Genomic DNA, 115,343 nt, shown 5'->3' on the forward strand with positions numbered 1-115,343 from the left:
GTACCACATACTTGGTCTCTCCGTCTACCTCACATACGAAAACGTGCAAACGATTGTTCTCCTTTGCTTCTTTTTCGTAGCTGATAGAGAAACCATCCGTATTTTCTGTCAGAGTGCCATCTACGTTCATCAGCATGTCACCCTTTACATATTTATTATATTCAGCATCGGCGTCTTTCACATCTCTGATGTTCAAAGCAGCCAGAATTTGCTTCTTCGTATCCAGCTCCTGATTCTTGTTCTGAATCGCTTTCAGTGAAGAGCTGACGAATGCGAGCAGGAATGCCACGATAACAACCATTACCGAAGCATAAATGATAGTATAAGAATTACTATTTGTATTCATCTTTCTTGTTCGGTTTAATTGTTAGACTTAATAGCGCGTTTTTCACGCAGTTTGATGTTGCTCTGAACCACACAGTAGTCAATCAGCGGAGCGAAGATGTTCATCAGCAGGATAGCGAGCATCATACCTTCGGGATAACCGGGGTTCAGCACACGAATGATGATGGCCATCGCACCGATCAGGAATCCGAAGATATATTTACCGGTCTCCGTACGTGCAGAAGTCACAGGATCGGTAGCCATAAATACGGCACCGAAGCAGAAACCACCCAGCACGAGGTGTTCGTACCAAGGCATGTGAGCCATGGCAGTGTCCGGACCTACAGCATTGAAAATCCAGCCCATGAAAGCACCACCTACGAATACGGAAAGCATCGTTTTCCAGCTTGCGATACCTGTCCACAACAGGATAGCAGCACCAATCAGAATAGCAATCACACTGGTTTCACCGATAGAACCCGGAATCAGGCCGGTCACCATGTCCCAGGAGAAAGCCGGGAACCCGTTCGGATCGGTAGCAGTAGATGCTACCCCCAACGAAGTGGCCGCTGTCAGTCCATCTACCGTATTACCCAGTCCGAAGATACTGTCTTGCGCCACCCAAACGGCGTCACCCGACATCTTGGTAGGATATGCGAAGAACAGGAAAGCACGGGTAACGAGCGCAACATTGAACACGTTCATACCTGTACCGCCGAATACTTCTTTAGCGAAGATAACAGCAAATGCAGTAGCTACCGCCAGAATCCACAACGGACAGTCCACCGGTACGATCATCGGAATCAGGATACCCGAAACGAGGAAACCTTCCTGAATTTCTTCTTTCTTCCACTGTGCTACGACAAACTCGATGCCCAGACCCACTACATAAGATACGATAATCTTAGGCAGTATGGCCAGGAAACCGTAAATGAACATTTCGATGAAACCACCCTGAGCTCCGGTGTGAGTGAAATGCTGGTAACCTACGTTGTACATACTGAACAGTAAAGCCGGTATCAACGAAATAACCACAATCGACATGATACGTTTGCTATCAATCGAGTCGTGGATGTGCGCTCCCGATTTCGAAGTGGTGTTTGGCACGAACAAGAATGTTTCGAAACCGTCGAACACCGAACGAAACGCGTGGAGTTTGCCGCCCTCTTCAAAGTTCGGCTTTATCTTATCGAGATAATTTCTTAACGCTTTCATTAATTATGAATTATATAAATTATGTGTTATGAATTACATCATTTCAGCACGAAGCATATCGAGTCCGGCACGAACGATGCGTTGCAATTCCAGTTTCGAAGAGTCGACAAACTCACACAAAGCAAAGTCTTCGGGCGCTACTTCGTAGATACCCAGAGCTTCCATGCGGTCGATGTCTCCGGCAATGATTGCTTTAATCAGGAATTCAGGCAGAATGTCCATCGGGAACACCTTGTCGTATTCGCCGGACATGATCATGTGGCGTTCGCCTCCCTTGATACGGGCATCGAGCACATACTCTTTCTTATTTCCCATCAACCAGCTGAAATACGAACGGTTCACGCTGAACTGATTGAAACGTGGCATAATCCATCCCAACATTTCGTGGATGTCGTCGCCTTCGGGAATCACGGTCAACTGACTGTCGAAAGCACCGAGGAATCCGTTTGGTTTCACCTGCTTGCCTGTCAGCACATTACCGCTGATGTAACGCAACTCCTTATCTTTTGTCACGTTTCCGGCAAACACATTGGTCAACAATGCACCTACTTTCAGTTTGCAATAAGCCGGTTTCAGGACTTCAGAGCCTGTAACGGCTACAGTGCGTGTCAGATCCACCCGTCCGGAATTGAACAGACGTCCGATGAAGATCACAGCTTCTGCGCCGATGGTCCACACGGTTTCACCTTTCACCACAGGAGCTACATGATTGATTTGCACCCCTACATTTCCGGCAGGGTTCGGTCCGTCAAATACGGTTACCGTGACATTTTTAGCCTGTGTCAAGGCTGTCGTTTTTTGTTTGCTGCTAATACCGAGATACGTCTTGGCGATCTTAGCCAGGGCATCCAGTCCAGTCTGGAAATTAGCTTCTTCCCCTTTCAGAGCGAACTCAAAATCGGGTGCCAGCGGGTTGCTGTCGAAAGCAGAAATGAAAATAGCCCGCGGAGCGACTGTCGGATCGGCAATCACGTCATACGGACGCTGTCTCATAAATGCAAACATACCAGCTTCCAAGAGTGCAGCTTTCACAGCCTCACCGTCGAGTTTGGATACGTCCTTCTTGCCGAATTCTTCGTAATCCTGCTCAGCAGCGGCTTCAACCACGATGTTCAGCACCTTACGGCGTGCACCGCGCTCCACGCTTGTTACAACGCCGCTAACGGGCGAAACAAATTTAACTTCAGGATGGTTCTTGTCGATAAACAAGGGTCCCCCGGCCATCACATATTCCTGTTCTTTCACCACCACCTTCGGAGTCACTCCTGGGAAATCATCGGGTACGAGTGCGTAGAATCCCGGTTCTTTCACCGTTGAGAGCTCTTCAGCAGCTTTTCCTTTCAGGTTGATGTCAAGGCCTTTACGTAACTTTATTACATTTGCCATGTGATTATATAAAATAATGGTTTCATAATTTGCCCGCAAAAGTAATAAATAATAATGTGAATAAAGAGGAAATGTGAAAGGAATTAAGGAGATATTTCTTTAATTAGCATCGTTAACGATCACAAAGATACTAAAAAGGCTAAAATTATCACTGATGAATGGTCAACAAAGAACGAGGAACAGGCTATGCTGAATGAATTATTGACGGCGAACAGGGGATGCCGGAAAGTATAAATTATGGGGGGAGGACATAGCCATCCGGAAAGAAGGGTATAGCCTTAGTTGTAAAAGGGTGTAGCCCTATGGATGAAAGGGTGTAGCCCCAACAGCAAAAGGGTGTAGCCATCCGCGGAGGACAGCTACACCCCTTTTTATTTAGCGTCGATCGTTTTGAACCCTTCAATCGATATATAAAGAATCTCCTCTCCCCCCCAAAGGACGCTCCCCTTATAAACCGGGAGAGAATGAAGGCAATACACAAACCTGTTGACCGTTCATCATTCAGAGTTCATCATTCAGAGTTCATTTCACTCTTCCGGAGCAAACATCGGGTCCCAGGCAGGCAAACGAACAGGTTTCTGCTTCAGAACTTCCAACACTTTGGGAGTTGCGAATTTCTTTTCTACCACCAGGCGGAACATATATTCGTTGAACCACTGATCCGTCATAATCAAGTGTCCCTGATAGCCATTGGCAGCTCCCCAACTGTTTTCCACCATCCATTTCACCGGTTTGCCATCCTTAATGTCTACCGCCATCAGAGTCATGGCATGGCTCGATCCACTGGCAAATGTCTGCACACGCTGTTTCTTATCCATACCGAAAGTGGTACCCATCAACGAAGCATAGTCATAGTTGTTCACATCCAGCAATCCGCGTTCCGAGTTCAAGAATTTACCTACATCACACGAAAAATACATCATCGTACTATCCTTCAGCGAAGCGATGGCCATCTCCTTGATTTCATCGGCCGGCAGGTTAACATACGTCCAGTTGCGTCCGTCATAACGGTGACGGTCAAAGTCGATTTCATAACACTTATAATATTCACGGCTCGGATCGTTCATCAGCATCACGTAATTGTCCAGCAGATTCTTGTCGCCGTATTTTTCGAGGAACGACATCGGTGTGTATTGTGCAGTCTCCACCGGATTTCCTTTTTCATCTTTACGCGTCCAGGTAAACTCCGTAGGCGGAACCCCCAGATTCAGCACCAGCATGCGGTATACGGTGCCCAGCATTTCCGTTTTGCTGTTTTCAAGCGCAGGCAGTTTGTCTCCCTTTGCAGCCTGATCACGCAGTTGCAGACCAAATTCACGCAATTTTTCAGCAATCAGCCCAGCCATGCGTGATGTATTCTCGCTGCTGTTCGTCTCAGGCATCACCTCTTTGGGCACCAGACCATATTTAGAAACGATGTCGGCTACACCTGTAAACGTACCTCCGTCACTCAGCGGATTACGGAACAGCCACTCCACCATTTTGTCGTCCATCGGCTTCTCACGGGTGTCGATGACACCTTGCAGGAAAAGATTCGCTTTCTCCAGTTGATCCCAGAAGAAGTTGTAATTCTGAGAAAACTCAAACGATCCGAGTCCGTACCGGGCGATGGCTTTGGCGCGCATCACATTCAGGCCGGTGAACAGCCAGCAACGACCGGACGATTTCTGGTCTGTAATTCCTTTTGAGTCTACTTTAATAGAAAAATGGGTATCCATTCCCTTCAGGTTGTCCTGATTCAGAGCCAGCTTACGGATATCGTTGTTACCGATCGCGTTACGGATGGCCTTGTCGGTTGTCGTGCCCTGGTAGTTTTGTTTAATCCGGTTCAGCATTTCGGGGCTGATACCTCCCTTGTCCTGCTGTGCATACACACTTAAGAATGCGGCACTCAGAACAAAAACAGATAATATTCGTTTATTCATGTGGTAAAGTAATTTGGTTAATAAAGGAGCCTTCTCCTTTTTCTTTGCAAAAATAGCATCCTTTTCCGGATTTTTTGTCACAGTATTTAGATTTATTATCTATTCGAATGAAAACTAATCCAAATAAAATAGTTTCCTTTGCACCCATATTCGTACAAAGCAATGAAAAAATATATAATAGGTATATTGATGGCGATCATGCCCGCCACATTCACTGTGGCTCAAGAAGAAGGCACTACGCTCAGCACTGACACGACAAATCAAGACAGCATTCCCGCCCTATCCAAGCGCGAACTACGACGTCAGCGGGTGGCCCGCCGTAACCTTCACTACAATATTCTCGGAGGTCCCAGCTACACTCCCGATTTCGGTCTGCTGATTGGCGGTAGCGGGTTGATGACCTTCCGGATGAATCCCTGCGACACCACCCAGCAGCGCTCTGTAGTGCCCGTAGCCATTGCCCTGATGTTCAATGGCGGACTCAACCTGTTCTCCAAGCCGCAACTTTTCTTTAAGGGCGACCGTTTCCGTATTTTCGGACAGTTCAGTTATAAAAACACACAGGAAAACTTTTACGGCATCGGTTACAGTACCAATAAGGATTATGTGCGCAGCGACACCACCAGCCAGTATCGTTACAGCGGATTGCAGATCAACCCTTGGTTCCTGTTCCGCCTGGGCGAAAGCAACTTCTTTGCCGGTCCGCAAGTCGACCTCAATTATGACCACATGTACGATCCGGCCAAATACCTTGTCGACCAACCCTCTTATAAAGCAGCCGGCGGTACAGAGAAAGGCTATAAGAACTTCAGTTCAGGTGTCGGTTTCCTGCTGACTTATGATACACGCGACGTACCTGCCAATGCCTATCGCGGCATGTATCTCGACTTCCGAGGCATGATGTACCAAAAATTCCTGGGAAGCGACAACAACTTCTACCGTTTGGAGATAGACTACCGCCAGTACAAAACGCTGCGCAAACGCGGTGTGCTTGCATGGACCGCCCAAAGTAAAAACGTATTTGGCGACGTTCCACTCAATAAATACGCGCTAAGCGGCACTCCGTTCGACCTTCGGGGATATTATATGGGGCAATACCGCGATAAATCGTCACACGTCGTCATGGCCGAATATCGCCAGATGATCAATACGGACAAGGGCAACTGGGTGAAACGCATGCTCAGCCATGTAGGCTATGTGGCATGGGCCGGATGCGGATTTATGGGTCCCAATCCGGGAAAAATAGAGGGTGTTCTGCCCAACATGGGCGTGGGTCTCCGCATAGAAGTACAGCCCCGTATGAACGTCCGTCTCGACCTGGGACGCAACATGGTGAACAAACAAAACCTGTTCTATTTCAACATGACCGAAGCATTTTAAATAAATTATATTCAAATTCAATGCTATATTTATAAAAAAAAGGGGTATATTTAGGGCATTAGTTGCAGATTTGTCTTATCTTTGCACAGATTTCACAAGCATACAGACAATATATACAAATAAATATACCCGTTTATGAAAAGAATCCTATTCATATTCATTAGTATACCCCTACTCTTATTTGGTGCAGCTTCTCTTGTATATGCGCAGGAAACCAGCGATTACTCTAAACTGACTACGGAAGACTATACTAATATTTCCCTCCCCCCACTCGACCTTCTGTTCGAAAATGCCAAAGGAGGACCGATCTATGAACTGGCCGGTGTAAAAGAGCAGATAGAGCGCAAACTGCTGGCCAAGGAAAGACGCGCGTTCCTGAAGTTCTTCAGTGCCCGGGGTACTTATCAATGGGGAAAAGTAGGTATGGATAATACCTTTACTGATGTATCTACGCCCATCATGTACAACTACAATACATCCAAACAAACCATGTATACGATAGGTGGCGCTATCAACATCCCCTTTGACGAATTATTCGATCTGTCTCCTCGCGTTAAACGCCAGAAGCTGAATGTAAAAGCCGCTGCCTTGGAACGGGAAGTAAAGTTTGAAGAGATGAAGCGGGAAATCATCGAAATGTACGCAACCGCAACCTCTCAACTCAATGTATTAAAACTGCGGGCGGAAGCCTTGGAATTGGCAACTATGCAGTATGATGTAGCCGAGAAGAATTTTGTAAACAACATCATTGACACGGGAAATTTGTCTGTCGAGAAGCAAAGACAATCCGCTGCATTAGAAGCTTTCGAAAAAAGTAAGTTTGAAGTAACCAAAAGCCTGATGATTCTGGAAGTCATCACCCGTACACCTATTTTAAGAAAATAAACAATCATACATTATGGACTATGTATTTTATCTGCTCCGTTCCCTCTATCGCGTGAAATGGTGGATCCTGTTGGGTACGGCCCTTATTACCGCTTTTGTATATTTCCGTATAGGACGGATGCAGGGAGGTTACAATGTGGAATCCACTCTTTATACAGGGGTTGTATCGGGCTATGGCATCGAAGAAACGACTAAAGTAGACTGGGCGTTGGCTCAAAACTCAATGGACAACCTGATCAATATCCTGCAATCGGAAAGTACCCTGAAGCGTGTCTCCCTGCGTCTCTTCTCACGCGTCCTGGTAAAAGGAAGGCCGGATAAAGACAACGAAGGAATCACCGCCTCCAGCTATAATTATACTTACAATCACATGAAGAACAGTAAGGATGGTAAAGCACTGGTTGCCTTGATCGATCGGAACAGCGAAGACAAGACCATGGAGAACTTCATGAAATATGAACGTCCGGACAAAGAAAATTACATTTACGGATTGTTTTATTTTCAGCATGTATTTTACAGTTATCAAGCCCTGAAGAGGATCAAAGTAGAACGTAAGGGAAACAGTGATTTAATCAAGACCAGCTATCAGTCCGGCGATCCGGGCATTGCCTATAATACGATTGACATCCTGATGAAGGAATTTGTCAACGAATATCAGGCACTCCGTTACGGCGGCACCGATAAAGTGATTGAATACTTTGCGGGAGAATTGAAACGCATCGGTAAAGAACTTGCCGGACAGGAAGACAATCTGACCCAATATAATATAGACAACCAGATTATCAATTACTATGACGAGACCAAAGAGATAGCTGCCATCAATAAAGAATTTGAATTGCGCGAACAAGATGTAGAGTTTGCTTACAACAGTTCGAAAGCGATGCTTATGGAGCTCGAGAGACAGATGGACGCAAACTCTAAACAACTGATCCATAACGTACAGTTAGTGGATAAACTAAAGCAGACGAGCAATTTAACCGGAAAAATCACTGAGATGGAAACGATTTCATCGCCAAGTGACAGCACCGGAACCAAGCTCCAAGCCTACAAAGACCGCTTAGCGCAAAATCGGAAAGAATTGTCAAGCATTGCCAGCCGATACGTGAACGGACAACATTCCAAAGAGGGAGTTGCCCGAAACACCATCGTGGAACAGTGGCTCGACCAACTACTGCTTTTTGAAAAAGCGAAAGCCGAACTGAAAATCGTACAAAAAAGCCGTAACGACCTGAATGCGAAATACACTCACTTCGCTCCGGTAGGCACCACCATTAAGCGCAAAGAACGCGTCATCAACTTTACCGAACAGAGCTATCTGACCAACTTAAAAAGTTATAACGACGCTTTATTGCGCAAAAAGAACCTGGAGATGACCGCCGCCATCCTGAAGGTGCTCAATCCGCCTGCCTATCCGATCAATCAGGAATCTGTAGGAGGACGGAAAATTGTAGCGATGGCATGTGCCGGAGCCTTTATCTTTTTAGTGGCAGTATTCCTGTTGATAGAACTGATTGACCGCACTCTGCGTGACACACCCCGTACGCGCAAGCTGACAGGCGGCATTGTACTGGGCTCCTATCCTGCTCCCATGAAGCCCGGCCCCGTCAACAAACAATGTGAGGATGCGGCCACCCGTTATATGGGCACCGCTATTCAACGTTTCTTCACCGGACGAGCAGAAGGGCTTCCTTTTATTCTCAATCTTCTCAGTACCGAAGAAGGCAGTGGCAAGTCCTATTTGGCAGAGCGCCTTAAGAACTATTGGGAATCGCTTGGCCTGAAAGTACGACTGCTGACCGACGGGATTGATTTCGATTCCGGTTCGCCCGGTTTCATACTATCCCAAAGCCTGAAAGAAATCTATACGCCTCAGTCCGAAGAAATCGTGATTGTGGAATACCGCAATCTGAAGCAAATAAACATACCGACACCCTTGTTGCAAGAAGCTCAATTGAACTTATTGGTTGCTTCGGCTATCCTTGGTTGGAAAGCGACTGACAAGGTATTACTCCAAAAGCTCAGGTTACAGATAGGAAAGCCTCCATATTTCTACCTCAACCGCGCGCCGAAGTACGAAGTAGAGACTTACACCGGTATGCTTCCGCCATATACCTGGATGCGCAAACAGATGTATCGGATCTCTCAACTCGCATTGACAGAAAGGTCTCTATACCGCCTCCGCAGCAAGAAAACCTCCAACGACAATCTCCAGGATGACGATGATGACGAATGATGAAGAAATCTATAAAGAACGGGATCCGGATACATCCGAGCCCGTTTTTTATCTTTTGTTTGCCTCCCAGTTGATACTGATGTTGATGGGGATGTTCATGTCCGTCAAGATGGGACTGGCCACTCTTCCTACTGTTACCGTATTGGGTGTGATTGCTTTAGGCAGATGTAGCAGCCGGAGTACAGACTGGAAACGGGGGAGAAACCTAATGGCAGGGCTTATCCTGATATGGGGGCTCTATTGCCTGTTCGAAATAGGCAACTCCAATCACGTGCAGGAAGCATGGAACATAGCCATCACCCAATACTTTTTCTACCCGTTGCTTTGCGCATTCTTAGTGCCCTTGACCATTCGCAATTATAAGGGAATAGAAGTTCTGCTACTGATTTGGTCCGTTTTCGTTTTAATAGCCACCCTGAAAGGTTACTGGCAAAAAAATCACGGTTTCAACGAACGGGAACTCTATTTTCTTTATGTACTTGGAGGACACCGTACCCATATCATCTGGTCCGGCATCCGCTATTTCTCCTGCTTTACCGACGCAGCCAACTATGGAGTCCACGCAGCCATGGCGGCCACCACTTTCGGCCTGTCCGCCTTCTTCATCCGTAAAAAGTGGATGAAGATATACTTCGGTGTCACCACCCTTTGCGCTCTTTATTGTGTTGGCATCTCGGGTACCCGGGCAGCCGTAGGCGTACCGTTGGGAGGAATCCTGCTGTATGTTTTAATCTCTAAAAACTGGAAAGGGTTTGTCTTCGGAGCCGTTTCTCTGTTTGCCGTCTTTTCATTTTTTTACTTCACTAATATCGGAGACAGCAACCAGTATGTCCGCAAGATGCGCTCTGCCTTCCGTCCCAGCAAAGATGCATCCTATCAAGTGAGGGTTGAGAATAAGCACAACATGAAAGCATTGATGGCAGTAAGACCTATCGGTTACGGGCTTGGCCTGTCGAAAGGAGCACGTTTTCAGCCCCGGGAGCTGATGCACTACCCGCCCGACTCATGGTTGGTGAGCGTATGGGTAGAAACGGGAATCATAGGACTGGTGCTCTATCTGCTTGTTCATGGAGTACTCTTTGCCTGGTGTTCCTGGCTATTGATGTTTAAGGTGATGAACAAGCGCTTGAGAGGCTTGTTGGCCGCCTGGCTTTGTATGGCTGCCGGTTTCTTCGTTGCCGCCTATGTAAATGATGTGATGCAATATCCCAACTCCATTATCGTTTATACCGGTTTCGCCCTTTGCATAGCGGGTCCTTATATCGATCCCGTGATGCAGAAAGAAGAAGAGGAACTGAAAAAGAAGAAAAATAAGACAGAGCAAGAAGAATTTTATTAATAATTGAAATAGAAATGAATACGATTCACCACAGAGTACACGGAGGACACAGAGTTTTAATCTCTTGTTTATTAAGATGTTTAAGAGAAAGATATTCTCTGTGTTCTCTGTGTCCTCTGTGGTGAATAATACTCAAAACCGTTACATAAATGAAACAAACATCTCCTATCATCTCTTTTATCACCATCTGCTACAACGGCTTGAATGACACTTGTGAGCTGATAGAGTCGCTACGCACTACCATACACTCCGTCAGTTACGAAATCATTGTGGTGGACAACGCGTCCCGGCAAGATGAAGCCCGGATGATACAGGAACGATACCCCTTTGTGCGTACCCTCCGCAGCGAAAAGAACCTCGGATTCGCGGGAGGCAACAACCTCGGGATACAGATAGCCCAAGGACAATACCTGTTCCTGATCAACAATGACACTTACCTGACCGAAGACGGGCTGCCCGCCCTGATAGAACGGTTGGAGAGCAGTCCCCGCATCGGAGCAGTTTCGCCCAAGATCCGCTTCGCCTTCCCACCGCAAAACATCCAGTTTGCCGGCTACACCAAGTTGAGCCCCTATACGATGCGCAACAAGGCTTTGGGTATGGGATGTCCGGACGATGCAACTTTCAGCACGCCCCGCCCCAGCGCCTACCTTCATGGAGCCGCGCTGATGCTGAAACGGGAGGTCATCTGGAAAGCCGGACTGATGCCGGAGATTTATTTCCTCTATTATGAAGAGTTGGACTGGTGTACCAGCATGACGCGCGCCGGCTATCAGCTTTGGTACGAACCGCGCTGCACCGTTTTCCATAAAGAGAGCCAAAGCACCGGCAGGCAGAGCCCCCTTCGCGCTTTTTACATGATGCGAAACCGAATGCTTTACGCCTGGCGCAACCTGTCGGGAATGGAGCGCTGCCTGTCCATCGTTTACCAGATGCTGGTAGTAGCTCCCAAAGACAGCCTGCGCTTCGCCCTGAAAGGACAGCCCAAGTTAGCAGGAGCCGTTTGGCGCGGAGTGAAGGATTTCTGGGCGCTGTGCTGAATCGTCTGCATAAATGTTTAAACAATAACCCAATACCAGACTTATGATACTAACCTTGATCGACTGGATTTTATTCATTCCGCTGGCGCTCTGCGTCAGCTATCTGCTGGTATATGCCATCGCTTCCAAATTCTATCGTTCCCCCATCTATCCGGAAGCGGACAAGTTGCACCGCATCGCCGTATTCTTCCCTGCTTACAAGGAAGACAAAGTCATCATCGACTCCGTACGCTCTTTCCTTGAGCAGGACTACCCCAAAGAGATGTACGATGTATACGTTATCTCCGACCACATGCAGGACTCCACCAACGAAGCCCTTCGGCAGCTCCCCATCCGTCTGCTGACAGCCACCTACGAAGACAGTTCCAAGGCCAAAGCTCTCCTGCTGGCCATCCGTGCCATCCAGGAGGACGGAAAGGCAAGCGGGCTAAGCGACTACCGGCTGGCTTACATGTATGACATCGCCGTGGTAATGGATGCCGACAACGTAACCGTCCCCGGTTTCCTTTCCGAAGTAAACCGTGCCTACTCTGCCGGAGTAAAGTCGATGCAAGCCCACCGCATAGGCAAAAACCTGAATACGGACATCGCCCTGCTGGACGGGGTGAGCGAGGAAATCAACAACGGATTTTTCAGGAAAGGGCACAATGTCCTCGGATTGTCCGCCGGCTTGGCGGGTTCGGGTATGGCTTTCCAGTATTCCTGGTATTACGAGGCTGTGGATCAACTCAGAACGGCGGGCGAAGATAAGGAGCTGGAGCTTCTGCTGATTGAGTACGAAATGCATACCGTCTACTTGGATCACCTGCCCGTCTACGACGAAAAGACGCAAAAGAAAGAGAACATCAAGAATCAGCGCCGGCGCTGGATGGCAGCACAATTCAGCATTCTGCTCAGGGCGTTGCGCTTCGTAAGAGACGTCAAGGAGGATGCGGGATGGTGGCGATGGTGGCCGGAACCGGATTTGACCAATAAAATTGTCCAATGGATGCTCCCCCCGCGCCTGGTGCAACTGACGGCCGTTTTCGGGCTGACACTGCTCGCCACATTAGTGAGCTGGCAGGCGGCACCCAAATGGTGGGTATTGTCGGCAGCACAGGTGGCAGCCATGTTCATTCCCGTCCCCGCCCGTCTGCTCAACGGCAGACTGCTGAAGGCACTGATGCAAGTACCCTCGCTGGCACTGGGAACCATCGCTAACCTGTTCCGGCTCAAAGGAGCTAACAAGAAATTCATACATACCGAACATGGGTGAGTGATAAATCACCACTCCGTGACACTGAGTTTCACGGAGTTTCAGTTCGCCACAAATTTCACAGATGAATACAGAGAATTTATTTTCTTTTGGATACCCATAAACGAGAGACCGGAACTCTATGAGCTTCTGTGATAAATCATCCTCTGCGAAACTCTGTGAGCCTTTGTAGTAAATTATCACTGAGTTTTGCAGTTCCTTCTGTTCCTCGTTCACCGTTCCTTGTTCAAAAACGCTCATCGTTGGTGCAATAAACGCAATCACCGATTTGAGAATCAAGATCCATCTTCTAATCAAAACAGTTTCGGTCAATATGTTCATAAGATTTCATTTTAAAAAGTTGAGAATATGTCTTCCTTTCGGGGAACGACCGGACAAAGCTAAGCATTGGAAGCAGAGAATACAAAAAAGTGGTGCAGATTGGTGCATTTCGGTGCAAAAGAGCACAGCGCTTTCCCGATGAAACACACCCTCTACCCAGGTTAAACAGAGCCTCTTTTACTCCCTTTTGAACCTTCCATTTCCACCATCCAGAGCCTCCAAAACACCAACACGGAGACCAGCATGCTTTCACACCCGCAATATTCTCTCAATCAGCTGTTTATAAAGGCAGCATCGAAACCTGCCAACATGAAAACCTGCACATAAATAAATAATAAACAAAAAAGATATATTAAAATATATCAGCAGAATTTGCGATCGGAGGACGATTTTTCACTATCATCTGATCTCACTGCTCCCGAAACAAATCCAGAACTCAGCATCATAAATCGCACCAGACTGTCCCGGAACTATTGGCGAGCTTACGAAAAAAGCGAATTTATCTACCACACAGGCCTCCGAGATGATGGAAATAAGCCGCAGCTTGCTATGCAAACTGGAGCACGGCAAAAACATGTCGACTGAAAAACTGGCAGACATCATCGCTTACTACATTGCTTTCATAGAAGAAAACTCGGAAGTGAAAATCAGTTGCCGGGAGATACTGAACGAAATCATCATGCAGGCCTCACCTTTTTCCTGAACGACATAAGATTCATTGTCTTTTTTTTTATTACTTTTGCAGAAACAGAGCCAAAACAAACATCATGAATGCATTAATCGTTTTCAACGAAAAAGATACAGACAACCTTTTTGTCCATATATTGTGCGATGCCATCCGCCGGCAAGGAATCCATGTCGAAAGATCCGTGCAAGCTTTCTGGGAATCGGACGCCCGTTACGACATCATCCATTTTCAATGGCCCGAAGAGGTAGTAGGATGGAACTGCACCGACCCATCAGTTATAGAAAAGCTGAAACAACGCATTGACCGTTTTCGTGCCGGAGGCAGCCATTTTGTGTATACACGCCACAATATCCGCCCACACTATTGTAACAGTCCTATCATCGGGCAGGCTTATGATATCATTGAGACAAACAGCGACCTGACCGTACACATGGGACAATTTAGTTTCGACGAGTTCAAAAGCCGCTACCCAAAGAGCCGGAACATTCTGATTCCGCACCATTTGTACGAACACACGTATAATGAAACGATTTCACAACAAGAAGCCCGACGACAACTGGGTATCCCGGCGGACCGCTACGTGATCACTTCATTCGGTAAGTTCCGCAATTGGGAGGAAATACGCATGGTGCTGGGCGCATATGTACACCTCAAGGAAAAGAAAAAGTATCTGCTGGCCCCACGCATGTTCCCGTTTTCAAAACATCCCGGATACAGCAACCCGCTGAAACAGCTCTTTTCCCACATCGGATATCACATAGGAATGCCATTGCTCAATAAAATATTGCACATGAAGACGGGAGCTAACGAGGAACTGATCAGTAACGAAGCCCTTCCATTATACATTATTGCCGCGGATGTAATATTCGTACAACGCAAACAGATTCTGAATTCAGGCAACGTACCGTTGGCTTTTCTTTTCCACAAAGTAGCTATAGGCCCGCAAACGGGAAACGTGGGAGAACTGCTGCGCAAGACCGGTAACCCGACATTTGACACCGCCCTCCCAAAGAGCATCGTTCATGCGCTGGAAGAGGCCGCTTCTCTGGAGCGGAAAGGACAAGGAGAAAAGAACTACGAACATGCCATCGCACACTTTGGAACAGAACGCATAGGCAGGATGTACGCCGAAGCCTACCGCTCGCTGCAATAAATAAGTCCGTGACCTAACAAATATTCATCTTATGACCTCTATCAAACATCAACTCTTCTCCGGAGTATTCTATACCGCCCTTGCCAAATACAGCGGCATAGGGGTGTCACTCGTCGTCGCGGGCGTATTGGCACGCCTGATTTCGCCGGACGACTTCGGCGTGATGGCCATAGCCACGGTGATCATTGCCTTTTTCAACCTGTTCACCGACGTAGGCCTGTCACCCGCCATCATCCAGCACAAAGGATTGACCCGGGAGAACCTGTCCGGACTCTTTTCTTTCACCATCTGGACAGGCATCGGCCTGGCACTGCTTTTCGCCGCTGCCTCGTGGCCCATTGCCGCCTACTACGACCGGGAAATACTGCGGACGCTGTGCCAGCTGCTGGCCGTCAACCTGTTTTTCGCCTCTGCCACCATCGTTCCCAACGCACTGTTCTACCGCAACAAAGAATTCAAATTCATCGCCCTGCGAAGCTTCGTCATACAGATCGCCACCGGTGCGGCAGCCGTAGTGGCGGCTCTGTGCGGAGCCGGATTGTATGCGCTGGTCATCGGGCCCATCCTGTCGGGCATCCTGATTTTCGTGGTCTCCATACGACGCTATCCGCAGCGCCTGAGGCTTACGTTGGGGCTGGACGTGTTGCGCCGGATATTCTCCTATTCTGCCTACCAGTTCCTGTTCAACATCATCAACTACTTCAGCCGGAACCTCGACAAACTACTGATCGGCAAGTACATGGGAATGTCTCCCCTGGGTTATTATGAAAAATCGTACCGCCTGATGATGCTGCCGTTACAAAACATCACACAGGTGATCACCCCGGTGATGCACCCCATCTTCAGCGAATACCAGAACGACCTTGAACGCCTGGCATCGGGTTACGAACGCATTGTCCGCTTTCTGGCCTTCATCGGACTGCCGCTGAGCGTGCTGCTGTACTTCACGGCCGGCGAGGTGACCCTGATCCTGTTCGGCGACCAATGGATGCCCTCCATCCCTATATTCCGGATACTCACGCTGTCGGTAGGCATACAGATCGTCCTCTCCTCCTCCGGGTCCATCTTTCAGGCGGCAGGCGATACGAAAAGCCTGTTTGTGTGCGGCCTGTTTTCATCGGTACTCAACGTGGCGGGCATCCTGCTGGGCATTTTCCGGATAGGCACACTCCAAGCCGTAGCTACGTGCATCACACTGACGTTTACCGTCAACTTTGTGCAATGCTACTGGATGATGTACCGGGTGACACTGCACCGCAGCCTGCGACATTTCGCGGTTCAGCTTGTATCACCATTAGCGGTCAGTGTGCTGCTGATAGCCGTACTCTATCCGCTCAGCCTGCTGACAGAAGGAGGCAACATTTTTCTGACCCTGATTGTAAAAAGCATTATATTTTTCTGTATATTTGGGTGCTACATACAGTTGACCGGTGAATATGACATCATCGGCAAGGCAAAAGGCATCCTGAACAAACGTAAAAGCAGGGGGTGAAAGCCCATCTTAAAAACAAAACAAACAATGAAAGCACTGTTTCTTATCTTCCACGGATTCGAAGAGGCAAACGGGATCAGCAAGAAAATCCGTTACCAGATAAAGGCACTCAAAGCGTGTGGCTTGGAAGTAGATACCTGTTGGCTGGATGACGCCCACGACCACAAACGGCGGATGATAAATAACCATGTCCTCCGGGATTATGGCAACGGAATCCGGGGAAAGATTCTGAAACGCACCGAATTAAACAGCATCGTCCATTATGTAAAGACAAACGGAATGCAACTGGTTTATGTAAGAAGCGACCACAATACAACTCCTTTTTTGATCTGCATGTTGTGGCGCCTCAAGCGGGCCGGCGTAAAAGTTGTCATGGAAATACCCACCTATCCCTATGACCAGGAATACAAAGGTCTTCCATGGGCATATCGGCGTGTATTAATGGCAGACAAGTGCTTACGTGGATTAATGGCCACGCAAATCGATAAGTTTGTCACTTTCTCAGACCACAAAACCATCTTCGGCCGCCCTACGATACAAATATCCAATGGAATCGATTTTGACTTCATTCCCCTCAAACAGAGCACTGCCACTACCCGCGAACTGCACTTGATAGCCGTAGCCACCATACACCCGTGGCACGGATTCGACCGTGTCATCCGGGGATTGACACACTACCTCCGGCACGAGCATCGGGAAGATGTCAAGCTACACATCGTAGGTCAGGGCGTACCGGCAGTCGTCGACGAATACCACGCCCTGGTGGAGGAAGGGGCAATAGAACAAAACGTTATCTTCCATGGCCCCTTGTTCGGAGAACCTCTGAACCGGGTATTCGACCAATGTCAAATAGGAATAGGCAGCCTGGGGCGCCATCGAAGCGGAATCACAGACCTGCGGTCACTGAAAAATCGCGAGTACGCTGCCAGAGGTATCCCTTTCATCTATTCAGAAACAGATGCGGACTTCGAATCGATGCCCTACATCCTGAAGATACCGGCAGACGAATCTCCGGTAGACATCGGACAAGTGGTCCGGTTCTACCATTCGGCAAAAGAGATCCGACCGGCTGACATACGAGCCTCCATCCGGAATAAACTTTCGTGGGAAGTGCAAATGAAACATGTAATCGAGGAACTATGAAACAACCCATAAAAATAGCCTACTGTATCCCCGAACTCACTGTCGCAAGTGGCATGGAGAGGGTACTTACATTAAAAATGAACTATCTGGCCGACGTTTTGGGATATGACATATACGTCATCCAGACTGAAAATAAAGAACTGCCTCCTTATTATCCTTTATCAGAGAAAGTCCACATCATCCATCTGGACCTCAATTTCAATCACATATACACAACCGCCAAGTATCTGTGGCAGCGATTGTGGAAATACAGCCAACTGCAAAGAATCTATAAGAAACGGTTGACTGAGGCATTGATGCAAATCCGTCCGGATATTACAATTTCCGTTTTGCGGCGAGAGATTAATTTCTTAACTTCCATCAAAGACGGTAGCCTGAAAATCGGCGAATTCCACTTCAGCCGGCATAATTACCGCAGCCTGGAACACCAAAAGTTCCTTCCACACTTCGTCCGCCGGAAATTATCAGAATTATGGATCGGGCAACTGATTAATAAACTGCGTAAGCTGGACCGTTTTGTCGTGTTGACAGATGAAGATAAAGAGATGTGGCCGGAACTGGACAATGTCATTCGCATATACAACCCGATCTCTTTTAAAGTAGAGCATACAGCCGAAGGGACGGCACACCGGGCTATTGCCGTCGGGCGATACACCTACCAAAAAGGATTCGACTTACTGCTGCCTGCATGGCAGATCGTCAGCCGTAAACATCCGGACTGGGAACTGGAGATATTTGGCGCAGGCGACCGAGCTGCTTATCAAGAACAAGCCCGGAAACTGGATATAGAAAAAACATGCCATCTGAACGGCATTACCAATGACATAGCAACAGAAATGCGCCGAAGTTCTATTTTTATACTTTCATCACGTTATGAAGGGTTTGGCATGGTCATAACAGAAGCTATGGCATGTGGAATCCCTCCGGTAGCATTTGCCTGCCCATGCGGTCCACGCGACATCATTACAGACGGAAAAGACGGATTGCTGGCCGAAAACGGCAACATCGAATCCCTGGCCGAAAAAATCATCTACTTGATAGAGCATGAAGCTCAACGACAGCAGATGGGAAAACAGGCACAGCAAAGCATACGAAAATTTCATCTGGATACAATCATGCAACAATGGGACGAACTCTTTAAAAAACTACTATCATGAACATAACGCAGCTTATAACCCGGATATACCATAAATTGAAATATGGCAGTACGGTGGAGTGGTATAACTTTTGGTATATAGTTCTCCGCAGACGGCAAAAGATTATCCCTCAAGTGGCATCAATAGATGAAACGATCCGGAAAATAATACAAGACCGATGCTCCGTCAGCCGCTTTGGTGACGGAGAAATGTTATTGACCAACGCCCACAAAAGAATTGGTTTCCAAGAAGGTAATCCCCAACTGGCCCAGCGGCTCAAAGAGGTGTTGACCAGCGATAATGATAAACATTTAGTATGCATATCCGATGTTTTTCAGCATTTGGAACGTTACAACCGGAAAGCGCGAAGATTCTGGCGCACTCACTTCTTTATCTACGGCCCGTGGTGGGACCGGCTATTACTTCCCGGACGAACCTATTATAATACATTTGTCACACGTCCTTATATGGATTTTAAATCGAAAAGAGAATGCGGGAAATGGTTCCATGACATGAAAGGCATTTGGGAAGGCAGAGACATCATATTTATCGAAGGCGAAAAAAGCCGTTTAGGGGTGGGCAACGACCTCTTTGACAATGCACAGAGCATCCACCGGATTTTATGCCCGCCCTGTAACGCTTTCAACTCTATAAATCGCATCCGGGCAGAAGCATGCAAACAAAACAAAAACGTGCTCTTCCTGATCGCATTGGGCCCCACAGCTACAGTATTGGCCTACGATTTGTTCAAAGCGGGATACCAAGCTATCGACATCGGGCACGTGGATGTGGAATATGAATGGTGGCGTATGGGCGCGCGACGCAAAATAAAACTCGAACGCAAATATGTGAACGAAGTAGCGAACGGAAACCAAGTAGCCGATGCGGGAGAAGAGTATAACAAACAAGTAATCATCAAAATAGATTGAGAAAATGAAAATAGTCTATTATATCCCGGCACTCTATGGAACAGGAGGGCTGGAGCGTATCATTACTTTCAAAGCCAACTATCTGGCTGAACATTGGGAAGGAAGTGAAATTTATATCCTTACTTCTGAACAGATAGGACGTCCTATTCATTATGATTTATCGCCAAAAGTAAAGCACCTGGACTTAAATGTACCTTTTGATTGGCCCTTTAATCAATCGCCTATCAGTAAATTTTTGAAATACCCATACCGCTATTGGTTATTCAAAAAACGTTTCTCCAAAACCCTAAAAGAGTTGCGCCCCGACATCACGATTTCAACACTGAGAAGGGAACTGAATTTCATCTCTTCCATACATGATGGAAGCATAAAAATCGGAGAGTTACATTACACTCGCCACTTCCACAAAGAAAAAGGTATAATAGGACTACTCAATATGTATTGGGTCAAAACGTTTCTGAAGCATCTTCAATCACTCTCTAAACTAGTAATACTCACACATGAGGAAGCTAATTTCTGGCCAGAACTTTCGAATCTTTACGTTATTCCCAATCCCATAGCCACCTTTGGCAACCAGCTATCGGATTGTAGCCAAAAGCAGGTCATGGCCGCCGGAAGATACTCTGACGAAAAAGGATTCGACTTATTGATAGAAAGTTGGTCTATCGTCTCTAAACGACATCCGGACTGGAAACTACGTATTTATGGAGACGGCGGTTTACGTACCGAGTTGCAGCAACAGATTGATCAAGCAGATATCGGTCAGACTTGCTTCCTGGAGCCTACCACCCCCAACATAGCTGACAAATATTGCGAAAGTTCGATTTTCGTACACTCTTCCCGGTATGAAGGGTTCGGAATGGTCATAACTGAAGCGATGTCGTGCGGAGTCCCACCCGTGGCATTCGCATGCCCCTGCGGGCCCCGTGACATCATAGAGCACGGACTGAACGGACTCTTGGCACAACCGGAAGACATAAACGATTTAGCCACGCAAATAAACGACCTGATAGAGCATGAAGACAAACGAAAAGAAATGGGACGAAATGCCCGCATACGTTCAGAACGCTTCCGAATGGAAACTATCGCGCAGGAGTGGAAAACATTATTTGAAACATTAAAAGTAACAAAAGAGTAAATGATGAAGTGGTATACAAAATATTTGCAAGTATACGAAAAACCTTTTGCTGAAGCACCGCAAAATGTCATTGACGAAGTTCGTGAAAATTTGAGAAAGCTACAGTCGGATTCTCCGGTTGTTACAGTCTCCGTCATAGGATATAACGAAGAGAAACGTCTATTGGCAAGCCTGTGGTCCTTAAGTGAGATGAAGTGCAAATATCCGGTGGAGATTATCGGGACAGACAATGATTCTAAGGACCGGACGGCAGAAATCTATGAAGCGACAGGGGTACCATATGCGATAGAATATCAACACAGCTGCGGACACGCCCGGCTTTGCGGATTAAATCGTGCGCGGGGAAAATATCACATTAATATCGATTCCGATACATTGTACCCTCCGCACTATGTCGAGACAATGGTTAACGCATTAGAGCGTCCCGGAGTTGTGGCGGTAAGTTCACTATGGAGTTATATACCCGACAAAGAACACTCCCGGACCGGATTAAAAGTATATGAGTTTCTCAGGGATATTCATCTATGGATACAATCAATCAAACGCCCGGAATTAAGTGTAAGAGGACTGGTATTCGCATACCGCACGGATTACGCCCGCCAAACAGGGATACGCACAGACATCAAGCGGGGTGAAGACGGATCATTGGCTTTACGGCTCAAAGAGTATGGAAAAATATACTTTATACGTAAAAAGAAGACACGTGCGGTCACAGGATATGGCACTATAAGTGCTGACGGATCATTAGCCGGCAGTTTCAAAGTGCGGGCAATCAATGCTCTCAGAAACATAGGAGGAATATTCACCTCCCGAAAAGAATATAAAGATGAAGACGACAACCTAATTCAACCTAAATAAAATTAAAATAAAAAATACTATGATCACCGTACAAATCCTTTTCTGGCTTGCCCTCTTCCTCGTATTCTATACCCACTTGGGGTACGGAATACTGCTTTACACACTGGTCAAGCTCAAAGAGCTCACTGTGAAACCCGCCAGGCGGCAACTCCCGCCCGACAAGCTGCTGCCGGACGTGACACTCTTTATCACTGCCTTTAACGAAGAAGACGTTGTGGACGAAAAAATGCGCAACTGCCTGAAACTGGACTATCCCGAGGACAAATTGCACATTGTGTGGACCACCGACGGAAGCAACGACTCTACCAACGAACGACTGAAGGCATGGCCGCAAGCCACCGTCCACTTCCAACCCCTGCGGCAAGGAAAAACCGCTGCCATGACACGGGGGATGACACTGGTGGACACGCCATTTGTGGTATTCACCGACGCCAACACAATGCTGAACCGGGAAGCGATACGCGAAATCGTGTTGGCTTTTGAGGACCCGGGGGTGGGATGCGTGGCCGGAGAAAAACGCATTGCCGTGCAAGAAAAGGATGGAGCCGCAGCCGGTGGTGAGGGCATATACTGGAAATATGAATCGACACTGAAAGCACTGGACGCACGTCTCTATTCGGCTGTGGGAGCCGCAGGCGAGCTGTTTGCCGTACGCCGGGAACTGTTCACGGTGATGGAACCGGACACACTGCTGGATGACTTCATCCTGTCGCTACGCATCGCCATGCAGGGATACAAGATAGCCTATTGCACCCGGGCATATGCCATCGAAAGCGGATCGGCAGACATGAGCGAAGAGCAGAAAAGAAAGGTGCGCATTGCCGCCGGCGGACTGCAATCTGTCTGGAGGCTGAGGGAACTGCTCAATCCCTTCCGTTACGGAGTGCTGAGTTTCCAGTATATATCACACAGGGTGCTGCGGTGGTCGGTGGCCCCGGTGCTGCTGTTCGCCTTGCTCCCGCTCAACGTTGCCATACTGCTGATGGGGGGCTCTCCTATCTGGTACGGCACCATTCTGGCACTTCAGGTATTGTTCTACATCTTGGCAATGGGAGGCTATTACCTGTCTGCCCGGCAAATAAAAAACAAGCTGTTATTCATCCCATATTATTTCCTGTTTATGAACATTAACGTGATGAAAGGTGTTAACTACCTTCGTAAAATGAAAGGAACAGGAGCATGGGAAAAAGCCCAAAGAACGAAAACAGAATCCTTAAACCAATAAACCAAACGAAGCATGGATAGAATACTGCATGACGTAAACAATGCCCATAAGATACTGCAACTGACAGCTGACACACTGATCTTGGTGGACAAAAACGGCACGTGTCTGGACATCGACCCGCACAGCGATTTGTGGTTTCTGCAAGAAGACAGGCTCTTGGGAAAAAATCTGTTCAATCTGCTTCCCGACCATACCTTCCAGAAACTGCTGCCGGACTTCCGCCGGGTGACCCAACAGGGGATAACGGTGAACCGCAACTACAGGCTGCCGCTGGAAGGAGGCGAAACGTACTACTTCAAATGCATCATGCAGCCGTATGACGGCGACAAGGTGCTGTGCCAATATCGTGACATCACGGCACGAAGCAACGTAAAGCTGCAACTGGAACGTACGAATTACGAACTGAAAGAGATACAAAAAGCGGCACAGATAGGGCAATGGAAATATTCATCGCGCGAAAAGACATTCTATTATCGGGGATACAACGGAATAGTATGTACGGAAGAAGAGCGGAGCATCAACTTTCAGGATTATTACGAGACCATTCTGAGCGAAGATCTGCCTGCCGTGAACACATGGATGGAGGCAAACCGCCGTAAACTGGTAAAGGAGTACATCGAATACCGCATTCTGCTGGAAGGACAGGTATACTATATGCGCCAGCAATGCTACCTGAGGGGTGAAGAAGAAGACGGTAACATCATTCTGGAAGGGTATATACAGAACATCACCGACATACAGCGGAAGCGCAACGACATCAACACGCTGACGCATGCCATCAACAATGCCAAAGAAAGTGTATACGCGGCACGCAGAGACGGCACGCTGATATTTGCCAACAGGCAGTTCAGGCTGAACCACCGGATCGCGGAACAGGCGGACTTGTCGCAAATACGGGTGTTCGATGTTGTGGGCGACATGACCAGCATGGAGGACTGGGAAGAACGTTACCGCAACATACAGGAAGGCCAGACCCTCAACTTTCTGGCCTACCAACCCCTGAAGCACGATAAAAACACATTGGCCTTTGAAGGCAGCATGTACAGTGTGACAACGGACGACGGAGAAGAAACCTTCTGGTCGTTCACCCACGACATATCGGAACGCATCCGGTACGAATCGCAGATCAAACGCTTCAATCGCATCATGGACACCACGATGGAGAACATCCCGGCAGGTATCGTGGTGAAAGATATCGAGAACGATTTCAGGTACATCTACCGCAACCGGGAGTCGTACAATCGGGATATCAGTTCAGAAAATGCCATCGGAATGAACGACTTCGACTACTACCCGCCGGAAATGGCGCAGCAGAAGCGAAAAGAGGATATGGAGATTGCCGCTACCGGAAAAGGGATGCACTGGATTATGGAGGGCAAGGATAAAAACGGAAATCTGCTGATTCTCGACAAGCAAAAAATCATGGTGGAAAGCGAGGACTTCTCGCCCATCATTGTCAGCATCGAATGGGACATCACCCAGCTGGAACTGATGCGCCGTGAACTGATAGAATCGAAAGAGAAAGCGGAAACATCGGACAAACTGAAGTCGGCTTTCCTTGCCAACATGAGCCACGAGATACGCACCCCTCTCAATGCCATCGTAGGATTCTCGCGCATCATCTCGGAGAGTGACAATGCGGAGGAAAGGAGGGAATATTACGAGATTGTAGACGCCAACAACGAACGTCTGTTGCAACTGATCAACGAAATATTAGATCTTTCCAAAATAGAGTCGGGCATCGTAGAGTTCGCTTACGGGCCGGTGAGGCTGCATACGCTTTGCAAAGAGATTCATGATGCACACGTATTCCGCTGTCCGCAGGGAGTGGAACTGAAGTTCGACTCGCCGGACGAAGCGCTGAGCATCCACTCGGACAAGAACCGGATTTTCCAGGTATTCTCCAACCTGATAGGCAACGCGTTCAAATTTACCACAGAAGGCAGCGTAAGCTACGGTTACAAACAGGAAGGTGAGCGAGTTGTATTCTACGTCAAAGATACCGGACTGGGCATCGAGCCCGAAAAGCTGGGAAGGGTGTTTCAACGGTTTGCTAAACTGAATAATTTTGCCCAGGGCACGGGGTTAGGATTGTCGATCTGTAAAACGATCATCGAACGGCTGGGCGGAGAGATTGCGGTCTCCTCGGAAGTGGGCACAGGAACCACATTCACCTTCTGGCTGCCTCTGGAAAGCGCAATGCAAGATGTGAAGGCCGATAAGGAAGAACATCGGGACGGAGAAACCGACAACCTGCAATATCCGAAAGCCGACGACCGGACAAAAGAGCCGGCAGGAAGTAAGGAGGAACGTAAATCCATGGAAGTAACGGAGGCGGAAACCGATAAGGCTACCATCCTGATAGCAGAAGATACCGACAGCAATTATGACTTGCTAAATGCGATTCTGGGCAGGAAATACCACCTGGTACGTGCCAGAGATGGTATGGAAGCTGTAACCATGTACGATGAAGCGGAACCGGACCTGATATTAATGGATATAAAAATGCCCAATCTGGATGGGTTGGAGGCTACCAGAATCATCCGGCAATTGTCCGCAGATGTACCTATCATCGCACAGAGTGCTTATGCTTATGAATATGACCGGAAAGCTGCCGAAGAGGCAGGATGCAACGATTTCATCTCGAAACCGATTGCTCAGGAAAAGCTGAAGGAGATGATAAAGAAATGGTTGAGATAAAGAACCTCACCACAAGTTCACCACAGAGGACACGGAGTTCACAGAGGAAGAATTTAAGATCTTTCTATAAACCTGGAAAATAAAAACTCCGTGTCCTCTGTGTCCTCTGTGGTGAACTTATGGTGGACTAAAATGCAGAATTTAAAACAATGGGAAAGAAAGCCGTATCCAAATTATTTTATTATACCTCTGTCGCACTGACTTTTGCTTTGGCAGGTGTCACCATCACCGGAGCATTTGCCGGGCATGTTCCCCCGGAAAGTTCTACTTTAATACCTTTCATCGGGCTCTTGCTGTCGGGGCTCTTGTTAATCAACCTCGCTGCGGCCATCTATTGGGGCATACGCCGCCGGTTCTGGATAGTCATTCCGCTGATAGCCATAGCTGCCAACTGGCAATATCTGGGACGGATATTCCAACCACCCTTTCCGGCGGAAAAAGGAGGTGGAAAAACTTTGAAAATAGCAACGTATAACGTAGACAGTTTCGGTAACGAGCAATCGGGGTACTCGTGCAAAGAAATCGCGAAATACATGGAAGAGCATCAAGTGGACATCGTCTGTCTTCAAGAGTTTGCCGCTAACCGATATTTCACCGCAGACAGCATACGAAACACTTTTGCAAACTGGCAATACGTCATTATCCCGCAAGCTCCGGACAGCATCTCCATCCTGCAGATAGCTTTATTCAGCAAATATCCGGTGAAGGACAGCAAACTGATCACTTATCCGGACTCAAGGAATTGCAGTATGTGGTGCGACCTGGACGTAGACGGACAAACGGTTCGTGTTTTCAATAACCACCTGCAAACAACGGAGGTCAGCCAAAATAAGCGCAGACTGGAAAGGGAACTGGCTAAAAACGAACTGACAGGCAGAGAGGAAGCAGCGGCCAGGCAATTGTTGGAGGGACTCAACGAGAACTTCAGGAAACGTGCGGCACAGGCAAAGACTTTGGAACAATTAATCCGCACCACCCCCTACCCTATACTGGTTTGCGGTGACTTTAACTCTCTCCCATCGTCCTACACATACAGTACCGTGAAAGGTGACAATCTTCAAGACGGATTCCAGACTTGCGGACATGGGTACATGTATACGTTCCGGTACTTTAAACGCCTGCTGAGAATCGACTATATTTTCCATTCCAAAGAATTTAAAGGGGTAGACTACTATTCGCCTGACCTCGATTTGTGCAGTGATCATAATCCGGTAGTGATGGAGGTGAAGATGTAAGCGGGAATGTATCAAAACACCTTTTCACTCCCATAGCTCCCGTTATAATATAAAAGAAGGCCGTCCTGATTACTCAGAGCGGCCTTTCTTATTATAAATGAATTAGTTTTCTTATTCTACTTTCTTCAAAGAGTCTGCAACATATTCAAACTGTCCTTTACCTATCACTTTATATTTAATGGTATATTGTGTGGTAGAAGAGCCATCGTAGATGGCGAAGTTAATTGTATAGAACACATCTACGCCCTCTACCACATCAGCACTGCCGTAGATTGCTTTCAATCCCGGAATAAATGCCTCAGGCAGACGTTCGAACATCAACTTAGTCAGATCGGCATCCGACATCGAGCCATAAGCGGAAGCACTTTGTGCCTTCCATGCGGAGGGACGGAAGTCGAAATTGTTATTGTAAGCCGAACCACCATAATAATAATCGTTGTTACCGTATGAAGTCACATACTCAGGATGGTTCTCTTTCACCCAATCGGTGATGGCCTGATAGAACGCAGCAGACTCCGCATTACCCTTCTCAGCCTTCAACGTGATTACTGTACTCGGGTCAAAGTTCCACTTACCGTCAGACAGTACAAACTGCTCTGTCTTATCAACAATACGTGTATTCAACTCCCATCTCGCTTTTTCGGCAGAATAAGTATATTCATCACTGTAGATTTTCAAAGCAGTACCATTATAATATCTGTAGACCACTACACGTGCATCGCCATCAACAGGATATGCTACCATCTTAGACAAATAAGCAGGCAAATAGTTAACAGCCGGAACTTCTGAAGTAAAGTAACGTTTGCTCTGTCCCATATCTCCATAATCGGCAAATGTGGGAACATATACGCTATTGTTCTTATCTTTCCAGCTCTTACCATCGTACACTTTCACTGCGTAAGCAGGAGTAGAAAGACTGTTAGCCGGGATAGAAGTACCTACCATGATGTTATCAATCTGATAAGTAGTAGTCTTTTTATTGGCACCATCACCTACATACTTAAAGGCTACATACACCTTCTTGCCTGCATAAGCTGATAAAGACACTTTACCGGCAGAAGCGAATGTACCGTAACCACTTGTCGGCTTAGTAGGGATGTTGAAGTCCGAAGTCACGTCGGTCCAACTGGCGGCATCGACATTCTTACCATCGAAATTCTCTGAAATAAGAACTGACAAGCAGCTGGCATTATAGTATCCCACGGTCACATCAAAACCAAGATAATCACCGGCAGCAACAGAAATAGCAGGAGTAACCATCCAGCCGACGCATGCCCCTTTCGTACCGTTTGCCGAATACTGAACATACTGGTTATCATCATAAGAAGTGACTTTCCACTGAGTGCCACCGGTAGAGCTGATAAACCATCCATCCAAGGATTTCAGTTCACCCGTCGCAACAGCCTCAAAATTCTGCCACATCAACGGATTCTCCAACTGTCCCTCGCCCAACTTATAGTCAACGAAAACAGCAGTTCCTTTTTCAGCATCCTTGAACTTCTCGTTCAGGATCTTAGATATCTGACCTTCTGTCTTTTCATTCAGATAAGGCGCAAACGCATCCTCACCATAAACCAATTTGTATTCGGCATCCGTCGGTTTCAGATATTTCACCGAAGCATACTCCGACAGCAAAGAAGACATCGCTTCTTTGTACTTATAAGTAATCTTTGCACTCGAACCCTTATCGGCGGTGTAATACTTATCAAGCAAGAAAGCAGGGATATAGGTAGCTCCTGTAATCTTCTCTGTCAGATAAAGATTGGTCTTGATGTTCTCAAGATCTTTAGATACACCACCTGCTTTGGCGATATCTTTATTAGTAGAGTTCGTACTGATAGTTGCATAATCAGCATCAGTCAGCGTATATTCTATCTTCATCAAATTCGTCGGTTGGGTCATATCGTCCAATCCTTCGAAGTTGTCATCGTTATATTTACAGCCGGACAGCAGAATCAACGATACCGCTACAGGCATTAATAGATTTCTATTCATAATTTAAACTTCCTGTTTTAGATTAGAAATTAACTTTTAATCTCAAGCTATAAGTACGGCCAAATCCGTAGAACACATTATAAGCGGTCTTCCAGTCGTGATTGCTACCATCTGTAGCGTCAGAAATATAAGTCTGGTCGAATAAGTTGTTCACGTTACCTGACAGCACTGCATTCAGCTTACCAAAGTTGAATTTGTAACTTGCGTTTAAGTCGAATGTGCTTGCTGACGGAATACGCCAGGGAGTAGAAAAGTCTTTTTCACTGTTCATCACCAGGTCGTTTGAGGTTAATGCCCAGTCAGCATAGTTACGTGCGTATAAATTCCAGTCGATACCCAGACGGATGGCCTTATCAATCTTGAAAGTAGCACCCAAAGCAGCAGTAGTCTGCGCCGATCCTCCCACTTTCACATCTTTCAGGTTCAGTTTCATTGTACCCGGTTCCAACCCATTGGCTGCGGCATTAACAAGAACTGTTATATCTTTACCATCATTTCCCTTAATAGATGCACTGTTTACAAACTGACCTTCAACAGTGAAACTTCCTGATGCATTGCTATCCCAACGCCAGTTACCGATAGAGAACATACCGCTCAAATCCAGCCATTGGAAAGGTCTTGCAACAAAATCAAGTTCAACACCCTGGTGTAAGGCGTTTACACCTTGCATATTGATAACAGATTTGGTAGAAACCAGCTTATTTGCATCATAAGGCTCGCTAAGACTACCTTCGTAGTAATTATTAATATCTTGCGAACGAGTAGTAGTCTTATCCATCCAGCGAGTGTGGTAAGCATTGACATTCACCGTCAAATACGTTGAACGGTAACCATATCCGATTTCGAAAGAGAAAACTTTTTCGTTTACTGCATCCGGATTAGTCGCATTGCTGGTAGTTGAATTCAGGAAAGCACCGCCCGAGAAGAAAGGAGCACGGCTGATATAACCGATATTAGCAAAAACGTTATGATTTTCGGTAAGGTTATAATTCAAACCTCCTTTTGCATTCCATCCGATAAAATTGGTGGTTTTTGATTTAGCGTGTGCCTTGTCATAGTAGAAACGGTCATAACGCCAGTAACCGGTATTAGAAACCGAACCGGAAATGAAAGCACTCAGCTTATCTCTGTTGTATTCACCCTGGGCAAACACACCTTCAGACATTACATAACCATCGTAGTCACGATAAACCACATCACCCACTTTCAACTTCTGATTTACGAATGCCGAACCGGCAGCAGCAGCGGAATTGTTGGAAGTAAGCACATTGGTTCTTGAACTGGAATCTACATAAAAGTCACCACCATAGAGGTCAACCAGTTCATTCGTATGCGTACCTTTATAATAACGGTAGTCTATACCACCATAAAAATCAAAATAGTCACCAATCTTGGTTGTATAAGTAGAGAGCAGACCATACCAGTTATGGAAGTTCTTAGACTTCGACATAGCCATAACCGAACCGTTCTCGCTGGCTTCGTTCAAAGCATAGATTTCATCATAAGCAAATGTACCGTCAGCTTTACGGAAAGTCATATTCAGCTTTCCACTGTTACTACCATACCAGTTGCTACGATCAGCACTGGTCAATCCCTGACCGGAATAACCATATCCACGACCGATAGAAGCATACAAGGCTGTACTTAAGCTTGATTTATCATTAATCTGCCATAAATGGTTCAACGACAACTGAGGTTTATTATATACATTATATGCAGATGATTTTCTTTGTCCATTCAATCCAAAACCGTAAGTAGGATTATAACGATAAGGCTTTTCACCATTCATATAGTTTTTAGCAACTTCTTGCCATCCCTCGATAGTAAGTCCGTCTTTATTTCCACGCTGATTGTGCCACTGAGGAGCAGCAAAAGCAGTAAATGACAATTGATGATTGTCGTTGAAACGTTTTGTGATATTCACAAACCAGTTATAAGCCTCGTAGTCGGTTCCCTGGATATAACCATCTGCCCAGGTCTTACCTCCCAAAAGGGTCATAGCCCAACCTGACTTAGTCAATCCGGTAGATACCTTGAACAGGATCTTGTTTAATCCGTCATTACCCATACCATAAGATACGAAACCGCCCTTATTGGCATCAATTGTATTTGTCACGATGTTGATAGAACCACCCACAGAAGGAGCTGCTACCTTTGACGCACCCAAACCACGCTGTACCTGCATGCTACGAGTCACATCACTCAAACCGGCCCAGTTAGACCAGTAGATACCACCCCACTCCATATCATTCATCGGAACGCCATTAATCATCATAGCAGAGTTCTCAGTCTTGAAACCACGTATGTTCACTTTGGAATCACCAAAACCACCACCTTGCTTAGTTGCATAGATACCCGGAGTTGACTTCAGAACTTCAGGAAATTCCTGCGTTCCGAGTTTTTCTTCGATAAAGACGGGGTCAACTGTTGATACAGCTACCGGAGTTTTACGCGAAACAGCAACGGAAGATGTAATGATAACGTCGTTCAATACCATTGCATCCGGTGCCATTTTAATCACGCCCAAATCTTCAGTACCACCTTTGTGAGTGATCTTCTTACTGAAGTCTTTGTAGCCAAGGTACTTGATAAGCAGTGTCGAACCGGAGGCAGCTTTCTGTGTAAACTCACCATCCAGGTTAGTCACACTACCTTGGGTAGTACCGACAATCGTTACGGCTGCACCAATCAATGGCTCACCTGTTTCCGCATCCACAACTTGACCTTTCACTGTTACCTGGGCAATAGCCGTAGCGGCAGAGCATACCGTCAGTACTGCAACCAGCAGGAAATGAATTAGATGTCTTCTCATAATTCTCTTTGTTAGTTAATAGAACTTGTTAATTAATAAATTGTAAATAAACGTTTTGGAGTACAAAGGTAATTAATATTCTTTATATATACATTACAAAGATGCTACAATTTTTTAAGAGAGATAAACATATTATAGCTCTATGAAACAAAAAAGCCCCGCAAATCAATTGCGGGGCTTACATATTGTTAAGTATTAGTCAGCTATCAGCTTTCTATATCTCACACGCTTAGGTTCTTCGTTACCAAGTCGTTTCAATTTATTCTCTTCATACTCCGAATAAGAGCCTTCAAAGTAGAACACGTTCGAATCGCCTTCGAAAGCAAGAATATGAGTACAGATTCGATCGAGGAACCAACGGTCATGCGAAATGACAACAGCACAACCGGCGAAATCTTCCAGACCTTCTTCAAGTGCACGCAGAGTATTGACATCAATATCATTGGTCGGCTCGTCGAGCAATAATACATTTCCTTCTTCCTTCAATGCCATGGCAAGGTGCAAGCGATTACGCTCACCACCGGAAAGTACTCCACAAAGCTTTTCCTGATCAGCACCCGAAAAGTTGAAACGTGAAAGATAGGCGCGTGCGTTAATGTCACGCCCTCCCATGCGGATCAAATCATTTCCGCCGGAAATTACCTGATAAACACTCTTATTCGGATCAATATCTTTATGTTGCTGGTCTACGTAAGCCACCTTCACGGTCTCCCCTACTTCAAATTCACCCTTATCAACAGTTTCCAGTCCCATAATCAAACGGAAAAGAGTTGTTTTTCCGGCACCATTCGGTCCGATAACTCCCACAATACCATTGGGAGGAAGCATAAAGTTGAGATCGTCAAACAACAGTTTATCACCGTAAGCTTTAGCCACATGTTTAGCCTCGATCACCTTATTACCCAAACGAGGACCGTTCGGTATGAAGATTTCCAATTTCTCTTCTTTTTCTTTCACATCTTCGTTCAGCAATTTATCGTACGAGTTCAAACGGGCTTTGCCCTTAGCCTGACGTGCCTTGGGTGCCATACGTACCCATTCGAGCTCACGTTCCAGAGTTTTGCGACGTTTGCTGGCAGTTTTCTCTTCCATTTCCATCCGCTTGGTTTTCTGCTCCAGCCAGCTGGAATAATTACCCTTCCAGGGGATACCTTCGCCACGGTCAAGTTCAAGAATCCATCCAGCCACATGGTCAAGGAAATAACGGTCGTGTGTCACAGCAATTACCGTACCTTCGTATTGCTGCAAATGCTGTTCCAACCAGTCGATAGACTCAGCATCCAAATGGTTGGTCGGCTCGTCGAGCAATAAAATATCAGGTTTTTGCAATAACAAGCGGCAAAGCGCCACACGACGACGTTCACCACCCGAAAGATTAGCCACAGACTGATCTTCGGGCGGGCAACGGAGAGCATCCATTGCACGTTCCAGTTTACTATCCAGATTCCAGGCATCCGTCGCATCAATAATATCCTGCAACTCCCCTTGCCGTGCAAAAAGTTGATCCATCTTGTCCTGATCTTCATAATATTCAGGCAAACCGAACTTCTGATTAATTTCTTCGTATTCGTTCAGTGCATCAACAATGGGTTGCACACCTTCCATTACGATTTCTTTCACTGTTTTAGTGTTATCCAGATAAGGCTCCTGTGCCAGATAGCCTACTGAATATCCGGGAGAAAAAACCACCTCTCCCTGATAAGACTTCTCCAGACCGGCAATAATCTTCAGCAAAGTAGATTTACCCGAACCGTTGAGACCGATAATACCAATCTTAGCTCCATAGAAGAAAGAAAGATAAATGTCTTTTAGCACATTCTTGTTAGGTTGGAAAGCTTTGCTTACTCCCACCATCGAGAAAATTATTTTTTTATCGTCAGCCATATATAAATAATGTGTATTGATATTTATGGCACAAAGATAACAAAAATGTTCGGAATTTATTTGCAATTATAAAAAATAGCTCTATCTTTGCACCCGCTTAACAGCAATAAAGGATTGATTCGCTAGCTCAGCAGGTAGAGCACAACACTTTTAATGTTGGGGTCCTGGGTTCGAGCCCCAGGCGGATCACTTAGGAGAAACGACAATACTCCGCCAAACAATGACAAAGCTCTCTAAACTAACGGTTTAGGGAGCTTTTTTCTTACCCCATACGGACAGTAAAAAGAACTTCAAAAGCCAATTTCAGACTAATAATCGTTACCAAATCGTTACGGTATTTTGTTACGGAGAAAATCGTAACGATTTTAATGCTAAGTCATTGATATGTCGCATATTGTCACTCGTTAGTTCGCTTCATCCCGAACATAGAAAACTAATTTTGCAAATTAAAAACGTTACGGTATGAAAAGTACATTTAGAATCCTCTTCTATTTAAAGAAGAACGAACCGAAGAAAGACGGAACAGTGACCATTATGGCACGTATCACAGTAGATGGAGAAACCAAGCAATTCAGCACGAAGAAAACAATTCTTCCTGAAGATTGGGATATAAAATCAGGTCGTGCAGTTAATAAAAGCGGAAAAAGCACCAGTGCTAAAATATCCAAGTTGAACAAAGAACTGGATGATTTACGTGGTCAAATCTCCATACAATACACCAAACAGCTAAACAACAACGGATATGTAGAACCAGAGAAGTTACGCAATAAAGTATTGGGGATTGAGGAAAAGCAACACAGCCTACTCACTTACTTTACAGAACATAATTTGCAATATAAAAACAAAGTAGGAACAACAGCTACACAAAAGACTTATTCACGTTATGAGTTAACCAAGCAACGCTTGATAGATTTTATGAAAGTGAAGTATAGAGTTTCTGATATCTTTATTCGTGAAATCAATGCAGTGTTCATTGAGAACTTCTATCTTTATTTAAGAAACGAACATGGCATCAATAACAACACTGCAATGAAGTTTGTACAACGCTTTCACTCCATACTTATATATGCAAAAAACAGCGGATTGAATTTTATTGATCCTTTTGGTTCATTCAAGTTCAGTTTTGACAAAGTGGACAGAGGATATCTCAATCAGGACGAGATAGACCTTATTTATAATAAAGAATTTTCGTCTGCCCGATTGACACAAGTACGTGACATGTTTATTTTTAGCTGCTATACCGGATTATCCTATATCGACCTGTGCAATTTGACCAAAGAAAACATCAGACTCGCTTTTGACGGAAAACTTTGGATAATGACCAAGCGTGAAAAGACGGGAGTAGATTCCAATGTACCTTTGCTTGAAATCCCCAAGCAGATATTAGCTAAGTACGAAGGCAAGCTGAAAGGCGGTAAACTCCTTCCCGTTATCAGCAATCAGAAGATGAACGAATATTTGGGAGAGATAGCAGAAGTATGCCTTCCACCTTGCACGGCATACTTTTGCCACAGAAATCTGCTTGACACAAGGTGTACCTATTGAAAGTGTTTCCAAGATGTTAGGTCATACAAATATCCAAACCACACAAATTTATGCCCGTGTGGTAGATAGGAAATTAAGTCACGATATGGCAATATTAGAACAGAAACTCCAAAACAAAGGAAAACGTACTATCGCCATAGTCAATCCCTGATTAATAACAGCGTTCCGGCAAGATTTATATTATTATTTTACCGAAACCATAAAATAACAAAATATAAATAACCAATTATACCCCTAAACAAAATCATTATGGAAAGAGGATATATTAAAATCACAGAAGAAGAAATCGGCAAACCTATTGTCGAAGTCAAGATGGTAAACGGCACCGTTTGGATGTTCAAGCACGAAATCGCACGTCTATTTGATGTGTATCTGCAAACGGTAGGAAATAATTTTCGTTCCATATTCAAGTCCCATTTGCTTAGGGAGGAAGAAGTTACTATGGAAATTAAACTAAAAAATGAACGAGGTAATGATATCTATGTTACCTATTACAATCTGGAAGCCATCATCTTTTTAAGTTACCGTATTGATTCACGATATGCCAAAGCTTTCCGTGAATGGGTGATGAACGCCCTTTGTGAATACAATCGGATGGAAAAGAAGCCACAAGAAATGTTGATTGTATTCAGTCAGGGTAAATCCCAATCCTACATCCGTAACTAATTTCCGGAAGCCTTATCCAACATTTCGGGGATAAGGCTTTCTCTTTCTGAGAAGAACGACTATATTTGAATAAAATAACGAATAATGGCCAATAATCTTCCGATAGCTATATTGATAGACGGTGACAACGCTTCACCGGAAAAGTTGAATGAAGTCATTCGCTTTGCCACAACACATGGTAATCCCATCATTAAAAGAGTTTATGCGGATTGGACGAAGCCTTCATCCAACAGATGGAAAGAGGTAGCATACGAAACTTCATTCCGGTTAATAGAAGCCCCTTCCTACGTCAGCAAGAAGAATACGACGGATATTGCATTGGTTATTGATGCGATGGATATTTTACTGGCCGGAATGGTGAAGGGATTCTGTATTGTATCCAGTGACAGTGACTATACGTTGCTTACCCAACGGATCAGGGAAGCCGGATTGTTGATTTTAGGGTATGGAGAAAGTAAAACTCCGCTTTCGTTTGTCAATACCTGCAGTAAGTTCCAGTATTCCGACAAGGAAATTTTCCCTGCCGAGAACACCCCTGCCTTTTTCCTTCAGAGGGATGCGCCCCTTTTTGACAAAGTGTTTGAGGAAGCATCAACAGACGGTGAAACCGCATCTACATCTGTAATGGGATCACTTCTAAGAAAACACATACCTAAATATAATATCCGGAGATACCAATGTAAGACGTTGCTAATTCTTTATGAACGTTTGGGAAAGTACGAAATCATAGAGGTTCAAGAGGGAAAGAGCATTAAGAAAATAATCAGATTAAAGAAATAGAGGTTCTTTTCTATGTTCTCCACCCACTCCAATGGATGAAAAGTACATTCTATTCGTCAAAAGAACATTTCCCGTACTTTGTACCGGAAATAATCTTTCGCCTACTCATAACCGCAGAAGAGTATTTCGTTAGCAGTCGAATAGTATCTATTCACCAACTAACGAAATACCTTTCTTTTTCCGGTTATGTAAAGAGGTTGCTTTTCTGATTGTTTACCCACCCCGTTTTAAAGGAATTTTTCCCAACGGAATAAATAACACCCGGATAAATCCGACAAAGCTATTTATTCTTCAACTTCTCCAACGCTTCATTGTGGTCTGAATCATATTGCTTTTATTAAAGCCTTTTCAGGCTCTTTTTAACGGGCTTTGCCTTACTATTCCTTCTTCAGTTTTCAATAGCCATCATTCCACTTTTAATGGACGGAAGATGATTTGAAGCGAACTGACTTATTCCGAGTGCAAAGGTAATTACGGGCTTAGACAGAAAAACAAGGTCGAGCCGCAAGCGGTTACGGGAAAAATCTTCCTCCGTACTCTGTCCGGAGAGTATTTTTTCCGTAAACCTTGTTTTTCTTAACCCCTACCTTTTTATGGCACCCGAAACAAGTCTGCTCACTCCAACTCATCAACGCATAAAAAAAATGTCATGATTATGAAAACAGAAAAAGAAATAAACGGAAACAAGTTGCTACTCAATCTACCCCCGCATTTGATTGTTAAATTGGCAGTTTGGGTGGTTTTAGCCGTTTTGGGTCTATTTGTATGGGGTGGCAGCTTCTGGATGTGGTTCTTCGAGCTGTGGTTGGCAAAATGCGTAACAGGCGTAGTTCTCCGCTTTATTCTCGGCTGTGTGATAATGCTTATCTCTGCTGCTTTCATGCTATGGCTTTTCGTTTGGTTACTCAATTACTTAATACATTGAATTTATGAAAACAAGATACGGTAAGACCGCAGTTCAACAGAACAAGTATTACGAAGTGGATAATATCTATCTGTACATGATAGAAACCTACATGAATGGCAATATCAGTCAGTTTCGAGTGCTCTACAAGGAACTATGCAGCGATGCGAAGAAAGACTTCATAAGCGTATGTTTCAACGAAGCAAATCCACAGTACTTACAGGAAATCATTCAGGCAACCATTTAATACAATCTATTATGCAACCAATCATTGAAAATCTAATTTGTATAGGCGATGACCGTGTAGCGATCCTATTTGCGTCACTTCTAAACATAATAACATGGGCAACGAATGAAGAAGCCCTAAGAAGAGGTATCCAACGGTTCGCAGAAGAAGAACCCCTTTTTACTACCTACTTTGCTCACGGTTTCGGGAAACATCATTGTTGGATACATCAACGCAAATTCAGTGATCCTCAGAAACTTTTTGATTACAGATTATTAATTGTCGAATTTTAAAAATACAGCATAGCATCATGGGAACGACGATGAACGAGAACGGCATTTCAACATGCACAATACCGGGAACTGAGAAATATGCTCCGTTCCATCCGGTTCACAGACCTGAAAGTGTTTATTTCCAATATGATTATAGACATATCGGTGGTGAGCTATTCAGTTGTGTCGCTTCAACTCTGGAAGAGTGTAAAAATAAAAGAAACCTTTGGTTACAAACTATTAAATAATCAACCTGATGAAAGCAATATCAGAATTTACATATCAAGAGAAAATAGCACAAATATTAGATTATCGTACATGTCGGATAGAACGTGAAACCAAGCTCCCTTATTTGTTGGCTATCCGCAGGAATGACAAAGAACAGATTGCCTATTTCGAGAGTTTCGGGGACAGTGTGCATCGTATTATCCATAATGTCCGCACTTATGAGCGTGGCTTACTGTTTGGCTATACTTCTAAGGAACTTAACGGACACGGCTGGCTCATTGGAATGTTGCCAATCATTGAGAACATTGAACTGGAATCGGGCAATTGCATCCATATCGGGCAGTCCATCAATGGTACTTATGCCGTAACCGTTGACTGGTGTACCGGAAGCGCAGGTGGTGGCAGCCATCCGTCTATTTGGGATAAGCCCATATCGAGTTATAAAGAAGCCATCCGTTCGGGTATTCATGAATTAGAGAAAGTGTACAACAAAGCGGAATGCTATTCTATTTCGGATAGGGGTAATTATAATCCTAAAGTAATCAGCAAGCTAAAAGCGAAGCTATTGGAATTAAAAAGACGGTATACCCAACCGCAACAGTTGAGCCTGTTTTAAGGCTAAAATGAAAAACGCTGCAAATCCTTTAGAGAGATGCAGCGTTTTACTGTTCAATGTATCGCTATTTATAAGGCTTGTTTGCTGCCAATCAGATTATATTTATACGAAGGGTGATCGTAAACCTCTATTCCTTTCACATTAGCTCCAATAATCGTATGTCGATATAATTTTTCCAGATTAATAATATTGAATTTATCCTTCGGTAAGTCCATGCGTTTGTCCTGCAAGGTAAGATAAACGACAGAATAGACATTGGGTGCAGTATAGCTTCGCTTTTCAGCCCCTTTGCCCCGCAGTTCATATTTTTCAGCTTTATCCGCATCCAATGGGAGGAACCGGGCAAAATCAATATTACCGACCAAGAAGTTGAAACCGTTCGATGGAATGAAATTTTTCGTTATCGTACTTTCAAGTGAGTTATAGGAAAGCGGATAGCCTTTCTTGGTAAAGTCATAGTCGCCTCTTACATTATCTACCTGAGTATAGTAAGTTTTGGAAAAATCAAATTCCGCCATGCTCTTTTCCAGTCTCAATTTATATTCCGCTTTTATTTTTTCAAATTTGAACTTGTCCGACCGGCATTCTTGCCCCAACTTCTTGTCTATGGCATGGATATAGTTAAGGATTACATTGTCATCCACCGGAAGTTTATTAACACGCACACAACAGGCAAACATTAGCTCCGGAGTAAGTTCTACGGAGTTTTCTATCAATGGCTTTTCAAGTATGGAGGATATGACTTCGCCCCGTTCTATCGCCTTGTTGATGTGGATGTAGATTTCTTTGTCCGGTAGTTTATCACTTTGCACAAGTAAAAGCGGTTCTTTACTGTAGAATATATCGGAATTTTCAGGAATGATCCCCTTTACCGTCACCGTGGAAAACGCCAGATTTTCGTCTTTCAGATTTTTGTATTGTTTCCTGCCGTATTCATTTGTGAAACCTTCTTTAATGCAGGTATAATCACCGGAAGAGATGTAATGCTGTCCCAGATGCAGCACGTCACCTGCTTTGAAGGTCTGCCCGTCGTAGCTGTTGCAGGATTCTTGCGCATGGGCAAGTACGATGGCGGAGAAAAGGAAAATCGTTAAAATGCAGAGTCTTTGTTTCATATCCATTCTTATTATTCGTGTTTTAGGTTTAGGCTGCAAATATACTTCTTTCTTTTCGGATGAAAAAATAGGGAATGGAATATCGCTCTGTTTAATATGGTAAAGCCCATTCACTTATCCTGTGAATGGGCTTTCTTAAATTTATTAGCTATTTTTATCTTCTCCCCACAATTCCTTGTCTGTTGGAGCATGGGCAAGTTCATACAGGCACCAGCCCCATGTGAGAATAAGGAAAGATATATAACCGATAATAAAAGTATTCATTGTCCTGTCTTCCTTTCCTTTAGATTTTCAGCCTATTTTTCTTATCTTGTCTGACCGGGGAAAAAGAAAACTCCTGTTTCTCCTTATCAAATCTGACTACCGTATCTTTCAACTCTCCTTTAGGCGTTTGAATACGATTTACTCTTAAGGGTGTACCATTATAGAAATTTTCCATTTGGTAAAACTCAAACTTACTTCCGGTACATTGCTCCATTCGGACATTCAGAGAAAATAGATTGCATCCGCTCCGTACACTATCGGGTATCTCTTCCGGGCGTTTGGTTATTTGTTCAGGAAACCATTTCCATGCGGCAAGACAATGGTCCGGAGTTCGTTTATCTTTCGGAATAAACAGGAACGATTGAAATAATTCCTCATTCAATCCACACTTGTAGGCGTTCTCCGTTTTTATATCTTCCCGTATGTTCCTACTGGCTAAAACAGAGTTTCCTGATGTGATGGTTGCCTGACAAGCCAATGCTTCATCTTGCAGATGAAGCGGTATGGCAGCAAGGCAATTCCCGTCTTGCGTTACGGCAAACATGGCAATATCTGTATTGATGACTTCTTTGCGTAAAGTGCTTATTAAATCTATACAATCCACATGATCCGCAAACTCCTTCAAAGCCTCCAAGCAAACGGCTGGATAAGGTACATGAGCCAATATTTCAGCGTGCCCGTAACTTAAATCCGGACTTGCATTCAGTGCTTGACGACACATCTCTTCCGTTTTCATCCCCTCCGGCACAAATTCAAGATTATACCCATCTTCTTGTATTCCTACCATGCACACCTGACTGGTTTTTCTTTCATCCGTTAGTCCTTGGAAGTACGCAGGATCTTGCCGGATAGCTTCTATATCTGATTTCTCGAATTGATTCGTCATACTCCTTTGATTTTAATTATAGGTATTACCAACCTTTCTACATCTTCGTGCATCCGGCTACGCTGATACCCCGTCTTTTCCAAGCCCTCGAAGACTATTTGTTTGGGGAGTATCTTGTGGCAGAAATAGCTTGAGCCGAAATACACCCCGTTCTTCTCCGTGAACTGAATCCGCTTGTCAAAAAGGAGCATTTGCATCTCCTTTTCTCTAAACAAGCGGCATGGCGCACTGCTGTTAAGCCATAAGTTACCCATCAACAAGGCAAACGGTTTACCCAGTGAAAGACACCGTTCCACAACCTTCCGCTTGATACTGAACGGAGGATTGGAAACAATAAAATCCCATTGTCCCGGTTCATAGGTAAAGAAATCCTGTCCGGTGCCAATGTGGGAGAATACGACCTTAAAGCCGGCTTCTTTCAAGGCAATGACAAATTCGCTATGCCCGGTGTCGAATGGGCACCAAACCGTTTTACCTCTTGGCAGATACCTAATGATAGGCAGAACGGCATATCGCGGTGTATATTGCTCGTCACTGCTCAAACTCTTTTTATATCCGGCATAAATCATTCCGTTACCTCCTCCTTTTTTTCGTTGTTGAAAGAGAAACTTTTTTGAACCATTTGTCCATGTGAGTCGAGAATGTAAATGTCAATGGTCTGCTGGTCTGTACTCAATGACTTATAGTACAAGCGAAATGTTTCTTTTTCCAATGGATACAAATCATTTGGTATCAGGATGGTGCCGTCTTCAAGACGAAGCTGACCTTTTCCGTCCGTTTGGAACATCCGGATAAAGTAACGGGTATCACGGTACTCACCGCTGCGAACCAACCGGCAGCGGATTTCGGCTTCTTCTCCCATAACTACTTTCGTTTGTACCGGCAATGTTGCCAGATCAAACTCATACACCTGCTGAATGTCCAATTTGCCATTACAGGCAGATAAGCACACGACACCGATCATCATAAGACCGAGTATAAATATTGTTTCAAACACTTTTTTCATCTTTTTTATAAATTAAAAATTCAATTTCGTATGGCACTGTTCTAAAAAACGTTTTTCTTGAAGTTCAAAATACTCCTTATCTTTCTCACACCCCCAAAAATCCAATCCGAGCGAATAGGCTGCGATCCGGCTGCTGCCACTTCCTATGTGAGTGTCGAGTATTTTTTGTCCCGGCTTTGCGTAATTGTTTAAAATCCAAAGGTACAATTCAACGGGCTTTTGCGTCGGATGGATATAGCCACCGAATTTACAAATCTTGGTACGGTGGACGGTAACGATCCGCAAAGCCTTGTGAAAACTGGTGTATGCCAGTTCACCGTCACTCATTGTCAGCTTTTGTCCCTTGTCCCATACAATCCATCCCATGCTCGGAGACAGATAAGGGGCAAAATAGTTTCCTCCGAATATGACCTGGTTTTTAGAAATACGGAATAATTCATCAAAATACTTCTTATCGGGAGGTGCATCATCCCAATCTTTAGGTTTATAATATTTCCATAGTTTCCGATACCCGATACGGCTTCTTTGGATGCCGTAGGGCGGATCAACAATGGCAAGGTCAAAGTATTTGTCAGGGATGGATTGCATAAAGTCCATACAATCCATATGATAGACTTCATTGGACATAGGCTAATCAATTAAAAATTTGATACCTGCCCCGAACTCAAAATGGAACCTTCCGGTCTGTGTGCCCCATAAGCAACGCTCACAGGCATTGAGCAGCAGAACCACCCGGTTACTCAGATAGCTTTCCAATTCCAGCGATAAAGCACCGCCATAGAGGAAAGCATCATCGCTTTGCAGCGTCGAACCGTCAAAGAGCGGCTTCTTTCCCCAATTATTCGTTTCGTACCCGGCAAGAGCGGAACCCCCAATGGAAAGCAGAAAGGTTTTATTGGCATCCGAGAGGAAGGTGTAATAATACCCTCCTTCTGCCGTAAATTGCGAGGTAGGGATGCGTATATCCTTGTAGGGATGGTACTTCTGCAAATACTCCGCACCGAATACCCAGCGGTTGCAATGCTTCGTATAGGTGTCGAGTGACAGACCGAAGTGATAGCCGAGTTGGTTACGGTCGGCAGCGGAATGAAAACCGTCTACCATGCCGCCTGTGATGCGGAGTCCTTGCATACCCGGCAGGCAGCGTTGGGCATGCGCCTTGTCCATGAGGACAAAGCACACAAACATACATAGTATAACAGATACTTTTTTCATCTTACTTCACTTTTAGTTCATTAATCACTCTGGCACGGATCAGTTCGGCATTTTCAATCACAAACCGCTGATGGCGACCGCCTGATTGCTCGTTCAGTTCCACTACCAATTGCTTGTCATCAGGTAAGGTGAATTTCGGCAGGGTAAATACGGTTCTTTCTTTTGACTTCCCGTTTACCACCGTTACATAATTGTAGGCACGCAACGGGACAATTACCTGTTCCTGAATGGCGGTACGCTTGGCTAACTTCTTATCCACGACTTTGAAAGTGATGTAATCTAAGTTGAAAGGGACATGGGAAGAGTTTTTTAGCTCCGTATGGAAATACAGCAGTCCGTTATGGGTATAAATACCTTTGAGCGTGTATTGAATACCGAAGCGCTTGCAGCCGATATGCTTCACTAAGCGGTCATTGTTCTTGTAGATGGACTGCATAATCAATCGTACCAGCAAGGGAGATTCGCTACCCAGTTCTTTCAGGTAGACTTCCATCGAGTTGTTCGGACGATTCACCGCCTCACCATCGTGGATGAAATCTTTCATCTCGATGTTGAGTTTCGTAGGTTCGTCTGCATACTTTACATTATAGGTATAGTAGCTGCCATCTTCAGTGATCACGGCAAGGTTCGTTTCACGGGAGAAGTCACGCAACGCAGCTTTTACACGCAGAACGTTTTCCGAACCGTCGGCTTTCCCGGCAATAATATCGGCGGAACCCAAGTCCACATAACGGATAGCAGACGGGAAAATGAGATGCACAGTTTTATTGAAGGTCACTTCCAGCCCGTAAGGAGGAATCATACGGTCAAAAGTGACCGCACGTGTCAGCCCCCCGTACAATTCACCCGTTGATGGACTTTTACGCACATCTTCCCCTTTGTCCTGTACCTCTTCGGATAAGATCGTTTGCGCAGCTTGCCGCACTTTTTCTACTTTCTCCGTCTTTTGTGCGTTGGCACTCCATACACTTGCGCCAATGGCAAGCATGAAAATTAACTTTCTCATAAATCTTTCTTTTAAATTGTTTATAAATTGGATTTTAGTGGTGATTCTTATTTTCCCGGCAGGAGGTATAGTTCATGGTTGGCTTTGAGTGTCACCTTGACGGTGCGGAATTTCTTCGACAGGTATTGTGAAGTTCCCTGTATTACTCCTTTACCCAAGTCGGCAGCCAGTTGCGCCCCGGCACTTTCGGTAATACTGATACTCGTTCCAAGTGATGAACCCATGTTGGCGGCTATTTCCTTGACAGCGTTCAGTTCATCCGAACCGGGAACGGAAATACCCTTCATGCCGTGCATGTCGTACACATCCAGACTCACCGGGATGATCGCACCGCCATAGTTGACTGAACTTATATTAACTTCCATCCGTTCGCCTCCGATCTTGGCGGTACCGACAACAATTGTTCCGGAGGGAATATATTGTTTGCCTGCCATCATTGGCTCCAATGTACGGAGTTCCAGTTCTTTTCCGTCGGTCAGGGTAATAGTCCGGCAAACACGGACACGGATCGTATTTTTCAGGATATTTTCTTCCGCAGAACGTACTGTATTGAAACCTACGTTGCGTGGTTTGCCGTAAGTTTTCACAAAGTCCGCATCGCTCATCGGCGGAGCGAGCAGTGACACTACTCTTTCCTGTACTTGCAAGACGGGAGTAACGACCGGTTTGTCATTTCCGGTTACTTCGTTGGTTGCAGATGTCGCCTGTACTACTCGTCCATTCGGCAGATTAGCGTTTGACGGATTGCCGTTCTGTCCGGCAGGCATGTACTTCGCTGCCATTTGATAAGATTTCTCCATCAAATCCAGTTGTTCATCTACCCTCGACTTTTGTAGCTGTTCCTCTTTCTGTTTGCGTTCCATCTCCTGAATACGCCATTCCAGTTCCAACAATTTCTGGTCGTCTTCCGGCTCAGGCTGTTGATAGAACGAACCGAGTTGCCGGTTAATGTTCTGATAAGCGATGGCAGATGCATGCACGGATGAGCTTGTTGAACGGACAGGAGCATCTTCTTCCGGCGGTGCAGCCGGCGGATCACTGACTGTAGCCTGTCCGTCAGGTTCTCCGAATGCAATATCAAAGTCCTGGAGTGTGCCCATCTTCTCTTTTTGCTGTTTCTCGAAAGCGTCTTGTTCATACGCTTCTTTTTTGTCACCCGGCATCCCTTTCTCATGGGGGAGTGGAACGTCTATATTGAACCCTTCCTGTATGCTATCTTCTTTTTCTGCCGATGACGGAGCGAATATGAGCCACATCGCCCCGGCAAACACCATGAAAATAAGCGGATAGACCAGCATCTTCTTTCTTCGCTGTATTTCTGCCGAAGTCAGTTCTTTACGTTGCTGCTGCTTTGGCTTCGTCTCTTGCTTCGCCTTTTCAGGTGTTCCGGCAGGGGGAACCGTTTCTCCCCCTACTGCTTCGGTCACGTGGATTTCTTCCCGCACCATTTCTTTTATATTCAAATTTTCTTCCATTATTTCTTTTCAAGTGATTGATGGGGACAGGCAACCGACAGGCTATCCCTTTCCTGTTGAAGCTTCAACTTCCCGATATGCTGAATCTGCAGCAATTCTCCTTCCCGTTTTCCCATATTATAAATAGAGGAAACCACAAAATAGATAGACAAGCCACTGAATACCAGAAGCAGGCTGAGCGTAACCGCTAATTGTCTGCCAGGTGTGAGCCGTCCGCACATTCCACGAAGACCGTCATCGAAGCGGTCTTGCCACTGCTGTACTTTTTTCCGTATCATAAGCCTATCTTTCCAGTACACGCAAATTCCTGTTTTCTAAAATCTCAAAGCGTTCCATTGTGAAACCGTGCGGATTGTTGTCACTACGGACAGAGTTAATCAATCCGCAACTGGTGACAAGACTTCGTTCGGTGACATTACTGGCACGGATAATCATTTGCCGGGCATAGGTAGTTACCTGATATGGATAGCGGTCAAAATTACACACCATGCTATCCACCTGTACCGTTTGGTTGATATTGGCGGAAATGATTCGATTATAATACCCTTTCTCGCTCCAATCCTTATAATACCGGAAAGCGCTTTTATCACAAAGGAACAATGCCCGTTGGATATTGCTTTCAATCGCTTTTTTGTCCGGTGAAAGGGTGAAGAACAGTTCGTGAAATCGTTTGACGTGTTCTTTCGCTTCGACCGGACGGTTTTGGGACAAATCTTGCGAGAGAGCCAGCATCAATGACTTTCCGTTGTCCAGTACATAAATCTTTTCCCTTTGCCGTTCAGCGAAACTGTATGAACTCCAAATACTATACCCTGCAACTACCGCACAAAGCAATAGGAAGACCAATGCAACCATCCGTATCTGTTTGAAACTACTTTCTATATTCTTTAAACTTTTAAATTCCATTGTTATACTTTCTTGAGAGTTACTTAATTTTTATTGTTAGTAGGCGTACCATAGCGACCACCCAATGCCGCTTGGCTGCCTCCGCTACCTCCGTCACTTCCACCGCCACCCATGCGGCCTTTCATATAGCCATATCCGGATTTGGCACCTTTTCCGATGGCTCCGGCAGCGTGTCCGGCAACCGCACCGCCCAGGGCCGCAGCACCTTTTCCGCCCATATAGGCTAATTGGGTAACTTTCTGTCCGTAACCTCCTGCACCACCGCTTTGTATCACCCAAGAGGCGACCGTCGGGATAGTCAGATACCCCACAATCCCTATGAGCATAAAAATAATGTATGCGGCATTAGAATTATCCGGTACGAAATCGGGGTCAGAGAGCGCGGCAATATCCTTTTCCATCATCAACACCTGAATGCGTGCCAATACGGAACTGAATAAATCCGAGATGGGAAGCCAGAGATAAATACCGATATACCGGGCTATCCATTGTGTCAATCCTCCCTGAAAGCCGTCATAGATGGATAGCGCAAAGACCAGCGGACCGAGAATGGACAAAACGATCAGGAAGAAAGTACGGATGGTGTCGAGTATCAGCGAAGCCGCCTGAAACAACAGTTCCAGAAAATTGCGGAAAGCATTCCGAATATATTGCTTCAGTTCATGGCTCGTCCTTTTTGCCTGCATTTTCATCATCTCGAACAGATCTTCGGGTGACCATCCTAATTCCTCCAGCTTCTTGTCGTAGGCTTCGTCAGACACCAGATAAGCCGTTGCCGGATTACGTGCCATCGCTTCATACTCCAGTTTGTTCCGCTGTTCACTGTACTTTTGCATATCCAGCGTCTGATCTTGCAGGATATTGTTACAGCCTTTTACAACCGGACTCATAACCGCATTGATTGTGCCCAATACAAAAGTAGGGAAGAACATGATACATAATCCGATGGCGAACGGACGGAGCAGCGGATAGACATCGACAGGTTCGGCACGTGCCAACGCCTGCCATACTTTGGCTGCAACGTAGAACAGCGCACCCAGCCCTGCTATTCCTTTGGCAACTCCGACCATATCGCCGCAGAGCGGCATCATTTCCGCATACAGATTCTGTAGAATCAGGTGCAGACTTTCAAATTCACCTGTCATGGCTTACCAATATCTTTCGTTAGCACTGCCGTAAAGGGAAAGTACCCTTTGGGTATCGTTTTTCTCTTTTGCCCGGAGATAAGAGACGGATATATTGCGATTGGTGTAATAGGCTACCAGATTGCGATACTCCTTAATGTCCCGGTACACCCGGTCTATTACATCCATGCGCTCCTTGTCACTCATGGACAATCCGTTTGCCGATACTACGGTTTTCAGTTCGTTTAGCAGCCCGTTGCCCTCTTCCAGTAACTTGGTATAGCCGGCCCCGATGGCATTCAGTTCGCTCGGAGTATAATTGGGATCACCCAGCATCTTTTGAAAATTAGATACATATAGTTCAGAAATTTCCCCGACCATTAAAACCGTTTGTTGTACCTTTCTCGCATCTTTAACCAGATTATTCACAGACTTCAAAGCGTCATAATATTTCTTCCCCTGCTCAAATACTTTGGCTGTCTCCTTGAATCCGTTCAATGTATTTTGGGCGGTAGTTGAAGTCTGTATAATCTGCTTGGCAGAATTGATAATCCCCTGCGCCAGATTGCCGGGATCGGAAACGACCCATTGCGCCTTTGCCTGATAACCAAGGCAAAGTGTAAAAGCGCATACGATAAATAAAAATTTCTTCATAAATAAATTTTTAATAGTTTATAAAAGCATGATAATTGGATTTTTTAGTGGTGAAGACGGAGAGTGTTACCACTCTTCCGTCCGGATATACTCGCCTTCGGTCGATAGATAGAGTATATCCCTTTCCTCGTCATAACCTATCTGTATTTCACCGAACAGATCGACAAAAAGCCCTTTGTCCGTTTGGCGGATTCGGTTCGTAACCACCATATCGGGATGATAGATTAAGGCGAGGCAATAATGTTTGCTATCATGGTATATCTCCACTGGCGGAGAGTGGAGGTTGCTTTTCCATGAACCGCATATATTTCTGACCGGATATTTACGGCTGGTTTTCATCCCACTGAGGTTTACGGACATACCCCCTATTTGTAGAGAATGTAAATATTCCCCTGCCTGCATCATAATACATATCTATAAAAATATATTCCATATTAACTGTCGTTTGATGGAAAGATGACCTTTCCGTTGGTAAATAGGTTATTATTTCTCTTTCTTGCTTTCCGCCAGTTGCTTAATCGCCAATTCGATGTTTCCACCCAACTTATCCGTTAGCTCCATGACTTCCAGCTTTTCCGTTTCCTCCGTCGTATACGTGAGATACTCTTGTGCAGAAACCTCCGTAGCATACACCGTAGATTGCACACCGCCCAGCCCGAACCATACTTCTTTATAATGCCTTGAAGCGGAGTTCGCCATATTGATGGAGAGTATCTGTGCTTTTTCCTTATCCGTCAGTCCCAGCAACTCCTGAATTTTGGAGAACTTGTTCACATACTTGCGTTGATCTAATAAAATTTTGCAATCCGAATTATTGATAATACTTTCCTTGACGACGGGGGAAGAGATAATATCATCGACCTCCTGTGTCACTGTAATGGCTTCACCATAAAACTTACGGACGGTCTTGTACAGATAGCGCACATATTCCGCCATGCCTTCTTTCGCCAACGCTTTCCAAGCTTCTTCGATGATTATCATTTTTCTCACCCCTTTTAACCGGCGTAACTTATTGATAAACATCTCCATAATAATGATAGTGGTGACCGGGAAAAGTATGGGGTGATCCTTGATGGCATCAATTTCAAAGACTACAAACCGTTTATCCAACAAATCTATTTGCTTATCAGAGTTCAGCAAAAAGTCATACTCTCCTCCTTTATGGTACGGTTCCAGCACATTCAGGAAGTTCGCCAAGTCGAACTCTTTTTCCCTGACGTGTTTGGCATCCAGTATCGCCCGGTAGTCTGTATCGACAAATTCGTAGAAGGTATCGAAAGACGGAACCAGTCCTTCATCGAACTTAATCCGGTCAATGAACAAGGCAACGGCGTTGGAGATAGCCACCTCTTCCGAACGGCTGGCAGGTTCATTGTCTTTCTTCCATAGGGTAAGAAGCAACGTTTTGATACTTTCTTTTTTCTTCACGTCAAAGACTTTGTCTTGCGTATAGAACGGATTGAAACTGATCGGGCTTTCCTCGGTATAGGTAAAATAAATTCCATCCTGTCCGTTCGTCTTCCGGTTAATCAGGTTGCAAAGCCCTTGGTAGCTGTTACCCGTATCTACCAGCACCACATGCGCACCCTGTTCGTAGTATTGGCGTATCATGTGGTTCATGAAAAAGGATTTTCCACTTCCTGAACCGCCCAACACGAATTTATTACGGTTGGCTATAATTAATGTGTATAATTTTCTATCTATTTAATACTGAATATCATGTATTTATAGCGTAGAATATATCAATATTAACATTTTACAAACATGCAATTTGCATACAAATAGAGTGGTTATAAGAAAACAGAAAAGGATATTTGTTGTTAATGGGTAAATGTGGTAGGAGATGTTTTTATATCTGTTTTCCCTCGTTTTTCAGTGAAAAATAGACATGATACAGGCGAAAAGAAGAATACTGTTTTTCTTTTCGCCTGTATATATATTTTGCTGTCTATAAAAGTAGGTTTAGTTCGTTTTGGATATATAGACAAAGGGATAAACTAAACTTGCAATGTATAGGAAAGCCTTTTCTTGAATATTAAAAGTTAATTTGTTCAAACTTAATAAGAAAAAAATAGCTTAACAAGCTGTTCTATTATTAACTTTCCCTATATTTGAGTGTTGTTTATATGACTGGTTATGAAATATTTTCTACCCATATTATTTATATTTTCTTTCAATCTTGTCAGCCCACTTTTAGCACAAGACAAGAATTGTGCAGATATGTCTGCTTTATTAGAGAACAAAATATGGAAAGTGCAACTTCCTAAAGACAAACAATATGCAATGGAAATGGAATTTCGTAGTGCCGGATGGAGAACTACGTTTCTATATGATGAAAAACAAACCAAAACATTTTATTCCTATTCTTTGCATGGAGATACTATCAAAGTTTTTGAATCGGGGAAAAATTGTATCATTCAAGAACTTACAGATAGTACTCTGACATTCCTTTATCTACCGGAAAGTTTGACAATCGGAGTTGCGCCTGTTAGATGTACAACAGATAACAGTATTCAAGGGCTACGAGAGAACGAAAAACGATTGGATAGTATTTGGCGCAAAGAAGATATTTGGAACAAGGGTACTGCTCCTATCAATAAAACTCAGGCTATCAAAGAATATCCCCGATGGGCTGTATGGGATTATGACTTGGAAAAGTATTTCGTTTCTCAAATGAAATACCCCAAAGAGTTACTGAAAAAGAATGTGGCAGGTCATTCTGTTGTGATGTTTTCCATCGACACACTGGGTTTACCTCGTGAAATCAATATTCTGACTACTATCCATAAAGAGTTTGACAAAGAAATAATTAGATTAACAAAAGAACTTCCACACTGTCTGCCTTGCAGGGATAAGAACGGTAAACGAATAGAATGCTTCCATACAGTATATGTACCATTCTTACCACAACATTATAGAGATAGAGTAAAATCGGACAGCATTGCAGAGGAAGAATTGAAACAAAGTTTTGTGGAATGGGAAACTGTGTCTTATTTTGAAAAAGCAAATCCGTATGCAGTTACCAACTACATCAATGAACGCCTAACATACGACCCCAAGCTATTGAACGGCAAAAAAGAAGCCAAAGGGATTTATACGATACGAATTGATTCTTACGGAGAAATAATAAAGGTAGAAACCTTACGAAGTTGTGGCATACCTGAATGGGATAAGCAAGTATTGCAAATCATAAAAGGTATGCCACGGTGGACTCCTACCATCAATTATTACGGGAAAGGTGAATATCACAACTCCGTTTGGACTGTACCTGTTTTATTTAAAAATGATAATCGGTAAATCCTTGAATGAACATCGTGATTATAATTGAATTATCAAAACAGAAATTAAATTTAAACTAAAAAATGGGAACATTAGGCTGTATAAATGATATGCTACAACGGGACAAAGAGAACCGTGAGCTTCGCAAATTGAATAAAGAAAGGATGAAAGAACATCATAAATACCTCGTAAACAAGGGAAAAAATATTAATTTATCCAACATTTCCATTGAAACGATAGAGGAAATCCGTAAAAATACCATAGCAAAAGAACAGTCAGACCAAATTTATCTATTCAAGGCATATATAATTTTTGCAATATGCCTTTTAGGATTATTTTTATTGGGCATACTTTGTTATAAATTATTCTTCTGAATACCTAACGACATGCTGTCCGAAGAAAAATAAATGAATTTGAAAAGCCGGGCGATAAACATGATTCATCACTCCGGCTTTACTCCACTTATGGCTTACCTAGTTTATCGGCTTCCTTTCTCAACAGCTCGGCTTGTTCATTGAGTAGCCTTGCACGCTCCAACGCTTCCGCCTGCTTCCTGCTGCGATACTCAAAATCTATCACAGAATCGGTTAGACTTTGGATAAAACCGTTATCCCTCTGCCAATTGAATTTGGTTTCCAGTATATCAAAGACTTCCCCGTCTGCCTGTCCTTGCATCAGCAAATAGCGGTATTTCATATCGTTGTCCTGCAACTGCTGCATACGTTCAGCCAAACGGACATTCAAGAATATGGAAACGGAACAGACAACCAGCACTGCCGAAAAAACAAACAATTCCGGACGAATCCAAGAAGCGACCTTGTTGTAAATCCGTTGATAGAACGGTAAGGGCGTAGCTTCCTCTTTATCCGTCCTGCAAGAGCCCAAAGTATCAATCATCACCTTGAAACAACGGTAGGTTTCCAATGTTATTTTCTTGGTGTCCTCTATGTTCTTCTGCTGACCTTGCATCCTGCTCCTTATGTCGTCAAGTTGGCTTTGAATAACCTGCAACTTTTCTTCGGGAACAGCCGAATTACTGTGCAGTTCCGACAACGCTTGTTCGATTGTTCCCAGCCGTTCGAGAGTTTCCTCCCGGCTGGCTGGCGTTACCTGTGCTTCCAGCTTCTCTTTCAGTTCCGTAACCATAGAGAGAAGCCCCTCTAAAATCAAATTGTCTTCCATGTCTTTACAATTTAAGTTGTTTTTTCTTTTTCTTCTTCTTTCTCAAATTAAAATTAGGTTCTTCATCCACTGGGGGAGAAGAAGCGGAAAACAGACCGAGTGAACCTGTTATCAACGGGCTGTCAGCCTTGCTCGGTGCAGGTGCCTGCTCCCGAACGGGTGCGAAAGTTGTTTGCCGTTGGCTTTCGGCAACATTCATTCCTGCATCCCCGAAACATTTATCCAGTTTGGAAAAACTGAAACTGCGGTCTATCTCCGAACCCTTGAACGTGTATTCGCCTTTGGAAATGGATATGCCCTGTATCTCGCTTGTCTGTCCCTTATACTTGAACTGGATAGCAATACCCATTTCCGCTAACCGCTGCTGTAACTGCTGCCAGTTACGGGATTTGCCGATTTCATTCTTTACAGCCGTGTAAATCTCGTATTTCGACTTGTCCGGCTCTTTCAATCGGTGCTGCTTCACCTGCTCTTTCCCCTTGGCGAAATAAAGCCCGTGTTTGGCTTTCAGCTTCTTGCATACCTGTTCGTTACGGTACATGTCGTTCCTGTCCGAAATGCTCTTGCCGTTGTTGTCTATGCGGTTGAACACGATATGCACATGTGGATGTTCCCGGTCTTGGTGGCGCACGATGATATACTGCGTATCGGTGATTTTCATTTCACGCATATACTCCTGCGCAAGCTGTATCATCTTCCCGTCCGTCAATTTAGGTGCATCCACTGCCGAATAGCTTAACGCAATATGTCCTACCGGCTTTTTCAAGTCGGGATTCATCCCGGTCTGCATACAGAAGCTGCGGATTATATCGCTCCGGCTTTCCGTCAGAACCCCGTCCGCATGAAGCAAAACCGCCTGCTCCTTGCCAAGCACATAGTTCACACAGCCCTTAAAACCGCTTCCCTTTTTTATTTTTCCAATCATCCGACAAATGGTTTATGATTTCAACAATCCTATCTTTGAGCTTCAAAAGTTCCACCGCAACCAGTGCGAAACCTCCGGCATTCGCCCGGTGCGCCAACTGATTGATGTTGTTGGCTTCCCCTGCCAGCTTGCGGATGGTGTCCGCATCCTGCCTGTTCAGCCGGGGGATGACCTCTGCCGAAACAACCGCCTGCCGGACATACTCACTGATACGTAACCCGGCTTCCCCGGCTCGCTTTCTGATGGCGTAATACTGCAACTCGGTCAGTTTCGTACTGACTACTTTTTTCTGCTTGTCCGTCCGTTTTTTTGCCGGACGACCGCCCGGCTTGTCCTGTATCTTCTTCATGTCTTTTTACTTTTAGGTGGTATATTAGAAATTGCGACCAACGGGAGCGATTTCCTTTGCGGTGAGCAAAGCAAGATGGTTTCGGTATACCGAAACATAACCTTGCTCTCCAAATAAACCGCCAGCCGTTAGTAGTCCTGCCGGATTAAATGCCCCTGCCTCTCTTTTGTCTTGGGTCGGCACGTTGTCCAGTTTCCTGCTTCGTTTCCTGCACTTGGCTGGCTGCGTTTTTCCGTTCCTGCTTCCTGCCGCACAGGTAATCGTTCAAGTCCGAATATCCCCTGTAATTGTGTGAGAAGTCACGTACACGGTAGGAGTATTCCAACTCGATATCCCGTGTCGCTTCATATCCAGCCTTGTCATTGTCAAGCATACAGTGGATGCGTTCATACGGGGACATCACGTCAAGGGCTTTCGACACATTGGCGGTAGAGTTAAGAATGACATAATCCTGCCTGTCAAGGTCGGGCATGGTCGGACAGTTCCTCATGCGGAGCGTAAGGAAAGAGAGGTAGTCCATGAAACCCTCGAACACCAGACATTTCTCTCTCGGCTCTCCCTGCTGCCGTATATGGGTGATGTCTTTCGGGGCGATACAGCCTTTGAAAAAAGAGTTGCGCACCTCATAACCTCCTGTCATGTTCGGGAAACCGATAGCGAAGAACGGTCTGCCGTTATTGGTAAAATGGAGTTCCTTACATTCTCTTTTTGCCAGTTCGATATTGATACCCCGTCCCTGCAAGTAACGGAGCAATGCCGGATGGGTAAGGTCACGGACTTCCAAATGCTGGAAACTCGGTTCTTTCCTACGCTGGGGAAAAGAAAAACTGACCGGACGGATGTGCGGTGTCTGTTCCGCTATCCGGTTTAAAAGGTATGGCAAGCTGTCGGAACAATAGAGTTCCTTTGCCAGTGCGATGATGTTGCCGCCCTTGCCTGCGCCAAAGTCATACCAAAGGTTGCGGTCAGTGTTCACCTTGAAAGACGGTTCGTGTTCCTCCCTTAACGGTGATTTGTACCATAAGCCGTTACCCTGCTGCTTGACAGGAGAGTAACCTAAACTGTGCAGATAGTCTGCGATGGGTATTTGTTTTACATCTTCGATGTTCATAACATTTTCTTTTTTGGGGATTAAAAAATAGTTGAAAAATGCGCCAGTCCTGTTTAGTTCGTTATATATATACCCGTACCATACTAAACCTGCTTGTTCCGATACAGGGAAATAGTAAGTCCGTTCCTCTTATATATACACCCGGACTAAACCAAACTGACTTTTAATAATGGAAATCGGGATTATAGCGGTAACCCTTGCCCTCTTTCACAATCATGCGCTTGTTCACAAGGAACTTGTTCAGTTCCACATGGATATTGCGCCCACGCTCGTAGCCGATACTTGCATAGCCTTGTTTCAAGGTCTTTAGGACATTCTCGTAACCATATATAACCTGTTTGCCAAAACCGTTTTCCAAAGCCGTCCTGTGCTGTTGCTCCGTCAGTTCTGCCAGTGGAAAGCCCCTGTCTTGGCTGGGCTGCTTGAATACATAACCGTCCACAGCTTCCGGCAATGCGCTGTCGTTGATACGGAATGCGAACGGGTCAAACTCCCGGTCACGTATGTGCATCGCCTTTACCTCGCTTATGTTACCGTCCTGCTGGCTTTTCGTGATTTGCAGGACGGTTTCAGCCTTGTTGTTCAACTCCGTACCGATATGCCCCCTTGTGTTGTCATCCCCCTTGTTCAAATGCAGTACGGTATGGATATGCAGGTTATATCCGCTTGACCAGCGCATCAAGAGGTTGATTAGGTCTGTCGATTCGCTGGGGCTGTTGATGTCGTACATCAAATCACGGATTCCGTCAATGATGAGCAACCCCACATCGGGCATATTTTCCAGCATATAGCCGATAATCTGCTTCCGCTTGTCGGGTGTCTGCTCCCTTAGCACGATGAAAACAAAATCCTCCCTGTCCTTGTCGGTAGGCAGTCCTGCAAGCCGCAAAATACGCTCCATTACCTTATGGCAATGGTATTTGCTCTGCTCGGTATCTACATAGAGGATTTTCCGTTTGTTCGGTGGCAGGCATGCCGAATACTTCAGTACCTCGTCATTCTTCAACGCTGCCGCAACGATAGCGGAGATGTTGAATGTCTTTTTGCTCTTGGCTTTACCCGTGGATGCGCTGAAATTACCCAGCGTGCCAATGGTAGAGCCGTTCACCCAAAGTATTTCGGGCGGCACTTCATAAGTGTCCGTCACTTTTAGATGAATGGTTTTCCAAAGGGCTGCGAAATCCTCTTTCTGCATGGTGACATCCTGCCCGGCTTCTTCTTTCCTCTTATTTTCCATAATTACGGATTTTCCGGTTTGCGCTCTTGGCGATGGCGAGTGCCGCCTCGTCCTTGTCGTTTACCCTTTTTGCAAGGTTTTCCGCCCACGTGAGAAGCTCTTTCCGTGAGAAAAGCAATTTGTTCCCGTATTTGCGGAACGGCACTTCCTTTTTGGCGGTCAGCTTGTAGAGCCGTGCCTTTGAAATCAGAAAACCGTGTCGTTCCAGCACCTCTACCGCCACATCGGGCGTGAGGTTGTCGGGTTCGTTCCTCGGCTGGGTGAATCCAGCCAATGACTGGGAAACGGTTTCGCTCACGATAGCCCGGAGTTCTTCGGGCGTTGTCAAAATAATGTTTGTCATATTTTCTTCCTTTTTTAGTTATTACTTGGCTACCGTCATAGCCGTTGCAACCGGTTGATGCCGCAAAGGAAGAATAAAAGAAACCGATTATTCAATTACTAATCACTTGACACAGACCGGACAACTTGGGACAATGCAGGACATCCGGCAAGATTGGAACGAGATAAAAAAGGGACAAACGATGTATTGGCGATTTTTGTCCTTCCAACACACCGTTTGTCCTATGTATGTTAAGTGATTATGCGAATGCCGCTATTTTACATCCTTTAACCTTTCAAGTTGGGAAACGACTTCTTTTATTACGAAATATTTGCTTCCCGACAGCCCTATGTCCGAACGGGATATGAAACCGAGTTCCTCCCACCGGGCTACGGTCTGCCTGCTCACGCCCGCCATTTTCGCCAATGTCTTTTGGTCTATCAGTTCCCTGCCCTCGAATACGGGGTACTTGTATTTACGGGTGGCATGGCTGAACCTTATTTTCTCTATCGCCTTGTCCACGTCTTTGACGGCGGGGGGAATATATGATTTTACTTGCAGTACGGCTTCTTCTATTTCGTAGCCTGCATATTCGGGATTCTGCGCCAGTTCCCCGTAAATGGCACTGAAACATTCAAGGTGTCTAATCTTCACCGTCTTGGTTTTCTTGTTCGGCATGGCTCAATCGAATTTGGTTAATAACTGCGCATTCCTTATCCGCTCCTCCTGCTCGAAACTGGCGAGGTAGTTCTCCGTGATGGCAAGGCTTGAATGCCCCAAACTCTCGGATATGTAAGCGATGTTCGTTCCGCTACGTTTTAAGACCGTCGCATAGGAATGCCGGGCGGAATAGGTCGTGAAACGGGGGACACCGACAGCTTGGGCTATTTTAGCCAAAGCGATGTTGCAACGGTGCGTTACCCGTCTGACAATATTGGAAATGACAAATTCGTCCTCCGTGTCTTTGGCATACTTGAAAAGGAAAGTATCGGGATTCCCTTCGTCCGGGTTTCCCCACCGTTTTATAATATCCCGCATTTCGGGAGTGAGCACCGCCCTTATTTCCCGTATATGGTTGGACGTGTGCGATGTCTTGGAGCGTACAAAGCAGATTTCACCGTCCACGATGTTCCCATACCGCAAGAAAAGCATATCCCTGAAATTGATTCCGTTGCACAGGTAGGAGAAAAACCAAAAGTCCCGGTACTTTTCAACGGTCTTGCTGCCCTTGTATGTCACGACTTTTTTTATCTGTTCCATCGTCAAGGCTAACTTTCGGCTGTTGCCGCTCGGAATCTCGTACTTTCCCCTGCCGAACGGGTATTGGGCTTCTTTCAAAATCCCGTTGCGCCTTGCGTCATTCACCACGCATTTAAGGGCTTTCATATAGAAATTTATGGTGGTGACGGTCTTGCCCTCGTTCCGCAGGAACTTGTCAAGGCGTGACAGCCAGTCCGCAGAAACCGCAGAGAACGGCACGCTGCCGCCTGCGAACCGTTCTATGCTTTTCAACGTGCTGCGATAGTTATAATAGGAATTTACCTGCCCGTTGAGTTTGAATGCGTCTATTTTCCCCTGTATGGCTGTGTTAAGGGTTGTACCAGTACATCTGCCCAACCTCATGCTGAGCGCATCGAAACAGAAGTCCCCACGTTCCGCAAGGGCTTCCACTTGGCTTTTTATGATGGAGAAACTGTTTTCCACGCTTGCCCGTATCTCAATCAGTCTGCGGCTCTTGCTTTCGGCAAGGATTTCCCAGTCCTCTTTGGACAATTCCTTTCCGGTGGAATAATATTTCTGCTTGCGGTTGTGTATCACTTGTATCTTGACAGGGAACAGACCGCTTTTCTTCGCCCTGCGTGCATCCAGTACCGACAGTACGGATATGCCATCTTTTGAATACTTGAACATAGGCTGCCTTGTTTATTGTTATATGTCTATTTTGTACATACGATTTGCATACAAAAATAGAGATTATCGGAAAAAATAGCAAATCAAAAGCCAAATCATTTTCCTAACAATCTCTAAATATCAGCTATTTATATATAAATTCAAACAATATAAAAACGGCAAAAATATAGGGTATTATTACGGTTGGTAATCAATCCGGTTTTCATCGGTAAGTCGGAAATATCCACATGAATAGGCTTTCCACTGATACGGTCAGCCATGCGAATACCGAACGGGCTGGGTGAACTCTTGTAGTTCGTTTCTCCGATAAAGAAGCAAAGCGCAGGTTCCAGAAAGGTGTAGAAACTTTCTTCTGCCGGAAAGTCTCCGGCATTGCCCGGCATTCCCGCCCAATAAAGCGCCGGTGCATCTATGGTGTTATGCCGTGGTTTGCACTCCATGAGCGCCAACTGACTGCCCACATCATTACGGACAGCCCTCAATTCCTGCTCACTCTCTGCCCATGCCATAATATTGCAATGGCAACGGACGGAAACCAACCCGTAACTGTGCGCTTCATTCAGATACATGTCAATCCAGTCTTTGTTTATCTGGTTGGAACGGCTGTATCGTGAAAGCGACTGCATATTGCGTGCGGCCTTTTCAAAATGTCTCAGGTTATCGTCGCTGTCATCCACAAAGATATATTGGTTCACAATGTGGTTGCAGGAAAGTAACAACCCGATGGGTGCCGCAAACGAAAGCCGGCAATCGGAACGGTCGGTAGACAAACGCTCGTAGCGGGTATCAGTGGAAACCGTGCCCGGCAAATCATCCGTATCTGACAACGTATGTACGCACAGCCTTTTTTCACCAATGCGCATTCCGTCCGCCCTCAGTTCTATATCTTCCAACGATGTGGCGTTCTCTAATGACAGGGAAAAGTATTTCTCTATCAATCCGGCTGTCTTGTCCGTTCCGGTTATCTCATCCGAAGTGAGCCTTTTCAGTTTGATGAACCCTGAATCATTAATAATTTGTTCAAACTGTCCGGCTGCCTCCAGAAAGTAGTTGGTAGTATCCTTGTTCACCTCTTTGGGGACAATAAAGCCCCGGCACAGGGACGAGAAATTACTCTGCATCCTCGACCGTTCCTTGGTCGTTTTTGTCAGGAAAAGATAGCATTCGTGATTGAGATACGCTCTTTCATTGAAATGGAGTTCATAGCTACGGGAGAGGAAGCTAAGGTTATCCTTATCCGTCTTTGGGCGATAGTTCTCCTTGATGAACCAATCTTGTTTCTGTACCACTGAATAGTTCGGTAATACTTTGATTGCTTTCAGCCATGTAGAATGTATCGTTTCGTATTCAGCCGGGGTGATACTGAAAAGTTCGGGCAGTTCCACCCGGTAGGCAACGGTCACATCCGCATCCTTGCTTACGATGCAATCCTCTTCTACTGCCAAGAGCGGAAATTTGCTTTCTATCGTGGCTGCTTTCATTATATTCCTCATTTTCTTTTCTTTTTTAGTAGGTTACGGGGAGTTTTTCTGTTTAAAAGGAAACGGGGATGCTGACCGGCCGCCAGCATCTTCATAAGCCCGTATTGACCGTATTTGCCATTCAATGAAAAGGTAGCCCATACAAGAACGGAAGCGGCTGTTACACCGAAACCGATGCATACCCATTGATTGATGCCTATCATATACATGATGACAAATAGAACGAACAATGCGAGTAACCCTCCTGCAAACAGAAACAGGTATTGCGCTTTGAGCCCCTTAAATTCAGGGCTTCTGCCAATCCCCTTATTCAGATTATATTCCATGTTTATATACTTTAATTATATGTGGCTCGCATTAGAGGAAGAAAGAGCGGAGGATGGTGGCTGCCACAATCAGGAAGATACAGGCCCCGAACCAAGAGGCGGCAACTTTTGCCACATCCGGGTCGCCGGAACTGAACTTATTGTATACCTTGACCCCACCAATCAGCCCCACGACCGCACCGATTGCGAAAACCAGCTTTGTGCCCGGATCAAAATAACTTGTAATCATGTTGGTTGCTTCTGTAATGCCCGCCTGACCGTTTCCGGCAGCATAAGTTGTACCGGCTGTTGCAAAAAGAATGGCAACAGCGAAAAGGATTTTCTTTTTCGTGTTCATAAATAAGTTGTTGTTTAAATGAATGCAGGGGTGGATAATCCCCGCATTCGGTTGTTGATAATTTGTTATGTTTTTTTAGTGGTGGACGGCTTTTGCTATCCGTAATCGCTTTCTTTCATCTCCCTGTTTTTTAGTTACACTATATCATTTATCCCAAAATTATCGGGAATATTCCCGATTTCTGTTTCCTCTTCCGCCTCTCCCTGCTGTTTACGGAATGTATCCAGATGCAGGCTGATGAGTTCCGATATACGGTCGTTTTTTTTAGGTTCGCTGGATACAATCTGCTGCATGACATCGGTATGTTGCAGTTCCAAAAGCGTCCGTCCGGCTTGCCGTTCTTCTTGTTCGCTTACTGTCCCTTTCGGTTGATTCAGCACTTTTACGGCAGCGCACATATTTTCAAAACTGATACCGGATGCGATGGTATCTGACGGTACCTGTTCCGGCGTATCTTCTTCCTCATCTTCTTCATAATCCATTGATACCTCCACGTCCATCGGATCATTCGTTTCACCTTCCGGTGGTGCATCATCGAACATCCCGTCAAGCTCCTCATCGGGCACTTGCAGGGGGTGATTATCGGAATCCGGGACAAAAGTAGAATCTTTTTCGGACTGATTTTCAACTTTTTCAGTGGTGGCACCGACTGGCTTCATAGTGGCACCGAGTGGCTTTGATACGGGGAGAATGAATGTACTTTCTCCAATCACATTGGTAGTCAATCCATCCTTTCGGGGAAGGATGGCGGCAACTGATTTGTCGCTTTTCCTTTTTTTCCATCGCTCGTAACAGAGAAAAAGGAACGTCCAGATAATATACAGGACAACCCAAATAAATAGTAGTACCATAGTCTTACGATGTTAGAATAGTCCTTTATTTTTTTGTTTGTAAATTTCCGTAATATCATTCTGGAAGGTTTGAAAATGATGTGTCAACACATTATCCAGATAGCTGAAGAGTGACACTTCATTTTCTCCGATAACCTGGATGATTTTCAATATCCGTTCGTGATACTCCTTTCGGATGTAGACACTCTTTCCCAATCGTGCGGTCAGGTTTGTTTCTTTAATAAAGAGTGATTCGTAATTCTCCTGATTATTCTTCCTTTTCCGCATACCTGTATCCGTTTCCGGCTTGTTCGTCTCCACCTTTTCTACCGGCTGTCTGGAAACCTCTGCTTGGATGGCTTCTGTACTCGCCGGAACGGGAACCGATGGTTTACCATTTGTCTTAAAGGACGAAATAATAAAGTCAGGGTCTATATTATCCAAGTCCAATTCTTTTGTTTTCATAAGTAGACTATTGCTTGATTATACTCAATATCTCTTCGGTGATTTCATCCAGATTGCTACCTCTGGCAAGGCTTTTGTCCGCAGGAAAAATGGTGGAACGGAACAAAGCTTTATGTCCGGTGGATAACTCCCGTCGGAACCGTTTGCTATCCGGCAGGTAGGTTTTCAAAACTGATAATCCGAGTTCACTGATTACCTCCTCGTAAATATCATAGAGTTCTGACTTTTCACGTCCGTCTACCATGTTCCACAGGAGATGCAGACTTTTAATATTTGATTTCCCGGTGGTAACTAACGTATCATTCAGCACCGTGACAAAGCGGAGAGTACTTTCCATAACCACCCGGTCGGCAGCGATGGGAGAAAAGATATAATCCATCCTTGCGATGGTTTGTACCACACCCGCATTATTGATGGTACCCGGCAAGTCGAAGAAGATAAAATCAAAATCCGTGTCGGCAAGTTCCTTCACTTTGCTGACAGCGTCCTCCGGTGTACTTTCAATGACCGGGTAGGCTTTCTTCTCCAATCGTTGAACTTGCTCGTAAGCCATCCGTTTGTAATACGGATCATCCATTGCCATTTTCAAATCCCGTTCTCTCATTTCCACAATGCTATGTTGCGGGTAGTCGCAATCCACTACAGCTACGTTGTAGCCTTTAACAAAATGAAGATAGCTGGCTACTAATACGGTCAGCGTTGTCTTCCCGGCTCCACCTTTTTGGGTAGAAAATGCCACATAAGTTGGTCTTTTGTTCATACAATCAGTTATTTATATAGTTATACAATTAATTAATTAATCAATCAATCATCCAATCATTTATCCAGTCAAATGGGCAGCTATTCAGTCAGTGATTTATCTATACGGCTACTTCTAAGTATGTATTTCCAATTTCACTTGCAGTTAGCCAAATGACTGTATCGCTGTACCAACGTTGGTACATACAAACGTATAGCCAGCCAACTGTGAAATCATCCATTCAATTATCTGTTTAGTTCTCTGTCCATAGATAAAACTATCTCTATCCACAATCAACCAATCAGCTATTTGTCTATCTGTCCGTTCATCATGACGATGCAAATAAACGACTAATATTTAGCCTTTGTATAGCTTCTTAACCCACTGGCGCCGAGTGGCATTAAAGTGGCACCGAGTGGCTTCGATGAAAATTCGGCAGCCTGCTGCAAGCCCCCTAACTTTGCACCGTCAAGCAGTCCGCAGGGAAACAGCCAGCCTCGCCACCTGTCGCTAACCCCAATCTGACCCTTGCGGTCAGATTTTTATGTTCACTGGAACATAGCAAGCTGTGTTTTTTGCTGCACGAAACGAGTTCTGCCGCAAAAAACGCTTGCCTTTTTCCAATGGGAAAAAGGGGCAATTATCTCCGAAGTCGATAATTGTAGGGAAGATAGCCGTGAGGTGTGGCAACCGTGCCGGGACTGCCGGTATACCACTAAAAATCCAAAAGTTATGAATGAAGAAGAAAAAAAGCAGCCGCCTCCCCGAAAGAAAGGAGGACGGAATCCGAAGAACAATCCTGCCGTTTATCGTTATACGGTTAATTTCGATGCGGTGGAACATGCCCGTTTCCTTACGCTTTTCGAGCAGTCCGGTCTACGTTCGATGGCGCAGTTTATTGCCGCCCGTGTATTCGGAGATGAATTCCGGATAGTGAAAACCGACCGTGCGGCACTGGAATATGTTGCCAAGCTTACCGCTTTGTACCAACAGTTCCGTGCTGTCGGAGTGAATTATAATCAGGTAACAAAGGAACTGCATACCCATTTCTCCGAGAAGAAAGCCCTCGCCTTGCTCTACAAATTGGAAAAAGCGACGTTGGAATTGGTGGAGTTGAGCCGTAGGATTATCGAGTTATCCCATATGTTTGAGAGCCAATGGTTGCGAAGATAAGTACGGGCGCTTCCCTTTACGGTGCGCTCGCCTACAACCAGAACAAAGTGGACGAAGGGCATGCGAAGGTACTTGCCGCCAACCTCATTCTACAACCCGAAGATGGGAATTTCCATTTGCAGGACTGCATGGAAGATTTCAAGAACTGGCTGCCATCCCATTACCGTACGGAGAAGCCCGTTATCCATATCTCCCTCAATCCGCACCCGGATGATGTGCTCACCGATGGGCAGTTGGTGGCCATCGGTGAGGAATATATGCAGAAGTTGGGATATGGCGGTCAGCCGTACCTTATTTTTAAACACGAGGACATCGACCGCAGGCATATTCACATCGTTTCGCTCCGGGTGGATAGCAACGGGAAGAAGATTAACGACAGTAACGAGTTCCGTCGCAGCAAGGAGATCACTGAGCAGTTGGAGCAGAAATACGGTTTGCACCCGGCAGAAGGGCAAACCAAAGGAGAAGATTGGCAACTCGCTCCGGTGGATATTACCAAAGGCAATTTAAAGCGGCAATTGGCAAACGTGGTAAAACCGCTTTTGAAGATGTACCGCTTTCAGTCCGTAGGCGAGTTCCGAGCCTTACTTTCCTTATATAACATCGCATTGGAAGAGGTAAAGGGAGAAGTGAGCGGCAGACCGTATCATGGTATTGTCTATTCCGCTTTGGATAAGAACGGAGAAAAGACGGGAACACCTGTCAAATCCTCCACATTGGGAAAAATGACAGGTATCACGGCTCTGGAAAAGCAGATGAAGCAAGCCGGAACGCTTATCAAAGAGAAGAAGTTGAAAGACCGGACGTTGCGGATTGTATCTATCGCTTTACAGACAACTACTTCCGAAGCGGAGTTCCGCAAGGTTTTGCAACAGGAAGGCATCGACGTAGTTATGCGTCGCAACGATACCGGACGTATCTATGGCGTTACCTTCATCGACCACCACAGCCGTGTGGTACTGAACGGTTCCCGGTTGGGTAAAGAATATTCAGCCAATGTGTTCAACGAACGCTTTCCGTCCATCGAAGAGGAACAGCCCCGTTCCATACTCGACAGATTGTTGCATCCCAAGTCCGGTGTCCCGGCTTTCGATGATGCGCCCGACACTAAAGAGTATTCCCCCGAATCAGGCGGGTTACTCTCCCTGTTTACTCTCGAACCGGAGCAACCTGAACGGGAACCACTGCCACCGAAGAAGCGGAAGAAGAAACGTCATCGCTACGGACGGCAGGATTAACAATCACTATTTGTATCACCATTAAAAAACAATCAACATTATGTCACAAGAAGACGATTTACGGGGATTGGCAAAAGTCATGGACTTTATGCGTGCGCTTAGCATCCTCTTTGTTATTATCAATATCTATTGGTTCTGTTACCCCGCCATCAAAGAATGGGGGATTGACATCGGAGTGGTATCGAAAATACTGCTCAACTTCCAGCGTACTACGGGACTGTTTCACTACAGCCTGTACACCAAACTCTTTTGCGTGGTATTCCTCGCTCTTTCCTGTCTGGGGACTAAGGGAGTGAAAGAGGAAAAAATCAAATGGGTACATATTTGGACAACACTTGCCATCGGCTTTGTCTTGTTCTTCCTTAATTGGTGGCTGCTGAATATGCCCATTCCTTTTGTCATCCGTACAGCCTATTATATCTTTACCCTGACTATCGGGTATCTCTGCCTGCTGGCTGCCGGAGTATGGATGAGCCGATTACTGAAGAACAACCTGCTTGATGACGTTTTCAATAACGAGAACGAATCGTTCATGCAGGAAACCCGATTAATGGAAAATGAATATTCCGTTAATCTGCCTACCCGGTTTTGGTATAAGAAGAAGATGTGGAACGGGTGGATTAATGTCGTGAACCCGTTTCGTGCCAGCATCGTACTCGGCACACCCGGTTCCGGTAAATCCTTTGCGGTGGTAAATTCCTACATCAAGCAGCAGATAGAGAAAGGGTATGCAATTTACCTCTATGACTTTAAATTCAGCGATTTATCCACGATTGCCTACAACCATTTGCTTACCCATCAAGAAGGGTATAAGATTGTTCCCAAGTTCTACGTGATTAACTTCGACGATCCCAGCCGCAGCCACCGATGTAACCCGTTGAATCCGAAATTTATGACTGATATATCCGACGCTTACGAAAGTTCGTATTCTATCATGCTTAACCTTAACCGGAGTTGGGCGGCAAAGCAAGGGGATTTTTTTGTAGAGAGTCCGACTATTCTGTTTGCCGCTATTATCTGGTTCCTGCGCATCTATCAGGATGGCAAGTATTGTACGTTTCCTCATGCTATCGAGTTCCTGAATAAGCCCTACGAGCAGATTTTCCCTATCATGTCTTCTTACCCCGAATTGGAAAACTACTTGTCCCCATTCCTCGATGCGTGGTTGGCTGGAGCCGCCGACCAGTTGATGGGACAAATCGCATCCGCTAAAATCCCATTGTCCCGTATGATTTCTCCGGCACTCTATTGGGTAATGTCGGCTGACGAGTTTTCACTCGATATTAATAACCCGGACGAACCGAAGATACTTTGCGTAGGCAACAATCCCGACCGTCAGGCAATCTATGGAGCGGCTTTAGGTCTGTACAACAGCCGCATCATTAAGATAGTTAATAAGAAAGGAAAGCTGAAAAGTTCCATCATCATCGACGAGTTGCCTACTGTCTTTATTAAGGGACTGGACAACCTGATAGCTACGGCACGAAGTAACAAAGTGGCGGTACTGCTCGGATTTCAGGATTTCAGCCAACTGATCCGTGACTATACGGATAAGGAAGCAAAGGTGATTATCAATACGGTGGGTAATATCTTCTCCGGTCAGGTGGTAGGCGAAACGGCAAAAACGCTAAGTGAGCGTTTCGGAAAGATATTACAGAAACGGCAGAGTATCAGTATCAACCGGAACGATAAGTCTACTTCTATATCTACCCAGATGGACAGCATGATACCACCATCAAAAATTAGTGGATTGACACAGGGTATGTTTGTGGGGGCAGTGGCTGATAATTTCTCCGAACGCATCGAACAGAAAATATTCCATTGCGAAATTGTAGTGGATACAGTCAAAATTGCCGAAGAGGAAAAGAGTTATCAGAAGATACCCGTTATCACAAATTTCATAGATGAGAATGGAGTTGACCACATGCAGGGAATGGTACAAGCCAACTATAACCGGATAAAGGAAGACGTTCGGCAGATTGTTTCCGATGAATTGGAGCGCATCAAGAATGATCCCGCACTCTGCCATCTGTTGGAACTGAACAAATAAGACTGAAAGAACAGGAGGAAAAATGATTATTTTTTCCTCCTGTATAACCTCTCGTCGTCCTTGTCCATTCTTTCCAGCAAGGCATCCCTCATGCTATCTATGTAGGTAGTTCGGCTCTCCTGTACCCGTTCCCGCATGTTCACATAACAACCGGACGGGTCTTTAATTTCTATCCCCAACATCTTGCTGAAGTATGCTGATACCTCTTTGATAGTAGCTTTGCCATCATTGAAATTCTTTAGTGTATCCGATCCGTAGATAAACTCCATCAGATGAACTACCTTTCCTGTCCATACAATCGGTGGTTGACTATCTTTTGTTCTCTCGCCGTTTTCTTGTGGATTAGGACTATCTTGTTTTTTTATCCACTCAATTGCAGCTTCCACAAATGTAATACCTCCATTGGCGGATAGTCTGCCACCTGTTGTTTCCTTTATTTCCTCTATATGGATTAGCTGTGCCCGTATATAATTCAAGGAAAAGTAGATAAACCTTATATTCTCTTCTTTGCTACAAAAGTTGTAAATCTGGTGTGCAAAATCACTTAATGCATTTTGAAACTCTTCCTTTGTTGCCGCTCCTTTTGATAAAAGTTGGATATAGGGTGTTGTTCTAAAATCCTTCATACCTGAATATTACCGTGATTGTCTCTTTTTTTTAATTCGGCTGCAAAGTTATGGAGATTTTATTCAGGCAATGTTATCGAAAATAATCATAAATTCATCATTATTGCGCAAAGGTTCGAATTAGTCAGAAGACTGGTATTTTTTCCTTAGCCCGGTAGGGCTATCGCCTAAATTGGTCTTGCAGAAACGGTTGAACTGTTGCGGAGAGGTAAAGTTAAACTCTTCCATAATCTCCTGAAAAGGAATATAGGGGAATGAAAGACGGTACAGGATATGTTCCGAACGCTTTTTCAACAACCATTGATAAACTGATGTTCCGAACTCCTTCTTAAAAATACGGCGGAAAGTAACTACCCCGTAGCCGCAGAGGTCAGCGAGTTCCTTTGTATATTTTGTTTTTATATAATGAGAGAGGACCAGATTCCTGAACGGAACTGCTTCTCCTGTCATCGGGTGAAAGAATGCTTGTAATTCTTCTTTTCCGTAGTAACGACTAAAAAGCCGTATTAGCTCTTTGTGCTTAAGATGCCACAGCAGCAAGTCGCCCGTACCGTCTGTCAGATAATAGGATATACTTTCCATAAAAGTCATGATCACCTTGTGTGCGACCAGCTTACAATAATAACCGCTTGATTTACCATTATTCTTTTCCCTTGCATGTGTATACAGATACCGTAGTATGCAGTTTTCTGGTCGACATACTGTGTTGTTGAAGGTATGAACTACCACATGCGTTTCTTTCCACATTTCACCCCAGCAGTCAGCCATGCGGGGAAGAAACATGATTTCACCGCCATATAACGTTTCTTCAAAAAATAAATTACTGGTCAAATGTACCTCGCCTTCCCGACAAAAAATGAGATAATTCATCTCCTTATGCACATTATTAAAAGTATCACCTATCCGGTAATCTTTCAGCAGGAAATTGCAGTTGTCTGGTGTTTCGTCACAAGGCAGATATTTATGTATCTTTACTTCATTCATAAATAATATCATAGGCTTTATTGTTGTCAGCAACTCTGTATTCCTGCGATAAGTAGGATTTCATATTAATTAAAATTAGGCTATTGATTTATGGCAATAATTTTGCATCGATGTAATAGTAATTATGGCTGCCCATGGGAACCTGTCTTTCTCCCGCTTTTGCATCCATTTCTTCTTTTATTTTTTTAAAGTATTGCACAAGCAGATCCAGTTGATGGTCAGTGAGGATTTTTTTCTTTTTCAGTTCCTTCAAGGTAATACCGTCCAGGAATGGATTGTTGGAAGGAAGCCCGAAAATGCGGCGATGTGCCCGAGCGAGGCTAAACCTATTTAATTCTTTGCGGCTGAAACGGCAAACACGGCATTCGTTAAGCCCATGCATGTAAAATTTATACAGGTGGCGACGTATCTTTTTGGTCGATACATAAACTGTGTCTGTCGGACTTTCCGTTTCAGCATGCCGGGCTGCCAATTCTTTGTCGGAAAGATGTTCGGTTTCCTGCAGGTAGCGACAAAGATTTTTGGTGCTGCCTTTACGGGGTTTCCCGGAATTCTTTACGTCGACTTCCAGTGCACAGAGAGTCTCCAACTGCCCTTTGAGTTGTTCCAGTTCAACTTCCGAAAGCAATAACTGATAATGAACGAGACTGTCGGGTACGGAAATCCGCTCCGATTCCGTGTACCAAGCGGGTGCTCCCGTTACGAATGTCCTTTTAAAATCCTTGCCGGGTTTGGTACCCTGTGGCAGACCGAAGGCAGCTATAAAAAGACTATCAAATCTGTCCTTGTCATTGCCGATGGTAGCGAATGCCCGGTCTATACTTTCAGAAAGCAGGCGGTTATCCGCCCGGATTTGTGACATTATGGAATCAACAGCTCCGGTAAACAATTCCGGAGACAGCGTTTCACCCTTTTCGGGAAACAGAAATCCGCCCTGCGTCATGCTGGCGTAAGGATAATCGAGCATGAAGAAGTTATTGCCTGCATCACGTAGCAGGTTGCTGCGGCAAAACTGATCGGCATAAAAGAGCATTTTACGCTTGTCCACAACCTGTGAACCGGCATAAGCGTCGATCATATCACCCAATTGAAGTACAAAGTTGTTGAAGTTATCCGAATCGGCAGCATACAGTTGCCATCCCAGAAGACGGCAGTTTTTCTTTTTCAGGGCGGCAACAATCGGATTGATCGCTTCATCCCGGAGTGAGCCTGTTTCACCGACCGATACAATCAGGTTGGTGGATTGTTGCCGGTCGTCCAGTAAATCCAAAGACATTTTCAGTGCACTCCAGGCAGGGAGGGAGTCATGACAGCTTTCTCTCATAACGGATGCAATCCTGCTCATGCCATCGGTCAGTGATTGATAGTCGGAAGTAAGCGGAATGGTGACTATTTTTCCGCCAAGGCTTATTGCTGCGCCGAAACGATAGCGGTAATTATCGTCCGGTAACTCGAACAAGGGCTGAAGGTTTTGTATGGCATTAAGCAGCATTGGGAACTGTTCAGCCTGTTTCGTACCTGATTCCATGGCGAAAAGCAGGTTGATGTTCTGCAGCCGGTGTTTTATTGCCCGGCCTTCGGAATAGCTGACCGGCTGTCCGTCGATATTGTATACAAAATTTAAGCTTTTGTCTATGAGTGGGGCAAATGCCCCACTACAGAAAGTATAGGTCGAATCTGTACTGTAGGGGCGTATTACCGGCGAATAGGCGAGTATGTCCGGTTGCTGGAATGTGCCCGCAAGTCCGGTCTTTACAAATACCTTCCGCCCGATATTACCGAGCATGACTTCCGGAATCCACCCCACGATTTGTTCCCCTGCTTTATCGGCCGTAATATCCGTGGTCCGTGATATCAGGACTCCACGCCCGTCAGGAGAGTATTTCAAGGCAAATACAATTTCGTTCATACCGATGGCTGCCGTCTGTTTTTCCAATCCGGGATCACCGAATACTTTTAGGGAATCGGCGGTTACAAAATAAGCCTCGGGATGAAGCACGGATGAAGTGTCCGTAACTGCTGTCAGCAGCTTGTCATGCTGTCCGGACCGTATATCGGTTACGGAAGAGGGCGAAAGGATAAGCCGGGAGGAGTGCATCCAGCCTATATATTCAGCTTTTTTACGTCCGGTAAACCGGTTGTTTTTTATGTGTTCCGGTTTATACTTTATCAGCCGCAGGAAATCGCCTTTATGTCCAATGACCAGAAAGGGTTCCCTGAACGTGGTTTCTGCCGATTTTATCCTGCCGCCCGGGTTGACATAAGCAGCGTTCCCTTCCCTATCGGAATAGACAATCCAGGGCTTTTTGTGTGCCCCGCTTTTGGGAGCCTTAATACCGGGAATCTGATAATTTTCAGAATAGACTCTTGGAAGCTTACGTAAGCGGGTAAACCGGTTGACCGGGCTGCAACCACTTAGAAAAGCCGTCACACAGCATAGTATCATTATTTTCTTCATATCCTATCTCTTTTTATCGGTTTGAATGACCGCTATCCGGCTGATTTGTCCGTCTTCTTCACCCTCAGATTCGACGATTACGTTCTGGATAACTGTTTCTTTTTTGCCGATGTGGTGCAGCCCTTGGCAATAAGAATAAAAGTCATTATATTTATTATTGTTCACAACAACCAGCGTGTTCGGATTATTGTTAAAATATTTGCTCACAACATAATTGTAGTTTATATTAAATGGCTTACCATCTACAATATTCTGCAACTTTTCTTTAATGTCTAAACCGATAAGCACCATTACATCCGTAGAATCATTCTCCGAATAGTAGGGCAGAATATTAATGCGATGCCGGATGGGATAGCGGGTATTCTCCGTACTGAGCAGCACTTCGTATTCTCCGGGTTCGGCATATGCATAAAGTGCCGTTTTCTCGCGGGAATCAATCATACCGGTCTCCCCAAACTCCCAGCGCCACTGTTCATCGTGTCCTTCGCCACGGAAGATGATATTTTCTCCCTGTATGGCTTCCTTGGGAGCAATGATATGAACAAGGTGCTGGTTCTCCGTGCCTGTCTCCTCTTTTACCCTCACATCAAAATAGCGTTCCAAGTTTCCGTTTACCGTCAGTCGGATTTTGTAAACTCCTTCTTGTTTAAACAGATGGTGTCCGCTACGTTGGTTGGATGTCCCGTTGTCGCCGAACTCCCAGTACCAAGTTTCCGCTCCCGACGTGGAATCGGAATAAAAGATTTCCTGTCCCACGACAGGGTCAGACGGCGACACGGTAGCCTGGATCTCCGGTCCTTGTGAACAGCCTCTCAGCACCAGCAGAAAAACCATAAAAAGTACAGCAACGGAGATAAGAATATAAAAAATCTTCGTGTTTATAAATTTATTCATCATGGTTTGCCTCCTTTATTTTTAAGTTCGCCTTCTTTCTTTTGGAGCCCAAGTTCACACTTCTCAAGGTTTTTCTTGAACTTTACGATGTTATCCTGCTTGCTCCATAGCTCTTTCTTGTCGGCAAACCACATCTCATATACCGAGGCAAGATGCCAGAACATCTTATTACGCTTGTCCCAGCTATTTTTTTCCCACTGTTTGGCCAGATCGTTTATCAGGAACTTTATATCATTCTCCTCATAAGAGGCGTTGATACCCGGCTCGAAATGTTCAATTCGCGAAAACAGTGTGTCTGCGTTTACAATCTGTGCGGATTGTATGCTTTGGAATTCCTTTTGCCGCTCCATCTTTTTGATGACCGTTATTTTATTGGAGAAGATGTGGCGTGTCCCTGTGTACTTGAAAAGTATAAATCCACAGGCTCCTGTGATAACAATAAACAGGGTAAGCACATATACAAATCCGATAAAGCGTTCACGCTCACTAACGGGTTTGCTACTTTTATTTTGGGGAGTTATGCTCATATTCTTTCTTATTTTACTTTTCTACACTTATATTTCCCAATGTCAGTTTTCGGGCAGCCTGTTTATTATCCTGAACACATCGCATCAGGTCGTTCCTTACAAGGCTTTCTTCAATAACCGCTTTACGTATGGCCTCTTTTGTCTCCAGAAACACGTTAATTTGTGAAGCCAGATTATTATAAATCAATACATCCTTGGTATCCATTCTTTGCAGTTCCTCGATTAGTTCCATTTTACGGGTACTGACAACTTTTTGAAGCATGATCTGATTGAGTTGCTCGTTACTGCCCATCAACGACAAATAGTTATACAGGGAATCCACTTTATCTACCAAGGCAATTTGTCCGGCGTATATCTTATCGTATTCTTCTGTTTTGGATTTCATCAGTTTATACTCGCTACTATTCGTGTGGATAAAACCGGCAAGCAGTGTCATGCTCAAAGCCGTACTGATGAAAAGGCCGCCGGCAAATTTCAAATATCCATGAATAATTTTTTCACTGTTCTTTGCTTTCATAATTCTTATAAATAGGTGTTTATCCCGAGGTAACACGGACTGGCGTCACCCACCGGTTTCAAATAAGTTTTGCGTTCGGCAGGGGCAACGCTGACCGTCACATCAAACTCCCGCCATGCGCCGAGGAAAATATCTGCCAGCATTTCAAGGGCTCTCCGGGAGTTATTCCCGGGTAGGAACCTTTCGACTTCCCGTGTCGGGATGTCACCGATATGTATGTGCAAATCCACATCTGCACCATTCAAGAAACCCACATTCACACTGTTTGTTCCCAGTCTCATATTTCCGAGCCGGTTCGTTTTTTGCGCATTTATTTTCCGTTGCACCATTTTGGGGCGTACCCTTACCGGAGCTTCCAGAATCTGCGACAGTGCGTCGCTTACCTCTTCCAGTCTGCCCCGTATCGAATGGATATGGGGTATGAACTTAATGAACAGCAACGCCCCCCGTCCGGACAAAAAATGGATGACCGGCCAGCAAGCGGCAAAGAGTTTCGCATAATCAGAATATTTGTTCTTTTTATCGTACCGCAATTCAAGCAATTGTGCCTGTATCCCTGCCCTGTCCACTTCGCTCTCCAGCAGGCTGAAAAAGCGGCGGATGAAAAACTCTTCATTGCGATGTTGTTGCATCTCCTCCAGGATAAGTTCCAGATCTTTCACCTTGCCGGGAAAGAGTGAATCATGGAACAATCCTTCCGGAAGCGAATCATAAATGCCCCGGCGGTTGGTTTTGACCTCAATGCAGGAATCTGCCATGCCCGGAAGATTCCTGTGCTTCACTGACCGGATGTCTTTAGAGACATTGCTCAGGTTATTGCCGTCGCGCACCATCATAATTTGGGTGGTGTCGAATCCGGCTTCCGACAACAAGGCTCCGTATAGTTCTGCCTTAAAGTCCGTGTCCATCGTATTGGGCGGAAGATGCCCTTTTATCTCTTTGGGTAAGCGGTATTCCATATCAGTCCATTATGCTCCATTTTTTATTCTGTCCCGTAGTGTTGTTGCCGGTAGTACGTTCCGAAACCACAATATTCTCTTTATGCTGACCGATATATTCCAACGTACTGAGCCGTTGCCACAATTCGGTGAGCGTGTACATGAACGAATAGGCGCGAACCATTGAAGACCGGATGTCCGTATGCTCGTATAACATCTCCAGCGTATCGGACAGTTGCTCGTCGAACGAGCCGGGAGTCACATCGCTCCACTCGTAGAAGTATTTCTGTGTTTCCTCCTTTTGCGTTCCTGAGAGATAGCTGAAACTCACATACATGATATGTGCCAGGCTTGATACGGATTCCAGTACGTCGATAGGAGCATTGTATATCCCTTTATTGGTATAACTGAATTGCAGGGAAGCGAGGTAGCGGAGCATCTCACGGCATATCAGAGAGATGTGTGCACCCAGTTCACCCCGATTGTCTCTATCATGTATTTTAGCTATGATGATTTTACTGTAAGTTTCCAGTGAACGGAACATATTACCGAACTTGGCATAATACTCTTGCAGTTCGGGATGGCTTTTCATCGTTGTACAAGGCGGGATAAAATCGGCATCTACCATAAAGCGGCCCGCATCCTTGCGGATACGGCCGATAGTCAGATAATGAATACCCAGTTCAGTAATATTAATTTCTCCTTTGGGCATCACAAACAGCCGGTATGAAGGTAAGGCATTCGGATGCCGTGGCGGAACTTCTTCCGGATTGGGTTCTCCCGAGCCTACCCGGTGAAACGGGTCTACAGAGAGGATGATGTCCCATTGGGTAACATTTTTATGGGTATCCGACTCCACTGAATAGTTTTTTACCAGTTCGCTTCCCGATTCAGTAGCATCAAACTGAATACGGATACCCGAAGAGGTGACTGCATCGCAGGATTTCAGCCGCACTTCGATGTGTCCCGTCACGTGTTGGCTGATGCGTATGCCGTTTTCCCCGTCTCGGTTTTGCCGTGCGGGAAGCAGACCGTAGTTGTAACTGTTGGTTCGTACTTCAATGCTGTCACGGACGCTGTCCAGAAAGTAATCGTCATGTTGGTTGAAGATGGCGGCTGACAATGGCATACAGTCCGACCAGTTCACTAAATTTTTCTTTGCCATGTAAATATGTATTTTTATTTTTCACTATGTTCCATCACCCGTTTAGCAACAATTACATCGCGGCTGAGAATGCGGTTATCCTTTACTGTCAGGTTGAAATCTATGTAATGCCGGGGAGATATCAGAGACGGTTTCCGGTAAAAGATCCATCCTCCCTCTTTGGCTGCATAGTCGTCTATCGGAGCTTGGGGAGACTTCAGGTTATAGTCGTCAATCATCCGGTGAAACCATGTACCGAATTGCATTTCGTCCGGTGCTTTCACACTGAGTTTGACCGGTTCCCGGTCGCTCTCTTGTTTGTATAACTCTATTTGCAAGACTTGCAGGCTGCCCGGGTCAAAATATCCGTCCTGCTCGGTATCGTCTGTATATCTCCAAACTTCATACACGGGAATCGGAATGGCGATAAAGATACGGTAGGTACGGATGAACACCGAGACAATGACGAATGGAAGCAGGCAGGTAGATGCCCACAGACCATATTTCAACTCATTGCAGAGATTGAAGACAAGGGTGAAGAATAACATGGATACTACCAGTATAAAACCGGTGAGAATGATTTCGTGCCGGTACTTGTAGTCGTCCTTATATACCCAAGACATCATTCGTATGTTATAACCACCTAAAATAAGGTAAAGCATAGCAAGGAAGACGTAGCCGTAAGGCATGAAACCGTAATCAAGGAATCCCAGCAAAGCAGGGATCGTCAGGATGACGATTGCACCGATGGTGTAGCCTACCAGCCGTTTGTTGCCCAGCAAAGCGTTCTTTTTTGCTATGAAAATTCCTAAGCCTACCAGTAGCAAACCCAGTATCGGGTAGAGCAGGTAGGTGAAGGCGAGGGTTTGGAAGAATGAGTTCATAAGTTCGATTTTTATCTTTTTTACACTTAAATGTTTTTAATTCCAAAATGAGATATAAGTTTATTCAGAAAAGCTATGATTCCAAGTAAACTACCGCCTGATTGTATGCATTTGCTATAAAATCAAAACTGTTTTTCATACTGCCTCTGACCTTATTAGCCGCTTTATCAGAAGCATCCCTCCATATTTGTTTTAATGCATCCGAAAGTGAATCATCGCGCTCTATTTTTGGATAATACAGTGATAAGCACTCGACAAAGGTTTGTGCGTCGAGTTCCCTGTATTTCATATTGTACGAGCCGAGGGCTCCTTTAAATAATTTGCACAGGTCTTTAGAGTGTTTACCTATAGCATTTAAATCTTCCTCCTGACTGAGCGCATCTTTCTCACTACTGCTTTTGGCAGCACGGTTAGTACCGATGGCATCGGAATTATTATACAATTTATTCACATGGTGCTTGGCTTTCTCCGTTAACTGGATTCCTGCACGTATTGCCTCCAGTTGGGTGGAGTAAACGCAGCACTTTAGTACCTTTACCGGATTTTCTTTTGCCCATTGACGGGTGTATGCATCAAAATGTTTTATTGAAATTGGATGAACAATGATGTTGTCAAGTGCTTTTTCAAGGGAAGCCTTCTCATGTAATGCCTTCAATACACTGACTGTTGAGTCTATCGCCATCTGACCCGCCAGAAAATTCACCGGATGTGATGCTTCATCTTTTGCCAGCATCGTGTGGGACGGATTATCGCCGTGGGGATACATACCGTTGATTGACTCTTGGATGGCTTTCAACTGTTGTTTTAAAACCAACTGATATTCTCTAATATAAGTGGCAAGTATCACGCACAAGTAATGTTTGATAATATTCTTATACATCTGTAGAGCTTGCTCAATATTTTCAATCACGTTGTTTTCAAACCATTCCATGGCTTTTATTACACCCTCCGGCATCTTTTCATTCACATACTTTTTGATTTCTAACCATTTATCCCGCATATCGAAGAACTTATTCAAGCAATCTTCGACTTTAATCCAGCCATTGTTTCTTGTTTGGTCAAAGTGACGGCACAACAATAGAATAAGCAAGTCGTTTCCATAGAGTGTTCCTGGTTCCATATCCTTTTTAGGAGGTGTAAGTTCCAATGAAAATTTTGAGTCACCGAGCATAAGTAAAGCTGTCGCCATCATATCCTCCAAATCATAAGTTCCGGTAACAATGGGAGTATATAAGGCTTTTTTATAAAAATAATCTCCATCGTTTCTCCATCGCATTTTATTTCCCTCAGCTCTTAGCACATCGTCTTTACGGCTGATAATTTTTTTGACTGCTTCTTCATCAAATGTCATGCCCTTGTCAATATGAAAATAGTCTATCCGCTTTTGACTGTAATCTCTGAATCTGTCACTTTCTGTACACCAGGTTACCACTTTATCGAACCATACTTTTACAAGAGTCACTTCGGCAAAGTTACTGTGGGCATAAAAATCCTGTATGGTATGCAAAGCACCGCCAAGCTTTACGAGTTGGGTGGGTTCTGTGAAATTAATTTCCTTTAATCGTTGAAGGAGTTGGTCGTATATAACCTTTGTACCCCAAGAATCCTTATCGCTCCCTTTTCTATTACTTCTTATGTATTGCTTTATACCCTTTGTCCTGTTTATGGAAATCTCATCGTCTTTGATTTCGCCATTGAACCCCCATTTCTTCAGTTTCTCAGATGTAATAGCCGGTAACCCTTTCGGATTATCGCAATGGTCATATGGAACACTGACACCTATTATTTTACCAAACCCCGGAATCAACCCTTTTTTTTCGTCATCGACAACCAGTCGCCATTGTTTCGGGTTGGTATAGTAGGCGCTTCTTTTAACGATTTTCCTTTCTTCTTTAAAAAACTTCCGGATGGCTATGATTCTCACGACATCTTCCAATACCTTCTTTAGCTCTTCCGGTTCAGGAGCCACCTTACTATAAAAGTTTTCCAATCTTTTTTTATTGTCTTCTTCTTTAAAGAAAGCAGAAGGTTCGAAAAGGAAAGGAGCTATCAATTGGGCATAGTCTTTTAGCCAGTTGCCGCGGTAGAGATATTGTATGTTTACCTCTTTTCTCAGTGCATCTATACCACTTCGGGCAATAGCATTTCTTTGTATATTTTCATGACCGAACCCTCCCTGATAGCTCAGATCCTCCACCTTGAATCCTTCATAATCTCTCACATGGTCATCTGTACCATACTGACGGTCTTTGGTGTATTTTTCCAGTGCGTTATGCGCTTCTGCAATATCCCATTCCAGCGCAAATGCCCCTTCCGGAGTTTGGGCCTGAGCGAAGGGTACGCTCTGCAACTCATGGAAATCAACATATAGCACCCGGCACATACCCCGGTAAGCAAAGCGTGCCCCTTCGTCTCCTTCGGCGTCGTCATTTGCATTTGTATCGTATTGGCAACGGAGCAGCCAGTCTATGTGATGACCGAATTCCTCTACCAAAGCCACCATTAGCTTATGTCGCTTTTCGTTATCCTCAATCGCTTCTTCCACTGCTCGTCTGGAAACATAAATTTTATTGGTCTTTTGGTTGTAGGCTGCCATCAGGCCGTATATCCGGTTTTCACATACTTGTATCTCAGGGTTAGGCAGGCTCCTGTCCTGACAAGCATCATAGAGCTTGTCTACAGCGTCCTGAGACACGTCCTTGCCGAATACATCCGCCATGCGGAACTTGAATATCCATTTGCCGTCACTCACGGCAAGGTCAATCAATTGTTTCCATGCAAAATCACTTTCCAGAGTTACCTTGCCACTCTCCACCGGCTCTTCTTCTTCTCTGGCTGCGATTTGTTTTTTCAGTTCTTTTTCTTTTATATCGCCGGAGGTCGGTTCGTCAAAGTGAAGATTGCTTTTTATCCGGGCGGAATGTACAATGCCCGTATAGCTTTCAAAGGTGGGGGAGGAAATTTTCACTGTAGTATTAGGAACCACTGCACCTCCTTTGGATGTTTTTGCCGTGCTGAATACCACCGGCTTGCCGTTAAGCAGAACAGTGGGCATGCCTTCTATCAATGTATCCGGCCCATAGGGATGAGTGGCTATATCACCAACCACCGCGATAGGCTTTTTATTAATGGTTGCCGTTACGGCAGAACACTGTATGATACTGCCGGGACCGGTGCTTGCACCGAGAGTGACTAAAAATTTACTCATAGCGTTTCTTTTTTATTCAACATACTTTTCATATTCAGGACCATCGTAGGGAGGAACGGGAGAGCCAATAACACGAGAGTTGATGGCGGCGTCAAAACTTTCAATATCAGTGCCATCCTCCGATTTTCTAATCATATAGGTATAGTATTCTTCTTTGCGGTGAATAGGAGCCTTAGAATAATCCCACTTACCAAGATGGGTATAATAAAGCAGTGGGAACGGGTCGTTACTAAATTTTAAAATCGTTTTTTTTAAGAATTCATCAATATGCATCCCTCTACCCAAAACAGCACCACCGACAATGATTTTGCCCGTGAAATAATGACGGGGACAACGGTTCCGTAGCCATTTTATATTGTCTTCACTGATAGCTCCATTCAAATCTATATTCCAATCGATAAGTATTCCGTTAACAGGGGCACTGTCTTTTCCGCTTTTATCCAATGAAGTCATAGTAAGTCCTATAGAGTCCCAAATATAAATTCCCGGCTCTGCAAGACGTTCGTATTGCCCAAATATCTCGCATAGTTCTCCGATTGTCATTCCCGGCATAAACGATTTGCCATTGTAGGTCATGGTAGTATCCGTAAAAATAAACAAGTGCTTGGTGTTTACCCCTTCCTTCTCGTAATCAATAGGCGGTTGGGGTTTGGCAACGGCTTTATGTTCTTCTAAAAACCGGTCGACTTTACCCATCAGGTTATCAATTCCATTCAATAACTTATCATTGGTAGAAGCACAACTGTTGCACGAAGACAGAGTGAACATACAAAGGATACAGTATAGTAGATGTATGATACCGGTGCTTGCACCGAGAGTGACTAAAAATTTACTCATAGCGTTTCTTTTTTATTCAACATACTTTTCATATTCAGGACCATCGTAGGGAGGAACGGGAGAGCCAATGACACGAGAGTTGATGGCGGCGTTAAAACTTTCAATATCAGTGCCATCCTCCGATTTTCTAATTCTATACGTATAGTATTTTTCTTTGCGGTGAATAGGAGCCTTGGAATAATCCCACCTACCAAGATGAGTGTAATAAAGCAGTGGGAACGGGTCGTTACTAAATTTTAAATTCGTTTTTTTTAAGAATTGGTCAATATGCATCCCTCTACCCAAAACAGCACCACCGACAATGATTTTACCTGTGAAATAGTGACGGGGACAACGGTTCCTTAGCCATTTTATATTGTCTTCACTGATAACTCCATTCAAATCAATATTCCAATCAATAAGTATTCCGTTAACAGGAGCACTGTCTTTTCCGCTTTCATCCAATGAAGTCATAGTAAGCCCTATAGAGTCCCAAATATAAATTCCGGGCTCTGCAAGGCGTTCGTATTGCCCAAATATCTCGCACAGCTCTCCGATTGTCATTCCCGGCATAAACGATTTGCCATTGTAGGTCATGGTGGTATCCGTAAAAATAAACAAGTGCTTGGTGTTTACCCCTTCCTTCTCGTAATCAATAGACGGTTGGGGTTTGGCAACGGCTTTGTTTTCTTCTAAAAATCGGTCCACTTTACCCATCAGGTTATCAATTCCATTCAATAACTTATCATTGGTAGAAGCACAACTGTTGCACGAAGACAGGGTGAACATAAAACCAATGCAGAACAATATTTTTATAGACTTCATCATTTCTATTTTTATAATTAATATTGATTAAGGCAATTCCAATTTGTTGGAACTACCCTGAACCTCTACTTTTTTTCCACCCAGTTTAGTGTTCTTTTTCCCATCAAGAGTTAATTTCCCTTTACTGATAACCGAAACTTCATCTGATTCATTTTGGTACTCTTTAGACAAAACATCCAGCGAGTTATTAACATCTACTTTGAGTTTATCGAATTTCAGTTCCCCTTCTTTGGCGACACTCACATCAAGTTTGCCATCAGCAACAATGTTTATATCTTCCTGTGCATTCAATTTTATATTTTGAGCATTCAAAATAATTGCCTTGGGAGCTGTTAGTTCTATTATCTGTTCTTTGGAATTTATATGTATCACGTTTTCATTAGCATCCTTAAGGACAATGCCCCAGTCTCCCCCTTCATCATCATTGAACTCCAGTGTATGCCCACTGCGGGTGCGTATGCTCTTGACTGTATTGTCTTTTGCCGCTCCCTCGGAATTTGCCTTATAAAAAAGACTGCCTGTCACATACGGACGGTCTGGATTGCCTTGCTCGAAACCTACCATCACCAAATCACCCGGTTCGGGAATGAATACAAAACCACGGTTTCTGGCAACTTGGTCGCTCTTGCCCGCATCCGGGCTTTGAACCCGCATCCAGTAGCTCTCGCCACCGTCTATCTCCTGCCACATGAATTGCACTTTGACGCGTCCCTGATTCTTAGGGTCGTCATTACTCACCACTCTTGCCATCTCAGGATAGGCTACCGGCATCACAGCATCTCCCCACGGCATGACGGGCGTACCACCGGGCACACCGCAGAAAGTGTTACTATACAGCCCTTTATCATCTACCGTATGTGTGATCTCCGTGATGCGGTAACGTCCCAAATCGGTCATTTTAACTCCCGGGAAACTTTCGGGAACACGGGTGACGACCAATTCTCCCAGACGGAAGCCGCAATTACGACTTTTTGCCTTGATTTGAGATAATTGGGAATAGTTGCGGTGAAAACCGGCATCTCCGTAGTGTTCCAAATCCATTGCGCTATACGCAGGTCTTATCGAAGGCAGTCTTGCCTCTGTAGGGAAGATGGGTTCACTGCATTCTTCAGCCGAACGGGAACCAAGGGTAGCGCCTTTCGGCCTTCCGCTATAATCGTAATAAAATTGGTCATCTACAGGATTGAACTCATAGGTACTGTGGTTCAGTGAACGTACTGTTGCGTTGATGCTGACCCCTGTCAGGTCTATATCATATCCTGCACGTGTTTCTGTTTCTATTTCCGGATCTCCTATCTGCAATGTTTCCCCGTTGTAATAGAACCATTCGCCGTAGGAACGGAGCAGACGGGAAAGGAATCCGTAACTCGTTTCTTTATAGCGGGCGACATAGGGTATAATGTCCGTATGTTTGGGATTGTTGACTACATTCATCTTTACCCCGCTCTTATCAAGTATGTCACTGACTATCGTATTCAAGTTTTGCTCTACATAGCAATCCATAGCAGGATCTCTGTCAAGCAGGATGGTAGGGCTTCCCCCTTCCAGAATGACAAATCCCTGATTACCGTCGAAACCTTCGGTACGAATATCTGAAATCAATCCGTAAAATTCCGTTTTCTCCCCACTCTCATGATGGGTCATGATGATAGAAACTTTCTCACCCAACTGCTTGAATATCACATCGGGACCGATAGCCCACACGCTTGGCTTATCAGGACGGTAGTTCACTTTAATTTTGAAACGGTGGTGCATACTGACCGACTGGTTGAGTTCCATTGTCACATAATCGCAGGCTTTTCCTGCCACTTTTATCTCCACGCTTACTGCGTCTAAATTTTTCGATGCCATAATTAATATGTTTTATGGATGATTACTATGAATTGATAAACACACGGTAGTTATAGGTTTCCGGAGACAACCGCCTGAGCTCACTGTCTATATCAACGGCGAACTCTTCTGTGTCAAACCCTTGCATCCCCTCCGATAACCGCAGATACACGTCCAGTGTCCTTATGAAGCCCTCACTTTCCTTTTTTCCGGCTGCATATCCCAGCTTTACCTCCACCGAACGGATGCTGTCGCCATATCTTGCCATGCAGAAGTTTCGGATATCTTCTTTCGTGTATATGCTGCCGTGTGACAACAGCATGAAGCGGTACATATCCATACGGCGCTTTACGGACGGGGACGGCTTTCCTCCTTGTGTAGATGTGACAAATCTCAGTGTGGTTTTGTCTATGTCAGGGTTTGCGCAGTCTCCCAAGGGCTCTCCCGTATAGATGTTATTGGCAAATTCACCATTAGTCAACGTATAATCCACAGTCAACTGGGTATCCTTGTCATAACGTTGATCTATGACCACATACGACAGCATTTCCTGCCCTTCAACTCCGCCAATATTTTTATCTTCCAATTGGTTTACCCGTTCCTCTATCTGCTCGATTACCTCTTTCACTCCGTCTTTGTCAGTGGAAGAAAAAGCCATGCTTTCATCATAAAGCAGGTCTGTCAGGCGGTTCAGATAATCTTTGGCGTCCATTGTATTGAAGCGTTCACATCCACCTCTTCTGACCGAATAGGAACCAACAGTGCTCTCATCCCTTGTGGTGGAAATTTCCCGGAGTTGCTCTCCGTGGTTATCGGTAACCGAATCCACAGACAGGAAATACTCGAATTCGGTCTTTTCCAGAGGGAGAATGGTCGATGCAGAATCTACTTTTCTGGTAACCCTTGCCGGGTATCTGTTTACTACGATGAAAGTATTCATCTGCATCTTTACCTGTTCAAGTACTTCTTTTGAAAAAGCGGTGGGAAATTCTATATCTATCCACACGGTATCCGCATCACATCCGGAAATGAAATCACTTGGTAACAGAGTAGCGATTTCTTCGGGCACTCTACTGCGTGACAATTCTCTGACTTTTAGCCCGGAAGCTTTCAATGTCAGGTAGTGGGGAGCATATTTACTGGTTATTTCTTCCGCAATGAGCCTGCCGAGGTCGTATTTCTCGCTGACCGAACGTGCCGGGTCGTACTCGATTCCTCCTTTGATTTCTACCGGAATGCCTCCAATCGTGCAATGGCAGTACGGCAATAATTTCAGATAGCTGCTTTTATCCACTACCAGTGGTATATCTATATATAATGGCAAATCGTTGAGGGTAGTTACATTACTGCCTATCTTCATTCCGATACTGATTTTCCGGCACATCACCGACACATCGGAACGAAGGTGGGCGATGGCATCACGATCTCCTTCGGGAGTGATTGTACAAAATTCATCTGCTGTCACAAGATATTTCAGTTCAGCATTGATAATGCGGGTTTCGTGTAGCGGAGTAAAAAAGATGTTTTTCATTTTATACTTTTTTACTATCTCCGTGCTTTTGTATGAAAACAGGTCTGAGGAAGACACTGTAGCTTGCGGTGTGTACGGCCTGGCTGCAGCAACGGCATGGGCGGGTCTGGCAACCAATGCCGTGTGGGGAGTAAGGGCGGAAGCTACTTTCTCTAACAATCGGCTTTCAATAGTATGCACATCACCGGACAACTTAAAGATTTCGCCCGACAAAGCTTCAATCAGCAATCTGATAAGAGGGTCTATGCCATCTATGTTTCGTATGTCATACAGAGCTGCCGCCTGTTTGAACATCCGAGTTTTAATACTTTCCTTAGTAAATAGATTTGCCATACGTTTTAATTTTATATTTCAACAGCCTGATTATTCATTTGATAAAGGGCCCATGTATAATTTGTAACCGAAGCCACAGGGAGTACCGGTGGAGTTCAGGATGGCGAGCACTGTAATATCTACCCGTTTACGTATCATCCGGTTATCCAAGATCTCCTCCCTGACCACTTCCTGAAGGTTTACCGACAGGGCAATCTCAGAAATGCGTTTCTCATAGGTAGAAATTGCCTGCATCACGTACCCGGTAAAGAACTCTTTCCATTGTTCGGTAGAAACAATGCGCTCAAAGTCCAGTTCCCAGATACGGCAACCGTATTTAGGGTCGAACCGGTGCTCTCCCGGGCAAGTGGTCAGCAACAGTTCGATGTGCCGGTCGATGGATTCCAGTTCGGAACATCTTTCGAGTTGCCGGCTATCTCCTTCAAAGAGTCTGCCCAAACGTACCGGTAGTTTATAATATTTCAGCTTCATCTTCCAAAGAATTTACTTTGTCGTGGAGTTGCAATATTTCCGCTGCGCATGCTGGTGTAGCGTGCCTGATAGTTGCGGTCAATACTGAAAATATTTCTCTTGTATATATTATGCGACCATAAGTAAGGGCTCCTCCGATCTGCCAATATATCCTCCAGTTTAGCCAGAAGCAATCTCCTGTCGGAAAGGTTGCTTTCCAGAACATAGGTTATATAAGTCCCGGTATAGGGTTGGTATTGTGAAATGAATAATTCACACCCACCGCCTTGCATGGAGGCTTCGCATCTCTCCAGCATGGTATCATAATTGATATATACTCCTGACAGGCCACAAGCCGATGCAGGAGAAGAACAGGGAACTGCCCTCCCGATGTAACCGAGTTTTTCCACCTCTCCGCCATGCCAAAGATCGGTTTTGAGAAGTCCTACCATTTCATGTAGTGAGTATATATCCATTTATTATTGTTTTAGCTCAAATTCATCACTTCCCATCCGGACAGATGGAAGGGTCATCACAATTGTCTTTACCAATGCATCTCCCTGTGATACATTGCGATAATGCACGCAGCTCGCATTACTGAAATTTATCTCGAACAGTGCACCTTCGTCCATAGCATCGCTGTTGCGGTAGAATCGGACTGTCCCATTTTCTTTCCTGTCCGCTCTCATTATCCAGTTTTCTACCTCCGCATTCACCGGCTCTGAAAATACGGCGTATGCTTCCATATATTCTTTGGCGTTATTTCCCGACTCATAGGCAATATCAAACTCTGACAAGATGTGCGACTGCCCGCAAAGTGTCATCTCGCATACCATATCCGGATTGCGTCTGTCCGCAAACACTTCTTTTCCTTTAAATAGCCTGTCGAAAAAGCCCATAGTTATTTGTTTTTAAAAAATAAATCGTTGTCAGTTACAATCTCTTTGGCTTCTATCACAATGATAGTCACCACGCCTTTTTTAACCCGGGAATCGTAGTTCATACGATAACTCCTTACCAATCCACCCGCAAATTGTAGTTTGGCAAAAGTAGTTTCATGTTCATCCAGCATAACGATTGTTCCATCTTCCTGACGGAAAGTGTCAAAGAGCCATCCCAGCAGGATAGCGTCGGCAAATCCGTCAATGGCGATTCGTATTTCACCTCCACAAACACCAGAAGTGATTTCACCTTTACGCCCCACATTCCGGCTCAAACTGTAATCATAGTGTTTTAGCAGATACTTTTCCCGGTATTCGTCGTGGGGAAGGTCAATGTTTTCTTTATGGAGGTACAGGTATGTTTGCATAAATCTATATTTTATGTTTTACATAATAAGGTACTACTATCCTTTATGGCAAATATTTTTTCAGCAAATTGTTTACATCAAGTGCTTTTGCCAATACCACAACATACAAATTACCATTATGTAGATTAAAAACTAATTCAGCGTCAATCCTATTGTTGTCTATACCAAGACTATAGGAAACCTCTACCTCTGAACCATTGTTCAAAGCTATGTCTACTCGATTTGCTGATAATTCGTACTTAACGGTAGTTGCCGACTCACTAATTTTATTTTTAATCTTCCCTCCAATATATAATTTCACCTTATTTAAAGAGGAATAGGGCAATGTATAAACATTATAAGAAACAGCTATCGGAGCAGCTCGTACTTTATAAGGTGAGGGAGCTATTAAATTGGGGAAAAAAGAATTGGGAAGTGGTATAGGGGTATTGATAACCTCTACTATATCTTCCACATGATGAAATAACGAATCAACACGCCCCAGATTTACCAAATCCAGACAAGAATCCTTATATACGCATTCATACTCTATAAAACTACCGTCGTTGTAGACTTCTGAATGCTCCGAAATAGAAGCACGCTCAATAGCAACAACTTTGGTTATATCAAAAGTTGGATTAACTATTCTATTTAATCTACTTTGTGCCATGTAGTTAAGAATAAAAAATGATATTATTGCTAATGCAATTGATAATCCGAGAATTTTTAGAATAATGCTTATCTTCATTTTATAACACTTCTTTTGATGGAACAATAGGCGTTACGCTTGCCGGTGCAAACACTGGTTTCCCTATATTGATAGGTGCAGTAATAATTGCCCCAGCTACAAGGAGAACCAAAGCCACTACTTTTACGGGTTTTATTCCCACGCCTACTCCTGTAGATGAATTATCTTTATTTATATTTTGCCTTACTTCGAAATTTATAGACATATCCCAAAAACTTTCATAATTTATAGACGTTTCCGCCTCTACGTAACCTAATACTGATATTGAATTATATACGCTACTCTTGGAAAATCCACCTTTTACTAAACCTAAATCCAACTCAAAAGAAACAGAGGCTTCCATACTTTTTCCCACTGTATAATTTGTTGTGAAATTGCTGTTGAATATTTTAGCATCTCCTACTGTATGGTCCCCAAACGAATAAGTATTTAGAAATATCATATCCCAATCATATGTAACTCTATCTGTAGTTGTTGCAGATATAAATGGGTGCTCTTTTTTTGAATTAACTCCATCATTTTCAACTTTTAATACGTTATCCGCTTCTGATGAAGCATTTGTTTTTGATGGAGTATTTGTTTTTAGAGTATTGTTGTGCTTGTCCATGATAATTATCTTTTGCCCAACAAATATTCTATTAGGGTCTTTTAAATTATTCCATTCTACAAGTTCTGCAACTGTCACATCGAACCATACGGCAATACCACTAAGAGTCATCCCTTGTTTAACAGTTATCTCTGCCTGATTTTTTGCAAATGGTACATTAAGTTTAAACAATCCTCTAAGGCTTAATTTTCTTGCTTTTATACTGGTGTCAATATGCTGCTCACGCCCTAATGCATAATGCGAGTCGTAATCATACAGACGCCCTATTTTAGGGCTATATCCATTCATGTGAGCAGGTTGAAATGCTTTTGCTTTGGTATAAGCATATCCGCAGTCAATAACAAAACCTTCATACAGTTTCCCTAAAGCAAGATACTTTTCCCTATACTCTTTCAACGTAATATACACTTCGTTGTAAGTCATAATCTTATACTATTACATTCAAATCCAATGGTTATCAAAGCTTATGCCATTTATCAATATTTCATCAGGGGAAATCAACATATCTGTCTTTACACCTCCACCATCGACAATGTTACGGGCAAAGTTTACACAATATGCATTTATAAATTCTATCCGTAACGGCGCATTAGTAGTTTTAGACCGAAATACAATTTCTCCATTTTTAGGAAATGAAGTCATTGCCCAACGATATATACTATCTGGAAGTGTCTGAGACAAACTGACAAGCATTCTACCGCCGCGAACCTCATCCTGTGGTTGTCCTTTATGGTCGACCGATTGTCCAAAACTGATGCTAAATTGGCTCATCTCATACTTTTTACCATCAAGGATGAACCATGCTGTTAAATCGCTATCTATTTGTGGCAAATTAAATAATCCCATAATTCCTTATTTATTAATTGTCCATCGGTTTTCAAGGGTAGTTTCCCCCACTTTAATTTTCCTCGCCTGTAGCGTAACCTTCGTTTGAATATATCCTTTTCCTTGTTGGACATAATCAATTTCCAAACCGACGCAAGCAGCTTGTTCAAAGAATATTTTCTCCAAAGGCTCATTATTGTCATCACATACAACAATAGCCCCATCTTCATATTTTGTCGAACCTAACATCCAGCGGAGCAAATCTTGCTGAGGCAAACCACCATAAGTTAAAAATATACTTCCTCCACGGACTTCCGTCTGAGGCTTGCCGTTGACATCCACTCCTTGTGAAAAAGCAAAATTGCAACTCTCCAACTCGTAACTGTCTTTGTACAATCCCGAAATACTGGAATCGCTCAAAGCACCTATCCTCAAAAAACTTTTATGTCCAAACATAGTATTTTCATTTTATGATTTCACATTCCAATCAATTTCTCCATTATCCGCCACGTCCACAACCACTGTATTTCCTGCCGTTAATGTTCCTGCAACAATCATCTTTGAGATGGGCCGACGTATATAGTTACGTATCGTACCCGCTACTTGCCGTGCTCCGTATTTCGGAGTGAAGCCACGGGTAGCAAGCAGGTTCTTTGCCTTTTCCGTAATTTCGATACCAATATGCTGTTTATCCAGTAACGCTATAACTCCTTTTAACTGGATTTCAAAGATACGAACCAGCATTGTCTCGTTAATAGGAGAGAAAGGCACGATTTCCGACAAACGGGCAAGAAACTCCGGACGAAAATAGCTGCCCATGACTTCCATCAGGTCGGTGGTAGAGGGATTCTTGCCTTCATTTATCTGCTTGGTGAGCCATTCACTACCCACGTTGGACGTAAACAGTACGATAGAATTGGAAAAATCGCCCTCTTTGCCCAAACGGTCGTGCAGTTTGCCTTCGTCCATGATTTGCAGGAAGATGTCATACACGGAAGAATGTGCTTTCTCTATTTCATCGAAAAGAACTACTGCGTATGGCTGACGGCGTATCTTATTCACCAGCAGACCGCCTTCTTCATATCCGACGTATCCCGGAGGTGCCCCATAGAGCAATGCGGCTGAATGTTCTTCTTTAAACTCCGACATATCAAAGCGTATCATTGCCTTTTCATCATTGAAAAGAGCTTCTGCCAGAGCTTTTGCCAACTCAGTCTTACCGGTTCCGGTAGGTCCCAGCAGGAAGAATGAGCCAATCGGCTGTCCCGGCTTGTTCATACCGCTCCGCGACTCGACAATGGCATCCGTCAATACTTTCAGTGCATTGTCCTGCCCTACGACCCTGCGGCGTAGAATATCTTCCATATTAAGCAGTTTCTCTTTCTCTCCCGACTCTATCTTACCGATAGGGATGCCCGTGGAAGAAGAAACAACGGCTGCCACCTCATGGGAAGTGATTTTTTCGATTTTCTCTTTGGTCAACTCACGCAACCGGTCAAGCACACCTAATATATAGTCCATCCATTCACCATAGCCTGACACCTCCGGTTCGTTCTGTCCTTCGGAAAGCATCCCCCAAAGAATAGGGCTTAGCCGGTTCTTCATGGTGAAGTTCAGTAACCGCAACTTCTCCGCACGCTCCGCTTCGGGCTGGTCTTCTGCCGCTTCGATGACACCCAGTTGGGCTGTCAGCTCTTTTATATTTTTTTCCCCGCTCTGGTTAATCATCTTAACGGCAGACAGGGTACGGTCTATTAAATCAATAGCGGCATCCGGCAAACGGCGTTCTTTGACATACCGTTTGGCAAGCGCCACGCATTCGGGCAATGAATCGACATCTACTCCCACGCCGTGGTAGTTTTCGTATCTTTCCAGAGCCGCCTGTATCATGTTTACGGTGGATGTCAAGTCGGGTTCCGACACCTGCAACACCTCAAAACGCCGGTTAAGGGCATGATCCGGTTCAATCAATTTACGGTATTCGTCCACTGTAGTGACTCCGATTACCGTTATATTTCCTTTGGCAAGCTCCGGTTTCAAGATGCTTGCCGCTCCATTGTTGCCCGACTTGGGGTCAATCAACGTATGTATTTCATCAATGAAGAGAATGGCATTGCCGTGAGCCGACAATTCTTTGATAATTCCTTTCAGCCGTTCTTCTATCTCACCTTTGTATGTAGCACCCGCAATCAGTGTTCCTGTGTCGAGTTCATAGATAGTCATGTCTTTTAGATATTGAGGAACTGTACCTTCAATAATGTTACAAGCCAAACCGTCTACCAAAGCAGTTTTACCCACACCGGCATCACCGATAATAAGCACATTGGGCTTGCCCAACCGCCCTAGAATTTCCATCATCATGCGTGTCTCACGGTCACGGCACACGATGGGATATACTTTTTTATCTGCTGCAAGGGCTGTCCTATCCGTGCAATACTTATCTAAATTACCTGTGCTGGCTGTCCATAAGGGGGCTTCATCTACCGAAAGGTCAGTTTGCGTGCTTACGGATCTTTTCATACTGCCCATCCCGCTCATAAAGAGGTCGTGTATCTCACGCTCCCGGATAGGGAATGAGCGCAACTCGTCAGTGCTGAAACCTGCTTCGGGGGTAGCTATTGCTGCCAACAGGCAAAGTGGGTTGATTTCCAGCAGTCCCCACTTTATTCGTACATTATCGGCTTGCTCGAACAGTTCGTTAACTTTCCCATCGGGCATTATCTCACCTGCACCGGCAGCCTTGGGATATTCCTCTATTCTCACCTCCGCCCATTCGCACAAGTAATCCGCGTCCTTGCCTAATGATTCGACAAACGAACGCAGGCCCACTTCTTTGTGCATCAAAGCAAACAAAAGGTGTGCCGGAGCATAGTTCGCATTGCCATACTCACGAGCGACACCTTTTGATATCCGGATTACGCTCTGAACTGTTTCATTGATGTTCAAAAAATCCATAATCCTTATTTATTGCGCCTGTTCGTAATCTGTATTCCAGTTTGTGCCGTCATCACCTTTTGTACCGTCCAGCTTGATAACAAAGCTCTTGGCAGGGAAGAATGGAGTCATATGAATGTCCAGATAAATGCGGTCTTTCTGCTTTGGGTCTTGCTCAAAACGGATTATCTTGAATTTCTCAATAAGGCGGTCTGCACCCTGTACACTGTCCAGATACTGGACAATCTGACCTCTCAGGTCACGTTCGGTTTTGGAACTCCAGTTCTCAAACGAGCGGCGGTTCAGGAAGTCAAACAATACCTTGGTGATATAGTCGAACACACGTACCACCGAATAAGTTTGCAGACCCAGATTGTCACCATTGAACAAGGTCTTGGCGGAGAATGCCATCACTTTGCCATATTCGTTGACCATCGGAATTAGTCCCATCTTCTCCAGTTGCGATATTTCGCTTTTCTTCAATGGGAATACCACTGCATCCACTTCATTGATGCCACCGTACTTCTTACCGGCAGTTACCTGAGACATCAGAGTGGTATATATTTTACCCATCAAAGCAATGGACGGAGAAACATGGAGGTCTTCCTCTTCACCGATTTCCCGGTATCCGGCACGTCCGACAAGCCAGTTGCAGGTCATACAAGTATTACTTTTGAAAGAATCGCCACTTGCCATGTTGGAAGTGAAGAACAGTTCCACAACATCTTCCGGCTTATCAAGGTCTGCAAAGTCCGTATAGAGCATCACTTTGTTATCATAAGCGATTTTCGACCATTTTTCAAGCACCTTATTCGAACCAAGATAACCCGGAATAGCCAACAATGAGTAGTTTTGGCGCAAGTCCAACTTGTCATAGTTTTGTTTTAGTTCCCGGGCTATGAAATCAATGAAACGGGGATTATCAAGATCAGTTAGTTGTTCCTTAGAAGCGTTGACTATTGTCACGTTGTCCACCTTGTCCGCTTCCGTATTCTTATAGAACAACATCACCCCACGATATGCCTGTTCCATATTCCTCACGATCTGCACCGCTACCAATTGGCTTTTGGCAAGATGTGCTCCGGCAGCTTCCGATTTGGCTTTGGAAGTGGAAATCATTTCTGTCACCTCCGATGATGAAGTCAACAGTTCAAGCCACATATCTATCTTCTTTTTCAGTGCTTCCCGTTCATCCCGCTTCTGCTCATCGGTTAAAAAAATCTTTTTACGCGCCTTACGCTCGGGATTCAGGTTCTGAATACCATCTACTGTTGATTCCAGAAAATTAAAGCCTCCGAATCTGGATAATATGTCTAACGCGGAGGACAAAGAGGATTCACCGTTTTTTTCTTTATAGGAAACTTGAACGGCTTCTTGTGCCTGAAGTTCAGACTTATTTTTATTTTCTTCCATAGTCTATTATTTTGATTCTGTCGTTAGTTCGTCATTCAATGCTTCCAATGCGTTGATAAACGCCTTCTTGGATTCCGGGTTCTCCAACACCCGTTGTAGAACTTTATTGGAACGTAATTGCGTGACAAGCCCTTCATAAAATGTTTTCTGCGTATCCAAGTTATGAAGAAAGGGGCTGTTCTGTGTCATGTTCTTTACACTAAAGTCTGCAACTGTTTTAAAGCTAAAATTCTCTTTAACAGGTTGCCCTTCTTCGTTCTCAAATTCAATGTCAATGTTTGGGGAAAAATGCCCAAACACTTCTTCGATAGTACTTAAGCCCTTAACCGCCTCAGGAGTGACAGGTTCATCTGCGGTTAACTGTTCAACAATAAGGGAACGGTTCTCGGGGATATTCGCAATGGCATCAGAAGCACTAACCTTTACTTCATTGCCACCAATTCCATATTCAAGTATTGCCATTTGTATTATTTTTTGTTTAAAAGCGACAAAAGCCATCCACTAATTAAAAAACTGCAGATGGCTTTCGTTACTTGCATGATTACTTCATGATTACTTCGGCCAATTCTGCTCAAATTGTGCGCCTCCAATCTTAATCACCTGTGCAGATACAACAAAGGTAATTGTCATTGGCTTTGAACCAATAATGTCAATGTCCTCTGTAAATTCAGTAATGTAGCCATTCTCCCAGGTAAGTTCTTTCATCTTGGCTTCTTCATCACCTTTTTTGAAAACAATACTACCCGAATGAGGCTTAAATTGATTGGTCATGTTCTCAAGAATCGAAGTATCATCAGTCGATTCCACATGTACGCGGATTTGTCCGCCATAGATGTTTGAAGATGGGCGTCCTTTGGAATCCACATCTCTTTTAAGGTTGTAAGTACAATCCAGTACATCAAAGTCCTTACCTGCAAAATTTAAAGTTGCTCTAAATGCCATAAGTAAAAGTTTTAAATTAATAATTAGTTTAACACAGACTACAAGAAAACTACGATTTCATCTCGTCATAAAAGGGCATGGCTTCTATATAGTCCTCAGCGTGCAAATATAGAACAAAAAACAATATACGAAAAATAGATTGCTTAAAAATGAAATATATTTTTTGATAATTATATATTCGTAGACAAATATCGAAGTCTATTATTGAGGGAAAACATAATTAAAAAAAGAATAACTGTTTGATAAACAAACACATGTATGACTATTTGGGGTCTTATTGAAAATGAGAAGGTAATTATTAAGATTGCATTACATGAAAAGAATAATGGCAATACCATTCGTCTTTACGTATGGATATTGCCATTAAGTACATTGTCAAATAAGGAAGAGTGTAGGCTTACAGCATTTCCTTAAACGCTTATTTATAGCCTCCTGCGACTATTCTGAAAGCAATGCTTTCAGGTCATTCTTATTGATACCCATGTACTTGCATATTTTGGATTCACTTATACCGTCCGATATCATTTGCCGGATTGCCTTTTTATCCCTGTCGTACACCTCCAACTTATCAAAAATAATATCAGCTAAAAAGTCGATTCCTTCTAAAAAAGCATTTTCCCCTTCCTTAGTCTTATAGTCTATCGTGCAAATTTTAGCACACTCTTTATGTAATATCAGATAATAAATTCCCCCTATCAGGATCGACGCAACACTTTTAATATTGATTTTCGCAGGCGCAAAAAGATTTTCGTAAAATGTTATTAAGTTCAAGTTCATAACATCCCGTGTTTCCGCAGATCTCTTTGTGGTACTATTAATAGTCGTCATTTCGTAAAGCAGCAGCTTTTGCATCACATTGTTCTCTGACAGATTCCTGAACAGTGTTTTAAACGTTTCTGCAAAAAACTTTTTAGGTCCCAACGTATTAAGCGTGGAAATATCAATAGTATTATTAATCCAGAAGTCGTATTGTTTGGCCAGTATGTCATAAAGATTATCCATTGAACCGTATCTTCTATAAAACACATTGGCCTCTAAATCAGCAGCTTTCATTAACGCACTCAAATTGACGTTTCCAAAACCAAGTTCACCTACAAGCTTTTCAAGTTCAGATATTACCTCCTTATCCAACTGCTCATTGGTTCTCCTTATTCGAGTTTTTTTATCTCTCTGTTCCATCATTATTATATAGTACTTATTAAATAATAAAAAATTAAATCACAAAAAGTCCGGAGGTATTTTTTGTTGTTTTCTCCAATAATATTTCCTCCCAAAGAATCGGTTGGAGTAGTTCAAAGAAGGCTTATGCTTGTTTATCCAACAGTTTGATTCCCCCGTATGTTTGTTTTGTATAAATAATGGGATATGTTGCAAATATAGGTATTTTACGCCTTACAAGCAATAAACAGATAATCTAAATACTACTAAGTGACTGTTTTAACAACTTAATTATAGACTATTTAATTTGCCTATTTTCTTTTTGTAACTATCTTTGCAGACAAGTTTATAACATATAAGTACTAAAATGAAAGAGAACATATCTGGGTTCAAAATTGACTATTCGGTATGTAAGAATAGCCCCGGTGGAGATATTATGGGGAAAGTTTACAATTTCCAAAAACAGCTCCAACTCCACGAAGATAACTCGTTGCACATCTACATCAAATCCCCGATGCTTTCCGGCTGTGGCAGGGAAGTCGAAGTGATAGATAGAGTCACGAACAAAGTGAAGAAAATGTTAATGTTCGGTTCCAACAGTTATCTGGACGCTACCGGCATGCCGTCAGTAGTGGAAAAAGCAGTCCGTGTAACATCTGATTATGGAGTTGGAAGCGGCGGGGTACCACTACTGAGTGGAACGACGATATTTCAGAATGATCTGGAGAAAGAAATAGCCAAACTGACAGGTTTTGACGACACGATATTATTCTCATCAGGTTTTACCGCCAATATAGGAGTGATTGTAGGATTAATTCGCCCTAATAACCTGCTTGTATATGACAGGCTCAACCACGCCAGTTTGATTGACGGGGCTCTTATGTCAGGTGCCAAAATGGTGAGATACAAGCATAATGACCCTGAAGCGCTCGAAAAGATATTAAAAGCAAATGCCGGGCAATACCCGAATGGCATGATGGTGGTGACCGACGGAGTGTTCAGCATGGACGGTGATATTGCGGATATTCCGGCTATTTTGGAGATTACGAAGAAATACAATGCCCTACTTTTAATAGATGATGCCCATGCTACGGGAGTAATCGGGAAAGACGGAGCTGGAACGTTGAGTTATTACGGGATAAAAGAGCGTGACAACATTATCGTTACAGGAACACTCAGCAAGGCAATAGGGTCAATAGGAGGGTTTATAACTGCGAAACAGGATATCATAGATTACTTGAGGGTTTATGCCCGTAGTAACATGTATTCAACTTCCTTACCCCAGAGTATATGTGCCGCATCTCTTGAAGTTTTAAAAGAGATGCGCAATACCGATATCCAGAAGGCATTGAAGCAAAATGCCGAATATGTAAGAAGCGGACTGAAAGTAATCGGCTTTAATACTTTGAACTCAATCACGCCTATTATTCCTGTTATCGTAGGGGACGAATACATATTGACCCGGATGACAAAAGAACTCTACGACAGAGATATCTTCACAAATGCAATATTCCCGCCGGTCGTTCCTCCCAATATGTGCCGAATCAGAATTGGCGTGATGTCATCACATACCCGGAGTGACTGTGACAAACTGATAAACTCCTTTTATGAAATAGGCAAAAAATACGGGCTTATCTGAAAAAACAATACTTTCATACAAATATACAGTGGCTGTGTCAATGTGAGGATACAGCCATTGTTATTAAATACTGGAAATATTTTCTTGATTTGGAAATTGATGCTTGATTTGCAGATGACAGTATTTTGCCACTTCTCTTTCGTTTCTTTTTGGATGGTTTGTTGAGGAGGTGCAAATGTCAGTTGTATCTTCTGATCCAGAGTCGCCATTTCCAATTTCAATATTCTCAGCGCCTTTCTTTACATTTTTCTATGTATCGTCTACAATCATCTCCCGAAATGGGTAAGCAGGTTTTCACATATCAATGCCACTCGCTGCCACTTTGAAGTCACTCGATGCCACCCGCCTCAGAGCCCATTGTTAACCAACTTCTTACTTCTATTTTCGTCCCGCATTACCATTGATGCAATCATTAAATTCATATGAATATGGACGAAAAACAAAAAAAAGAAGAACAAAAGGTCTTATTGGTTGTAGCCAAGACCGACAATAATCAGTTGAAAGTCGTACACAAATCCTCGGCAAAGACCGGGATTATGAAAAGTCTGCTGCCCAGCATTGAGAATTTGGAGGATTTTATGAAGATAGAGAAACATTCCAATATGCTTGAGACCTTCTTCACCAACTTCATGCACCAATGCAAGAACCCGACCGACTTCCGCTTTTATCATCTTCCGGCCGCATTGTTGGATAAATTGGACATCCTTCAGGATATGTTGAAATCTCCTGAAGAGAATAAAGACTTTTTAGCTCAATATGAGGTCAAGCCGGAGGACTACATTAAGCCGGAGCAGCAAGTGGAGCAGAAAACAGGCACCGAACCTGAGCTACCGAAAGAACAGCCCAATAGTTTAGAGAACCGTATCGACTGGGAACAACTCGCCCGGCTGGGTATCAACAGAGAATCATTAGAACAAAGCGGAGATCTGAAAGCCATCCTATCCGGTAACAAATCCGGTCTGGTAGCGATTGACACCCAAGTAGAAGGCATCCCTATTTCCACACAGGGACGCATCTACTTTCAGGAAGGGGAGAATGGCAAGTTGGATCTGAAAATAGACTGTTGCCGCAGAGAACCCGTCCTTGACTTACCTTTTCATGGTACGCTGCTAAGCGAAGAAGCACAAAAGAACATTCTGGCAAATGGTAATGCCGGACATCCGGTAAACCTGTCACTCAAAGAGGGAGAAACAACCGCCTGTCTGGTATCATTGGATAAACTGACCAATAATCTGGTAGCCGTTCCTGTGAATGATATTTTAATCCCCCATGAAATAAAAGGCGTAACGCTTACACCCGAACTGCAGAAACAACTAACCGAAGGCGGCAAGGTGTTGGTGGAGGGTATGACCTCGCAATGGAATACCCTATTTGACGGTTATATCCAATACAACGCCGCCAAAGAAAAACTGGACTTCACTTTCGACGGACTGGATCGCAACCGCTACAAAGCGCAGACGCAGCAACAAATGGCGGATCAAAAGATATTCATTCCTAAAAAATTATTGGGTGCGGAACTCACTCCCGAACAACAAAAGAAGTTTCGGGAAGGAGGAACTATCTACGTGCAGGGAATGAAAGACAAGCAAGGGCAACCGTTCAACGCATACGTGAAAATGAATTTTGATAAAGCCAAACCGGAGTTCTTCAAATGGAATCCGGACAAAACCCGGAGCGCAGCCAAAGAAGTCACTCCGACCGCAGAGCATAAAACGCAAGTAGCTGTAAACAACGGAGCAACGGATGAAACGACCAAGAACGTGAAAGAACCGTTGAAAGCTAACGCACAACAGCCCGTTCAGACACAGGCTGCCAAAGGAGAGAAAAAGAAAGTAAAAAGTCGTAAAATTTGAAAACAGATTGAATTATGAAAGTTTGTATTGCAGAGAAGCCGAGTGTGGCACGGGATATTGCCATGATATTGGGAGCTAAAGAGCGTAAGGAAGGATATTTGAGTGGCAACGGTTATGCCGTTACGTGGGGCTTCGGTCATTTGGTTGGGCTTGCCATGCCCGAAGCCTATGGTATTCAGGGATTTCGCAGGGAAAACTTACCCATCTTTCCGCAGGAATTTATCCTTGTTCCCCGACAGGTGAAAGATGGAAAAACATATAAGGATGATCCCGGAGTGGTGAAACAGCTTACTGTTATTAAAGAGCTGTTTGAACAATGCGATAGCATAATTGTAGCAACTGATAGTGGTCGTGAAGGAGAATTAATATTTAGATATATTTACAATTATCTACACTGCAAGAAACCTTTTTCACGTTTATGGATTTCTTCATTAACTGACCGTGCCATCCGTGAAGGACTGGATAACCTGAAAGACGGGAGGGTATATGACAATTTGTACCTGAGTGCCAAAGCTCGTAGTGAAGCAGATTATTTAGTCGGCTTGAATAGCTCCCAAGCACTTTGTATCTCTGCCGGACAAGGTGTTTTTTCTTTGGGTAGAGTACAGACACCTACACTGATGATGATTTGTAATCGTTATATGGAAAATAAGAACTTCACTCCACAGAAGTTTTGGCAACTTCGGGCGCAATTAAGTGACGGTAATATGGATTTTTCAGTTCTGTCCGCTAATAAATATAATAAGGTGGAGGAAGCGGAGAATGATACACAAAAAGTAAATTCCACAGGCACTTTACAAGTAACCGCCTGTGAACGGAAAGAGGCCGTACAGGACGCTCCGCTTTTGTATGACCTGACTACACTTCAGAAGGAAGCAAACGTTCGTCATGGTTTTTCTGCGGACAAAACACTTTCCATCGCTCAAAGTCTTTATGAAAAAAAAATATTGTCCTATCCACGCACCGGAAGCCGTTATATTTCTGAAGACGTATTTGAAATCATTCCGGAACGCATCTCTCTATTGGCATCCTATCCCCGTTTTTCGGCTTACGCATCTTCAATGGAAGGGCAAGCGTTAAATCGTCGTAGTGTTAATGCTGCCAAAGTGACCGATCATCATGCGTTATTGGTTACTGAAAATATGGCGGGAGAACTTGTACCTGATGACCGTATTATTTATGAGATGGTTGCCGCCCGTATGCTTGAAGCCTTCTCGGATAAATGCGTCTTGGAAAAGACTGTTGTCACATTGCAGGCGGCTGATGTAACCTTTGCAGTTCGTGGCAGCGTAATCAAAGTACCCGGCTGGCGTTCCGTTTGGAGCTTCTCCGAAGAAGAGGACGAAGACAATGCCACTTTGCCTGACCTTCACGAAGGAGATACTTTATCAATAGTGAAATGTGAATCGTTGGAGAAACAAACCAAGCCCCGGCCACTACACACCGAAAGTTCCCTGTTGGGTGCTATGGAGAGCGCAGGCAAGAATTTAGAGAATGAAGAGGAACGGCAGGCTATGAAAGAAGTGGGCATCGGTACCCCGGCTACCCGTGCCGCCATCATCGAAACACTGTTCAGCCGTGACTATATCCGTCGGGAAAAGAAATCACTCATCCCTACCGAAAAAGGGCTGACCGTTTATTCCATTGTAAAGGATAAGAAGATAGCGGACGTAGCCATGACAGGAAATTGGGAAACTGCGCTTGCCAGGATTGAAACCGGAGAGATGAAACCGGATACGTTCCATCGGGAAATAGAGGTGTATACGGCCCAGATTACAACAGAACTGTTGAACGCGACCATATCCATAACCCCGGCTACCGATAGTCCGTTATGCCCCAAGTGTAAACGGGGGCATGTGTTGTTTTATCATAAAATAGCCCGTTGCAATAATGCAGATTGCGGTTTGAAAGTTTTCCGTAATATCTGTAACAAGGAACTGACCGACAAGCAAATTACGGAACTGCTGACTAAAGGCAAGACAGGAGTCATTAAAGGGATGAAAGGCAAAAGTGATAAGCCGTTTGATGCTTCACTGGCTTTTGACGCACAGTTCAATATCACCTTTGTTTTCCCCGACAAAGGAGTGCGGAATAGCGGGAAAAAGAAAAAGTAGCAGCAATATAATCTGTCAATAACCGGAAAGTGCTATCTTTGCCACCAAAGATTCATGGCTCATAAATAATTGTTGACGCAGTTGTTTGTTATGGATTTTTAGTGGTGGCACTTCGGGAGGGATACCCGGAGTGCTTTCTCGTTTAGCATCTTTCCCCATCATTTACCGGACAATCCCGTCCGACCACTAAAAATCCAATTTTATGAATAAGAAGAATCAAAGTCCAAAGAACCAACCGCAGGAATTGTCCTATTATCGCCTGTCCCTGCTCGCTTTTTTAAAAGAATCACATCCTGAACTGGCAAATGATACCGGATTTATCGCTGCCCGTGGCGATAGCGCAGCCGAGGCGTATAGCGAAACCGTCCGTTCCGGTTTTTCACACGATGCGGCTACAGAAATAGCCAACAAAGTATTATTTGCCAATCTCCATTTCTCCAAATACGACACGATTGTTACCATCCTTTGGAATGAGTTCGAAGATGAAGTCCCGCAAGGCAGTGCGAAAGCACTTGCCTTCCAACTCCTTCCTGTTTGCGAAGAAGTGTTCGTCAAGTATCCGCTATCCGATGATTTCGCTTTTGAGCCGGAGTTCGACAACCTTTATACAGAACTCACCGGGACAATCTTAATCTGGCTGGACGAGCATGGCGTATAATAAGAAAGCGCACCTGAAAGACAATATCGAAGCAATCAAACTGGCATTCACGTTGGAACGTGAAGGACGTACCGCTACAGCGGAGGAACAAGCCGTATTACGGTTGTACTCCGGCTTTGGCGGCATCAAGGCGATACTTAACCCGGCATCCTCATTGATGGATGCCGCCCGTTGGACAAAGTCCGACCTTGAACTGTTCCCCCTTGTTTCGCAACTCCACTCGGCCATCCGTGGTCATGCGACGGACGAAGCGGAGTATAAACGTTATTTTTCCAGTTTGAAGAACTCTATCCTGACGGCGTTCTATACACCGCAGGATATTGTTTCCGTGCTTGCTTCGGAGTTGGGTAATCACGGAGTTGCCCCGTCCCGTTTCCTTGATCCTTCGGGTGGAACAGGTGTATTTGTCGATGCTTTCCAACAACCATCCGCAGGAGGATTATCTCAATCGCCTTTACAGAAAACCGTCTGTTTTGAAAAAGACCTGCTGACGGGGAAGATACTTTCGCATCTTCATCCCGAAAGCAAGGTAGAAATACAGGGATTTGAAGAGAGCGGGCTTCGCTATGCGAACTACTTCGACGTGACTGCCTCTAACATTCCGTTTGGGGATGTAGCCGTATTCGATCCGGCTTTTAACAGGAGCAAAGAACCCGCACGGCAGCAGGCAGCCAAGAGCATACACAATTATTTCTTCCTCAAAGGGCTGGACACGCTTCGGGACGGTGGCATACTGGCGTATATCACTTCGCAGGGAGTGTTGAACTCGCCTGCCAATGAAGAGATACGCCGCCAGTTGATGCGCCATTCCCGGTTGGTGTCGGCTATCCGCTTGCCTAACAACCTGTTTTCGGATAGTGCAGGCACCGAGGTAGGCAGTGACTTGATTATTCTTCAAAAGGAATATGCAAGGGAAATACCGCTTTCACAGGAAGAGCAGGCGTTTATTTCGGTAACACAACGACCGGAGGGAATCAATGAGAATGGCTACATCGCTCAATCGGCATCTATCATCCACACAAAAGCCCGTGTAGACACCGATCCGTATGGTCATCCCGGTATGGTGTATATCCATGAGGGTGGCATACCCGGCATTACTGCCGATTTACGCGAGAGGCTATCAAAAGACCTTGCCCGAAATCTGGATGTGGAATTGTATCGCAAATTCTTGCCGGAACAGCAAGCTGTCCCGATGGCAGAAATCAAACGGGATATGCAAGTGGAAGCGGTTCAAGTAGAAATGATGGAACCGGAACCGGTAGAGAAAGTTTCTACGGCCATTGAGATGGGCACGGAACTTTCAATGGCAAATACCCCGATATTAAGCTTGTACGACCTTTTCGAGTTCACAGCCGAAGAACGCACGCAGGTAAAGCCTGCACGTGGTAAAGGCAAAAAAGCAACGGCAAAGAAGCAACCTGTGCAGGGTAATTTGTTCGGTGAGCCGATAAAAACGGGAACGTCCGGTAAATCGGCAAATAAAACCCGTGTAAGTCCTACGGTATTCGATGCGCTTCACGGAGGTTATAAGAGTCCGGTCAAGCCACAAGCGGCAATGTCCCCACCGACCAAACCATCAAAACAACCGGAACGGCAAGAAGCCTTGAAACGAGCGGATGAAGACCGCAAACAGCGGATGCAGCCACGCATGTATAATAAGGAAGTACCGGAGCATTACAAAGAAGGCTCACTGGTAACGGATAACAACCAGATCGGCTATCTCCGTGGCGTAGAAACCAATCCGGTGTTCCATCCGTTGGAGTTGCCGGACAGACAGCTTCGCAAAGCAACGCTCTACACCGAAATCCGGGACAGCTACCGCCGTTTGTACAAATACGAAGCCGACCGGAGGGAAGAAAACCCGGAGGAACGTACCACGCTAAACCAATTGTACGATGACTTCACCCGTCAGTTTGGCAACCTGAATGAGGCAAAGAACATAGACCTGTTCCGTATGGACAACGATAACCGGGAAATTCTTTCATTGGAGCGCTATCAAGATGGCATAGCCCGGAAAGCCGACATCTTCGACCATCCCGTAGCCTTCAACAGGAACGAGATTACCCACGTCGATACATCCGACGAAGCCTTGTCCGCTTCGCTGAACAAGTATGGTACAGTCAATCTGGAATACATGGCGGGACTGACCGACAGAACCGAATCCATGTTGTTGGACGAACTCAAAGGGCGGGTGTTCTTCAATCCGCTTGTGGATAATTACGAGATAACTGACAAGTTCATTGCCGGGAACGTCATCTCCAAAGCGGAGATGATAGAGGAATACGTACGGAAACATCCCGACAACGAAGCTGCCAAAGAGTCCCTTGCCGCCTTGCGTGCAGCAGCACCCCGTCCCATTCCTTTCGAGGATTTGGATTTCAATTTCGGAGAACGGTGGATTAGCGCAGGCATTTACAGTAAATACGCCTCGTACCTGTTTGGTACTGATGTAAAGGTTACCTACGCTGCCAGCCGGGACGAGTTCAGCGTAAACACTTCCCAGCGGTTGGGCAATATGCGCATCCGGGAACAGTTTGCCGTCAAAGCCGAAAGCCGCACGTATGACGGTATCTCTTTGATGAAGCACGCCATCCAGAATACATCTCCCGATATTACCAAGAAAGTACAGGTAGGTGATGAAGTGAAGAAAATCCGTGATACCGAAGCCATCCAGCTTGCCAACAGCAAGATTGATGAAATCCGTAACAGCTTTAGTGATTGGCTACGGGAACAATCACCTGAATTTAAGCAACGGCTCACCGACCAGTACAACCGTAAGTTCAACAATTCCGTCAAACCCAAATACGACGGTTCCATGCAAACTTTTCCCGGTATTGACTTCAAGGGGTTGGGTATTCCCGGTTTGTACGACAGTCAGAAAGATGCAGTCTGGATGTTGAAAACCAATGGTGGCGGGATCGTCGATCATGAGGTGGGAGGCGGTAAAACATTGATAATGTGTTGTGCCGCCTATGAGATGAAACGCCTCGGACTGGCAAACAAACCACTGATAATCGGATTGAAAGCCAATATTCACGAGATAGCGCAGACGTTCCGTACCGCCTATCCCAATGCCAAAGTCCTGTATCCCGGCAAGGAGGATTTCAGCCCGGAGAACCGTGTCCGCATCATGCGTGAAATGCAGAATAATGATTGGGATGCCATCATTCTTTCGCATGAGCAGTTCGGCATGATCCCCCAATCGTCAGAAGTACAGATACGCATCCTTCAGGAAGAGTTGGACAGTGTGGAGGAAAATCTCGAAGTATTGAGCCAGCAGGGAACAGAAGTTTCCAATGGTATGCTCAAAGGCGTGGAAAAGCGCAAGACCAACCTCGAAGCGAAAATCAAAGAGCTAACCTTTGATATCGAAAACCGAAAGGATAATGTGGTAGATTTCAAGCAAATGGGCATCGATCACCTGCTCGTAGACGAATCACACCGATTCAAAAACTTGATGTTTACCACCCGTCACGACCGTGTAGCCGGGCTTGGAAACAGTGAAGGCAGCCAGCGTGCGCTGAATATGCTCTTCGCTTTGCGCACAATCCAAGAGCGTACAGGCAAGGATTTGGGAGCCACCTTTCTATCCGGTACCACCATTTCCAATAGTTTGACGGAATTATACCTGCTCTTTAAATACCTCCGCCCCAAAGAACTGGAACGGCAGGGAATCAATACATTCGACGCATGGGCAGCCGTCTTTGCCAAGAAGACGATTGACTATGAGTTCTCCGTTACTAACGAGATAGTCCAGAAAGAGCGTTTCCGTTACTTCATCAAAGTTCCGGAATTGGCAGCCATGTACAACGAGATTACCGACTTCCGTACTGCCGAGGATATTGGTATCGACCGCCCCAAGAAGAACGAGATTCTTCACAATATACCACCAACGCCTGACCAGCAGGAGTACATTCAGAAACTCATGCAGTTTGCAAAGTCGGGTGATGCTACCGTTTTAGGACGACCACCGCTGAGCAAAAAGGAAGAGAAAGCCAAGATGCTTATTGCTACCAACTATGCCCGTAAGATGTCGCTGGATATGCGCATGATTGATCCTGACAAATATGATGACCACATCGACAATAAAGCCTCGCATTGTGCGGCCATGATAGCGCAGTATCACAAAAAGTACGACGAGTACAAGGGTACGCAATTTGTATTCTCGGATCTTGGCACGTACAAACCCGGTGAATGGACTCCCTATACTGAAATCAAACGCAAGTTAGTGGATGATTACGGTATCCCCGCAGAGCAGGTGCGTTTCATTCAGGAAGCCAAGACGGAGAAGTCCCGTAAGGCAATGATTCAAGCCATGAATGAGGGAAAAATACGTGTCCTGTTCGGTTCTACGGAAATGTTAGGGACGGGAGTAAATGCGCAAAAACGGTGCGTGGCGATCCATCATTTGGACAGTCCGTGGCGACCAAGCGATTTACAGCAGCGTGATGGTCGAGGAATCCGAAAAGGCAACGAGATAGCCAAACTATACGCTGACAATAAGGTGGATGTAGTTATCTATACGGTAGAAAAGTCACTGGATAGCTACAAATTCAACTTGCTGCACAACAAGCAACTATTTATTACCCAACTCAAACGTGGCTCAATGGGTGCCCGTACCATCGACGAGGGCAGCATGGACGAGCAAGGCGGCATGAATTATTCCGAATACGTGGCTATTCTCTCCGGCAATACCGACCTGCTTGATAAAGCCAAGTTAGAAAAGCAGGTCACCGCATTGGAAAGTGAACGCAAAGCGTTCAGTCGTGGCAAATCTTCTTCCGAAGCCAAGCTGGAAAAGATTATGCAGGACATAACGGCCAATCAGGACAAGATAGACCGTTTAGGCAAAGACTTGCAGCAGTTTGGCAGTCAGGTAAAACGTGACGAAGCAGGTGAAGCCCTGAATCCTATCTTATTGAATGGAGTACAGAGCAAAGACGTGAAAGTCCTTGCCCGGAAGTTAGTCGAAATAGAAGATAAATTCCGCACTCATGGTATACCGGAGAAAATCGGCACTCTCTACGGCTTTGATCTGCTGGTAAAAACAGAAACCAGCAGAAAGGACGGTTTCGATTTTATCGAAAACCGCTTCTTTGCCCGTGGAGAGGGTAATATTCTCTATAACTTCAACTATGGAAAGTTGGCATCCGATCCGAAAACGGCTACCCTTACTTTCCTCCATGCCCTTGAAACCATGCCCGGTCTAATGGAGAAATACCAAAAGGATACGGAACAGATTTCTAAAGATATTCCTGTACTTCAGGAAGTCATCGGCACCACATGGAAAAAGGAAGACCGGCTTCAACAACTTAAATCCGACCTTGCGGCATTGGATCGCAAAATCTTGCTATCCTTAAAGCCGATAAAGCAAGGGAAAGATGAAGGTGAAATAGCGGATAAGCAGCAAACGGCCGTACAATTACCGCCCGTTCAGTCTGTACAGCCGGAGCCACCTCATGAACCTTACGTTCATAAAATGCCTGACTTCATGCAAGGCCAACCTCCAAAGGTCACAAAAATGCCCCGGACTGTCAGCATCAAAGGTGCTTTGCAGAACCGGGCAGTCATTGCAGACATAGGAGGAACGGGTAATAAGGATGATACGGAGAAGCCGTATAAAGGATTTAAACTTTAAACTAAAAGCCGTTGCATTCAAATCATGTAACGGCTTTTTAAGTTAGGCTGAAGGATGGAATTATTTGTATTATAGCTTTTCAATTAATTCTTTCTTTATGATTTCATACGCTTCTTGCGGATTGAACTTTTCGTCAGGACAGAGCAGTAGTTCCGTATCTCCCCAAAATTCATCATCCTGCATTTTTATTTCCATATTTTGTAGAAACTCCTTTTGTGAAGGAGGATTGTCCACTACAAACTCCATATACTTGTGGTAGCATTCCAGTACCTTATTGGAATTTAATGAGCCTGCTGATATTGCTTTGTACAAATCAAAAAGATCACGTCCTTTTCTTCTTTGGTAGAGCGCACGTAATTTAGTTCCTATTAATTCGTCCAAGTGATAAGTGGTCACTTGGCAACTTCCGGTATACCATTGGTTCTGTACACTGAAATCCATTTTATTCAGACCAAAGACATTGAAATGCTCCTTGCAGTTAATTTCTACTTTTAATCGTACTACAACCGTATCAAGCAGGAGGTCAAGCAGATTGTCGAGGATGAAATGGAGAGGATTAAGAATGATCCTGAATTAAGTCATTTAATTCTAAACGAATAGTCATTTCCCGAGAAATGGGGAACTGATGATATTAGATTTCCCATTTCTTATTGATTAAATATTGGTAGTCTATTTATGAGAAAATCCTTCCATAAGTTCTAATCTCATACATACGTTTGTTGTTAATCCTTTGGCTAACTTTTTCTTTAGCAATACAAATTTTCTTTTTCAATATTTTTAAATTACGTTTTAATTGGTGCTTTATATCATCCGACTGGAATATATCAGATGACTTAATTACATATGTATGATAATTTCCTAAACTATGTTTCCCTGAATACACAAAAATATTCTTGCTATCTATAGTTTTCTGTCGATAATATATTTTATGTTTTTTGGCCCCCTTGAGTGTGAATTTTTTAACTACTTTATTAACAAATATCTTACCGTAATTCTCGTTGTTTTTTACTGTAGATGCGAATGCTGTATTGCGTTGCAATGTAGATTGCATTCGTTGATAATAGGAACTTACAGAGGATTGTTTCAATAACGCTCGCTCTCCATCAAAAGAAAACCCCAAGTACTCAAATGGTTTATTTTTCCCCCTCGCTGAATGATGACATTCAATAGAATCATCTAATTTGCGTATAAAATAGAATACATTAGTCTTAGATGCCTCTATTTCTAGTTTCACTTTTTTTATGTTGTCAAAAATTACATTTTTGATACAGCCAACTAATTCTTTTGGACAGACCACAACAATATCATCGGAATATCTTCTATAAAGAACATTTTCACAACTTATTTTTGAAATTATTGTTTTATCAAATTCCATCATGTATATATTAGCAGGTACAGCACTCACTGGTAGCCCTTGTGGAATACCTTTATGTGTATAGCCTTTAGTTTCACCTTTCTCTTCATCAGGGTGATAGATATAGTTACCTCTTTTTATTATATGAGCTTCACGGATTTTTTTTATATTTTCTTTACTGCAAAATGCAACAGCATCATTATCACGCATATAATTTATTTTCTTTATCTTGCGCTCTGTTACATCTGTTTGCTCATACTTACATACAATTTGATCTTTAAAAAGATTAAACAAATCTCTTAATTCTACAAATGGATACTTTATTGCACTCTTATAGATGGCATACAAATCATCATCCAATTTATCTACTTCATATAATCTTTTAAGAATGTCTTTTAGTAGTCTATGGTCGAGGTTATCAAAAAAACCTTTGATATCAAAAGTTATTGCAGCAACATCAATACCTTGCTCATTTTTCTTTTTAATAAAATCAAATACTTCCTTAGCGAAATCTATATTACATTTACCTTGCCCATTTATTTTATTAATAGTTCTATAAGCAGTAATATTATCTGAAATAGCATTACGTTCCAAATATTCTTCATATTTTTTACTCATCTCAAGTGCGTAATATGAATAAATTGCAGAGTCAAAATGTGTCGCATAGCATAACACTCTTTTTTTTGTTTCTTTAGCGCGAATTTGCTTTCCTGACTTATTCGTTATTGCTTTGTACTTATTTTTTTTTGTGTTTTTCTTATTAAAGGAAAGAAAGCGTGATGAGTTATATTTTCTTTATGATGGATGTAAGCACTAACTGCACATCGATCTTTTTGTGAAAGTCGTTGTCCAATATGGCAATATGATTTAGTTTTAAACCAATCTTTCTTTTTTTTCATCAGTAGTAATTAAAAAAAGGAGAGTCCTTATCGGAACGTTCAACTTCTATTAAGAAGATACACATACGTAAGCGTCCATCATACGAACCCATATAAAAATTCGTCCCTATTTAATAGAATTCTATTACTATCTTTGCATATTATAAATACACTAAATATGAAACAGAACTGGAAACAAATCATAGATACAATCGTTTCAATAATAACGAGTATTACTGAATTAATTATGCCTGATGCTTGTTTATTCAGAATATTTCTCCAACCACACTCGTTGCGGAAGTAAAAGCAAGACTCTGTATGTACTCATAATAAGGGACTCTCCTAAGTTTTATATTTTTAAATTATACACTTCAACCCATAAAATGGGTTGTGGAGTATTACAACCTTGCAAAAATATCTTTTTTTTATTTTCAATCAAACAAAAAAGGGCAAAAATATTAGTATTGAGGAAGCTTATAAGATATACTACAACTGAAACAGGATATCAGTGAACTATTTATACACCCTATATTGAATAATCTTCTAATAGAGAGAACAAATGAAGCCAAACGATGACTAATAAAGCCACCTGCTCTCAAATCTTTAAATATACTCTATTTCATCCTTACTTTTACTTCCGAAAAATTTATTACTCACTAAATTTCAAAAAATTATGGATGTAAACACAGCCAACCAATCCACCACTGATGAACAGATGATGGATATTCTTCTTGTACTGGATAAGGAGAAAAAGACAATCAGCGCAGTAAAAGGAGTAAATGAAAACGGAGAACAACGATTTACTGAAATTCGACCAGAATGGCGATTTCTTTTCTAACTTCTTTGTGGAAAGACGAAGAAGAATAAGGCATATTCTTCTTCCATAATTGGTATTTTTAGTATTTTTGCACAAAGGAAAGATGAATATATGAGTGAAAATCAGAATATAGAATGGAAAGAAAGCTGGCGGGACGAATATCTGAAATGGATATGTGGTTTTGCCAATGCTATAGGTGGTAAGATATATATAGGTATGGACGACAACGGCAAAGTGGTTGGTGTTTCCAATGCAAAAAAACAGTTGGAGGATATACCGAATAAAGTCAGGGACGTATTGGGAATAATAGTGGATGTTAATCTGCTGGAAGAAAACGGACTTGAATATATTGAAATCGTTGTACCACCCTATTCTAATCCTATCAACTACAAAGGTCAATATCACTATCGTACAGGTAGCACGAAACAGGAATTGAAAGGTGCAGCCTTGAACCGTTTCATTCTGCAACGTACAGGCAAGAACTGGGATGATTTCTCGATTGCTGGTGTGAAAATTGAAGATTTATCCGCAAATGCTTTGAACCGTTTCCGCCGTGAAGCAGCTAAAAGCAACCGGGTGGATGCTGATATATTGAATGACACTACCGAACACTTGCTGTATGACCTGCGCTTGATAGACGATGATACCAAGCAACTAAGCCGGGCTGCCGTGTTGTTGTTCCATCCCGACCCAGAAAGGTATGTACGAGGTGCATACATAAAGATTGGCTTCTTCCGAAATGACAATGAAGATTTGGCGTTTCAGGATGAAGTGCACGGTTCTTTAATGGAACAGATAGATAAGGCAATGGACTTGATAAAGACCAAATACCTAATATATAGTATTTCTTATCAAGGTGTTTCCCGCCGTGAAACTCCCCAGTTCCCGGTTGAAGCACTAAGAGAGTCTTTAATGAATTGTGTGGCTCATAAAGATTATGCGGATGCAACACCGACACAGATAAGTGTCTATCCCGACCATGTAGTTTTTTGGAACGCCGGACGTTTGCCGGAAGACTGGACGACACAGAAACTTTTTGAGAAGCATCCGTCCCGTCCTTACAATCCATCTATCGCCAATGCCCTTTTCCGGTGTGGTGATATTGAAAGCTGGGGACGTGGATATAAACGTATTTTGGAAGCGGTCAGTGCATACAGATTACTACCGCCCAAACTTGAAATGTTAAGTGGTCTAATGATTACCTATTATACCGATGTGCGTTCACAGTTGTTGGCACAGCAGGTAGATGAAAGATTTATTTCCGTTATTGAATATGTGGCTAAAAGCGGACGGGTCACTAATTCGGACGTGCAGAATATTTTGACGGTGAGTAAGCCGACTGCATCCCGCATACTCCAACAAATGAATGACTGGCTGGAAATGCAGGGCAAAGTAGGCAAAGGAACTTACTATGTACCTAAATGGCTCACAAACGTATCACAAGAATAAGGCATATTTCTGCAAATCATTGATTACGAGACAGGAACAAAACTGCCAAATGGCTCACAAATGGCTCATGGAAAGAGAGTGACTTTAGTTTCACTCTCTTTTTTTGTGCCTATGGGACAAATAAAGCCAAACGAGGACTAATGAGGACACCCGTTTCCAAATCCTTAAATATACTCTATTTCATCCTTACTTTTACTTCTGAAATGATTTATTACTCACTAAATTTCAAAAAGTTATGGATGTAAACACAGCCAATCAATCCACCACTGAGGAACAGATGATGGATATTCTTCTTGCACTGGATAAGGAGAAAAAGACAATCAGCGCAGTAAAAGGAGTAGATGAAAACGGAGAGCTTCAAACCGTACCACCGGAGAACAGCGATTTACTGAAATTCGACCGGAACGGCGATTTCTTTTCTAACTTCTTTTCCAACATGATGAATCAGTTGAAAAATCCCACCCGGTTCAGCTTCTTCAAAATTCCTAAGATTGAACTACCCAAGATTACACCAATAATCAGGGAGAACTTCGATCACCCGACACCCAAGAATGAAGCGGAAGTAGAGCGTTACCGGGTATCACCTGAAATGGCAAAGCAGGAAGCAAAGAAAGAACAGCAGCAAGGAACACAAACAGAACAACCACAGACACAACAGCCAGCCAAAGAAGCGGATGCAACTACACAGCAGAACCAGCCCGACAAAAGTAAATATCTCATTGATCCTGATAAGGTAGATTGAAAAGCCTTGAAAAACTTCGGACTATCAAAAGAGCAACTGGAAAAATATATTTTAGTCCATTTCCTAAAACTCTAATTTCATCTTCATATGATTTAATACGTTTATATAAATAATCAATCAAATCGTTTTCTTGTCTATATTGTTTTATTAAAACCAATTGTTTATATAAAGCAATACCATATTGTGAAATCAATCCTATATCATCTATATTAATTGATTGTATTTTTATTTTTTCATTTACAAATCCAGGAGTTAGTTCAACAATATTAATTCTTTTTTTCATAATAGTTTCTTTGTGTTGAATCTATATTTTTATTAGTCAACAAGTAGATACGTTGCATATTTTCTTTTAGAATATTGCTTACGCTATTTAACAATATCTTAAGATTCATATCGTTGAAAGAGAAACCAATAAATAAGATTAATTTTGATGCAAAAAGTGACTTTACAAAAGCATTAATTAATGGAAAGTTATTATTATAATTATAATAATCATTTTCTGTTAAAACAATATTCCCAACATTAAAATCTCCATGCATCTTAATAAGCATATTTTAATATTGAGTATATGGCAAATCTTCATCTTTCCTTATTATGTGATATTGCATAAACTTTTGTTCTATATTTTGCTCTATTAGATCATCATAATTAGTAGTTATTATGTGACAAGGAGCTAATTCTAATATAGCATCATGAATTGGAGTAGGAGCAATTTTTCCATGCAATAACAACTCTTTTATTTTCTCGATACATTACTGTCCCGTAAAAGTGGATAAATAGTTCTTTGAAATAATTGAAATATAGTCGATTAAGTGGTATTTTGAAATGAAACGGATTTGAAATTCTATTTTTGCAGTCATAATAACGGCTGCATATGAATCAAGATAAATACTTTTTTTCTCAACTTTCCACTTTTTTGAACAGAACTCAGTTTAATAACTACGTGCGTAAATACGATAGCAACCGTTATGTGAAACATTTCACTTGCTGGAACCAGTTACTTGCAATGATGTTCGGCCAACTCAGTAATCGTGAAAGTCTTCGTGACTTGATTGTAGCTTTGGAAGCTCATCAAGGAAAGCGTTATCATTTGGGGTTGGGTCGTGAACCCATTGCGAAAACCACGCTTGCATCAGCCAATCAGAATCGGGATTACAGAATCTTTGAAGACTTCGCTTTCTACATGATGAAGGAGGCATGCGAAAAACGAGCTACTAATCTCCTGGATGTTCCAGGAAGAAAGTATGCGTTTGATTCCACTACGATTCCTTTATGTCTAGCTACATTCCCTTGGGCGAAGTTTCGTAAGAAAAAAGGTGGGGTTAAAGCTCATGTCCTTTATGACATAGAAACACAGGTCCCTGCCTTTTATACGGTAACTACAGCATCCAAACATGATTCAACTGCAATGTCTGCAATTAATTATGAGCCAAATGCCTATTATATATTCGACAGAGCGTATGACTCGTTTAAGGACCTTTATCGGATTCACCTTACAGGTTCTTTCTTTGTAGTCAGAGCGAAGTCAAATCTAAAGTGCAAGTTCTGTAAATGGAAGCGTAGAATGTCGAAAAATATCCTTTCAGATGCGGAAGGGAAACTGATCGGGTACACCTCTGAAAAGAAGTATCCTGAATCATTCAGAATCATCCGTTTCTATGATGAGGAGGATGAACGTGAATTCACTTTTCTAACGAATGCTAAACATATATCCGCATTTGATGTTACCAATCTTTATAAAAAAAGATGGCTCGTTGAACTGTTCTTTAAATGGTTACAACAGCACCTCAAGATAAAAAGGTTCTGGGGTACCACAGAGAATGCAGTTCGAATACAGATAAGTGTTGCTACATTAACTATTGTTTGGTGGTTATTGTCCAATATGATATGCAACTGAATCGTTCAACCTATGAGGTCTTACAGATTCTTAGTATCTCATTGATGGATAAAATTCCTTTACAACAACTGTTTAATAAGACTAATTTCAATGATGTCAAAGAGCAATTTAACCCCCTTATTCCGAGATTATTTGATTGACTATTAACTCATCCCGATTTTAACGGGACACTAATGTTCTCGATATATTCTTTATAACCTCTTGAATCTTTATACAATTGTGCGATTTTCAAATCATCCGTTTCATTTTTCAAAGAATATGGTAATTCTTTTTTAAGTCCTTGAATTAATTCACTCCACATAGGTACACCGGAATCCGCAGACACACCTGCACCCACAAACATAACGAGCTTACCCTGTTTACTTGCTTCTTGTATATGCAATATATTTGACAATTGTATGTTTTCCATATGAAAATAAGATATTAATTATATGAATCTGTTTAACTCTTCTACTAACAAATAAACAGTAGTGGAAGACTCTTGTTGTGCTGGGTTATTCCCATCAAATTGTTTTATAATAGTTTTAGCATGATTAATAGCTTGTTCTTGTTTAGGGAATAAAGCATTAAACATTTTAGAGCTTACACCCGACTTCTTTGTATAAGCAAATCCGAGCAAAGTACTCAACATTTTTTCATATCTGGAACGATGCAAAGCCCCTTGATACAGATTAAAGTGAAGTAAGAACCAAAATTCAAAGGCCTGATTACTATAAGCCACTTCAAAACCATTTTGGCGTGCTAATAGTATAGCAGAGTTAAAGTCACTTTCTGGAAAATCATCTTTGTCAAAGACCACCCAATTCTGATTGTATGTCCTTCCTTTTTGCCTTTCCTGCTCTTTTATATTGATAGCTTTCTGTACTAATGCTAATGTTCCCATGCCTTGA

100 protein-coding genes, 1 tRNA gene and 6 pseudogenes (2 of these 107 cut by a window edge) are annotated in these 115,343 nt (G+C 44.0%); 39 read left to right on the forward strand and 68 right to left on the reverse strand.

Annotated elements, in window-relative coordinates; translation table 11 throughout:
• The 4 genes from KO473_RS00475 to KO473_RS00490 all read right to left on the reverse strand — a co-directional run.
• A protein-coding gene (locus tag KO473_RS00475) for a Na(+)-translocating NADH-quinone reductase subunit C (protein WP_005805370.1) crosses the window boundary here: on the reverse strand, positions 1–346 show its 5' portion. The gene continues 332 nt to the left of window position 1, outside the view; only the first 346 of its 678 coding nucleotides appear in the window; the start codon lies at positions 344–346; its stop codon lies beyond the left edge, outside the window.
• 14 nt (positions 347–360) lie between these two features.
• Positions 361–1,539, reverse strand: a complete 1,179-nt coding sequence (locus KO473_RS00480) for an NADH:ubiquinone reductase (Na(+)-transporting) subunit B (protein WP_122130945.1) — start codon at positions 1,537–1,539, stop codon at positions 361–363.
• A 33-nt stretch (positions 1,540–1,572) separates the two neighbouring features.
• A complete protein-coding gene (locus KO473_RS00485) occupies positions 1,573–2,925 on the reverse strand; it encodes a Na(+)-translocating NADH-quinone reductase subunit A (protein ID WP_005776985.1) in 1,353 nt (450 codons plus the stop codon).
• 527 nt (positions 2,926–3,452) lie between these two features.
• The gene (locus KO473_RS00490; RefSeq protein ID WP_005776984.1) at positions 3,453–4,850 is read right to left on the reverse strand and encodes a C1 family peptidase; all 1,398 of its coding nucleotides are present in this window, start codon (positions 4,848–4,850) and stop codon (positions 3,453–3,455) included.
• Positions 4,851–5,012: 162 nt separating this feature from the next.
• Here KO473_RS00490 and KO473_RS00495 point away from each other — a divergent pair, with 162 nt between their 5' ends.
• The 17 genes from KO473_RS00495 to KO473_RS00575 all read left to right on the forward strand — a co-directional run bounded on the left by KO473_RS00495 (position 5,013) and on the right by KO473_RS00575 (position 27,000).
• The gene (locus tag KO473_RS00495; protein ID WP_032537391.1) at positions 5,013–6,230 is read left to right on the forward strand and encodes a BamA/TamA family outer membrane protein; all 1,218 of its coding nucleotides are present in this window, start codon (positions 5,013–5,015) and stop codon (positions 6,228–6,230) included.
• A gap of 135 nt (positions 6,231–6,365) precedes the next feature.
• Positions 6,366–7,115, forward strand: a complete 750-nt coding sequence (locus KO473_RS00500) for a TolC family protein (protein ID WP_005820002.1) — start codon at positions 6,366–6,368, stop codon at positions 7,113–7,115.
• 13 nt (positions 7,116–7,128) lie between these two features.
• Entirely contained in the window at positions 7,129–9,348 is a 2,220-nt protein-coding gene (locus KO473_RS00505) for a membrane protein (protein ID WP_005820001.1), read from the forward strand.
• Positions 9,338–10,687, forward strand: a complete 1,350-nt coding sequence (locus KO473_RS00510; RefSeq protein ID WP_032537474.1) for an O-antigen ligase — start codon at positions 9,338–9,340, stop codon at positions 10,685–10,687. The genes KO473_RS00505 and KO473_RS00510 overlap by 11 nt, the downstream gene beginning before the upstream one ends.
• Positions 10,688–10,836: 149 nt before the next feature.
• Entirely contained in the window at positions 10,837–11,727 is an 891-nt protein-coding gene (locus tag KO473_RS00515) for a glycosyltransferase family 2 protein (RefSeq protein ID WP_005819999.1), read from the forward strand.
• Between the two features lie 43 nt (positions 11,728–11,770).
• Positions 11,771–12,982: a glycosyltransferase family 2 protein gene (locus tag KO473_RS00520; RefSeq protein ID WP_005819998.1), complete on the forward strand. Its 1,212-nt coding sequence runs from the start codon at positions 11,771–11,773 to the stop codon at positions 12,980–12,982.
• Positions 12,983–13,826: 844 nt separating this feature from the next.
• Entirely contained in the window at positions 13,827–14,006 is a 180-nt protein-coding gene (locus KO473_RS00525) for a hypothetical protein (RefSeq protein WP_032530920.1), read from the forward strand.
• Between the two features lie 64 nt (positions 14,007–14,070).
• Positions 14,071–15,144 carry a glycosyltransferase family 1 protein gene (locus KO473_RS00530; RefSeq protein WP_005776897.1) on the forward strand — a complete coding sequence of 358 codons (1,074 nt, stop codon included), beginning with the start codon at positions 14,071–14,073 and terminating at the stop codon, positions 15,142–15,144.
• 31 nt (positions 15,145–15,175) lie between these two features.
• Positions 15,176–16,636, forward strand: coding sequence for a lipopolysaccharide biosynthesis protein (locus KO473_RS00535; protein ID WP_005776896.1), 1,461 nt, complete (start codon positions 15,176–15,178; stop codon positions 16,634–16,636).
• A gap of 27 nt (positions 16,637–16,663) precedes the next feature.
• Entirely contained in the window at positions 16,664–17,779 is a 1,116-nt protein-coding gene (locus tag KO473_RS00540; protein ID WP_005805316.1) for a glycosyltransferase, read from the forward strand.
• Positions 17,776–18,936: a glycosyltransferase family 4 protein gene (locus KO473_RS00545; protein ID WP_005805313.1), complete on the forward strand. Its 1,161-nt coding sequence runs from the start codon at positions 17,776–17,778 to the stop codon at positions 18,934–18,936. Before KO473_RS00540 ends, KO473_RS00545 begins: the two co-directional genes overlap by 4 nt.
• Positions 18,933–19,844 (forward strand): SP_1767 family glycosyltransferase, encoded by a 912-nt coding sequence (locus tag KO473_RS00550; RefSeq protein WP_005819993.1) that lies wholly within the window; start codon positions 18,933–18,935, stop codon positions 19,842–19,844. The genes KO473_RS00545 and KO473_RS00550 overlap by 4 nt, the downstream gene beginning before the upstream one ends.
• A gap of 4 nt (positions 19,845–19,848) precedes the next feature.
• Entirely contained in the window at positions 19,849–20,982 is a 1,134-nt protein-coding gene (locus tag KO473_RS00555; RefSeq protein WP_005819991.1) for a glycosyltransferase family 4 protein, read from the forward strand.
• A gap of 3 nt (positions 20,983–20,985) precedes the next feature.
• Entirely contained in the window at positions 20,986–21,840 is an 855-nt protein-coding gene (locus KO473_RS00560; protein WP_122130946.1) for a glycosyltransferase family 2 protein, read from the forward strand.
• 19 nt (positions 21,841–21,859) lie between these two features.
• Complete coding sequence (locus KO473_RS00565) at positions 21,860–23,065, forward strand: glycosyltransferase family 2 protein (protein ID WP_122130941.1); 1,206 nt, start codon at positions 21,860–21,862, stop codon at positions 23,063–23,065.
• Positions 23,066–23,077: 12 nt separating this feature from the next.
• Positions 23,078–25,765: an ATP-binding protein gene (locus KO473_RS00570; protein WP_005819986.1), complete on the forward strand. Its 2,688-nt coding sequence runs from the start codon at positions 23,078–23,080 to the stop codon at positions 25,763–25,765.
• Positions 25,766–25,914: 149 nt separating this feature from the next.
• The gene (locus tag KO473_RS00575; protein ID WP_005805302.1) at positions 25,915–27,000 is read left to right on the forward strand and encodes an endonuclease/exonuclease/phosphatase family protein; all 1,086 of its coding nucleotides are present in this window, start codon (positions 25,915–25,917) and stop codon (positions 26,998–27,000) included.
• 111 nt (positions 27,001–27,111) lie between these two features.
• Here the strand turns inward: KO473_RS00575 and KO473_RS00580 are convergent, their stop codons facing one another.
• The 3 genes from KO473_RS00580 to ettA form a co-directional block, all read right to left on the reverse strand.
• A complete protein-coding gene (locus KO473_RS00580) occupies positions 27,112–28,995 on the reverse strand; it encodes a choice-of-anchor J domain-containing protein (protein ID WP_005819983.1) in 1,884 nt (627 codons plus the stop codon).
• Between the two features lie 22 nt (positions 28,996–29,017).
• On the reverse strand, positions 29,018–31,807 hold the full coding sequence (locus KO473_RS00585) for a TonB-dependent receptor domain-containing protein (protein ID WP_005819980.1): 2,790 nt from the start codon (positions 31,805–31,807) through the stop codon (positions 29,018–29,020).
• A gap of 195 nt (positions 31,808–32,002) precedes the next feature.
• Complete coding sequence (ettA, locus tag KO473_RS00590; protein WP_005776885.1) at positions 32,003–33,691, reverse strand: energy-dependent translational throttle protein EttA; 1,689 nt, start codon at positions 33,689–33,691, stop codon at positions 32,003–32,005.
• A gap of 116 nt (positions 33,692–33,807) precedes the next feature.
• Between ettA and KO473_RS00595 the strand changes: the two genes are divergently transcribed.
• The 8 genes and pseudogenes from KO473_RS00595 to KO473_RS00630 all read left to right on the forward strand — a co-directional run bounded on the left by KO473_RS00595 (position 33,808) and on the right by KO473_RS00630 (position 38,928).
• Positions 33,808–33,880, forward strand: a tRNA-Lys gene (locus tag KO473_RS00595).
• A 273-nt stretch (positions 33,881–34,153) separates the two neighbouring features.
• Positions 34,154–35,387 (forward strand): annotated as a pseudogene (locus KO473_RS00600) (site-specific integrase).
• Between the two features lie 98 nt (positions 35,388–35,485).
• Positions 35,486–35,902 carry a virulence RhuM family protein gene (locus KO473_RS00605; protein ID WP_005819975.1) on the forward strand — a complete coding sequence of 139 codons (417 nt, stop codon included), beginning with the start codon at positions 35,486–35,488 and terminating at the stop codon, positions 35,900–35,902.
• 84 nt (positions 35,903–35,986) lie between these two features.
• Complete coding sequence (locus KO473_RS00610; protein ID WP_005819973.1) at positions 35,987–36,682, forward strand: NYN domain-containing protein; 696 nt, start codon at positions 35,987–35,989, stop codon at positions 36,680–36,682.
• 655 nt (positions 36,683–37,337) lie between these two features.
• On the forward strand, positions 37,338–37,607 hold the full coding sequence (locus KO473_RS00615) for a hypothetical protein (protein WP_032537473.1): 270 nt from the start codon (positions 37,338–37,340) through the stop codon (positions 37,605–37,607).
• Between the two features lie 4 nt (positions 37,608–37,611).
• Positions 37,612–37,833 (forward strand): hypothetical protein, encoded by a 222-nt coding sequence (locus KO473_RS00620; RefSeq protein WP_005819971.1) that lies wholly within the window; start codon positions 37,612–37,614, stop codon positions 37,831–37,833.
• A 289-nt stretch (positions 37,834–38,122) separates the two neighbouring features.
• On the forward strand, positions 38,123–38,332 hold the full coding sequence (locus tag KO473_RS00625; protein WP_005819969.1) for a DUF3873 family protein: 210 nt from the start codon (positions 38,123–38,125) through the stop codon (positions 38,330–38,332).
• 8 nt (positions 38,333–38,340) lie between these two features.
• Entirely contained in the window at positions 38,341–38,928 is a 588-nt protein-coding gene (locus KO473_RS00630) for a hypothetical protein (protein WP_216035071.1), read from the forward strand.
• A gap of 68 nt (positions 38,929–38,996) precedes the next feature.
• On the opposite strand, the gene KO473_RS00635 is transcribed toward KO473_RS00630, so the two are convergent.
• The 14 genes and pseudogenes from KO473_RS00635 to KO473_RS00700 form a co-directional block, all read right to left on the reverse strand.
• Positions 38,997–40,043 carry a DUF4852 domain-containing protein gene (locus KO473_RS00635; RefSeq protein ID WP_005819967.1) on the reverse strand — a complete coding sequence of 349 codons (1,047 nt, stop codon included), beginning with the start codon at positions 40,041–40,043 and terminating at the stop codon, positions 38,997–38,999.
• Between the two features lie 283 nt (positions 40,044–40,326).
• Positions 40,327–41,193, reverse strand: a complete 867-nt coding sequence (locus tag KO473_RS00640; RefSeq protein WP_005819965.1) for a hypothetical protein — start codon at positions 41,191–41,193, stop codon at positions 40,327–40,329.
• A complete protein-coding gene (locus tag KO473_RS00645; RefSeq protein WP_005819963.1) occupies positions 41,190–41,762 on the reverse strand; it encodes a hypothetical protein in 573 nt (190 codons plus the stop codon). Before KO473_RS00645 ends, KO473_RS00640 begins: the two co-directional genes overlap by 4 nt.
• Positions 41,759–42,199 (reverse strand): DUF3872 domain-containing protein, encoded by a 441-nt coding sequence (locus KO473_RS00650; RefSeq protein WP_005819961.1) that lies wholly within the window; start codon positions 42,197–42,199, stop codon positions 41,759–41,761. Before KO473_RS00650 ends, KO473_RS00645 begins: the two co-directional genes overlap by 4 nt.
• Positions 42,200–42,211: 12 nt before the next feature.
• On the reverse strand, positions 42,212–42,826 hold the full coding sequence (locus KO473_RS00655; protein WP_005819960.1) for a DNA methyltransferase: 615 nt from the start codon (positions 42,824–42,826) through the stop codon (positions 42,212–42,214).
• Between the two features lie 3 nt (positions 42,827–42,829).
• Entirely contained in the window at positions 42,830–43,414 is a 585-nt protein-coding gene (locus KO473_RS00660; protein ID WP_005819959.1) for a conjugal transfer protein TraO, read from the reverse strand.
• Position 43,415: 1 nt separating this feature from the next.
• On the reverse strand, positions 43,416–44,420 hold the full coding sequence (gene traN, locus KO473_RS00665) for a conjugative transposon protein TraN (RefSeq protein ID WP_216035072.1): 1,005 nt from the start codon (positions 44,418–44,420) through the stop codon (positions 43,416–43,418).
• A 47-nt stretch (positions 44,421–44,467) separates the two neighbouring features.
• On the reverse strand, positions 44,468–45,895 hold the full coding sequence (traM, locus tag KO473_RS00670; protein WP_122130896.1) for a conjugative transposon protein TraM: 1,428 nt from the start codon (positions 45,893–45,895) through the stop codon (positions 44,468–44,470).
• Positions 45,895–46,173, reverse strand: coding sequence for a TraL conjugative transposon family protein (locus tag KO473_RS00675; protein WP_005819956.1), 279 nt, complete (start codon positions 46,171–46,173; stop codon positions 45,895–45,897). The genes traM and KO473_RS00675 overlap by 1 nt, the downstream gene beginning before the upstream one ends.
• A 4-nt stretch (positions 46,174–46,177) precedes the next feature.
• Entirely contained in the window at positions 46,178–46,801 is a 624-nt protein-coding gene (gene traK, locus KO473_RS00680) for a conjugative transposon protein TraK (RefSeq protein ID WP_005819954.1), read from the reverse strand.
• A gap of 23 nt (positions 46,802–46,824) precedes the next feature.
• The gene (traJ, locus tag KO473_RS00685) at positions 46,825–47,946 is read right to left on the reverse strand and encodes a conjugative transposon protein TraJ (RefSeq protein WP_005819951.1); all 1,122 of its coding nucleotides are present in this window, start codon (positions 47,944–47,946) and stop codon (positions 46,825–46,827) included.
• 3 nt (positions 47,947–47,949) lie between these two features.
• On the reverse strand, positions 47,950–48,579 hold the full coding sequence (locus KO473_RS00690) for a DUF4141 domain-containing protein (protein ID WP_005819950.1): 630 nt from the start codon (positions 48,577–48,579) through the stop codon (positions 47,950–47,952).
• Positions 48,580–48,645: 66 nt separating this feature from the next.
• A complete protein-coding gene (locus KO473_RS00695; RefSeq protein ID WP_232303440.1) occupies positions 48,646–48,939 on the reverse strand; it encodes a DUF3876 domain-containing protein in 294 nt (97 codons plus the stop codon).
• 123 nt (positions 48,940–49,062) lie between these two features.
• A pseudogene (locus KO473_RS00700) lies at positions 49,063–50,259 on the reverse strand (TraG family conjugative transposon ATPase); the annotation flags it as partial.
• Between the two features lie 456 nt (positions 50,260–50,715).
• On the opposite strand from KO473_RS00700, the gene KO473_RS00705 reads away from it, so the two are divergent.
• Together KO473_RS00705 and KO473_RS00710 are read left to right on the forward strand one after the other, a co-directional pair.
• A complete protein-coding gene (locus tag KO473_RS00705; RefSeq protein WP_121963819.1) occupies positions 50,716–51,876 on the forward strand; it encodes an energy transducer TonB in 1,161 nt (386 codons plus the stop codon).
• A 65-nt stretch (positions 51,877–51,941) separates the two neighbouring features.
• Positions 51,942–52,232, forward strand: coding sequence for a hypothetical protein (locus KO473_RS00710; RefSeq protein ID WP_005856047.1), 291 nt, complete (start codon positions 51,942–51,944; stop codon positions 52,230–52,232).
• 88 nt (positions 52,233–52,320) lie between these two features.
• Here the strand turns inward: KO473_RS00710 and KO473_RS00715 are convergent, their stop codons facing one another.
• From KO473_RS00715 to KO473_RS00780, 14 genes and pseudogenes are all read right to left on the reverse strand, one after another.
• Positions 52,321–53,040 (reverse strand): hypothetical protein, encoded by a 720-nt coding sequence (locus KO473_RS00715; RefSeq protein ID WP_005856055.1) that lies wholly within the window; start codon positions 53,038–53,040, stop codon positions 52,321–52,323.
• 4 nt (positions 53,041–53,044) lie between these two features.
• A complete protein-coding gene (locus tag KO473_RS00720; protein WP_005856057.1) occupies positions 53,045–53,965 on the reverse strand; it encodes a relaxase/mobilization nuclease domain-containing protein in 921 nt (306 codons plus the stop codon).
• Positions 53,931–54,314: a MobC family plasmid mobilization relaxosome protein gene (locus KO473_RS00725; RefSeq protein WP_005856059.1), complete on the reverse strand. Its 384-nt coding sequence runs from the start codon at positions 54,312–54,314 to the stop codon at positions 53,931–53,933. Before KO473_RS00725 ends, KO473_RS00720 begins: the two co-directional genes overlap by 35 nt.
• A gap of 145 nt (positions 54,315–54,459) precedes the next feature.
• The gene (locus tag KO473_RS00730; RefSeq protein WP_005856064.1) at positions 54,460–55,425 is read right to left on the reverse strand and encodes a toprim domain-containing protein; all 966 of its coding nucleotides are present in this window, start codon (positions 55,423–55,425) and stop codon (positions 54,460–54,462) included.
• A 163-nt stretch (positions 55,426–55,588) separates the two neighbouring features.
• Positions 55,589–56,662: an AAA family ATPase gene (locus KO473_RS00735; RefSeq protein ID WP_005856070.1), complete on the reverse strand. Its 1,074-nt coding sequence runs from the start codon at positions 56,660–56,662 to the stop codon at positions 55,589–55,591.
• Positions 56,652–57,005 carry a helix-turn-helix domain-containing protein gene (locus tag KO473_RS00740; RefSeq protein WP_005856071.1) on the reverse strand — a complete coding sequence of 118 codons (354 nt, stop codon included), beginning with the start codon at positions 57,003–57,005 and terminating at the stop codon, positions 56,652–56,654. Before KO473_RS00740 ends, KO473_RS00735 begins: the two co-directional genes overlap by 11 nt.
• A 252-nt stretch (positions 57,006–57,257) precedes the next feature.
• A complete protein-coding gene (locus tag KO473_RS00745; protein WP_005856072.1) occupies positions 57,258–57,662 on the reverse strand; it encodes a helix-turn-helix domain-containing protein in 405 nt (134 codons plus the stop codon).
• Between the two features lie 3 nt (positions 57,663–57,665).
• On the reverse strand, positions 57,666–58,895 hold the full coding sequence (locus KO473_RS00750; RefSeq protein WP_005856073.1) for a site-specific integrase: 1,230 nt from the start codon (positions 58,893–58,895) through the stop codon (positions 57,666–57,668).
• Between the two features lie 176 nt (positions 58,896–59,071).
• Positions 59,072–60,388 (reverse strand): annotated as a pseudogene (locus KO473_RS00755) (TraG family conjugative transposon ATPase); the annotation flags it as partial.
• Positions 60,385–60,702 carry a DUF4133 domain-containing protein gene (locus tag KO473_RS00760; protein WP_005819942.1) on the reverse strand — a complete coding sequence of 106 codons (318 nt, stop codon included), beginning with the start codon at positions 60,700–60,702 and terminating at the stop codon, positions 60,385–60,387. The gene KO473_RS00760 and the pseudogene KO473_RS00755, both read right to left, overlap by 4 nt.
• Positions 60,703–60,733: 31 nt before the next feature.
• Positions 60,734–61,039: a DUF4134 domain-containing protein gene (locus tag KO473_RS00765; RefSeq protein ID WP_005819939.1), complete on the reverse strand. Its 306-nt coding sequence runs from the start codon at positions 61,037–61,039 to the stop codon at positions 60,734–60,736.
• A gap of 134 nt (positions 61,040–61,173) precedes the next feature.
• The gene (locus tag KO473_RS00770; RefSeq protein WP_005819936.1) at positions 61,174–61,890 is read right to left on the reverse strand and encodes a hypothetical protein; all 717 of its coding nucleotides are present in this window, start codon (positions 61,888–61,890) and stop codon (positions 61,174–61,176) included.
• 12 nt (positions 61,891–61,902) lie between these two features.
• Complete coding sequence (locus tag KO473_RS00775; protein ID WP_005819932.1) at positions 61,903–62,334, reverse strand: DUF3408 domain-containing protein; 432 nt, start codon at positions 62,332–62,334, stop codon at positions 61,903–61,905.
• A 7-nt stretch (positions 62,335–62,341) separates the two neighbouring features.
• Positions 62,342–63,094: a ParA family protein gene (locus tag KO473_RS00780; RefSeq protein WP_005819929.1), complete on the reverse strand. Its 753-nt coding sequence runs from the start codon at positions 63,092–63,094 to the stop codon at positions 62,342–62,344.
• 711 nt (positions 63,095–63,805) lie between these two features.
• Between KO473_RS00780 and mobA the strand changes: the two genes are divergently transcribed.
• The 3 genes from mobA to mobC are packed head-to-tail and all read left to right on the forward strand — an operon-like array spanning position 63,806 to position 67,534.
• Positions 63,806–64,246, forward strand: coding sequence for a conjugal transfer protein MobA (mobA, locus tag KO473_RS00785; RefSeq protein WP_005819921.1), 441 nt, complete (start codon positions 63,806–63,808; stop codon positions 64,244–64,246).
• Positions 64,231–65,484, forward strand: coding sequence for a conjugal transfer protein MobB (mobB, locus tag KO473_RS00790; RefSeq protein ID WP_005819918.1), 1,254 nt, complete (start codon positions 64,231–64,233; stop codon positions 65,482–65,484). The genes mobA and mobB overlap by 16 nt, the downstream gene beginning before the upstream one ends.
• Before the next feature lie 40 nt (positions 65,485–65,524).
• On the forward strand, positions 65,525–67,534 hold the full coding sequence (gene mobC / locus KO473_RS00795; RefSeq protein ID WP_005819915.1) for a conjugal transfer protein MobC: 2,010 nt from the start codon (positions 65,525–65,527) through the stop codon (positions 67,532–67,534).
• A 26-nt stretch (positions 67,535–67,560) separates the two neighbouring features.
• Here the strand turns inward: mobC and KO473_RS00800 are convergent, their stop codons facing one another.
• The 27 genes from KO473_RS00800 to KO473_RS00930 all read right to left on the reverse strand — a co-directional run bounded on the left by KO473_RS00800 (position 67,561) and on the right by KO473_RS00930 (position 95,435).
• Entirely contained in the window at positions 67,561–68,160 is a 600-nt protein-coding gene (locus KO473_RS00800) for an RteC domain-containing protein (protein ID WP_005819912.1), read from the reverse strand.
• Positions 68,161–68,280: 120 nt separating this feature from the next.
• Entirely contained in the window at positions 68,281–69,156 is an 876-nt protein-coding gene (locus KO473_RS00805) for an AraC family transcriptional regulator (protein ID WP_005819911.1), read from the reverse strand.
• 76 nt (positions 69,157–69,232) lie between these two features.
• The gene (gene tssR / locus KO473_RS00810; protein ID WP_005819910.1) at positions 69,233–71,602 is read right to left on the reverse strand and encodes a type VI secretion system protein TssR domain-containing protein; all 2,370 of its coding nucleotides are present in this window, start codon (positions 71,600–71,602) and stop codon (positions 69,233–69,235) included.
• Between the two features lie 3 nt (positions 71,603–71,605).
• A complete protein-coding gene (locus KO473_RS00815) occupies positions 71,606–72,499 on the reverse strand; it encodes a PKD domain-containing protein (RefSeq protein ID WP_005819909.1) in 894 nt (297 codons plus the stop codon).
• Positions 72,496–73,023 carry a type VI secretion system transmembrane protein TssO gene (locus KO473_RS00820; protein ID WP_005819908.1) on the reverse strand — a complete coding sequence of 176 codons (528 nt, stop codon included), beginning with the start codon at positions 73,021–73,023 and terminating at the stop codon, positions 72,496–72,498. The genes KO473_RS00815 and KO473_RS00820 overlap by 4 nt, the downstream gene beginning before the upstream one ends.
• A gap of 13 nt (positions 73,024–73,036) precedes the next feature.
• A complete protein-coding gene (gene tssO / locus KO473_RS00825; RefSeq protein ID WP_005819907.1) occupies positions 73,037–73,540 on the reverse strand; it encodes a type VI secretion system TssO in 504 nt (167 codons plus the stop codon).
• Positions 73,541–73,545: 5 nt separating this feature from the next.
• Positions 73,546–74,499: a type VI secretion system baseplate subunit TssG gene (locus KO473_RS00830; RefSeq protein ID WP_005819906.1), complete on the reverse strand. Its 954-nt coding sequence runs from the start codon at positions 74,497–74,499 to the stop codon at positions 73,546–73,548.
• Between the two features lies 1 nt (position 74,500).
• A complete protein-coding gene (locus KO473_RS00835) occupies positions 74,501–75,643 on the reverse strand; it encodes a type VI secretion system baseplate subunit TssK (RefSeq protein ID WP_005819905.1) in 1,143 nt (380 codons plus the stop codon).
• Positions 75,644–75,657: 14 nt separating this feature from the next.
• Entirely contained in the window at positions 75,658–76,506 is an 849-nt protein-coding gene (locus tag KO473_RS00840; protein ID WP_005819904.1) for a TssN family type VI secretion system protein, read from the reverse strand.
• Positions 76,507–76,579: 73 nt separating this feature from the next.
• Complete coding sequence (locus KO473_RS00845) at positions 76,580–79,714, reverse strand: HET-C-related protein (protein ID WP_005819902.1); 3,135 nt, start codon at positions 79,712–79,714, stop codon at positions 76,580–76,582.
• A 12-nt stretch (positions 79,715–79,726) separates the two neighbouring features.
• Entirely contained in the window at positions 79,727–80,551 is an 825-nt protein-coding gene (locus KO473_RS00850; RefSeq protein ID WP_005819900.1) for a hypothetical protein, read from the reverse strand.
• A 12-nt stretch (positions 80,552–80,563) separates the two neighbouring features.
• Positions 80,564–81,358 carry a hypothetical protein gene (locus KO473_RS00855; protein ID WP_005819898.1) on the reverse strand — a complete coding sequence of 265 codons (795 nt, stop codon included), beginning with the start codon at positions 81,356–81,358 and terminating at the stop codon, positions 80,564–80,566.
• A gap of 24 nt (positions 81,359–81,382) precedes the next feature.
• Positions 81,383–83,206 carry a type VI secretion system Vgr family protein gene (locus tag KO473_RS00860; RefSeq protein ID WP_005819897.1) on the reverse strand — a complete coding sequence of 608 codons (1,824 nt, stop codon included), beginning with the start codon at positions 83,204–83,206 and terminating at the stop codon, positions 81,383–81,385.
• 25 nt (positions 83,207–83,231) lie between these two features.
• The gene (locus KO473_RS00865; protein WP_005819896.1) at positions 83,232–85,049 is read right to left on the reverse strand and encodes a type VI secretion system baseplate subunit TssF; all 1,818 of its coding nucleotides are present in this window, start codon (positions 85,047–85,049) and stop codon (positions 83,232–83,234) included.
• Positions 85,050–85,079: 30 nt separating this feature from the next.
• Positions 85,080–85,520: a GPW/gp25 family protein gene (locus KO473_RS00870; RefSeq protein ID WP_005819895.1), complete on the reverse strand. Its 441-nt coding sequence runs from the start codon at positions 85,518–85,520 to the stop codon at positions 85,080–85,082.
• Complete coding sequence (locus KO473_RS00875) at positions 85,517–85,975, reverse strand: hypothetical protein (protein ID WP_005819894.1); 459 nt, start codon at positions 85,973–85,975, stop codon at positions 85,517–85,519. The genes KO473_RS00870 and KO473_RS00875 overlap by 4 nt, the downstream gene beginning before the upstream one ends.
• A gap of 3 nt (positions 85,976–85,978) precedes the next feature.
• Complete coding sequence (gene tssD, locus KO473_RS00880; protein WP_005819893.1) at positions 85,979–86,398, reverse strand: type VI secretion system tube protein TssD; 420 nt, start codon at positions 86,396–86,398, stop codon at positions 85,979–85,981.
• 2 nt (positions 86,399–86,400) lie between these two features.
• A complete protein-coding gene (tssD, locus tag KO473_RS00885; protein ID WP_005819892.1) occupies positions 86,401–86,808 on the reverse strand; it encodes a type VI secretion system tube protein TssD in 408 nt (135 codons plus the stop codon).
• A 43-nt stretch (positions 86,809–86,851) separates the two neighbouring features.
• Positions 86,852–87,535: a hypothetical protein gene (locus KO473_RS00890; RefSeq protein ID WP_005819890.1), complete on the reverse strand. Its 684-nt coding sequence runs from the start codon at positions 87,533–87,535 to the stop codon at positions 86,852–86,854.
• Between the two features lies 1 nt (position 87,536).
• Positions 87,537–88,565 (reverse strand): LysM domain-containing protein, encoded by a 1,029-nt coding sequence (locus tag KO473_RS00895; RefSeq protein ID WP_005819888.1) that lies wholly within the window; start codon positions 88,563–88,565, stop codon positions 87,537–87,539.
• 18 nt (positions 88,566–88,583) lie between these two features.
• The gene (tssD, locus tag KO473_RS00900; protein WP_005819886.1) at positions 88,584–88,988 is read right to left on the reverse strand and encodes a type VI secretion system tube protein TssD; all 405 of its coding nucleotides are present in this window, start codon (positions 88,986–88,988) and stop codon (positions 88,584–88,586) included.
• A 6-nt stretch (positions 88,989–88,994) separates the two neighbouring features.
• Complete coding sequence (tssD, locus tag KO473_RS00905) at positions 88,995–89,423, reverse strand: type VI secretion system tube protein TssD (protein WP_005819884.1); 429 nt, start codon at positions 89,421–89,423, stop codon at positions 88,995–88,997.
• Between the two features lie 12 nt (positions 89,424–89,435).
• Positions 89,436–91,922 carry an ATP-dependent Clp protease ATP-binding subunit gene (locus KO473_RS00910; protein WP_005819881.1) on the reverse strand — a complete coding sequence of 829 codons (2,487 nt, stop codon included), beginning with the start codon at positions 91,920–91,922 and terminating at the stop codon, positions 89,436–89,438.
• Positions 91,923–91,931: 9 nt separating this feature from the next.
• Complete coding sequence (locus KO473_RS00915; RefSeq protein ID WP_005819879.1) at positions 91,932–93,314, reverse strand: DUF5458 family protein; 1,383 nt, start codon at positions 93,312–93,314, stop codon at positions 91,932–91,934.
• A gap of 6 nt (positions 93,315–93,320) precedes the next feature.
• Positions 93,321–93,776 (reverse strand): hypothetical protein, encoded by a 456-nt coding sequence (locus tag KO473_RS00920; protein ID WP_005819877.1) that lies wholly within the window; start codon positions 93,774–93,776, stop codon positions 93,321–93,323.
• Between the two features lie 90 nt (positions 93,777–93,866).
• Positions 93,867–94,256: a type VI secretion system tube protein TssD gene (tssD, locus tag KO473_RS00925; protein ID WP_005819876.1), complete on the reverse strand. Its 390-nt coding sequence runs from the start codon at positions 94,254–94,256 to the stop codon at positions 93,867–93,869.
• A gap of 438 nt (positions 94,257–94,694) precedes the next feature.
• The gene (locus KO473_RS00930; RefSeq protein WP_032537470.1) at positions 94,695–95,435 is read right to left on the reverse strand and encodes a TetR/AcrR family transcriptional regulator; all 741 of its coding nucleotides are present in this window, start codon (positions 95,433–95,435) and stop codon (positions 94,695–94,697) included.
• A gap of 346 nt (positions 95,436–95,781) precedes the next feature.
• On the opposite strand from KO473_RS00930, the gene KO473_RS00935 reads away from it, so the two are divergent.
• The 5 genes from KO473_RS00935 to KO473_RS00955 all read left to right on the forward strand — a co-directional run bounded on the left by KO473_RS00935 (position 95,782) and on the right by KO473_RS00955 (position 107,316).
• Positions 95,782–97,053, forward strand: coding sequence for a pyridoxal phosphate-dependent aminotransferase family protein (locus KO473_RS00935; protein WP_005819873.1), 1,272 nt, complete (start codon positions 95,782–95,784; stop codon positions 97,051–97,053).
• A 428-nt stretch (positions 97,054–97,481) separates the two neighbouring features.
• Positions 97,482–98,906, forward strand: coding sequence for a DUF3945 domain-containing protein (locus KO473_RS00940; protein WP_005819872.1), 1,425 nt, complete (start codon positions 97,482–97,484; stop codon positions 98,904–98,906).
• A gap of 14 nt (positions 98,907–98,920) precedes the next feature.
• Positions 98,921–101,020, forward strand: a complete 2,100-nt coding sequence (topB, locus tag KO473_RS00945; RefSeq protein ID WP_122130897.1) for a type IA DNA topoisomerase — start codon at positions 98,921–98,923, stop codon at positions 101,018–101,020.
• A gap of 202 nt (positions 101,021–101,222) precedes the next feature.
• On the forward strand, positions 101,223–101,678 hold the full coding sequence (locus KO473_RS00950; RefSeq protein ID WP_005819870.1) for a DUF1896 domain-containing protein: 456 nt from the start codon (positions 101,223–101,225) through the stop codon (positions 101,676–101,678).
• Complete coding sequence (locus KO473_RS00955; protein WP_005819869.1) at positions 101,668–107,316, forward strand: N-6 DNA methylase; 5,649 nt, start codon at positions 101,668–101,670, stop codon at positions 107,314–107,316. The genes KO473_RS00950 and KO473_RS00955 overlap by 11 nt, the downstream gene beginning before the upstream one ends.
• Positions 107,317–107,385: 69 nt before the next feature.
• Here KO473_RS00955 and KO473_RS00960 read toward each other — a convergent pair whose 3' ends face one another.
• Together KO473_RS00960 and KO473_RS00965 are read right to left on the reverse strand one after the other, a co-directional pair.
• Positions 107,386–107,859, reverse strand: coding sequence for a nucleotidyl transferase AbiEii/AbiGii toxin family protein (locus KO473_RS00960; RefSeq protein ID WP_371820584.1), 474 nt, complete (start codon positions 107,857–107,859; stop codon positions 107,386–107,388).
• 130 nt (positions 107,860–107,989) lie between these two features.
• On the reverse strand, positions 107,990–109,288 hold the full coding sequence (locus KO473_RS00965) for a reverse transcriptase domain-containing protein (protein WP_157195912.1): 1,299 nt from the start codon (positions 109,286–109,288) through the stop codon (positions 107,990–107,992).
• Positions 109,289–110,221: 933 nt separating this feature from the next.
• Here KO473_RS00965 and KO473_RS00970 point away from each other — a divergent pair.
• The 3 genes and pseudogenes from KO473_RS00970 to KO473_RS00980 all read left to right on the forward strand — a co-directional run.
• Positions 110,222–110,420, forward strand: a pseudogene (locus KO473_RS00970) (hypothetical protein); the annotation flags it as partial.
• Positions 110,421–110,476: 56 nt separating this feature from the next.
• A complete protein-coding gene (locus KO473_RS00975; RefSeq protein ID WP_005819865.1) occupies positions 110,477–111,814 on the forward strand; it encodes an RNA-binding domain-containing protein in 1,338 nt (445 codons plus the stop codon).
• Between the two features lie 235 nt (positions 111,815–112,049).
• A pseudogene (locus KO473_RS00980) lies at positions 112,050–112,553 on the forward strand (hypothetical protein); the annotation flags it as partial.
• Here the strand turns inward: KO473_RS00980 and KO473_RS00985 are convergent.
• Positions 112,531–112,839 carry a hypothetical protein gene (locus tag KO473_RS00985; RefSeq protein ID WP_005819863.1) on the reverse strand — a complete coding sequence of 103 codons (309 nt, stop codon included), beginning with the start codon at positions 112,837–112,839 and terminating at the stop codon, positions 112,531–112,533. The pseudogene KO473_RS00980 and the gene KO473_RS00985 sit on opposite strands and share 23 nt — an antisense overlap.
• Positions 112,823–113,107 (reverse strand): SIR2 family protein, encoded by a 285-nt coding sequence (locus KO473_RS23745; RefSeq protein ID WP_032537387.1) that lies wholly within the window; start codon positions 113,105–113,107, stop codon positions 112,823–112,825. The genes KO473_RS00985 and KO473_RS23745 overlap by 17 nt, the downstream gene beginning before the upstream one ends.
• A 323-nt stretch (positions 113,108–113,430) precedes the next feature.
• Between KO473_RS23745 and KO473_RS00995 the strand changes: the two are divergent.
• Positions 113,431–114,593: pseudogene (locus tag KO473_RS00995) on the forward strand (IS4 family transposase).
• Positions 114,594–114,601: 8 nt separating this feature from the next.
• Here KO473_RS00995 and KO473_RS01000 read toward each other — a convergent pair.
• Together KO473_RS01000 and KO473_RS01005 are read right to left on the reverse strand one after the other, a co-directional pair.
• Positions 114,602–114,862, reverse strand: coding sequence for a hypothetical protein (locus tag KO473_RS01000; protein ID WP_005819860.1), 261 nt, complete (start codon positions 114,860–114,862; stop codon positions 114,602–114,604).
• A gap of 18 nt (positions 114,863–114,880) precedes the next feature.
• Positions 114,881–115,343, reverse strand: partial view of an RloB family protein gene (locus tag KO473_RS01005; RefSeq protein ID WP_005819859.1) — the 3' portion only. 173 nt of this gene lie beyond the right edge of the window; 463 of the gene's 636 nt are visible here — the last part of the coding sequence; the start codon falls outside the window, past its right edge — the gene reads right to left on this strand; it ends in the stop codon at positions 114,881–114,883.

The organism is Bacteroides sp. HF-4919 (assembly GCF_018860125.1).

Excerpts from the sequence above, each read along its gene's own strand:
- KO473_RS00480 (WP_122130945.1), bottom strand. The coding sequence starts at position 1,539 with ATGAAAGCGTTAAGAAATTATCTCGATAAGATAAAGCCGAACTTTGAA.
- KO473_RS00485 (WP_005776985.1), bottom strand. The coding sequence starts at position 2,925 with ATGGCAAATGTAATAAAGTTACGTAAAGGCCTTGACATCAACCTGAAA.
- KO473_RS00490 (WP_005776984.1), bottom strand. The coding sequence starts at position 4,850 with ATGAATAAACGAATATTATCTGTTTTTGTTCTGAGTGCCGCATTCTTA.
- KO473_RS00495 (WP_032537391.1), top strand. The coding sequence starts at position 5,013 with ATGAAAAAATATATAATAGGTATATTGATGGCGATCATGCCCGCCACA.
- KO473_RS00500 (WP_005820002.1), top strand. The coding sequence starts at position 6,366 with ATGAAAAGAATCCTATTCATATTCATTAGTATACCCCTACTCTTATTT.
- KO473_RS00505 (WP_005820001.1), top strand. The coding sequence starts at position 7,129 with ATGGACTATGTATTTTATCTGCTCCGTTCCCTCTATCGCGTGAAATGG.
- KO473_RS00510 (WP_032537474.1), top strand. The coding sequence starts at position 9,338 with ATGACGAATGATGAAGAAATCTATAAAGAACGGGATCCGGATACATCC.
- KO473_RS00515 (WP_005819999.1), top strand. The coding sequence starts at position 10,837 with ATGAAACAAACATCTCCTATCATCTCTTTTATCACCATCTGCTACAAC.
- KO473_RS00520 (WP_005819998.1), top strand. The coding sequence starts at position 11,771 with ATGATACTAACCTTGATCGACTGGATTTTATTCATTCCGCTGGCGCTC.
- KO473_RS00525 (WP_032530920.1), top strand. The coding sequence starts at position 13,827 with ATGATGGAAATAAGCCGCAGCTTGCTATGCAAACTGGAGCACGGCAAA.
- KO473_RS00530 (WP_005776897.1), top strand. The coding sequence starts at position 14,071 with ATGAATGCATTAATCGTTTTCAACGAAAAAGATACAGACAACCTTTTT.
- KO473_RS00535 (WP_005776896.1), top strand. The coding sequence starts at position 15,176 with ATGACCTCTATCAAACATCAACTCTTCTCCGGAGTATTCTATACCGCC.
- KO473_RS00540 (WP_005805316.1), top strand. The coding sequence starts at position 16,664 with ATGAAAGCACTGTTTCTTATCTTCCACGGATTCGAAGAGGCAAACGGG.
- KO473_RS00545 (WP_005805313.1), top strand. The coding sequence starts at position 17,776 with ATGAAACAACCCATAAAAATAGCCTACTGTATCCCCGAACTCACTGTC.
- KO473_RS00550 (WP_005819993.1), top strand. The coding sequence starts at position 18,933 with ATGAACATAACGCAGCTTATAACCCGGATATACCATAAATTGAAATAT.
- KO473_RS00555 (WP_005819991.1), top strand. The coding sequence starts at position 19,849 with ATGAAAATAGTCTATTATATCCCGGCACTCTATGGAACAGGAGGGCTG.
- KO473_RS00560 (WP_122130946.1), top strand. The coding sequence starts at position 20,986 with ATGAAGTGGTATACAAAATATTTGCAAGTATACGAAAAACCTTTTGCT.
- KO473_RS00565 (WP_122130941.1), top strand. The coding sequence starts at position 21,860 with ATGATCACCGTACAAATCCTTTTCTGGCTTGCCCTCTTCCTCGTATTC.
- KO473_RS00570 (WP_005819986.1), top strand. The coding sequence starts at position 23,078 with ATGGATAGAATACTGCATGACGTAAACAATGCCCATAAGATACTGCAA.
- KO473_RS00575 (WP_005805302.1), top strand. The coding sequence starts at position 25,915 with ATGGGAAAGAAAGCCGTATCCAAATTATTTTATTATACCTCTGTCGCA.
- KO473_RS00580 (WP_005819983.1), bottom strand. The coding sequence starts at position 28,995 with ATGAATAGAAATCTATTAATGCCTGTAGCGGTATCGTTGATTCTGCTG.
- KO473_RS00585 (WP_005819980.1), bottom strand. The coding sequence starts at position 31,807 with ATGAGAAGACATCTAATTCATTTCCTGCTGGTTGCAGTACTGACGGTA.
- ettA (WP_005776885.1), bottom strand. The coding sequence starts at position 33,691 with ATGGCTGACGATAAAAAAATAATTTTCTCGATGGTGGGAGTAAGCAAA.
- KO473_RS00605 (WP_005819975.1), top strand. The coding sequence starts at position 35,486 with ATGGAAAGAGGATATATTAAAATCACAGAAGAAGAAATCGGCAAACCT.
- KO473_RS00610 (WP_005819973.1), top strand. The coding sequence starts at position 35,987 with ATGGCCAATAATCTTCCGATAGCTATATTGATAGACGGTGACAACGCT.
- KO473_RS00615 (WP_032537473.1), top strand. The coding sequence starts at position 37,338 with ATGAAAACAGAAAAAGAAATAAACGGAAACAAGTTGCTACTCAATCTA.
- KO473_RS00620 (WP_005819971.1), top strand. The coding sequence starts at position 37,612 with ATGAAAACAAGATACGGTAAGACCGCAGTTCAACAGAACAAGTATTAC.
- KO473_RS00625 (WP_005819969.1), top strand. The coding sequence starts at position 38,123 with ATGGGAACGACGATGAACGAGAACGGCATTTCAACATGCACAATACCG.
- KO473_RS00630 (WP_216035071.1), top strand. The coding sequence starts at position 38,341 with ATGAAAGCAATATCAGAATTTACATATCAAGAGAAAATAGCACAAATA.
- KO473_RS00635 (WP_005819967.1), bottom strand. The coding sequence starts at position 40,043 with ATGAAACAAAGACTCTGCATTTTAACGATTTTCCTTTTCTCCGCCATC.
- KO473_RS00640 (WP_005819965.1), bottom strand. The coding sequence starts at position 41,193 with ATGACGAATCAATTCGAGAAATCAGATATAGAAGCTATCCGGCAAGAT.
- KO473_RS00645 (WP_005819963.1), bottom strand. The coding sequence starts at position 41,762 with ATGATTTATGCCGGATATAAAAAGAGTTTGAGCAGTGACGAGCAATAT.
- KO473_RS00650 (WP_005819961.1), bottom strand. The coding sequence starts at position 42,199 with ATGAAAAAAGTGTTTGAAACAATATTTATACTCGGTCTTATGATGATC.
- KO473_RS00655 (WP_005819960.1), bottom strand. The coding sequence starts at position 42,826 with ATGTCCAATGAAGTCTATCATATGGATTGTATGGACTTTATGCAATCC.
- KO473_RS00660 (WP_005819959.1), bottom strand. The coding sequence starts at position 43,414 with ATGAAAAAAGTATCTGTTATACTATGTATGTTTGTGTGCTTTGTCCTC.
- traN (WP_216035072.1), bottom strand. The coding sequence starts at position 44,420 with ATGAGAAAGTTAATTTTCATGCTTGCCATTGGCGCAAGTGTATGGAGT.
- traM (WP_122130896.1), bottom strand. The coding sequence starts at position 45,895 with ATGGAAGAAAATTTGAATATAAAAGAAATGGTGCGGGAAGAAATCCAC.
- KO473_RS00675 (WP_005819956.1), bottom strand. The coding sequence starts at position 46,173 with ATGATACGGAAAAAAGTACAGCAGTGGCAAGACCGCTTCGATGACGGT.
- traK (WP_005819954.1), bottom strand. The coding sequence starts at position 46,801 with ATGGAATTTAAAAGTTTAAAGAATATAGAAAGTAGTTTCAAACAGATA.
- traJ (WP_005819951.1), bottom strand. The coding sequence starts at position 47,946 with ATGACAGGTGAATTTGAAAGTCTGCACCTGATTCTACAGAATCTGTAT.
- KO473_RS00690 (WP_005819950.1), bottom strand. The coding sequence starts at position 48,579 with ATGAAGAAATTTTTATTTATCGTATGCGCTTTTACACTTTGCCTTGGT.
- KO473_RS00695 (WP_232303440.1), bottom strand. The coding sequence starts at position 48,939 with ATGTCCGTAAACCTCAGTGGGATGAAAACCAGCCGTAAATATCCGGTC.
- KO473_RS00705 (WP_121963819.1), top strand. The coding sequence starts at position 50,716 with ATGAAATATTTTCTACCCATATTATTTATATTTTCTTTCAATCTTGTC.
- KO473_RS00710 (WP_005856047.1), top strand. The coding sequence starts at position 51,942 with ATGGGAACATTAGGCTGTATAAATGATATGCTACAACGGGACAAAGAG.
- KO473_RS00715 (WP_005856055.1), bottom strand. The coding sequence starts at position 53,040 with ATGGAAGACAATTTGATTTTAGAGGGGCTTCTCTCTATGGTTACGGAA.
- KO473_RS00720 (WP_005856057.1), bottom strand. The coding sequence starts at position 53,965 with ATGATTGGAAAAATAAAAAAGGGAAGCGGTTTTAAGGGCTGTGTGAAC.
- KO473_RS00725 (WP_005856059.1), bottom strand. The coding sequence starts at position 54,314 with ATGAAGAAGATACAGGACAAGCCGGGCGGTCGTCCGGCAAAAAAACGG.
- KO473_RS00730 (WP_005856064.1), bottom strand. The coding sequence starts at position 55,425 with ATGAACATCGAAGATGTAAAACAAATACCCATCGCAGACTATCTGCAC.
- KO473_RS00735 (WP_005856070.1), bottom strand. The coding sequence starts at position 56,662 with ATGGAAAATAAGAGGAAAGAAGAAGCCGGGCAGGATGTCACCATGCAG.
- KO473_RS00740 (WP_005856071.1), bottom strand. The coding sequence starts at position 57,005 with ATGACAAACATTATTTTGACAACGCCCGAAGAACTCCGGGCTATCGTG.
- KO473_RS00745 (WP_005856072.1), bottom strand. The coding sequence starts at position 57,662 with ATGCCGAACAAGAAAACCAAGACGGTGAAGATTAGACACCTTGAATGT.
- KO473_RS00750 (WP_005856073.1), bottom strand. The coding sequence starts at position 58,895 with ATGTTCAAGTATTCAAAAGATGGCATATCCGTACTGTCGGTACTGGAT.
- KO473_RS00760 (WP_005819942.1), bottom strand. The coding sequence starts at position 60,702 with ATGGAATATAATCTGAATAAGGGGATTGGCAGAAGCCCTGAATTTAAG.
- KO473_RS00765 (WP_005819939.1), bottom strand. The coding sequence starts at position 61,039 with ATGAACACGAAAAAGAAAATCCTTTTCGCTGTTGCCATTCTTTTTGCA.
- KO473_RS00770 (WP_005819936.1), bottom strand. The coding sequence starts at position 61,890 with ATGGTACTACTATTTATTTGGGTTGTCCTGTATATTATCTGGACGTTC.
- KO473_RS00775 (WP_005819932.1), bottom strand. The coding sequence starts at position 62,334 with ATGAAAACAAAAGAATTGGACTTGGATAATATAGACCCTGACTTTATT.
- KO473_RS00780 (WP_005819929.1), bottom strand. The coding sequence starts at position 63,094 with ATGAACAAAAGACCAACTTATGTGGCATTTTCTACCCAAAAAGGTGGA.
- mobA (WP_005819921.1), top strand. The coding sequence starts at position 63,806 with ATGAATGAAGAAGAAAAAAAGCAGCCGCCTCCCCGAAAGAAAGGAGGA.
- mobB (WP_005819918.1), top strand. The coding sequence starts at position 64,231 with ATGGTTGCGAAGATAAGTACGGGCGCTTCCCTTTACGGTGCGCTCGCC.
- mobC (WP_005819915.1), top strand. The coding sequence starts at position 65,525 with ATGTCACAAGAAGACGATTTACGGGGATTGGCAAAAGTCATGGACTTT.
- KO473_RS00800 (WP_005819912.1), bottom strand. The coding sequence starts at position 68,160 with ATGAAGGATTTTAGAACAACACCCTATATCCAACTTTTATCAAAAGGA.
- KO473_RS00805 (WP_005819911.1), bottom strand. The coding sequence starts at position 69,156 with ATGATATTATTTATGAATGAAGTAAAGATACATAAATATCTGCCTTGT.
- tssR (WP_005819910.1), bottom strand. The coding sequence starts at position 71,602 with ATGAAGAAAATAATGATACTATGCTGTGTGACGGCTTTTCTAAGTGGT.
- KO473_RS00815 (WP_005819909.1), bottom strand. The coding sequence starts at position 72,499 with ATGATGAATAAATTTATAAACACGAAGATTTTTTATATTCTTATCTCC.
- KO473_RS00820 (WP_005819908.1), bottom strand. The coding sequence starts at position 73,023 with ATGAGCATAACTCCCCAAAATAAAAGTAGCAAACCCGTTAGTGAGCGT.
- tssO (WP_005819907.1), bottom strand. The coding sequence starts at position 73,540 with ATGAAAGCAAAGAACAGTGAAAAAATTATTCATGGATATTTGAAATTT.
- KO473_RS00830 (WP_005819906.1), bottom strand. The coding sequence starts at position 74,499 with ATGGAATACCGCTTACCCAAAGAGATAAAAGGGCATCTTCCGCCCAAT.
- KO473_RS00835 (WP_005819905.1), bottom strand. The coding sequence starts at position 75,643 with ATGGCAAAGAAAAATTTAGTGAACTGGTCGGACTGTATGCCATTGTCA.
- KO473_RS00840 (WP_005819904.1), bottom strand. The coding sequence starts at position 76,506 with ATGAACTCATTCTTCCAAACCCTCGCCTTCACCTACCTGCTCTACCCG.
- KO473_RS00845 (WP_005819902.1), bottom strand. The coding sequence starts at position 79,714 with ATGAGTAAATTTTTAGTCACTCTCGGTGCAAGCACCGGTCCCGGCAGT.
- KO473_RS00850 (WP_005819900.1), bottom strand. The coding sequence starts at position 80,551 with ATGAGTAAATTTTTAGTCACTCTCGGTGCAAGCACCGGTATCATACAT.
- KO473_RS00855 (WP_005819898.1), bottom strand. The coding sequence starts at position 81,358 with ATGATGAAGTCTATAAAAATATTGTTCTGCATTGGTTTTATGTTCACC.
- KO473_RS00860 (WP_005819897.1), bottom strand. The coding sequence starts at position 83,206 with ATGGCATCGAAAAATTTAGACGCAGTAAGCGTGGAGATAAAAGTGGCA.
- KO473_RS00865 (WP_005819896.1), bottom strand. The coding sequence starts at position 85,049 with ATGGCAAATCTATTTACTAAGGAAAGTATTAAAACTCGGATGTTCAAA.
- KO473_RS00870 (WP_005819895.1), bottom strand. The coding sequence starts at position 85,520 with ATGAAGCTGAAATATTATAAACTACCGGTACGTTTGGGCAGACTCTTT.
- KO473_RS00875 (WP_005819894.1), bottom strand. The coding sequence starts at position 85,975 with ATGGATATATACTCACTACATGAAATGGTAGGACTTCTCAAAACCGAT.
- tssD (WP_005819893.1), bottom strand. The coding sequence starts at position 86,398 with ATGGGCTTTTTCGACAGGCTATTTAAAGGAAAAGAAGTGTTTGCGGAC.
- tssD (WP_005819892.1), bottom strand. The coding sequence starts at position 86,808 with ATGCAAACATACCTGTACCTCCATAAAGAAAACATTGACCTTCCCCAC.
- KO473_RS00890 (WP_005819890.1), bottom strand. The coding sequence starts at position 87,535 with ATGAAGATAAGCATTATTCTAAAAATTCTCGGATTATCAATTGCATTA.
- KO473_RS00895 (WP_005819888.1), bottom strand. The coding sequence starts at position 88,565 with ATGACTTACAACGAAGTGTATATTACGTTGAAAGAGTATAGGGAAAAG.
- tssD (WP_005819886.1), bottom strand. The coding sequence starts at position 88,988 with ATGGGATTATTTAATTTGCCACAAATAGATAGCGATTTAACAGCATGG.
- tssD (WP_005819884.1), bottom strand. The coding sequence starts at position 89,423 with ATGTTTGGACATAAAAGTTTTTTGAGGATAGGTGCTTTGAGCGATTCC.
- KO473_RS00910 (WP_005819881.1), bottom strand. The coding sequence starts at position 91,922 with ATGGATTTTTTGAACATCAATGAAACAGTTCAGAGCGTAATCCGGATA.
- KO473_RS00915 (WP_005819879.1), bottom strand. The coding sequence starts at position 93,314 with ATGGAAGAAAATAAAAATAAGTCTGAACTTCAGGCACAAGAAGCCGTT.
- KO473_RS00920 (WP_005819877.1), bottom strand. The coding sequence starts at position 93,776 with ATGGCAATACTTGAATATGGAATTGGTGGCAATGAAGTAAAGGTTAGT.
- tssD (WP_005819876.1), bottom strand. The coding sequence starts at position 94,256 with ATGGCATTTAGAGCAACTTTAAATTTTGCAGGTAAGGACTTTGATGTA.
- KO473_RS00930 (WP_032537470.1), bottom strand. The coding sequence starts at position 95,435 with ATGGAACAGAGAGATAAAAAAACTCGAATAAGGAGAACCAATGAGCAG.
- KO473_RS00935 (WP_005819873.1), top strand. The coding sequence starts at position 95,782 with ATGAAAGAGAACATATCTGGGTTCAAAATTGACTATTCGGTATGTAAG.
- KO473_RS00940 (WP_005819872.1), top strand. The coding sequence starts at position 97,482 with ATGGACGAAAAACAAAAAAAAGAAGAACAAAAGGTCTTATTGGTTGTA.
- topB (WP_122130897.1), top strand. The coding sequence starts at position 98,921 with ATGAAAGTTTGTATTGCAGAGAAGCCGAGTGTGGCACGGGATATTGCC.
- KO473_RS00950 (WP_005819870.1), top strand. The coding sequence starts at position 101,223 with ATGAATAAGAAGAATCAAAGTCCAAAGAACCAACCGCAGGAATTGTCC.
- KO473_RS00955 (WP_005819869.1), top strand. The coding sequence starts at position 101,668 with ATGGCGTATAATAAGAAAGCGCACCTGAAAGACAATATCGAAGCAATC.
- KO473_RS00965 (WP_157195912.1), bottom strand. The coding sequence starts at position 109,288 with ATGAGTAAAAAATATGAAGAATATTTGGAACGTAATGCTATTTCAGAT.
- KO473_RS00975 (WP_005819865.1), top strand. The coding sequence starts at position 110,477 with ATGAGTGAAAATCAGAATATAGAATGGAAAGAAAGCTGGCGGGACGAA.
- KO473_RS00985 (WP_005819863.1), bottom strand. The coding sequence starts at position 112,839 with ATGAAAAAAAGAATTAATATTGTTGAACTAACTCCTGGATTTGTAAAT.
- KO473_RS23745 (WP_032537387.1), bottom strand. The coding sequence starts at position 113,107 with ATGCTTATTAAGATGCATGGAGATTTTAATGTTGGGAATATTGTTTTA.
- KO473_RS01000 (WP_005819860.1), bottom strand. The coding sequence starts at position 114,862 with ATGGAAAACATACAATTGTCAAATATATTGCATATACAAGAAGCAAGT.